This is a genomic window from Roseomonas sp. E05, assembly GCF_030063475.1.
GTDB lineage: Bacteria > Pseudomonadota > Alphaproteobacteria > Acetobacterales > Acetobacteraceae > Pseudoroseomonas.
The window spans coordinates 112,281-224,139 of the sequence record NZ_JASIRT010000005.1 but is presented as its reverse complement, the minus strand read 5'-3'; the positions used below and the strand labels follow the sequence as shown (position 1 = coordinate 224,139).

At 71.4% G+C, this 111,859-nt stretch carries 98 protein-coding genes (2 of these 98 only partly in view); 58 read left to right on the top strand and 40 right to left on the bottom strand.

The genetic code is table 11. The features are described from left to right. Positions 1 to 1,863 carry the 3' portion of a lipopolysaccharide assembly protein LapB gene (locus QMO56_RS08075; RefSeq protein ID WP_283524777.1) on the top strand. It extends 39 nt beyond the left edge of the window, so the window shows 1,863 of its 1,902 coding nt (coding positions 40–1,902); its start codon lies off the left edge, out of view; it ends in the stop codon at positions 1,861 to 1,863. 129 nt (positions 1,864 to 1,992) lie between these two features. Here QMO56_RS08075 and ptsP read toward each other — a convergent pair whose 3' ends face one another. From ptsP to QMO56_RS08050, 5 genes are read right to left on the bottom strand one after another with little or no spacing between them, the layout of a single operon-like run. Next, positions 1,993 to 3,837 carry a phosphoenolpyruvate--protein phosphotransferase gene (gene ptsP, locus QMO56_RS08070; RefSeq protein WP_283524775.1) on the bottom strand — a complete coding sequence of 615 codons (1,845 nt, stop codon included), beginning with the start codon at positions 3,835 to 3,837 and terminating at the stop codon, positions 1,993 to 1,995. Continuing rightward, on the bottom strand, positions 3,827 to 4,195 hold the full coding sequence (locus QMO56_RS08065; protein WP_283524774.1) for an HPr family phosphocarrier protein: 369 nt from the start codon (positions 4,193 to 4,195) through the stop codon (positions 3,827 to 3,829). The genes ptsP and QMO56_RS08065 overlap by 11 nt, the downstream gene beginning before the upstream one ends. Before the next feature lie 33 nt (positions 4,196 to 4,228). Then, positions 4,229 to 4,672 (bottom strand): PTS sugar transporter subunit IIA, encoded by a 444-nt coding sequence (locus tag QMO56_RS08060; RefSeq protein ID WP_283524772.1) that lies wholly within the window; start codon positions 4,670 to 4,672, stop codon positions 4,229 to 4,231. A 13-nt stretch (positions 4,673 to 4,685) separates the two neighbouring features. Then, positions 4,686 to 5,654, bottom strand: a complete 969-nt coding sequence (gene rapZ, locus QMO56_RS08055) for an RNase adapter RapZ (RefSeq protein ID WP_283524771.1) — start codon at positions 5,652 to 5,654, stop codon at positions 4,686 to 4,688. Then, positions 5,651 to 6,097: an HPr kinase/phosphorylase gene (locus QMO56_RS08050; RefSeq protein ID WP_283524769.1), complete on the bottom strand. Its 447-nt coding sequence runs from the start codon at positions 6,095 to 6,097 to the stop codon at positions 5,651 to 5,653. Before QMO56_RS08050 ends, rapZ begins: the two co-directional genes overlap by 4 nt. A 136-nt stretch (positions 6,098 to 6,233) precedes the next feature. Between QMO56_RS08050 and QMO56_RS08045 the strand changes: the two genes are divergently transcribed. Then, the gene (locus QMO56_RS08045) at positions 6,234 to 7,199 is read left to right on the top strand and encodes a threonine/serine dehydratase (protein ID WP_283524767.1); all 966 of its coding nucleotides are present in this window, start codon (positions 6,234 to 6,236) and stop codon (positions 7,197 to 7,199) included. An 85-nt stretch (positions 7,200 to 7,284) separates the two neighbouring features. Here the strand turns inward: QMO56_RS08045 and QMO56_RS08040 are convergent, their stop codons facing one another. Continuing rightward, positions 7,285 to 7,503: a hypothetical protein gene (locus QMO56_RS08040; RefSeq protein WP_283524765.1), complete on the bottom strand. Its 219-nt coding sequence runs from the start codon at positions 7,501 to 7,503 to the stop codon at positions 7,285 to 7,287. Between the two features lie 114 nt (positions 7,504 to 7,617). Here QMO56_RS08040 and QMO56_RS08035 point away from each other — a divergent pair, with 114 nt between their 5' ends. Further along, positions 7,618 to 8,247 (top strand): hypothetical protein, encoded by a 630-nt coding sequence (locus tag QMO56_RS08035; RefSeq protein WP_283524764.1) that lies wholly within the window; start codon positions 7,618 to 7,620, stop codon positions 8,245 to 8,247. A 241-nt stretch (positions 8,248 to 8,488) separates the two neighbouring features. Here QMO56_RS08035 and QMO56_RS08030 read toward each other — a convergent pair whose 3' ends face one another. Both QMO56_RS08030 and QMO56_RS08025 read right to left on the bottom strand, forming a co-directional pair. Continuing rightward, entirely contained in the window at positions 8,489 to 10,183 is a 1,695-nt protein-coding gene (locus QMO56_RS08030) for a stimulus-sensing domain-containing protein (protein WP_283524762.1), read from the bottom strand. Further along, positions 10,183 to 10,884, bottom strand: coding sequence for a response regulator transcription factor (locus QMO56_RS08025; protein ID WP_283524760.1), 702 nt, complete (start codon positions 10,882 to 10,884; stop codon positions 10,183 to 10,185). Before QMO56_RS08025 ends, QMO56_RS08030 begins: the two co-directional genes overlap by 1 nt. A 158-nt stretch (positions 10,885 to 11,042) precedes the next feature. Between QMO56_RS08025 and QMO56_RS08020 the strand changes: the two genes are divergently transcribed. The 6 genes from QMO56_RS08020 to QMO56_RS07995 all read left to right on the top strand — a co-directional run bounded on the left by QMO56_RS08020 (position 11,043) and on the right by QMO56_RS07995 (position 19,231). Then, positions 11,043 to 11,777 (top strand): HugZ family protein, encoded by a 735-nt coding sequence (locus QMO56_RS08020; RefSeq protein WP_283524759.1) that lies wholly within the window; start codon positions 11,043 to 11,045, stop codon positions 11,775 to 11,777. A gap of 221 nt (positions 11,778 to 11,998) precedes the next feature. Continuing rightward, a complete protein-coding gene (locus tag QMO56_RS08015; RefSeq protein WP_283524757.1) occupies positions 11,999 to 13,612 on the top strand; it encodes a phosphoenolpyruvate carboxykinase in 1,614 nt (537 codons plus the stop codon). Positions 13,613 to 13,823: 211 nt separating this feature from the next. Next, positions 13,824 to 14,390 (top strand): hypothetical protein, encoded by a 567-nt coding sequence (locus tag QMO56_RS08010; RefSeq protein WP_283524755.1) that lies wholly within the window; start codon positions 13,824 to 13,826, stop codon positions 14,388 to 14,390. Positions 14,391 to 14,905: 515 nt separating this feature from the next. Continuing rightward, complete coding sequence (gene pnp / locus QMO56_RS08005; RefSeq protein WP_283524753.1) at positions 14,906 to 17,113, top strand: polyribonucleotide nucleotidyltransferase; 2,208 nt, start codon at positions 14,906 to 14,908, stop codon at positions 17,111 to 17,113. 143 nt (positions 17,114 to 17,256) lie between these two features. Continuing rightward, complete coding sequence (locus tag QMO56_RS08000) at positions 17,257 to 18,657, top strand: nitronate monooxygenase family protein (RefSeq protein ID WP_283524751.1); 1,401 nt, start codon at positions 17,257 to 17,259, stop codon at positions 18,655 to 18,657. 130 nt (positions 18,658 to 18,787) lie between these two features. Next, on the top strand, positions 18,788 to 19,231 hold the full coding sequence (locus QMO56_RS07995; protein WP_283524749.1) for a DoxX family protein: 444 nt from the start codon (positions 18,788 to 18,790) through the stop codon (positions 19,229 to 19,231). A gap of 144 nt (positions 19,232 to 19,375) precedes the next feature. On the opposite strand, the gene QMO56_RS07990 is transcribed toward QMO56_RS07995, so the two are convergent. After that, positions 19,376 to 19,885: a cupin domain-containing protein gene (locus QMO56_RS07990; protein WP_283524748.1), complete on the bottom strand. Its 510-nt coding sequence runs from the start codon at positions 19,883 to 19,885 to the stop codon at positions 19,376 to 19,378. Between the two features lie 176 nt (positions 19,886 to 20,061). Here QMO56_RS07990 and pehA point away from each other — a divergent pair, with 176 nt between their 5' ends. The 7 genes from pehA (at position 20,062) to QMO56_RS07955 (ending at position 29,641) form a co-directional block, all read left to right on the top strand. Continuing rightward, positions 20,062 to 21,594: a phosphoric/sulfuric ester hydrolase PehA gene (gene pehA / locus QMO56_RS07985; protein WP_283524746.1), complete on the top strand. Its 1,533-nt coding sequence runs from the start codon at positions 20,062 to 20,064 to the stop codon at positions 21,592 to 21,594. Then, positions 21,591 to 23,258 (top strand): ABC transporter substrate-binding protein, encoded by a 1,668-nt coding sequence (locus QMO56_RS07980; protein ID WP_283524745.1) that lies wholly within the window; start codon positions 21,591 to 21,593, stop codon positions 23,256 to 23,258. Before pehA ends, QMO56_RS07980 begins: the two co-directional genes overlap by 4 nt. A 4-nt stretch (positions 23,259 to 23,262) precedes the next feature. Next, positions 23,263 to 24,258 carry an ABC transporter ATP-binding protein gene (locus tag QMO56_RS07975; protein WP_283524744.1) on the top strand — a complete coding sequence of 332 codons (996 nt, stop codon included), beginning with the start codon at positions 23,263 to 23,265 and terminating at the stop codon, positions 24,256 to 24,258. Then, entirely contained in the window at positions 24,255 to 25,262 is a 1,008-nt protein-coding gene (locus QMO56_RS07970; RefSeq protein ID WP_283524742.1) for an ABC transporter ATP-binding protein, read from the top strand. Before QMO56_RS07975 ends, QMO56_RS07970 begins: the two co-directional genes overlap by 4 nt. Then, positions 25,263 to 26,195, top strand: a complete 933-nt coding sequence (locus tag QMO56_RS07965; protein ID WP_283524740.1) for an ABC transporter permease — start codon at positions 25,263 to 25,265, stop codon at positions 26,193 to 26,195. Further along, complete coding sequence (locus tag QMO56_RS07960) at positions 26,195 to 27,082, top strand: ABC transporter permease (protein ID WP_283524738.1); 888 nt, start codon at positions 26,195 to 26,197, stop codon at positions 27,080 to 27,082. Before QMO56_RS07965 ends, QMO56_RS07960 begins: the two co-directional genes overlap by 1 nt. A gap of 129 nt (positions 27,083 to 27,211) precedes the next feature. Beyond that, positions 27,212 to 29,641, top strand: coding sequence for a recombinase (locus QMO56_RS07955; protein WP_283524736.1), 2,430 nt, complete (start codon positions 27,212 to 27,214; stop codon positions 29,639 to 29,641). A 134-nt stretch (positions 29,642 to 29,775) separates the two neighbouring features. On the opposite strand, the gene QMO56_RS07950 is transcribed toward QMO56_RS07955, so the two are convergent. Together QMO56_RS07950 and QMO56_RS07945 are read right to left on the bottom strand one after the other, a co-directional pair. Then, positions 29,776 to 30,222, bottom strand: a complete 447-nt coding sequence (locus QMO56_RS07950) for a hypothetical protein (protein ID WP_283524735.1) — start codon at positions 30,220 to 30,222, stop codon at positions 29,776 to 29,778. Then, positions 30,219 to 30,941: a DUF2786 domain-containing protein gene (locus tag QMO56_RS07945; RefSeq protein ID WP_283524733.1), complete on the bottom strand. Its 723-nt coding sequence runs from the start codon at positions 30,939 to 30,941 to the stop codon at positions 30,219 to 30,221. Before QMO56_RS07945 ends, QMO56_RS07950 begins: the two co-directional genes overlap by 4 nt. Before the next feature lie 298 nt (positions 30,942 to 31,239). On the opposite strand from QMO56_RS07945, the gene QMO56_RS07940 reads away from it, so the two are divergent. From QMO56_RS07940 to rpoD, 3 genes are all read left to right on the top strand, one after another. After that, on the top strand, positions 31,240 to 31,512 hold the full coding sequence (locus QMO56_RS07940; RefSeq protein ID WP_283524732.1) for a CopG family ribbon-helix-helix protein: 273 nt from the start codon (positions 31,240 to 31,242) through the stop codon (positions 31,510 to 31,512). A gap of 13 nt (positions 31,513 to 31,525) precedes the next feature. Further along, positions 31,526 to 31,816, top strand: a complete 291-nt coding sequence (locus tag QMO56_RS07935; protein ID WP_283524730.1) for a type II toxin-antitoxin system RelE/ParE family toxin — start codon at positions 31,526 to 31,528, stop codon at positions 31,814 to 31,816. A gap of 306 nt (positions 31,817 to 32,122) precedes the next feature. Further along, entirely contained in the window at positions 32,123 to 33,946 is a 1,824-nt protein-coding gene (rpoD, locus tag QMO56_RS07930) for an RNA polymerase sigma factor RpoD (RefSeq protein WP_283524729.1), read from the top strand. A 151-nt stretch (positions 33,947 to 34,097) separates the two neighbouring features. Here the strand turns inward: rpoD and QMO56_RS07925 are convergent, their stop codons facing one another. Next, positions 34,098 to 34,850, bottom strand: a complete 753-nt coding sequence (locus tag QMO56_RS07925; protein ID WP_283524852.1) for a 2-keto-4-pentenoate hydratase — start codon at positions 34,848 to 34,850, stop codon at positions 34,098 to 34,100. A gap of 131 nt (positions 34,851 to 34,981) precedes the next feature. Between QMO56_RS07925 and QMO56_RS07920 the strand changes: the two genes are divergently transcribed. The 8 genes from QMO56_RS07920 (at position 34,982) to QMO56_RS07880 (ending at position 46,174) form a co-directional block, all read left to right on the top strand. Then, on the top strand, positions 34,982 to 35,497 hold the full coding sequence (locus QMO56_RS07920; protein WP_349362347.1) for a chemotaxis protein CheW: 516 nt from the start codon (positions 34,982 to 34,984) through the stop codon (positions 35,495 to 35,497). Beyond that, positions 35,497 to 36,939, top strand: a complete 1,443-nt coding sequence (locus QMO56_RS07910; protein ID WP_283524728.1) for a protein-glutamate O-methyltransferase CheR — start codon at positions 35,497 to 35,499, stop codon at positions 36,937 to 36,939. The genes QMO56_RS07920 and QMO56_RS07910 overlap by 1 nt, the downstream gene beginning before the upstream one ends. Further along, the gene (locus QMO56_RS07905) at positions 36,939 to 37,496 is read left to right on the top strand and encodes a chemotaxis protein CheW (protein ID WP_283524727.1); all 558 of its coding nucleotides are present in this window, start codon (positions 36,939 to 36,941) and stop codon (positions 37,494 to 37,496) included. The genes QMO56_RS07910 and QMO56_RS07905 overlap by 1 nt, the downstream gene beginning before the upstream one ends. A gap of 4 nt (positions 37,497 to 37,500) precedes the next feature. Continuing rightward, entirely contained in the window at positions 37,501 to 39,168 is a 1,668-nt protein-coding gene (locus tag QMO56_RS07900; RefSeq protein ID WP_283524725.1) for a methyl-accepting chemotaxis protein, read from the top strand. Positions 39,169 to 39,268: 100 nt separating this feature from the next. Beyond that, positions 39,269 to 41,485, top strand: a complete 2,217-nt coding sequence (locus tag QMO56_RS07895) for a response regulator (protein ID WP_283524724.1) — start codon at positions 39,269 to 39,271, stop codon at positions 41,483 to 41,485. A 26-nt stretch (positions 41,486 to 41,511) separates the two neighbouring features. After that, entirely contained in the window at positions 41,512 to 42,543 is a 1,032-nt protein-coding gene (cheB, locus tag QMO56_RS07890; protein ID WP_283524851.1) for a chemotaxis-specific protein-glutamate methyltransferase CheB, read from the top strand. After that, positions 42,540 to 44,273, top strand: coding sequence for a response regulator (locus QMO56_RS07885; protein WP_283524723.1), 1,734 nt, complete (start codon positions 42,540 to 42,542; stop codon positions 44,271 to 44,273). The genes cheB and QMO56_RS07885 overlap by 4 nt, the downstream gene beginning before the upstream one ends. A 5-nt stretch (positions 44,274 to 44,278) precedes the next feature. Beyond that, a complete protein-coding gene (locus QMO56_RS07880) occupies positions 44,279 to 46,174 on the top strand; it encodes a response regulator (protein ID WP_283524721.1) in 1,896 nt (631 codons plus the stop codon). A gap of 124 nt (positions 46,175 to 46,298) precedes the next feature. Here the strand turns inward: QMO56_RS07880 and QMO56_RS07875 are convergent, their stop codons facing one another. Beyond that, on the bottom strand, positions 46,299 to 46,610 hold the full coding sequence (locus QMO56_RS07875) for an HU family DNA-binding protein (RefSeq protein ID WP_283524719.1): 312 nt from the start codon (positions 46,608 to 46,610) through the stop codon (positions 46,299 to 46,301). Between the two features lie 275 nt (positions 46,611 to 46,885). Between QMO56_RS07875 and QMO56_RS07870 the strand changes: the two genes are divergently transcribed. Next, positions 46,886 to 47,332 carry a PRC-barrel domain-containing protein gene (locus QMO56_RS07870; RefSeq protein ID WP_283524717.1) on the top strand — a complete coding sequence of 149 codons (447 nt, stop codon included), beginning with the start codon at positions 46,886 to 46,888 and terminating at the stop codon, positions 47,330 to 47,332. Positions 47,333 to 47,338: 6 nt separating this feature from the next. Then, entirely contained in the window at positions 47,339 to 48,553 is a 1,215-nt protein-coding gene (locus tag QMO56_RS07865; RefSeq protein WP_283524716.1) for an MFS transporter, read from the top strand. Positions 48,554 to 48,773: 220 nt separating this feature from the next. Here QMO56_RS07865 and QMO56_RS07860 read toward each other — a convergent pair whose 3' ends face one another. The 3 genes from QMO56_RS07860 to QMO56_RS07850 all read right to left on the bottom strand — a co-directional run bounded on the left by QMO56_RS07860 (position 48,774) and on the right by QMO56_RS07850 (position 51,145). Further along, positions 48,774 to 48,971 (bottom strand): hypothetical protein, encoded by a 198-nt coding sequence (locus QMO56_RS07860; protein WP_283524715.1) that lies wholly within the window; start codon positions 48,969 to 48,971, stop codon positions 48,774 to 48,776. 116 nt (positions 48,972 to 49,087) lie between these two features. Further along, the gene (locus QMO56_RS07855; RefSeq protein ID WP_283524714.1) at positions 49,088 to 50,038 is read right to left on the bottom strand and encodes an alpha/beta hydrolase; all 951 of its coding nucleotides are present in this window, start codon (positions 50,036 to 50,038) and stop codon (positions 49,088 to 49,090) included. Between the two features lie 171 nt (positions 50,039 to 50,209). Continuing rightward, on the bottom strand, positions 50,210 to 51,145 hold the full coding sequence (locus tag QMO56_RS07850) for a LysR family transcriptional regulator (protein ID WP_283524712.1): 936 nt from the start codon (positions 51,143 to 51,145) through the stop codon (positions 50,210 to 50,212). Positions 51,146 to 51,250: 105 nt separating this feature from the next. Here QMO56_RS07850 and wrbA point away from each other — a divergent pair, with 105 nt between their 5' ends. The 3 genes from wrbA to QMO56_RS07835 all read left to right on the top strand — a co-directional run bounded on the left by wrbA (position 51,251) and on the right by QMO56_RS07835 (position 54,255). Then, on the top strand, positions 51,251 to 51,862 hold the full coding sequence (wrbA, locus tag QMO56_RS07845) for an NAD(P)H:quinone oxidoreductase (RefSeq protein ID WP_283524711.1): 612 nt from the start codon (positions 51,251 to 51,253) through the stop codon (positions 51,860 to 51,862). 187 nt (positions 51,863 to 52,049) lie between these two features. After that, a complete protein-coding gene (locus tag QMO56_RS07840) occupies positions 52,050 to 52,994 on the top strand; it encodes a ring-cleaving dioxygenase (protein WP_283524710.1) in 945 nt (314 codons plus the stop codon). A 322-nt stretch (positions 52,995 to 53,316) separates the two neighbouring features. Continuing rightward, positions 53,317 to 54,255: a dihydrodipicolinate synthase family protein gene (locus QMO56_RS07835; RefSeq protein WP_283524707.1), complete on the top strand. Its 939-nt coding sequence runs from the start codon at positions 53,317 to 53,319 to the stop codon at positions 54,253 to 54,255. 99 nt (positions 54,256 to 54,354) lie between these two features. On the opposite strand, the gene QMO56_RS07830 is transcribed toward QMO56_RS07835, so the two are convergent. From QMO56_RS07830 to QMO56_RS07810, 5 genes are all read right to left on the bottom strand, one after another. Continuing rightward, positions 54,355 to 56,466, bottom strand: coding sequence for an HWE histidine kinase domain-containing protein (locus QMO56_RS07830; RefSeq protein WP_283524705.1), 2,112 nt, complete (start codon positions 56,464 to 56,466; stop codon positions 54,355 to 54,357). A gap of 156 nt (positions 56,467 to 56,622) precedes the next feature. Next, positions 56,623 to 57,363: a pyridoxine 5'-phosphate synthase gene (locus tag QMO56_RS07825; protein ID WP_283524703.1), complete on the bottom strand. Its 741-nt coding sequence runs from the start codon at positions 57,361 to 57,363 to the stop codon at positions 56,623 to 56,625. Next, positions 57,360 to 58,349 carry a 4-hydroxythreonine-4-phosphate dehydrogenase PdxA gene (pdxA, locus tag QMO56_RS07820; protein WP_283524701.1) on the bottom strand — a complete coding sequence of 330 codons (990 nt, stop codon included), beginning with the start codon at positions 58,347 to 58,349 and terminating at the stop codon, positions 57,360 to 57,362. The genes QMO56_RS07825 and pdxA overlap by 4 nt, the downstream gene beginning before the upstream one ends. 65 nt (positions 58,350 to 58,414) lie before the next feature. Next, positions 58,415 to 59,269: a neutral zinc metallopeptidase gene (locus tag QMO56_RS07815; RefSeq protein WP_283524699.1), complete on the bottom strand. Its 855-nt coding sequence runs from the start codon at positions 59,267 to 59,269 to the stop codon at positions 58,415 to 58,417. Between the two features lie 224 nt (positions 59,270 to 59,493). Then, a complete protein-coding gene (locus QMO56_RS07810; protein ID WP_283524697.1) occupies positions 59,494 to 60,165 on the bottom strand; it encodes a TetR family transcriptional regulator C-terminal domain-containing protein in 672 nt (223 codons plus the stop codon). 155 nt (positions 60,166 to 60,320) lie between these two features. Here QMO56_RS07810 and QMO56_RS07805 point away from each other — a divergent pair, with 155 nt between their 5' ends. From QMO56_RS07805 to upp, 3 genes are read left to right on the top strand one after another with little or no spacing between them, the layout of a single operon-like run. Beyond that, a complete protein-coding gene (locus QMO56_RS07805) occupies positions 60,321 to 61,592 on the top strand; it encodes a GTP cyclohydrolase II (protein ID WP_283524695.1) in 1,272 nt (423 codons plus the stop codon). Beyond that, complete coding sequence (locus QMO56_RS07800; protein WP_283524694.1) at positions 61,589 to 62,815, top strand: URC4/urg3 family protein; 1,227 nt, start codon at positions 61,589 to 61,591, stop codon at positions 62,813 to 62,815. Before QMO56_RS07805 ends, QMO56_RS07800 begins: the two co-directional genes overlap by 4 nt. 11 nt (positions 62,816 to 62,826) lie before the next feature. Beyond that, positions 62,827 to 63,483 carry a uracil phosphoribosyltransferase gene (gene upp / locus QMO56_RS07795; protein ID WP_283524692.1) on the top strand — a complete coding sequence of 219 codons (657 nt, stop codon included), beginning with the start codon at positions 62,827 to 62,829 and terminating at the stop codon, positions 63,481 to 63,483. A 174-nt stretch (positions 63,484 to 63,657) separates the two neighbouring features. Here the strand turns inward: upp and QMO56_RS07790 are convergent, their stop codons facing one another. Further along, positions 63,658 to 65,157 (bottom strand): M81 family metallopeptidase, encoded by a 1,500-nt coding sequence (locus QMO56_RS07790; RefSeq protein ID WP_283524690.1) that lies wholly within the window; start codon positions 65,155 to 65,157, stop codon positions 63,658 to 63,660. 190 nt (positions 65,158 to 65,347) lie between these two features. On the opposite strand from QMO56_RS07790, the gene QMO56_RS07785 reads away from it, so the two are divergent. After that, positions 65,348 to 66,802 carry a DUF4403 family protein gene (locus QMO56_RS07785; protein WP_283524688.1) on the top strand — a complete coding sequence of 485 codons (1,455 nt, stop codon included), beginning with the start codon at positions 65,348 to 65,350 and terminating at the stop codon, positions 66,800 to 66,802. 408 nt (positions 66,803 to 67,210) lie between these two features. Next, positions 67,211 to 68,449, top strand: coding sequence for a type III PLP-dependent enzyme (locus QMO56_RS07780; protein ID WP_283524686.1), 1,239 nt, complete (start codon positions 67,211 to 67,213; stop codon positions 68,447 to 68,449). Between the two features lie 197 nt (positions 68,450 to 68,646). Here the strand turns inward: QMO56_RS07780 and speB are convergent, their stop codons facing one another. Then, on the bottom strand, positions 68,647 to 69,537 hold the full coding sequence (gene speB / locus QMO56_RS07775; RefSeq protein ID WP_283524684.1) for an agmatinase: 891 nt from the start codon (positions 69,535 to 69,537) through the stop codon (positions 68,647 to 68,649). 149 nt (positions 69,538 to 69,686) lie between these two features. On the opposite strand from speB, the gene QMO56_RS07770 reads away from it, so the two are divergent. Then, a complete protein-coding gene (locus tag QMO56_RS07770; RefSeq protein ID WP_283524683.1) occupies positions 69,687 to 70,952 on the top strand; it encodes a cytochrome P450 in 1,266 nt (421 codons plus the stop codon). Positions 70,953 to 71,027: 75 nt separating this feature from the next. On the opposite strand, the gene QMO56_RS07765 is transcribed toward QMO56_RS07770, so the two are convergent. The 5 genes from QMO56_RS07765 to QMO56_RS07745 all read right to left on the bottom strand — a co-directional run bounded on the left by QMO56_RS07765 (position 71,028) and on the right by QMO56_RS07745 (position 75,391). Next, positions 71,028 to 71,639, bottom strand: a complete 612-nt coding sequence (locus QMO56_RS07765; protein WP_283524681.1) for a DUF938 domain-containing protein — start codon at positions 71,637 to 71,639, stop codon at positions 71,028 to 71,030. Then, positions 71,636 to 72,583 (bottom strand): sterol desaturase family protein, encoded by a 948-nt coding sequence (locus QMO56_RS07760; RefSeq protein ID WP_283524679.1) that lies wholly within the window; start codon positions 72,581 to 72,583, stop codon positions 71,636 to 71,638. Before QMO56_RS07760 ends, QMO56_RS07765 begins: the two co-directional genes overlap by 4 nt. A 19-nt stretch (positions 72,584 to 72,602) precedes the next feature. Then, positions 72,603 to 73,403: a polysaccharide deacetylase family protein gene (locus tag QMO56_RS07755; protein ID WP_283524677.1), complete on the bottom strand. Its 801-nt coding sequence runs from the start codon at positions 73,401 to 73,403 to the stop codon at positions 72,603 to 72,605. Positions 73,404 to 73,412: 9 nt separating this feature from the next. Next, complete coding sequence (locus QMO56_RS07750) at positions 73,413 to 74,504, bottom strand: YncE family protein (protein ID WP_283524675.1); 1,092 nt, start codon at positions 74,502 to 74,504, stop codon at positions 73,413 to 73,415. A gap of 101 nt (positions 74,505 to 74,605) precedes the next feature. After that, a complete protein-coding gene (locus tag QMO56_RS07745; RefSeq protein ID WP_283524674.1) occupies positions 74,606 to 75,391 on the bottom strand; it encodes an SDR family NAD(P)-dependent oxidoreductase in 786 nt (261 codons plus the stop codon). A 227-nt stretch (positions 75,392 to 75,618) separates the two neighbouring features. Between QMO56_RS07745 and QMO56_RS07740 the strand changes: the two genes are divergently transcribed. After that, positions 75,619 to 76,737 (top strand): PHB depolymerase family esterase, encoded by a 1,119-nt coding sequence (locus tag QMO56_RS07740; RefSeq protein ID WP_283524672.1) that lies wholly within the window; start codon positions 75,619 to 75,621, stop codon positions 76,735 to 76,737. 149 nt (positions 76,738 to 76,886) lie between these two features. Here QMO56_RS07740 and QMO56_RS07735 read toward each other — a convergent pair whose 3' ends face one another. Both QMO56_RS07735 and QMO56_RS07730 read right to left on the bottom strand, forming a co-directional pair. Beyond that, positions 76,887 to 78,053: a M20 aminoacylase family protein gene (locus QMO56_RS07735; protein WP_283524671.1), complete on the bottom strand. Its 1,167-nt coding sequence runs from the start codon at positions 78,051 to 78,053 to the stop codon at positions 76,887 to 76,889. A gap of 28 nt (positions 78,054 to 78,081) precedes the next feature. Further along, entirely contained in the window at positions 78,082 to 79,668 is a 1,587-nt protein-coding gene (locus tag QMO56_RS07730) for an ABC transporter substrate-binding protein (RefSeq protein WP_283524670.1), read from the bottom strand. A gap of 180 nt (positions 79,669 to 79,848) precedes the next feature. On the opposite strand from QMO56_RS07730, the gene QMO56_RS07725 reads away from it, so the two are divergent. Continuing rightward, positions 79,849 to 80,487, top strand: a complete 639-nt coding sequence (locus QMO56_RS07725; RefSeq protein ID WP_283524668.1) for a flavin reductase family protein — start codon at positions 79,849 to 79,851, stop codon at positions 80,485 to 80,487. Positions 80,488 to 80,623: 136 nt separating this feature from the next. Here QMO56_RS07725 and QMO56_RS07720 read toward each other — a convergent pair whose 3' ends face one another. Further along, positions 80,624 to 82,297 carry an alpha-glucosidase gene (locus tag QMO56_RS07720; protein WP_283524666.1) on the bottom strand — a complete coding sequence of 558 codons (1,674 nt, stop codon included), beginning with the start codon at positions 82,295 to 82,297 and terminating at the stop codon, positions 80,624 to 80,626. 437 nt (positions 82,298 to 82,734) lie between these two features. On the opposite strand from QMO56_RS07720, the gene QMO56_RS07715 reads away from it, so the two are divergent. Then, on the top strand, positions 82,735 to 83,835 hold the full coding sequence (locus tag QMO56_RS07715) for a histidine kinase dimerization/phosphoacceptor domain -containing protein (RefSeq protein ID WP_283524664.1): 1,101 nt from the start codon (positions 82,735 to 82,737) through the stop codon (positions 83,833 to 83,835). A 165-nt stretch (positions 83,836 to 84,000) separates the two neighbouring features. After that, entirely contained in the window at positions 84,001 to 86,169 is a 2,169-nt protein-coding gene (locus QMO56_RS07710) for an amylo-alpha-1,6-glucosidase (protein ID WP_283524663.1), read from the top strand. 44 nt (positions 86,170 to 86,213) lie between these two features. Here the strand turns inward: QMO56_RS07710 and QMO56_RS07705 are convergent, their stop codons facing one another. Continuing rightward, positions 86,214 to 86,882, bottom strand: coding sequence for a phosphoribosyltransferase (locus QMO56_RS07705; RefSeq protein WP_283524662.1), 669 nt, complete (start codon positions 86,880 to 86,882; stop codon positions 86,214 to 86,216). A 136-nt stretch (positions 86,883 to 87,018) separates the two neighbouring features. On the opposite strand from QMO56_RS07705, the gene QMO56_RS07700 reads away from it, so the two are divergent. The 7 genes from QMO56_RS07700 (at position 87,019) to QMO56_RS07670 (ending at position 93,052) form a co-directional block, all read left to right on the top strand. Continuing rightward, the gene (locus QMO56_RS07700) at positions 87,019 to 88,635 is read left to right on the top strand and encodes an ABC transporter substrate-binding protein (protein WP_283524660.1); all 1,617 of its coding nucleotides are present in this window, start codon (positions 87,019 to 87,021) and stop codon (positions 88,633 to 88,635) included. Then, complete coding sequence (locus tag QMO56_RS07695; RefSeq protein ID WP_283524659.1) at positions 88,632 to 89,723, top strand: ABC transporter permease; 1,092 nt, start codon at positions 88,632 to 88,634, stop codon at positions 89,721 to 89,723. Before QMO56_RS07700 ends, QMO56_RS07695 begins: the two co-directional genes overlap by 4 nt. 2 nt (positions 89,724 to 89,725) lie before the next feature. Continuing rightward, positions 89,726 to 90,625 carry a nickel transporter permease gene (gene nikC / locus QMO56_RS07690; protein WP_283524658.1) on the top strand — a complete coding sequence of 300 codons (900 nt, stop codon included), beginning with the start codon at positions 89,726 to 89,728 and terminating at the stop codon, positions 90,623 to 90,625. Between the two features lie 106 nt (positions 90,626 to 90,731). Then, positions 90,732 to 91,184: a hypothetical protein gene (locus tag QMO56_RS07685; RefSeq protein WP_283524656.1), complete on the top strand. Its 453-nt coding sequence runs from the start codon at positions 90,732 to 90,734 to the stop codon at positions 91,182 to 91,184. A 3-nt stretch (positions 91,185 to 91,187) separates the two neighbouring features. Next, positions 91,188 to 92,030 carry an ABC transporter ATP-binding protein gene (locus QMO56_RS07680; protein ID WP_283524655.1) on the top strand — a complete coding sequence of 281 codons (843 nt, stop codon included), beginning with the start codon at positions 91,188 to 91,190 and terminating at the stop codon, positions 92,028 to 92,030. Further along, the gene (locus tag QMO56_RS07675; RefSeq protein WP_283524653.1) at positions 92,027 to 92,761 is read left to right on the top strand and encodes an ABC transporter ATP-binding protein; all 735 of its coding nucleotides are present in this window, start codon (positions 92,027 to 92,029) and stop codon (positions 92,759 to 92,761) included. The genes QMO56_RS07680 and QMO56_RS07675 overlap by 4 nt, the downstream gene beginning before the upstream one ends. Positions 92,762 to 92,869: 108 nt before the next feature. Then, positions 92,870 to 93,052, top strand: coding sequence for a hypothetical protein (locus tag QMO56_RS07670; protein WP_283524651.1), 183 nt, complete (start codon positions 92,870 to 92,872; stop codon positions 93,050 to 93,052). Between the two features lie 50 nt (positions 93,053 to 93,102). Here QMO56_RS07670 and QMO56_RS07665 read toward each other — a convergent pair whose 3' ends face one another. Genes QMO56_RS07665 through QMO56_RS07650 form a run of 4 tightly spaced genes read right to left on the bottom strand, consistent with a single transcriptional unit; the run spans position 93,103 to position 97,170 of the window. Beyond that, positions 93,103 to 94,413: an NtaA/DmoA family FMN-dependent monooxygenase gene (locus QMO56_RS07665; protein ID WP_283524650.1), complete on the bottom strand. Its 1,311-nt coding sequence runs from the start codon at positions 94,411 to 94,413 to the stop codon at positions 93,103 to 93,105. A gap of 17 nt (positions 94,414 to 94,430) precedes the next feature. Next, positions 94,431 to 95,219 (bottom strand): ABC transporter permease, encoded by a 789-nt coding sequence (locus QMO56_RS07660; RefSeq protein ID WP_283524649.1) that lies wholly within the window; start codon positions 95,217 to 95,219, stop codon positions 94,431 to 94,433. Between the two features lie 4 nt (positions 95,220 to 95,223). After that, positions 95,224 to 96,057, bottom strand: a complete 834-nt coding sequence (locus tag QMO56_RS07655) for an ABC transporter permease (RefSeq protein WP_283524647.1) — start codon at positions 96,055 to 96,057, stop codon at positions 95,224 to 95,226. A 3-nt stretch (positions 96,058 to 96,060) separates the two neighbouring features. Next, positions 96,061 to 97,170 carry an extracellular solute-binding protein gene (locus tag QMO56_RS07650; RefSeq protein WP_283524646.1) on the bottom strand — a complete coding sequence of 370 codons (1,110 nt, stop codon included), beginning with the start codon at positions 97,168 to 97,170 and terminating at the stop codon, positions 96,061 to 96,063. A gap of 239 nt (positions 97,171 to 97,409) precedes the next feature. On the opposite strand from QMO56_RS07650, the gene QMO56_RS07645 reads away from it, so the two are divergent. The 6 genes from QMO56_RS07645 (at position 97,410) to mtgA (ending at position 103,467) form a co-directional block, all read left to right on the top strand. After that, a complete protein-coding gene (locus tag QMO56_RS07645) occupies positions 97,410 to 97,808 on the top strand; it encodes a DUF423 domain-containing protein (RefSeq protein ID WP_283524644.1) in 399 nt (132 codons plus the stop codon). Next, positions 97,805 to 98,734 carry an SAM-dependent methyltransferase gene (locus tag QMO56_RS07640; RefSeq protein ID WP_283524643.1) on the top strand — a complete coding sequence of 310 codons (930 nt, stop codon included), beginning with the start codon at positions 97,805 to 97,807 and terminating at the stop codon, positions 98,732 to 98,734. The genes QMO56_RS07645 and QMO56_RS07640 overlap by 4 nt, the downstream gene beginning before the upstream one ends. 212 nt (positions 98,735 to 98,946) lie before the next feature. Beyond that, positions 98,947 to 101,238, top strand: coding sequence for a mechanosensitive ion channel domain-containing protein (locus tag QMO56_RS07635; RefSeq protein WP_283524641.1), 2,292 nt, complete (start codon positions 98,947 to 98,949; stop codon positions 101,236 to 101,238). Further along, entirely contained in the window at positions 101,183 to 102,097 is a 915-nt protein-coding gene (locus tag QMO56_RS07630; RefSeq protein ID WP_283524640.1) for a YihY/virulence factor BrkB family protein, read from the top strand. The genes QMO56_RS07635 and QMO56_RS07630 overlap by 56 nt, the downstream gene beginning before the upstream one ends. 69 nt (positions 102,098 to 102,166) lie before the next feature. Then, entirely contained in the window at positions 102,167 to 102,793 is a 627-nt protein-coding gene (locus QMO56_RS07625) for a thermonuclease family protein (protein WP_283524639.1), read from the top strand. Beyond that, a complete protein-coding gene (gene mtgA, locus QMO56_RS07620; protein ID WP_283524638.1) occupies positions 102,793 to 103,467 on the top strand; it encodes a monofunctional biosynthetic peptidoglycan transglycosylase in 675 nt (224 codons plus the stop codon). The genes QMO56_RS07625 and mtgA overlap by 1 nt, the downstream gene beginning before the upstream one ends. A 116-nt stretch (positions 103,468 to 103,583) precedes the next feature. Here the strand turns inward: mtgA and QMO56_RS07615 are convergent, their stop codons facing one another. Then, positions 103,584 to 105,062, bottom strand: coding sequence for a PAS domain-containing methyl-accepting chemotaxis protein (locus tag QMO56_RS07615; protein WP_283524637.1), 1,479 nt, complete (start codon positions 105,060 to 105,062; stop codon positions 103,584 to 103,586). A 105-nt stretch (positions 105,063 to 105,167) separates the two neighbouring features. Then, positions 105,168 to 105,821 (bottom strand): TetR/AcrR family transcriptional regulator, encoded by a 654-nt coding sequence (locus QMO56_RS07610; RefSeq protein ID WP_283524635.1) that lies wholly within the window; start codon positions 105,819 to 105,821, stop codon positions 105,168 to 105,170. Positions 105,822 to 105,925: 104 nt separating this feature from the next. On the opposite strand from QMO56_RS07610, the gene QMO56_RS07605 reads away from it, so the two are divergent. Together QMO56_RS07605 and QMO56_RS07600 are read left to right on the top strand one after the other, a co-directional pair. After that, the gene (locus tag QMO56_RS07605; RefSeq protein ID WP_283524634.1) at positions 105,926 to 107,080 is read left to right on the top strand and encodes an efflux RND transporter periplasmic adaptor subunit; all 1,155 of its coding nucleotides are present in this window, start codon (positions 105,926 to 105,928) and stop codon (positions 107,078 to 107,080) included. Between the two features lie 12 nt (positions 107,081 to 107,092). Next, complete coding sequence (locus QMO56_RS07600) at positions 107,093 to 110,239, top strand: efflux RND transporter permease subunit (RefSeq protein ID WP_283524632.1); 3,147 nt, start codon at positions 107,093 to 107,095, stop codon at positions 110,237 to 110,239. A 168-nt stretch (positions 110,240 to 110,407) separates the two neighbouring features. Here QMO56_RS07600 and QMO56_RS07595 read toward each other — a convergent pair whose 3' ends face one another. Both QMO56_RS07595 and QMO56_RS07590 read right to left on the bottom strand, forming a co-directional pair. Then, on the bottom strand, positions 110,408 to 110,581 hold the full coding sequence (locus QMO56_RS07595; protein WP_283524631.1) for a DUF1328 family protein: 174 nt from the start codon (positions 110,579 to 110,581) through the stop codon (positions 110,408 to 110,410). A 125-nt stretch (positions 110,582 to 110,706) separates the two neighbouring features. Continuing rightward, complete coding sequence (locus tag QMO56_RS07590; protein WP_283524630.1) at positions 110,707 to 111,582, bottom strand: alpha/beta fold hydrolase; 876 nt, start codon at positions 111,580 to 111,582, stop codon at positions 110,707 to 110,709. Between the two features lie 129 nt (positions 111,583 to 111,711). Between QMO56_RS07590 and hydA the strand changes: the two genes are divergently transcribed. Continuing rightward, a protein-coding gene (hydA, locus tag QMO56_RS07585) for a dihydropyrimidinase (protein ID WP_283524629.1) crosses the window boundary here: on the top strand, positions 111,712 to 111,859 show its 5' end (the start). Its footprint extends 1,343 nt past the window's final position; 148 of the gene's 1,491 nt are visible here — the first part of the coding sequence; it begins with the start codon at positions 111,712 to 111,714; its stop codon lies beyond the right edge, outside the window.

Below are 111,859 nucleotides of genomic sequence, written 5' to 3'. Positions count from 1 at the left end.
GAGCACCTGACCCTGCCGCAGGCAGCGCGGGTGGCCGAGCGCCTGGGTGCCAAGGTGTTCATCAGCACCTGGCAGCGGCGGGGCACGAAGATCACGGGCGTGATCGGCGACAGCCAGGCCGGGCGGATGTTCGGCCGCGAATTCGCCCTCGCCCTGCCCGAGCCGCTGCTCGGCGGCACGCGCCTGCCCGATGCCGTTCCCGGCTTCGGCGCGGCGGTCAATGCCCATTACGGCGAGGTCACGCGGGCGGAGCTGGAAGCTTACCTGCCGGGCGCCGAGATCGACATCGAGGACCAGGATCTCCTCTGCCTCGACCTCGAAACCGAGGCGGCGGACGTGAACAGCCTCCGCATGCTCTACAAGATCTGGCGCTGCAACGCGATGAAGCGCCGCTTCGAGAAGGCGGCCGGCGAGCGCTTCGACCTGGTCATCCGCATGCGGCCCGACCTCGCCATCGACATCGCTCCCGCCGATGCGGCGGTGATGCACGGCCTCTGCCAGGAGGGGGCGATCCTGATCCCCGACGGCGGGCGGATGGTGCGCTTCCTGAAGGACACCATCGCCGTCGCCTCCTCCGCCGGCGACGACCAGTACGCGCGGCTCTTCGGCCAGGCGGTGCTGGCGCCGCACCGGCCCTGGCAGCTGATCCATGCCGAGCTGCACGACCACCTGCTGGCCGGCGGGCTGGAGCCGCGCCATTTTCCGCTGACCCGTTCCCTGGCGGACAAGGACCCCCGGGGGCAGCGCATCAAGCGGCGCATCCTGCTGGACCTGATCGGGCGCGGCGCGGTGAGGCCCGAGGTCTTCCCGGAGCCGGGCGGCTGGGCGGCGGTGCATGGCATCCTCGCCGCCGCCCATGCGATCAGCGAGGGGGCGGGGCTGGAGGAGGTCCTGGCCGCCCTCGAAGCGCTCGACCTCGATGCCATGCCAGGGGAGCTGAAGGCGCGCGCCTTCCTGGTCCTGGCGCTCGCCTGCGAGCGGGAGGGGCTGGAGGCGGCGCGCTATCTCAGCCTCTTCCTCGCCGTGTTCCACCGCTGCTTCGCACGCGAGGGCGGCCGCAAGATCCCGCGCCCGCAGATCCGCCACGGCCTGCAGGAGATGCAGAAGGCGGCGCTGGGCCTGGGCTTCGGCGACGTGCTGGCCGAGGCTTCCGTCGCCGCCGCGCTGGCGGCGCCGGCGCTGCCGGCGCTGCTGCGCCGCGCGCATGCCACCTTCCGGGCCAGCTATCCGGCCCAGGACATCGAGAGGGTGCGGAGCAGGCTGCGCGAGACCATGCCCGTGCTGCTGCACGTGCAGCGGGACCTGCTGGCGCATCTGCTGAAGGTCGAGAACGACGTGGCGGGGGCGCGGGAGGTGGCGGCGGAGATGGTCCGCCGCTTCCCGAAGGATTGGCGCGCCCTGGACGCGCTGGCGCAGTGCGAGGAGAAGCTGGGCAACCCGCAGGCGGCGCTTGCCCTGCTGCGGCAGGCGCAGGAGCTCGATCCGCAGAACATCCCGCTCGCCGTCCGCCGCGGCCAGATCATGATCGACGCGGAGGCGCCGGAAGAGGCCGCCGCGCTGCTGGAAGCGACGGCCCGGCGCAGCGGCGACGCCGCGGCCTGGCGCTACTGCGCGAAGGCGCTGCTGCGGCTCGACCGCCTGCCCGGGGCGTGGGAGGCGATCGGCCAGGCCCTGGCCAAGCGGCCGGACCGGGCGGATTTCCACCTCCTCGCCGCGCAGATCGCGACCCGCATGGGCGCGTGGCGGGAGGCCGTGTCGCACTGGCATGCGGTGGCCACCCAGGTGCCGGACCAGCCCGCCTATCACAAGAAGCTGGAGGAGGCCGAGGCGAAGCTGGCCGCCTCCCTTGCGGCGGCGGCCTGAAGCACCGCCAGGGGGCGGGTTCCTCCGCTCCCCTCCGCCGCGCCCTGGAAGGCTCCGCCTGCCGGACGCCGTGGGCAGTTTGCAAGCCGGTGGGGGGAAGGTGGCGGCTTCCGGCGCCGCCCGCCCGCATCAGCTCCCTTCGGGGGTGCCGAAATTCATCACCAGCTCCTGGATCAGGCGCGGGTCGCCCTGTTCCATGACGCGCCGGGCGAAGCGGGCGCAGTCGTCGATCTTGAGCGTCCGCACCCTCTGCTTCACGCGCGGGATGGCGCTGGCGTTCATCGAGAGCGCGCGGATGCCGAGGCCCAGCAGCAGCGGCACCAGCCGGGGATTGCCCGCCATCTCGCCGCAGACGGAGACGGGCATGCGCAGCCGCAGCGCCGCCTCGGTGGCGAACTGCACGAGCCGCAGCACCGCCGGGTGCAGCGGGTCGTAGAGGTGGGAGACCTCGGCCTCCGCCCGGTCCACGGCGAGGGTGTACATCGCCAGGTCATTGGTGCCGATGGCGAAGAAATCGGCCTCCAGGGCGATGGCGTCGGCGGCCAGGGCGGCGCCGGGCGTCTCGATCATGGCGCCGAGCGGCGGCAGCTTGTCCGGCAGCGGGGTGCCGCGGCGGCGCAGCCGGCGGGCGACACGCTCGTAGATCTCGCGGGCCTGCGCCACCTCGGCGGGAATGGTGACCAGCGGCAGCAGGATGCGGACCGGACCCTGCGTGGCGACGCGCAGGATGGCGGCGAACTGCGCCTCCAGCAGCTCCGGCCGCTTCAGCAGCATGCGGATGCCGCGCAGGCCGAGCGCCGGGTTGGGGCCGGTGTGCCAGGGCACCACCCCCTCGGCCAGCGCCTGCATGTCCTTCTCGCCGCCCCAGTCGAGCACGCGGATGGTCACCCCATCCCCGGCCAGGGGCCCGACGATCTGGCTGTAGGCCTCGAACTGCGCGTCCTCGTCGGGCAGGTCCTCGCGGTTCATGAAGAGGAACTCGGTGCGCAGCAGGCCGATGCCCTGGGCGCCGGCCTGGGCGATCAGCGGCAGCTCGGCCGGGATCTCCAGGTTGGCCTGCAGCTCCACCTCCTCGCCATCCAGCGTGACGGAGGGCAGGCGGCGCAGCTTGGCCAGCCGCGACTTCTCCTTGGCATAGCCGGCCAGCGCCTCGCGCCCCGCCTCAAGGGCCGCCGAGCCCGGGCGGATGACGATGGTGCCGGTGCCGCCATCCAGCACCGCCTCGTCGCCGCGGCGCGCCGCCTCGGTCAGGCCGGGGCAGCCCAGCACGCTGGGGATGCCCAGCGCCCGCAGCATGATGGCGGTATGGCCGTCGGCGCCGCCCTCCTCGGTGGCGACGCCGGCGATCTTCGTCGGGTCGAGCAGGGCGGCATCGGCCGGGGTCAGCTCCTCGGCCACCAGGATGGCGCCGGCGGGCACGCCCTTCAGGCTGCGGAAGGGGGTGGCGGTCAGGTTGCGGGTGAGGCGGCGGGCGATCTCGCGCACCTCGCCGGCACGGCGGCGCAGGCCGGGCTTGTCGTCGTCCTTGGCGGCCAGGATGGTGCCGGCGATCGCCTCGGCCTCGTCCTGCACCGCCGTCTCGGCGGCCAGCAGCTCCTCGGCGATGCGCCGGCGGGCGCCGCGCAGCAGGCGGCTGTCGCCCAGCATCATCGAATAGGCGTCGAGCAGCGGCTCCAGCTCGCCCTGCGCCTCCTCCGGCAGCACGGCGAGGCGGCCCTTGAGCTTGCTCACCTGCTTGCGGCTGGCGGCCACGGCGGCGGCGAGGCGGGCCTTCTCCGCCTCGACCTGCGCGGCGGGGATGCTGCGGCGGGGCGCCTCGGTCGGCACCTCGCTGGTGTCATAGACGGCGCCGATGGCCACGCCGGGGCTGATGGCGATGCCGCGGACGAGGACCTCGCGCGTCTTGCGCCCGCCACGGCGTGGCGAATCGGGGGTCCTGGCGGCTTCGGTCTTCTCGGTCTTCTCAGTCTTCATGGAAACCGGCCTCGATCAGGCCGGCCACAGCATCGAGCGCTTCCCTGGCATCCCACCCTTCGGCTTCCACCACGACCTCGCTGCCCTTTCCGGCGCCCAGCATCATCAACCCCATGATGGAGCAGGCAGGCACCTTCTGGCCATCGCGGGAGACGGTCACGCAGGCGGAAAACCGCTCGGCGCAGGAGACGAGCTTGGCCGCGGCGCGGGCATGCAGGCCGCGGCTGTTGCGGATCTGCACCACCCGGCGCAGCAGCAGCGGGTTGCCCGCCTCGGCGGAGGCCTGCGCCGCCGCCTGGGCCCGGAACACGTCGGAGGGCGCGCGCAGCGGAACGGTGCGGCGGAACAGCAGGGTCATGGGTAGCCTCCGTTGGGTGCGCCCGGCGCCGGCTCAGGCAGGCTTGTCCGGCGCGGCTCCCGCGGGGGGAGCGCAGTTCATATGGGTGGGACAGGCGATATATTTGCGTCCCGCCTGCAGGGCGTGCTCGACCGCCGGGCCCAGCGTCTCGGCGCCGCGGATGCGCGCCAGCTTGACCAGCAGCGGCAGGTTCAGCCCGGCGATCACCTCCACCGCGCGCTCGGGTGCCGATCCCTGCGCCACGGCGGTGGCCAGGTTGGAGGGGGTGCCGCCCATCATGTCGGTCAGGATCACCACGCCGTCGCCACGGTCAACCGCCAGGATGCGGCCGAGGATGTCGCGCTTGCGTGCCTCCAGGTCGTCCTCCGGCCCGATGCAGACCGTCTCGACCTGAGGCTGCGGCCCGACGACGTGCTCCATTGCCAGGCGGAACTCATCGGCGAGGTGGCCATGGCTGACCAGCACGAGCCCGATCATGAGGGATTAGCCATCAAAGTGTGCAAGAAGGGGCCTCCCGACCCGATAGGGGATGCGGCGCGGCCGGCGGTGCGGCGCCGCGTTGCGCGCCCGCGGTGCCGCGCGGGGCGGTCAGTTCGCGGTGCGTCAGGTCAACCCGCCAGCCCTGCGCCGCCAGATGGGCGGACAGCATCTCGGCCAGCAGGACGGAGCGATGCTTGCCGCCGGTGCAGCCGAGGGCCACGGTGAGATACTTCTTGCCCTCCGCCGCGTAGCGGGGCAACAGCGGGTCCAGCAGCGCCGTCATGCGCTGCCAGAATGGGGCGAAGTCTTGATCCTCGCGGATGAAGGCCGCCACCGCCGCGTCCTGGCCGGTCAGTGGCCGCAGCGCGGGGTCGTAGTGCGGGTTGCGCAGGAAGCGCAGGTCGAAGACCAGGTCGGCCTCGCGCGGCAGGCCGCGCGGGAAGGCGAAGGACATCACGGCGACGCCCAGGCCATGCCCCTCGGCCTGCCGGAAGCGGCGCTCCACCAGCCGGCGCAGCTCGGGCAGCGGCAGCTCGGTGGTGTCGATCACCCAGTCCGCCGCGTCGCGCAGCGGGGCGAGCAGCGCCTCCTCGCGCGCGATGCCGTCGGCCACCGAGCCGCCCAGCGAGCCGCCGGGCGCCAGCGGGTGGCGCCGCCGCGTCTCGGAGAAGCGGCGCAGCAGCACCGTCTCCTCCGCCGTCACGTAGAGGAGCTGAGGCGCCGCGCCGGGGACGCCGGGCAGCCGGTCCATCAGGGCCAGCAGGCCGGCGGCGTCGAAGCCGCGGGTGCGGGCGTCCACGCCGATGGCGAGCGGCACGCTGCCGGCCTCGCGCACCACCTCCTCCAGCACCGCGAGCGGCGGGTTGTCGATGCTCTCGAAGCCGAGATCCTCCAGCGCGCGGAGGATGGAGGCCTTGCCGGCGCCGGAGAGGCCTGTGACCACCACCACCGGGCGGCTTGTGGAGCCGGGCGTGCTCACGCCACGAAGGCCCCGGCGCGCTGGGCCAGCCGCGCCTGCGCGGCGGCCAGGGCAAGCTCCAGCTTGGCCGGGACGGAGGCCTCGAAGGCGTGCAGGGCGAGGCGGGGAAGGGGGCCGCCGGGGGCGGCGAAGCGGCGCGGCTCCGGCAGGCGGGGCACGGCGGCCTGCGGGGCGAGGTCCACCACCAGCCGCAGCGGCGCCGGGCCATGCGGCAGGCCCTGGAAGATGCCGACGCCGCGCACCTCCAGCAGGCCCGCCAGCGGGGGCGGCGCCTCCGCTTCCGTGCCCTGGCCCTCGCCGCGCAGCACCACCTGGTCGTCGGCGACCAGCTGCCAGCCCCGCTGCATCAGGCGCAGCACCAGATCGGACTTTCCGGATCCCGGGGGACCCAGGAACAACACGCCCGCGCCTTGCGACGCTGCGCAGCTCCCATGCAGCAACATGTGTGCTCCTGGCCTCCGCGACCGGGGTCGCTCTGAAATCTGGTGAAATATGGCATTCTGAAGGCGGGTGTGAAAGCACCCCCTGTGCACGCTGCCAGGTTGCGGCTCCGGGCGGGTGGTGCCACCGTTCGCCGTCATGACCCAAGCCGCCTTTCCCGCTCCCGCTGCCGCTCCTCCGGATGCAGCAGCCATTCGTGCCGCCGCCGCGCGCATCGCCTCCCGGATTCGTCGCACTCCGCTGCTGCGCCTGCCCGCCGCCGATCTCGGCACTCCCTGTGATGTGACGCTGAAGCTCGAACTTCTGCAAGCCAGCGGCTCCTTCAAGCCGCGCGGGGCCTTCAACCGCATGCTCTCCGGCCCGCTGCCGGCGGCCGGGGTGATCGCCGCCTCGGGCGGCAATCACGGCGCCGCCGTCGCCTATGCCGCGCGGGCGCTGGGGGTGAAGGCGGAGATCTTTGTGCCCGAGATCACCGGCCCGGCCAAGCTGGCCCGCATCCGCGCCTATGGTGCCACGCTGGTGCAGGGCGGCGCCAGCTATGACGAGGCCCGCCAGGCCTGCGAGGCCCGCGCCGCCCAGACCGGCGCGCTGATGGTGCACGCCTATGACCAGGCCGAGGTGCTGGCCGGCCAGGGCACCGTGGCGCTGGAACTGGAGGAGCAGGCGCCGGAACTGACGCATGTGCTGGTCGCCACCGGCGGCGGCGGGCTGATCGGCGGCATGGCCGCCTGGTACGGCGAGCGCGCCGAGGTGGTGAGCGTGGAGCCGGAAGGCTGCCCGACGCTCTACACCGCGCTCCGCGAGGGCCATCCCGTGCCGGCCCCGGTGGGCGGGCTGGCCGCCGACAGCCTGGGGGCGCGGCAGGTCGGCGCGCTGATGTTCGAGGTGGCCCGCCAGCATATCGGCAACGCCGTGCTGGTGCCGGACGAGGCCATCCGCGCCGCGCGGCAGGCGCTGTGGGAGGCCTGCCGGATCGTCGCCGAACCGGGCGGCGCCACCGCCCTGGCCGCGCTGCTCTGCGGCGCCTTCGTGCCGCCGGAGGAGGCGCAGGTGGGGGTCGTGGTCTGCGGCGGGAACACCGATCCGGCGTCGCTCTCCGCCTGAACGGTGAAAAAAGCTGGGGGAAGGAATTCCCCCAGACCCCCATCTTTTTTCTTCGAGTCCGCCCGCCCTTGGGCGCGCCGCCGTATCAGGTCATGGAGCAGGCGCGCGCACGCATCAATGCGTCCAACCGGGCATTGCGACGCTGCAAGGCCTCTGCCTCGCGCCGTTCGGTATCGGAAAGGTTGAGGAACAGCACGCCCCTCGCCAGGAACATGCCCACATTGTTGGTCGTGGCGGTCTGTCGCTCGGCGATTAGTTCCTGAACCCGGGCGTCATTGATCTGGCGCTCGCCTTTTATCGTCAAGTCCGGATTGCTCCGGAATGATGCGTGCTTCCCGGCCGCCGCAGCCAGCCAGCAGCGTCGTCAGGAACAAAACGGATCCCATGGCAGCGCGCACGCAAGGCAGAACTCCGATCCATGATTGCATTCTCAAATGTAACATACCGTAACGATAATGCTCGGCTCAAGCTCGAGATGCCGTTGGCCGGACGGCGGCTGCGTGCCCTTATCCTGGTGGTTCTGTTGCCGTTGGCCGCCTGCGCCTCGCCCGCCGATCCCGGCGCGATGACGGCAGCGGTCAGCGAGGCGACGCTGCTGCCTGCGGGCTCGGGGTTGCAGCAGGCGGTGCAGGTCGGCCAGGTGGCAGGCGGGCGCGAGACGCATCCGCTGTGGAAATCCGATGTTTCCAGCACGGACTTCGCTGAAGCCCTGCGCCGCAGCCTGCGCGCGCACGCGATGCTGGCCAGCGAGGCGGGCAGCTATCGACTCGATGCCGAATTGCTGCGCATCAACCAGCCTTTCGCCGGTTTCGACATGGAGGTGTCGGCCGAGGTGCGCTACCGGTTGGTGCGGCTGCGTGACAATGCCACCGTGTTCGACCAGACCATTACCCGCCCCTATGTGGCGAATTGGAGCTCTGCCTTCGTGGGCGTGGAGCGGCTGAAGCTGGCGAACGAGGGTGCAATTCGCGAGAACATCGGTGCCTTCATTGCTGCGCTGGTGGCGCAGCTGGACGATGCCTTGCGCCAACTGATGCCGCAGGCCTGACGCTGGGCCAGGAGCGATTCCCTTCGGACGGCGACATTGTGAGTCATGGCCGCAGGCGCGGATAACGGCATGCGGCAGTCACGCCTTCAGGAACCAGGCCGCGCCGCAAGGCCTGCGGGGATTCTCGTGGGATGCCGAGGCGGCGTGGAGGCCGGAGGCACTGATGGAAGGTCCAGGAAACTCAGTTTCCTGGCCGGAGAGCGCGAGAGGGCGGAGCCCTCTCGCATGGACCGCGGGAGGGCTATCCCAGCGGCAGCCGGACCACGAAGCGTGCCCCGATCACCTTGCCGCCTTCGTCGCGCCGGTTCTCCGCGCTGATCCGCCCGCCGAGTCCTTCGACGATCTGCCGGCTGATCGAGAGCCCCAGGCCGGAATGCTGCCCGAACTGCTCGCCATGCGGCCGCTCGCTGTAGAAGCGGGCGAAGATGCCTTCCAGCTTGGCCTCGGGAATGCCCGGCCCTTCATCCTCCACGGTGAACTCCATCATCGAGCCGGTCGGCCGGGCCCGCATCCGCACACGGCCATTGGGCGGCGAGAAGGAGATGGCGTTGCCGAGGAGGTTGCGGAACACCTGCACCAGCCGCCCCTCGACGCCGCGCACGACGAGCGGTCCTGGCGCCATCTCCAGCTCCACCACGGGCGCGTCGGGCTTGCGGGTGGCGTTGTGCAGCTCGGTGAGGGCCGGGAGGATGGGGGCGATGTCCACCGGCTCGGAGGCGGTGCGGGAGAGCTCGGCGTCCACCCGCGAGGAGTCGGCGATGTCGGCGATCAGCCGGTCCATCCGCACGGCGTCGTCCGAGATGATGGCGAGCAGGCGCTTCTGGTGCTCCGGGTTCTCGATGCGGCGCAGCGTCTCGATGGCGCTGCGCACGCTGGTCAGCGGGTTGCGCAGCTCGTGCGCCACGTCGGCGGCGAAGCGCTCGTTCTGGTCGATGCGGGCCCAGAGGGCGGTGGCGGAGGATTGCAGGTCGCGCGCCAGCACGCCGATCTCGTCGCCCCGCTCCAGCAGCGGTGGCGGCACCGAGCCGGCGCGGCCCTTGCCCTGGCGCATGGCCGCCGCGGCGCCGGCCAGCGCCAGGATCGGCGAGGCGATGGTGCGGGAGAGATAGAGCGAGGCCGCGACCGTCAGCAGCAGCGCCAGCAGGAAGAGGCCGAGCACGGAGGAGCGGATCTCCAGCAGCCGCTCGTCCACCTGCCGCGCCTCGCGGGTCAGCAGGATGATGCCCACGCTCTGGTTGCCGCGCCGGGCGGGCTCGGCCACCGAGACCAGCAGCCGCCCGTCCTGGGTGCGGCGGATATAGGGGCGCACGCCGCCCTCCAACGCCAGGCGCAGCTCCTCGCGCCGGTCGGGGCCGAGGGCGGGCTGCCAGTCGAAGGAGCCGGCATTCGGGCCGACATCGACGAAGACGTCGTCATCGGCGTTGCGCGGGCCGAAGACGCTGCGCGGCAGCAGGGCGAGGATGCGGTCGTAGAGGCTGCCGATGGTGCCGGCGAGCAGGCTGCGGTGCTCGGGCGGCGGCAGCGGCTCGGTGACGATGGCGCCGCCCTGGCCCTCGCGCACGCGGCTGTCGGCCACCAGCAGGCCGGTGGTGTCGAACAGTTTGGCCTGTGTGTTCGGGCTCGGCTCGACCAGGCGCCGGAGGAGGGGGCGGGCGGTGTCGGGCACCAGCACGGCGCGGTCGTCCTGGATGCGCACCGCCGCCTCGGCGATGCCGCCGGCATAGATGCGGGCCTGGGTGCGCAGCGCCTCCACCTCGGCGGCGATCAGGCCGTTCTGATACTGGTCGAGGTAGAGCAGGGCGGCGGCGAGCAGGGCCGGCGCCATCATGTTCAGCAGCAGGATGCGGCGCAGCAGCGGCGAGACCCGCTTGCGCGGGCGCCGCTCCTTCAGGGCCGGGGCGCGGGCCTCGGCGGCGGGGCCGCTGGCGTCGGGCATCAGGCTTCCTTGTAGCGGTAGCCGATCCCGTAGAGCGTCTCGATCATCGAGAAATCGTCGTCCACCTGACGGAACTTCTTGCGGACCCGCTTCACGTGGCTGTCGATGGTGCGGTCATCCACATAGAGGTTCTCGCCATAGGCGGCGTCGATCAGCTGGTCGCGGTTCTTCACCATGCCCGGCCGCTGGGCCAGCGCCTTGACCAGCAGGAACTCGGTGACGGTGAGCTGCACCGGCTGGCCCTTCCAGGTGCAGGTGTGCTTGGTCTCGTCCAGCACCAGGTCGCCGCGGGTGATCACGCCGGTGGGCGGCGCGCCGGAGCCCTCGGCGCGGCTGGCCTCGTTGCGGCGCAGCAGGGCGCGGATGCGCTCCAGCAGCAGGCGCTGGGAGAAGGGCTTGGTGATGTAGTCGTCGGCGCCGAGGCGCAGACCCATCAGCTGGTCGAGCTCGTCATCCTTGCTGGTGAGGAAGATGACGGGGACGGAGGAGCGCTGGCGCAGGCGCTGCAGCAGCTCCATGCCGTCCATGCGGGGCATCTTGATGTCCAGCACAGCAAGATCGACGGGGCGGGAGAGCATGCCCTGCAGGGCGCTCTCGCCATCCGTATAGGTGCGCACCTGGAAGCCCTCCGCCTCCAGCGTCATGGAGACGGAGGTGAGGATGTTGCGGTCGTCGTCGACCAGGGCGATCGTGGCAGGCATGGGCGCGGAGCTCCTGAGGCGTCCACTGGACATAGATCCGCTGGGCAAGGGTCCGGCGGGGCGCGGTTCCGTGGGGCGAGGCCCCCTGGCGCCCGTCATGGCCGGAGATTGTGGCGCAAGCCGGGCCGCCGGATGCGCATTAGGGCGTCGGAGGGATGATGGACAAGGCTGAACCGGTTCGCCAGGCGCGCGCCCTGCTGCGCGGGGCGCGCGCCGCCACCCTGGCCACCCAGCAGGAGGGTCAGCCCTTCGCCAGCCTGGTGACGCCCGCCGCCGCGCCGGACCTCGCGCTGCTGCTCTGGATTTCCAGCCTCTCGGAGCACACCCGGCAACTCGCGCGCGAGCCGCGCTGCGCCCTGCTGGTGCAGGGCATGGCGCCTGAGGCGAACCCGCAGACCGCCCCTCGCGTGACCGTGACCGGTTTGGCGGAGCGGGTGGGGGATGATCAAAAGGCCGCGCTGAAGGCACGCTGGCTGGCCCTGCACCCTTATGCGGCCCTCTATGCCGGATTCGCGGACTTCGCGCTCTGGCGCATCCGGCCGGTGGCGGCGCTGCTGGTGGGCGGCTTCGCGGCGGCCACGCGGCTGCGGGCGAGCGAGCTTCTGCCGGCGCCGGAGGCGGTGGCCACGATCGCCGCGGCGGAGGGCGGCATCTGCGCCCACATGAACGCCGACCATGCCGATGCCCTTGAAATCATTGCTGTGAACCTGCTCGGGCAGGGCGGCGGCGAATGGCGCATGGTGGCGGTGGACGTGGATGGCTGCGACCTCGTGGCGGGCGAGCGGCGTTGCCGGCTGGATTTCCCGGAGCCGGTCGGGGAGGTGGGCGGCGTGCGGCAGGCATTGGTGCAGGCGGCGCGACAGGCGCGTGTCCTGTCTCTAAAACGTGAATGATCGCGTGCGTTGAGATACGCCTCTCGTCATGCAATATGACGACTGCACAAACATTGACCAGATCGTTGGCCCTGCCCTAGGGTTCGGACGCCTGCGCCGGTGATGCCCATGCGGTACGCGGTTGTACGAGATGCGGATCCCGGCCCGGGCGATTCAATGGCTCCTACCCCGGCGGAATCGCTCGCCGGAGGCATAGCGCCTTGATTGGAGAACAGTATCAGATGACTGCGCCGCAAGCCGCGTCCACCGGACCCCTTGCCGGGACCGGCGTGACTTCCACTGCCGACATCCATGCCAACCTGACCGCCGCCGGGCTCTATGCGCATGCGCTGCGGCGCGGCGAGGGCCGGCTGTCGGCGGACGGCGCCTTCATCGCCGTGACCGGCCAGCACACCGGCCGCTCCGTGCAGGACAAGTTCGTGGCCGACGACCCGGAGGTCTCGAAGGAGATCTGGTGGGGCAAGGTCAACCAGAAGCTCGAGCCGGCCAAGTTCGACGCCTTCACCACCCGCGTCCGCGGCTGGCTGGGCCAGCAGCCCGAGCTGTTCACCGAGGACCTCTATGCCGGCGCCGACCCCGCGCACCGCATCAAGGTGCGCCTGGTGACGACCCATGCCTGGCACGCGCTCTTCGCCCGCAACATGTTCATCCGCCCGCCCGTCGAGGAGCTGGACGGCTTCGAGCCGGACTTCGTGATCCTGCACGCGCCGGGCATGGAAGCCGACCCCGAGGTGGATGGCGGCCGCGCCGGCTCGCCGACCATGATCGCGCTCTCCTTCGCCAGGAAGGTGATCGCCATCGCCGGCACCAGCTATGCGGGCGAGATCAAGAAGTCGATCTTCACCGTGATGAACTGGCTGCTGCCAGCCAAGGGCGTGCTGCCGATGCACTGCTCGGCCAATGTCGGCAAGGGCGGCGACACGGCGCTGTTCTTCGGCCTCTCCGGCACCGGCAAGACCACCCTCTCCTCCGACCCCGAGCGCGCGCTGATCGGCGACGACGAGCATGGCTGGTCGGACAAGGGCGTGTTCAACTTCGAGGGCGGCTGCTACGCCAAGGTCATCAAGCTCTCCCGCGAGGCCGAGCCGCAGATCTGGGACGCCTCCCACCGCTTCGGCGCCGTGCTGGAGAACGTGATCGCCGACGCGCGCGGCAATCTCGACCTCGACAACGGCGCGCTGACCGAGAACACCCGCTCCTGCTACCCGATCGAGTTCATCCCGAACACGGTCGAGGGCGGCATGGCCGGCCTGCCGAAGAACGTGGTGATGCTGACGGCCGATGCCTTCGGCGTGCTGCCGCCGATCGCCCGGCTGACGCCGGCCCAGGCGATGTACCACTTCCTCTCCGGCTACACCGCCAAGGTGGCGGGCACCGAGAAGGGGCTGGGCAAGGAGCCGCAGGCGACCTTCTCCACCTGCTTCGGCGCCCCCTTCCTGCCGCGCCACCCCGAGGTCTACGGCAAGATGCTGGCCGAGCTGATCTCGAAGCACGGCGCCCAGGTGTGGCTGGTGAACACCGGCTGGACCGGCGGCGCCTACGGCACCGGGCAGCGCATGTCCATCAAGCACACCCGCGCCCTGCTGCGCGCGGCGCTGGACGGCTCGCTGAACAACGCGACCTTCGCCACCGACCCGTTCTTCGGCCTCGCCGTGCCGCAGGACGTGCCGGGCATCCCGGCCAACGTGCTGAACCCGCGCGACGCCTGGGCCGACAAGGCCGCCTACGACAAGACCGCCAGGCACCTGGTCGCGCTGTTCGAGAAGAACTTCGAGACCTTCGCCGGCGCGGTCAGCGACGACGTGAAGGCCGCGGCCCTGCGCGCCGCCGCCTGACCGGCAGCACCCTTCGCGACTGAAGAGGGCGGGGCCAGCGAGGCTCCGCCCTTTTTCTTCGGGCGCTCCCTGGGGAAGGCGCCGCCTTCCCCAGACCCCTTCCGCCGGGGTGGCAGTGCCACCCCGGACCCCGCCTCGAACGGCTTTGGCACAGGCAGCGCTGGCTGAGCAGGCTGGCGATGCGCCGTGACAGACAGGGACCATGACCGGGATGACTGATGCGCTCCGCGCCGTTGGGATGTTCGACCCCGTGGCCGATCCGTCCATCTTCCGGGCGGGCGGCGATGAAGGACAACGCCGCCTCGGCTTGCTGGCCTGGGAGATGGTGGAGATCTGGAAGGTTCCCTCGCCGCATCGCGGGGTTGCCACGCGCTTTTCAACGGAGTGGCTTCGGCAAAGGAACTGGAAGATCGCCTTCCTGCCGGACACGTTGAGGCCGGAGGAGGAGGCGCGTTTCTTCAACGCCGTCCGGGATCTGGGCCATGAGCCTTGGCTGGGCACGGCGGTCGATCCGGATCTACAGGAACTTACGGCGGTCTGGAGTATCGGCTTCGGCGAAGGCGACCTGCAGTGGTTCCACGCAGCGCATGGCGGCACCTGGGTGATGGGCTTCACAGCGGAACGTGACTTCGCATTCCTGGGCGATGGTGACGGTGGCGGGTTCCGAGACTTTCCTGCGCGCAGCCCTGGGCGACCTGCGGGAATGGTGGGTGGAGTTCGAGGAAGGGCTGCGAATTCCGCAGTCGGGGGAGAATTCGAGCAGCAAAGCCTTCTTTGACGCGCTGATGGCGCATTACGAACCCTTCATCGCCCGTGCGTGAGGCTGGCGCCCTCTGATGTCGGGGTCCGGGGTGGTTCAACCACCCCGGCGGGGGTGTCCAGAGGGGGCGGCGCCCCCTCTGGCCCAGGCTTGGTCTTGAGAAGCCAACGAAAAAACTCGTGGCATCCTGGCGCGGTGCGGTCCATAAGGCGCAGCGGGCGGCCTGTAAGCCGGGCGCCCGGACCCGCGAGCGTGCGGGATGTCAGCGTCTGCACCGGGCGCCTCCCGAGATTGCCCTGGGGTGCTTCCCCTGGGATCGGGGCGGCGGGGCGGCGTTTCCGGCCACATGGTGCGACCCGCGGTGCTGCCGCGGCCAGCCATGCCGCCCGAGACGCCGGTGGGCCTCCCTTGCGGGGCCTTCACATCCGGTCTGGGCCTGGACGTCCCGTGCCGCTCTTTCGGCCCCCGGCCATGCCGGGGAGAGCAGGGCCCGCCGCCAGGAATGGCGCGGGCCGCGATGCCAAGGACGATCCATGTTCGACAATTATTTCCGCAAAGACATCGCCTGGGGTGGCAAGACCCTGACGCTGGAGACGGGCAAGGTGGCCCGCCAGGCGGATGGCGCGGTGATGGCGCGGCTCGGCGACACCATCGTGCTCTGCACGGTGGTCGGCGCCCGCTCGGTGAAGCCGGGGCAGGACTTCTTCCCGCTCACCGTGAACTACCAGGAGAAGGCCTTCGCGGCCGGCAAGATCCCGGGCGGCTTCTTCAAGCGCGAGGGGCGGCCCTCCGAGGCGGAGACGCTGATCTCCCGCCTGATCGACCGGCCGATCCGCCCGCTCTTCCCCGAGGGCTTCCGCAACGAGGTGCAGGTCATCGCGACGGTGCTGTCGCATGACATGGAGAACAGCCCGGACATCGTCGCGCTGGTCGGCTGCTCGGCCGCGCTGACGCTGTCGGGCATTCCCTTCTTCGGCCCGGTGGGCGCGGCGCGCGTCGGCCTGATCGAGGGCGCCTATGTGCTGAACCCGACGCTGGAGCAGATGAAGTCCAGCAAGCTCGACCTGGTCGTCGCCGGCACCGCCGAGGGCGTGCTGATGGTCGAGTCCGAGGCGCATGAGCTGTCCGAGGACGACATGCTGGGCGCCGTGACCTTCGGCCACCAGGGCTTCCAGCCGGTGATCGAGGGCATCATCGAGCTCGCCGAGCGCGCGGCGAAGGAGCCCTGGGACCTGCCGGAGCCCTCCGAGGAGGAGGCGGCGCTGCAGAAGCGCATCGGCGAGCTGGGCACCGCCGGCATGGCCGAGGCCTACAAGGAGACGCAGAAGCTGGTCCGCCAGCAGAAGGTCTCCGAGGCCAAGAAGGCGATCGCGGCGCAGCTGGCCGAGGAAGGCTTCGAGGTCGAGAAGGCCAAGGGCCTGCTGAAGGAGCTGGAGGCCCAGGTGGTGCGCAACGCCATCCTGGACACCGGCCTGCGCATCGACGGGCGCGACACCAAGACCGTGCGGCCGATCCTGGCCGAGGTCGGCGTGCTGCCGCGCGCGCATGGCTCGGCGCTGTTCACCCGTGGCGAGACCCAGGCCTTCTGCGTGGCCACGCTCGGCACCGGGCAGGACGAGCAGATCATCGACCAGCTCGCGGGCGAGTACCGCGAGAACTTCATGCTGCACTACAACTTCCCGCCCTACTCGGTGAACGAGACGGGCCGGATGGGCAGCCCCGGCCGGCGTGAGATCGGCCATGGCAAGCTGGCCTGGCGCGCCATCCACCCGCTGCTGCCGGAGAAGACCTCCTTCCCCTACACGCTGCGCGTGGTCTCCGAGATCACGGAGTCGAACGGCTCCTCCTCGATGGCCACGGTCTGCGGCACCTCGCTGTCGCTGATGGATGCGGGCGTGCCGCTGAAGCGCCCCTGCGCCGGCATCGCCATGGGCCTGATCAAGGAGGAGAAGGGCTTCGCCGTCCTCTCCGACATCCTCGGCGACGAGGATCACCTCGGCGACATGGACTTCAAGGTGGCCGGCACCGAGCAGGGCATCACCGCCCTGCAGATGGACATCAAGATCACGTCCATCACGCCCGAGATCATGAAGATCGCCCTGGAGCAGGCCAAGGGTGGCCGGCTGCACATCCTGGGCGAGATGGCCAAGGGCCTGACCGGCGCGCGCACAGACGTGGCCGCCAACGCGCCCAAGATCACCGTGATCAACGTCCCCAAGGACAAGATCCGCGAAGTGATCGGCACGGGCGGCAAGGTGATCCGCGACATCGTCGAGACCACCGGCACCAAGATCGATATCGAGGACGACGGCACGATCAAGATCGCCTCGACCAGCCCCGAGGCGACCCAGGCGGCGATCGACCGCATCCGCGGCATCACCGCCGAGCCCGAGATCGGCGTGATCTACAACGGCACCGTGGTGAAGACCGCCGATTTCGGCGCCTTCGTGAACTTCCTCGGCGCCAAGGACGGCCTCGTGCACATCAGCGAGCTTTCCAATGAGCGCGTCGCCAAGACCACCGATGTGGTCAAGCAGGGCGACAAGGTGAAGGTGAAGGTGCTCGGCTTCGACGACCGCGGGAAGGTGAAGCTCTCCATGCGGGTTGTCGATCAGGCCACGGGTGCCGATATCAGCGAGCAGGTCGGTGCCCGTCGTCCGCGTGAGCAGGGCGAGGGTGGCGAGAGCGAGGAGCGGCGGGAGCGCCGCCCGCGCCGCGACCGCGGCCACGCCGCGGACTGACGCAAATTTGAGGTCGCGGCGGCAACCCGCCGCGGCTTCACGGCGTATTTCCAGAAATTTCAGGGCTGGCCGCTAAGAAGCGGGTATCGCTGGCCCTAAATGACGATACTGTGAAACTCGGTTTCTGAGGACGGTAGGCTGCGGTGAAGGCAATCAACGCGATCCGGATGGGCGGTGTGGACGTGCTTCCGCTGGTGGAAGGCGGCAAGGGGGTCGCCGTCTCCACAGGAGCCTCCTGCGGGGAATGGGCGGGTGCCGGTGGCGTCGGCACTTTCTCCGGCGTCAATGCCGACAGCTACGACGCTGAGGGCAACCTGGTCGATCAGGTCTATCACGGCCGCACCCGGCGCGAGCGGCACGAGGAGCTGGTGGCCTACGGCATTGCCGGCGGCATCGCGCAGGCGCGCGAGGCGCATGAGCGCTCCGGCGGCCAGGGCCGCGTCCACATGAACGTGCTGTGGGAGATGGGCGGCGCCGAGCGCGTGCTGCGCGGCGTGCTGGAAGGTGCGCGCGGGCTGATCAACGGCGTCACCTGCGGCGCCGGCATGCCCTATCGCCTGGCCGAGATCGCCCGCGAGTTCAACGTCTTCTACTACCCGATCGTCTCCTCCGGCCGCGCCTTCACGGCGCTGTGGAAGCGCTCCTACAGCAAGGTTTCCGAGCTGCTGGGCGGCGTGGTCTACGAGGATCCGTGGCTGGCCGGCGGCCATAACGGCCTCTCCAACTCCGAGGACCCGGACAGGCCCGAGGCGCCCTATGGGCGCGTGCTGAAGCTGCGCGAGCAGATGCGCCAGTTCGGCCTGGGCGAGGTGCCGATCATCATGGCCGGCGGCGTCTGGTGGCTGGAGGAGTGGGAGGACTGGATCGACAACCCGGAGCTGGGTCCGATCGCCTTCCAGTTCGGCACCCGCCCGCTGGTGACCAGGGAAAGCCCGATCAGCGAGGCCTGGAAGCAGAAGCTGCTCTCGCTCAAGCCGGGCGACGTGCTGCTGCAGCCCTACTCGCCCACCGGCTTCTATTCCTCGGCGGTGCGCAACGAGTTCCTGCGGGACCTGGAGGCGCGCAACGAGCGGCAGGTGGCCATCAGCCCCGAGCCGGTCGGCGAGCACACGGCGGAATATGGCGTCGGGCCCCGCAAGCGGCTGGTCTGGCTGGCCCCGGGCGACCTGGAGCGCGTCCATCAGTGGGAAGCGGCGGGCTATACCGAGACGCTGCGCACGCCGGACAGCACGCTGGTCTTCGTCACGCCCGAGAGTGCGAAGCAGATCCTGAAGGACCAGACGGACTGCATGGGCTGCCTCAGCCACTGCCGCTTCTCCAACTGGACGCAGCACGGGCCGGACTACACCAACGGCAAGAAGGCCGACCCGCGCTCCTTCTGCATCCAGAAGACGCTGCGGGACATCGCGCATGACGGCGACATCGAGAACAACCTGATGTTCGCCGGCCACAACGCCTATCGCTTCGGCTCCGACCCCTTCTACTCGAACGGCTTCATCCCGACGGTGAAGCAGCTGGTCGAGCGGATCATGTCCGGCCGCTGAGGCCGAGCGAATTCCGTTCCGGAATCAGCACAAGATTGCGATCGCGCGTCCCGTCCAGGGGCGCGCGATTTTCTCATCCGGCGAAGCGGGCTACCCATGCTCCAGCACAACCTGCGCCGGAGGAGAGGCCATGGCCCGAGCAATCGAAACCTTCCTGTGTCAACCAGCGGTGGAAGTCATCGCCCGTATCCTGCTGACCTTTCCCTTCTGGGGCAGCGGGCTGGCGAAGCTCATCGACTTCCAGGGCGGCATGGCGGAAATGGCCATGTTCGGGCTCCACCCGCCGGGGGCGTTCAACACCGCCGTCATCATCACCCAGCTCGGCGGCTCGGCGCTGATCATCCTGAACCGCCATACCTGGCTTGGGGCGGGGGCGCTCGGCGTGTTCACCGCCCTTACCATTCCCCTGGTGCACCATTTCTGGAGCCTGGAGGGTGAGCGCGGCATCGTTGCCTTCCACACGGCGACCGAGCATGTCGGCATGATCGGCGCGCTGGTGGTGGTTTCCATCCTGGCGGCGCGGCGCAACCGCAGCCGCAGCGGCGCGCGGATGATGGGCGTCCCGGCCGAGTGAGGGCCGCAAGGCCGGGGGGAAGGAATTCCCCCCGGACCCCCCATCTTCCTTTTGTCAGCTTGGCGCTGCGCGGGCCGCCCGCGCAGGGAACCCGAAGAGAAAAGATGGGGGCCCGGGGGAATTCCTTCCCCCGGACTTTTTGTGTCAGGCGCCCGGCGCCTTGTGGATCGGGTCCACCCAGGGGACGTTCTCCGGCTTCTCCGCCGGCTCGATGTCCAGGTTGACGACCACCGCCTCGTTGTCGCTGCGCACCAGCACGCATTCCAGCGTCTCGTCGGTGGAGGCGTTGATCTCCTGGTGCGGCACATAGGGCGGCACGTAGATGAAGTCGCCCGGCCCTGCCTCGGCGGTGAATTCCAGGTGCTCGCCCCAGCGCATGCGGGCGCGGCCCTTCAGCACATAGATCACGCTCTCCAGCGGACCATGATGATGCGCGCCGGTCTTGGCATTGGCGTGGATGTGGACGGTGCCGGCCCAGATCTTCTGCGCGCCCACGCGGGCCAGGTTGATCGCCGCCTGGCGGTTCATGCCGGGGGTCTGCGCCGTGTTGGCGTCCAGCTGGTCGCCCGGGATCACCCGGACGCCGCTGTGCTTCCAGCCATCCTCCGGGGTGCCGGGCGGCAGGTCGGAATGGTCGTGGCCATCATGCGGCATGGGCGGTTCTCCCGTTCTGGCGCGTGCAATGCCGGATCATGTCGCGCCGATGTGCGAATGCGTCAAGCGGAGCGAGGGGCCGGACCGTTGTCACGCGCCTGCCATGCAACCGTCATTCGCCTGTCGCCCCCACCGACTAAGCCCTCGCGCCATCGAGACCGGAAGACGGGATGCCCATGGCGCGCCGGAAGAACGTGTTGCTCATCGTGGTGGATCAGTGGCGGGCGGACTTCGTGCCGGCCCTGGGCGCGGACTTCCTGCGCACGCCGAACCTGGACCGGCTCTGCCGCGAGGGCGTGACCTTCCGCAACCACGTCACCACCACCGTGCCCTGCGGCCCGGCCCGCGCCAGCCTGCTGACCGGCCTCTACCTGATGAACCACCGCGCCGTGCAGAACACGGTGCCGCTCGACGCCCGCCATATGAACCTGGGCAAGGCGCTGCGGCAGATCGGCTATGATCCGGCGCTGATCGGCTACACCACCACCACGCCCGACCCGCGCACGACCGGCGCGCGCGACCCGCGCTTCACCACGCTGGGCGACCTGATGGAGGGCTTCCGCGCCGTCGGCGCCTTCGAGCCGAGCATGGACGGCTATTTCGGCTGGCTGGCCCAGAAGGGCTACGCGCTGCCGGAAAAGCGCGAGAACATCTGGCTGCCGGAAGGCGAGGATTCGGTGCCCGGCGCCACCGACCGCCCGAGCCGCATTTCCGCCGAGCTGTCGGACACCGCCTACTTCACCGAGCGGGCGCTGACCTACCTGAAGGGCAAGGGCGAGAAGCCCTGGTTCCTGCATCTCGGCTACTGGCGGCCGCATCCGCCCTTCATCGCGCCCACGCCCTACAACACCATGTACAGCCCGGCGGAGATGCCGGCGCTGCGCCGGCGCGAGACCTGGCAGCAGGAGGCGGCGCAGCATCCGCTGCTCGACTTCTACCTGAAGGGCATCAGCCAGGGCTCCTTCTTCCACGGTGCCGGCGGCGCCGCGACGGAACTGGACGAGGCCTCGATCCGGCAGATGCGCGCCACCTATGCCGGCCTCATCACCGAGGTGGACGACGCGCTCGGCCAGGTCTTCGCCTATCTCGACGAGACCGGCCAGTGGGACGACACGCTGGTCATCTTCACCTCCGACCATGGCGAGCAGCTCGGCGACCATTACCTGCTCGGCAAGATCGGCTACCACGACGAGAGCTTCCGCATCCCGCTGGTGGTGAAGGACCCGGAGCGCAAACTCGGCGCCGGCCGCGTCGAGGAGGCCTTCACCGAAAGCGTGGACGTGCTGCCGACCATCCTGGACTGGCTGGGCGGCCAGCCGCCGCGCGCCTGTGACGGCCACTCGCTGGTGCCGCTGGTGCAGGGCGAAAAGCCGGCCGACTGGCGCGAGCATCTCTTCTACGAATACGACTTCCGCGACGTGCACTACTCGCAGCCCGAGGCAGCGCTCGGGCTCTCGATGGACGACAGCGCGCTCTGCGTCGTGCAGGACGCGCGCTGGAAATACGTCCATTTCGCCGCGCTGCCGCCGCTGCTCTTCGACCTTGAGCGCGACCCCGACCAGTACACCAACCTGGCCGAGGACCCGGCCTATGCCGCGGTGGTCGCCGAATATGCGCAGAAGGCGCTCTCCCACCGCATGCGCCACGCCGAACGCACCCTGACTCACTTCCGCGCCACGCCGCGCGGCCTCGAGGAGCGCAATCCATGATTCCCGCCCCCCGCCCTTCCTTCCAGCGCCCTTCCTTCCAGCGCCGTTCCCTGCTTCTCGGCGCCGGCGCGGCCTTCGGTGCCGGCGCGCTGCCCCGCTTCGCCATCGCCCAGGCCGACCAGCGGCCGAGCATCACCATCGCGGTGCAGAAGATCAGCAACAGCAACACGCTGTCGGTGCTGCGCGAGCAGTCGAATGTCGGCGAGCGCACCTTCTCGATGATCTGGGAAGGGCTGATCGGGCGCGACCTGCTGGGCGGGCTGAAGCCGATCCCGCGCCTGGCCACGGATTGGCGCCGCATCAGCGACAGCGTGATCGAGCTCGACCTGCGGCGCGGCGTGAGGTTCCACAACGGCGACGAGATGACCGCCGAGGACGTGGCCTTCTCCTTCGGTCCCGAGGCGATGTTCGGCGACACCAGGCCGACCGCGCAGGGCCGCACCATCGAGGTCAGCGGCGACCGCATCCCGACCCGCGCCGGCCGCGACCTGCCGCCCGAGGTGCCCGCCGTCGCCCGCCGCTCCTGGCCGGCGCTGGAGCGCGTCGAGATCGTCGACAAGTACAAGGTGCGCTTCCACAACGCGACGCCCGACGTCACGCTGGAAGGCCGCATCTCGCGCATGGGCAGCGAGATCATCAACAAGCGCGCCTATGTCGAGGCCGAGACCTGGTTCGACTGGGCGCGCGCGCCCGTGCTGACCGGCCCCTACAAGGTGGTCGAGTTCCGCCCCGACCAGTCCCTCCTGCTCGCCGCGCATGACGCGTACTGGGGCGAGCGCCCGCCGATCCGGCAGATCCGGCTGATCGAGATTCCCGAGGTGTCCTCGCGCATCAACATGCTGCGCTCGGGCGAGGTGCAGTTCGCCTGCGACCTGCCGCCCGACCAGATCGGCACGGTGGAGAGCGACAAGCGCCTGCAGGTGCAGGGCGGCACCATTCTGAACCATCGCCTGACCGTCTTCGACAAGACGCACCCGCAGCTCGCCGACGCGCGCGTGCGCCGCGCCTTCACCCATGCGATCGACCGCCAGGCGATCGTGGACAGCCTCTGGGCCGGCCGCACCGAGGTGCCGAAGGGCCTGCAGTGGCCCTACTACGACGACATGTTCATCAGCGACTGGTCGGTGCCGAAGTATGACCCGGCCGAGGCGCAGCGCCTGCTGAAGGAAGCCGGCTACAAGGGCGACCCGATCCCCTACCGCCTGCTGAACAACTACTACACCAGCCAGGTGCCGACGGCGCAGATCCTGGTCGAGATGTGGAAGCAGGTCGGCCTGAACGTGCAGATCGAGATGAAGGAGAACTGGTCGCAGATCCTCTCGCGCGAGCCGGGCCGGGCGGTGCGCGACTGGTCGAACAGCGCGCCCTTCAACGACCCCGTCTCCTCCATCGTCAACCAGCACGGCCCGAACGGGCAGCAGCAGCAGGTCGGCGAGTGGACCAACGAGGAGATGAACCGCCTTTCGGTGGAGCTGGAGACCTCGACCGATCACGCGCGCCGCAGGCAGATCTTCCGCCGCATGCTGGAGATCTGCGAGCGGGAGGACCCGGCCTACACGGTGCTGCACCAGAACGCGACCTTCACCGGCCTTGGCCGCGACACGCCCTGGAAGGCGGCGCCGGCCTTCGCGATGGAGTTCCGCGCGCACAACTGGAAGGCCTGACGGCATGGCGGGGCCCCTGGTCGAGATTCGTGACCTCACCGTCAGCTTCGACGGCATCCCGGCGCTGCGCGGCGTCGATCTCGCCGTCGGGCGCGGGGAGGCGGTGGCGCTGGTCGGTGAGTCCGGCTGCGGCAAGTCGGTCACCTGGCTCGCCGCGCTGGGCCTGCTGCCCGGCAAGGCGAGGGTCTCCGGCAGCGTCCGGCTGGAGGGCGCGGAGCTGCTCGGCGCCGCCCCCGCCACGCTGGACAGGGTGCGCGGCGGCCGCATCGCCATGATCTTCCAGGACCCGGCGAGCAGCCTGAACCCGGTGCACCGCATCGGCCGGCAGATCACCGAGGCGCTGCGGCTGCATCGCGGCATGGACGGCGCGGCGGCACGGGAGGAGGCGCGGCGCCTGCTCGACCGGGTCGGCATGCCGGATGCCCGGCGGCGGCTGGAGGCCTATCCGCACGAGCTCTCCGGCGGGCAGAACCAGCGCGTGATGATCGCCATGGCGCTGGCCGGCCAGCCCGAGCTGCTGGTGGCCGACGAGCCGACCACGGCGCTCGACGTCACCATCCAGGCGCAGATCCTGGAGCTGCTGCAGGAGATCCGGCGCGATACCGGCATGGCGCTGGTGCTCGTCTCGCACGACCTCGGCGTGGTGGCCGAGACCTGCGAGCGGGTCTGCGTGATGTATGCCGGCCGCATCGTCGAGGAGACGGCGGCCGAGCGGCTCTTCACCGGCCCGGCGCATCCCTATGCCCAGGGCCTGCTCGCCGCGCTGCCGCCGATGCACGGGCCGCGCCGCCCGCTGGCCGCCATTCCGGGCGGCGTGCCGGAGCCCTGGGCCATGCCGCCCGGCTGCCCCTTCGCGCCGCGCTGCCCGAAGGCCGCCGCCGCCTGCGACGCGGGCGTGCCGGCGCTGGGCGCCGTCTCGCCCGGGCACCGTGCCGCCTGCATCCGCCCCTTCGCCCCGGCCGCGGCGCCGGTGCGCGCGCCCGAGCTGCAGCCGGCATGAGCGCGCCGCTGCTGGAGGCCGAGGGGCTGGTCCGCCGCTACACGATGCGGCGCGGCTGGCTCGGCCGGCCGGTGGAGGTGCGGGCGCTGGACGGCGTCTCGCTCACCCTGGAACGCGGCCGCACCCTGGGGCTGGTCGGCGAATCCGGCTGCGGCAAGTCCACCACCGGCCGGCTGGTGCTGGGCGTCGAGAAACCCGATGAGGGCGCCGTCCGCTTCGAGGGCGCGCCCTTGCCGCCGCCCGGCACCGCCGGCTGGCGGGCGCTGCGGGCGCGGATGCAGATGGTCTACCAGGACCCGCTCGGCGCGCTGGACCGGCGGCTGACCATCGGCGCGCAGGTGGCCGAGCCGCTGGAGATCCATCGCCTCGGCGCCGATGCCGAAAAGGTCGCGGCGCTGCTGCGTTCGGTCGGGCTGCGGCCGGACCATGCCGACCGCTACCCGCACGAACTCTCGGGCGGCCAGCGGCAGCGCGCCGTGCTGGCCCGGGCGCTCGCCACCGACCCCGCCTTGCTGGTCTGCGACGAGCCGATCAGCGCGCTCGACGTCTCCATCCAGGCGCAGGTGATGAACCTGCTGGCCGAGGTGCAGGCGGCGCGCGGCATCTCGCTGCTCTTCATCAGCCACGACCTGCGCGCGGTGCGGCAGGTCAGCCACCGGGTCGCGGTGATGTATCTCGGCCGCATCGTCGAGGAGGGCGAGCCGGACGCGGTGCTGCACGACCCGGCGCATCCCTATGCCCAGGCGCTGGTCTCGGCCATTCCGCATCCCGGCCGGCGGGGGCGGCGCATCGTGCTGCAGGGCGACCCGCCCAACCCCGCCGCGCGCCCCACCGGCTGCGCCTTCCACCCGCGCTGCCCGGTGGCCAGCGCCCGCTGCGTCGCCGAGACCCCGGCGCTGAAGCCGCGCCCCGGCGACGGCCGCCGGGTCGCCTGCCATGTGGCGCAGGGCGAGATCCCCGCCGGCCAGGGCATCGCCGCGCCCCAATTGCGGGAAGCCGCCTGAATGCTCCGTTTCCTCGCCTTCCGACTGTCCCGCTCGCTGCTGACCCTGGTGCTGGTGGTCACCTTCGCCTTCGTCGTGCTGCGGCTCTCCGGCGATCCGGCGCTGATCATCATGTCGCCCGACGCGCCGCCCGAGGCGGTGGCCGCCTTCCGCCGGTCCTGGGGCCTCGATGACCCGCTCTGGATGCAGTATCTCCGTTACTTCACCGCCATCCTGCACGGCGACCTCGGCAACTCCATGCGCGACGGGCGCAGCGCCATCGCCCTCGTCGGCGAGCGCATCCCCGCCACCCTGGCGCTGACCCTGCCGGCGCTGGCGCTGAAGCTCGGCCTCGGCATTCCGGCCGGCATCTACGCGGCGCTGCACCGCAACTCCTTCGCCGACCGCGCGGTGATGCTGCTGGCGGTCGCCGGCTTCACCGTGCCCTCCTTCGTGCTGGGCCTGCTGCTGGTGCTGGTCTTCGCCGTGCAGCTGGGCTGGCTGCCCTCCGGCGGGCAGGACACGTGGATGCACGCCATCCTGCCGGTGATCACGCTGGGCATGGGCGGCGCCGCGGTGCTGGCGCGCTTCACCCGCTCGGCCATGCTGGAGGTGCTGGGGCAGCCCTACATGCGCACGGCGCTGGCCAAGGGCGTGCCCTGGCATGTCGCGGTGCGCCGCCATGCGCTGCCCAACGCCGCCATCCCCACCGTCACCATCGTCGGCTTCATGGTGGGCTCGCTGCTGGCCGGCGCGGTGGTGGTGGAGAGCGTCTTTTCCTGGCCCGGCGTCGGGCGGCTGCTGGTGGTCGCCGTCGCCAACCGCGACCTGGCGGTGGTGCAGTGCATCCTGCTGCTGGTCGCCGCCACCATGATCACCGCCAACCTGGTGGTGGACCTGCTCTATGGCGTGCTCGATCCGCGGCTGCGGATGGGCGCGCGGGAGGCCGCGTGATGTCCGACACCACCGCCGCCACGCCGCCGCCGGCCACCCTCGCGGCGCCGCTGGCCCGCAAGCGCGCCGGCCTGCCGCCGATGGTGCTCTTCGCGCTGCTCTGGATCGCGCTGATGCTGGGCATCGCCTTCCTGGCGGACTGGATCAGCCCCTTCTCCCACACCGCGCTCGACCTGCGCGCGCGCCTCGCGCCGCCGGTCTTCATGGGCGGCTCCTGGCTGCACCCGCTGGGCAGCGACGAGCTGGGGCGGGACGTGCTGAGCCGGCTGATCGTCTCGATCCGCCTGTCGCTGCTGATCGCCTTCGGCGCGGCCATCATCGGCGCGGTGCTGGGCGTCACGCTGGGCTTCCTGGCGGCGCATTTCCGCGGCCTGGTCGAGCAGGCGGTGATGGCGCTGGTGGATTTCCAGGCCTCGATGCCCTTCCTGATCCTGGCGCTCTCGGTGCTGGCCTTCTTCGGCAACTCGCTGCCGCTGTTCATCTGCCTGCTCGGCCTGCATGGCTGGGAGCGCTATGCCCGCATCGCCCGCGGCCTGGCGATCAGCGCCGGCGGCCAGGGCTATGCCGCCGCCGTGCGGCAGCTCGGCGCCACGCCCTGGCGGATCTATGCCCGGCACGTGCTGCCCAACATCGCCTCCACGCTCATCGTCTCGATGACGCTGGCCTTCCCGGAGATCATCCTGCTGGAAAGCGGCCTCTCCTTCCTCGGCCTCGGCGTGCAGCCGCCGGACACCTCGCTCGGCAACATGGTGGGCTATGGGCGGGAATACCTGACGCGAGCGCCCTGGATCCTGCTGACGCCCTCCGTGGTGATCGTGCTGACGACCCTTTCCGTCAGCCTGCTGGGCGACTGGCTGCGCGACCGGCTGGATCCCACCCTGCGCTGAAGGAGCGGGCGAGGGGGCTTTGCGGAATCGATCCCTGGTGTTCTTCGCGGATCGGGCATACCATATCTGGTAGTGGCGCCGGCCGATTCGCAGGTCCGGCGCCGGCACGCCCAGCCTACCGGAGCCTTCATGGACGGATACAGCCACCCTCTGCCCCGCCTTCACCGCGCGGAGGCCGATGCCCCGCCAGGCGAAAGCTTCGGCGAGACGCCGCTGCCCGCGCGGCCGCTGGATGCCGGCATGGGCCTGGCGGTGGGGCGGCGCACCGTCTTTCGCCCGGAGGACGGCGAGAGCTTCGGCCGTGTGGCCGACCGGGTGGCGGAGGGCAATCTCGGCCTGCTCGGCAGCGGCGCGGCACGGGTGACCGAACAGGCGCGGCTGCGCAATGCCATCGCCACGGGGGCGCTGCTCACCTCGGGGCGCCACCTGCAGCATGGCGATGCCGGGCAGGCCGGGCGCAACCTGGAGGTCTTCACCAACTGCGCCACGGCGATCGCCTCCTTCGCCAAGTTCTACCTGCTGCTGAACGGCTCCGGCGTCGGCCGCGCCTATGACGACGCGCTGGCCACGGTGGACTGGGGGCAGGCGCCTGAGCTGCGCCTCCACCTCTCCCCGGAGCATGCCGACTACCCGCAGGACCGCCCCGCCCTGCGCCGGTTCGGCACCGAGATGGGCCTGCTGCCCTGGGGCGGCACCGAGGAGAGCTTCGACGCGGCCGCCGAGGCCGGGCTGCGCGACTTCCTCGCCCGCGAGCTGGTGCCGGACCTGGAGAACCTGCCCGCCAACGCCGTGCTGCACCGCGTGGCGGACAGCCGCGAGGGCTGGGCCAAGGCGATCGAGGTCCTGGAGGCCATGGCCTTCCGCGGCGAGGCCGACCGCGTGCTGGTGCTGGACCTTTCCGAGATCCGCCCGGCCGGCAGCCCGATCCGCGGCATGCAGGGGCGGCCCTCCTCCGGCCCCATCTCGCTGCTGCGCGGCCTGCTCAACATCCGCCGCCACGTCATCGAGCCGGCCCGCGGCCGTGATCCGCAGGGCGAGGCGCTGCAGCCCTGGGAGCAGGCGCTGCTGGTGGACCACTATCTTTCTGTCGAGGTGCAGGTGGGCGGCGCCCGCCGCGCCGCGCGCATGGCCACCAAGTCCTGGCGCGACCCGGGCATCCGCCGCTTCATCCGCGCCAAGTCGGAGGGCGGGCTCTGGACCGCCAACCACTCCGTGATGGTGGACCGAACCTTCTGGGCCCTGGTGCGCGGCGAGGACAGCGGGCCGCTGGCCCGCCATGCCCGCATGGTCTTCGAGGAGGTCACGGCCTGCGCCTACATCAACGGCGAGCCGGGCTTCATCAATGGCGACCTGCTGGAGGACCACCGCACCGGCAGCGCCTGGGACAAGCCGGTGCATGAGGATGGCCGCGACTTCCGCAGCGCCCGCTACCAGGTGGATGCCGCCGCCGGCCTGCTGGCCGAGGCCTCCCGCCGCGCCGCCGAGGCCCGCTTCCCCGTGACGACCAACCCTTGCGGCGAGATCACGCTGCACGTCACCGGCGGCTACTGCGTCATCGCCGATTTCGCGCCGCTGCTGGCCTGCCCGGCCGATTTCAACGGCTTCATCCCCGGTGCCGCGCCGGAGGAGGTGACGGACCTCTGGGACCGCCGGGTGGAGGATGCCGTGCGGCTCGGCGTGCGCTTCCTGATCCGCGCCAACCGGATGGACGCGCTCTATGGCGAGGAGGTCGCGCGCACCAACCGCATCGGCATCGGCCCGACCGGGCTGCATGAATGGGCCTGGATGCGCTTCGGCCTCGGCTTCCGCGACCTGCTGGACGAGAGCCGTGCCGCGCCCTTCTGGGCGGCGCTGCGCCGCCTCTCCGCCGCCGCCAAGGACGAGGCCGACCGCTATGCCGACGCGCTCGGCGTGGCGCGTCCGGTGACGGTGACCACGGTGAAGCCGGCCGGCACCACCAGCAAGCTCTTCGGCCTGACCGAGGGCGCGCATCTCCCGGCCCGCCGGCAGTACCTGCGCTGGGTGCAGTTCAAGGGCACGCGCGATGTGGAGACCGGCGAATGGCACCGCGGCTCCGACCCGCTGCTGGCGGATTATGCGGCGCGCGGCTACCCGCTGCGGGAGCTGCGCAGCTTTCCCGGCATGACCATCGTCGGCTTCCCCACCGTGCCGCTGGTGCAGCGGCTGGGGCTGGGCGAGCAGCTGGTCACCGCACCGGAGGCGGCGCCGGAGGAGCAGTACCAGTGGCTGCGCCTGCTGGAGCGGCACTGGATCGGCGCCGAGCGGGGCAACCAGGTCAGCTACACGCTGAAGGTCTATACCGACCAGCACGATCTGGACGCCTTCCGCACCATTGTCGCCGCTCATCAGCCGGAGGTGCGCTGCTGCAGCGTGCTGCCGAGCCAGCCGGACGAGAAGCTGGGCTACGAGTACCTGCCGGAGGAGGAAGTCTCGGCCGGCCGCTTCGCCGCATTGGTCGAGGGCATCACCGACGAAGCCAGCCGGGAGGCGGTGGACTGGGCGCACCTGCAATGCGCCAGCGGGGTCTGCCCGATCTGAGGAAAAGTCTGGGGGAATGAATTCCCCCAGTCCCCCTTCTTTTTGCTTCGCGTTTCCCGCCCTGGCAAAGGGCGATGCGCTTGAACGGACAAAAAGAAGATGGGGGTTTGGGGGAATTCATTCCCCCGATCTTTTTACTCTGCTTCCTCCAGGAACACCGGCCGGGCCGAAGGCTCCGCCCGCAGCCCCGCCTCTCGCAGGGAGGCCATCAGCATGGTGGCGGGCAGGCGCAGGTAGCGTTCCAGAAGCTGCACGTAGAGCCCGGCGAAGATGGGTCCATGCCCGTCGGAGGCGCCATCCTGCGTGCTGCTGAGCGCGTGGGCCAGTTCGTGCAGCAGCACCCAGGGCGGGAACTCGGCGGGCAGGCGCAGGCGCAGGCGATTGGCGTCGGCCATGCGGCGGGTGGCCTGAGGAGGCAGGGGCTCGACCTTGGGCGGGTAGCGCAGGCCCAGCTCGGCCCAGATGGCATCCACCATGCCCTGGGCGGCGGCAAAGGGGAGGGGTGCGCCGCCATGCGGGGCCACCACCCGGTCCTCCCAGGCATAGAGGCGCTGGCGCTGGCTGTCGCGGAGGCGCCTCATTCGATCAGGCCGGGGGAACGGCCGCGCAGGGGGCGGTTCAGGTTGACGCGGTCCCCGGCGGCATAGCCCTGGTGGTAGGAGCCATCCGGCTGGATGGCCTGCCGCCGGGTGGCGACGAGCCGGATGGCCGCCTCCCGGAAGGCTTCCTCCACCACCTGCTGCTTGGCGACGACCAGCGCCGTGCCGGCGCTCGGCCGCGCCGCCATCCCGGCCTGGCGCTCGCGGGCCATCGCCTCCAGGCGCTCGGCGATGCGGCCGGCCATGCCCTGCTGGAAACTGGTGGAGGCGCGCCGCAGGGGAAGTCCGCGCAGCGCCGGGCGGGCGGCGCGGAAGGTGGCCAGTTCGGCGCCGATGCTGCGCTCGACCACGGCGAAGAGGTAGGCGGCCAGCGCGGTGTCCGGCTCCAGGCCGAAGAAGACGTAGCGCGCGCCCCGCGATTCGCGCGCCAGCCAGACCTTGCAGTCGCAGAAGCGGGCGATGGCGGGGACGCAGGCATCCACCGGGCGCCGGCGCCGGCCGGCGAGCGGCACCTCCACCTGGACGCAGCGGGCCTCGCGCAGCTCCACCTCGTCCATGCTGAGGGCGTAGCGCTCCAGCAGCCGGCCGACCATCTCGGCCGCGGCGAGCGCCTCGGCCTCGGTGCAGCCATTGGAGACGGTCTTCTCCGTCAGGGCCCGGATGCGGGCCTTGACCCGCGCCAGTTCGGCAGCCTGGTTCATGCCATTCCTTCATGCATGGGGCCGTCCATAGCATGCGCCGGCGGCTGCCGGCAGCAGGGGGCGAGAGGGCGGCAGCTCTGCCGCGGAATGCCTCAGGCGATGAGAAAAACGACAAGGCGAGGCTAAGAATCGGGGGAATTTCCTTCCCAAACCGGTGCGGGAGGGGAGTAGAACTGCGGCCCCGCCGGCGTTCCCCATGGCTGCGCTCGCGGCAAGGCTGCCCTCTGGAGATTTCATCCCTGTGACAGCATGGCCCGGTATAGAGAGGTGCGACCGATCACCACCGCCGGAGCCTGCCGTGTCGAGCAGCCTTGCGCTGAAGCTGGATGAAGCGACGCGCCAGCGGCTGCAGGCGCTCGGCCGCGTGCGCGACCGCTCGCCGCACTGGCTGATGAAGAAGGCCGTGCTGGAGTTCCTCGACCGCGAGGAGAGCTACGAGCAGGAGAAGCGGGAGGATCTGGCGCGCTGGGAGCGGTACCGCCTCTCCGAGCGGGCCGTCACGCAGCAGGCCGTCGAGGAGTGGCTCGACGGCTTCGGCACGGAAGGCGCCCGCCCCCTCCCGGGGCGGTGACCGGCCGTCGCCCATGGCAATGCTGGTATGGCTGCCCGAGGCGGTGGCCGATCTCGACCGTCTGCTGAGTGCCCTCCGCGCCCGTAGCCCGGAGGCCGCGCGCCGTGCCGCGCAGACGGTTCTCCGCGTGACGCGGCGGCTGGCGGAGGACGTGATGCTGGGCCGGCCGCTGGCCGACGGCACCGGGCGGCGCGAGCTGCTGGTGCCGCTCGCAGGGATCGGCCTGATGGTGCGGTACGGTCTTGATGAGGCTGGCAGGGTGGCCCTGATCCGCATCGGACAGGGACGGGAGGAATGGGCATGACGGTGCTGCTGCGCTTCTTTCTTTCCGGCCCCTCGCGGCGGGCCGCCTTCGGCCAGGCCGAGCTGCGTTACGGCCTGTCCCCTTGAGACAGCGGCTTTCCGCCCCCGCAAAGGGGGGCAGGGGGGTGTTTGGAAGGCTTCACACTCCCTAAATCATGCGGCGGCCACCTGGAGGTGACGCCAATCCCCTAGCCTGTCCTCGCTCGCTCCACGCTTTCCGGCGTGGTGCGGGGCTCTGTGCCGGACACGGGCGAGGGCAGGGTTCCGGGACCTGTGCGGTCCCCCAGAATGAAGTGCAGGTGAATCAATGGACGGGATGTTTACCTACGGCGCGACGGATCAGGGCGAGTCGGACAATGCGACGCTCAAGGCGCGCGCGGCGTTCGGCGACATCCTGACCCAGGATGGCCAGGACAACACGGACCGCCTCGATTCCAACGGCAGCACCGGCCATGTCTGGCGCCCGCAGTTCCCGGAGGAGTTCGACGGCCTCGAGGAAGAGGCGCGCCCGGCCGCCGAGGGGGACGAGACGGAGGAGACCGAGCGGGCCGAGGCTTCCGACGAGGAGCGCGAGGAGTCCGAGGACGAGGCTGCCGAGGGCGGCAACGTCAACGGCGCCAGCCTGGCCCGCTCGGACGACCCCGTCCGCATGTTCCTGCGCGAGATGAGCGGCACCGAGCTGCTCTCGCGCGAGCAGGAGATCGCGCTGGCGCAGCGGATCGAGGCCGGGCGCGACGCGATGCTGGCCGGGCTTTGCGAGAGCCCGATGACCTTCGCCCATCTCGCCACCTGGAAGGCCGCGCTGGAGCAGGGGCAGATGCCGCTGCGCGACGTGGTCGAGCTGGAGGCGATGGCCGCCGATGCGGCGCCGGAGCCGGAGGTCACCGAGGAAGAAGGCGAGGCCGCCCCGCACGCCACCCTCGATGAGAAGATGAAGCCGGAGGTCCTGGCCTCCTTCACCGCCGCGCTGGAGGCGCATGCCGCGCTGCGCAGGCTGCCCGCCGGCAGCGAGACGGCGATGGCGCAGCGGCAGGAGATGGTGGCGCTGTTCGGCGCGCTGCGCCTGCGCCCGGCGCGGCTCGACATGCTGGTCGCGCAGGTGCGCGACATGAACCGCCGCCTGCTGGCGCTCGACGGCCAGGCGCTGCGGCTCGCCGTGGCGGCCCGCATGGAGCGCGAGGACGTGCTGCGCGTGTGGGATGGCAGCGAGGAAGGCGCCGATGCGCTGCTGGTGGCGGCGCAGAAGGTTCGTACCTCCTCCGCCCGGCGCGAGGCGGCGCTGCGCGAGCTGGCCGAGAAGCTGCCCGGCATCCGCGCCGCGATCATCAGGCTGGAGGCGGAGAGCGGGCTTCCCGCCACGCAGCTGCGCCGCGTCTGCGCCGAGGTTGGCCGGGGCGAGCGCGACATGCGCAAGGCGAAGGAGGAGCTGACGCGGGCCAACCTGCGGCTGGTCGTGCACATCGCCAAGCGCTACCGCAACCGCGGCCTGATGTTCGGCGACCTGATCCAGGAAGGGAACATCGGCCTGATGCGCGCGGTCGACAAGTTCGACTGGCGCCGCGGCTTCAAGTTCGCCACCTACGCCACCTGGTGGGTGCGGCAGGCGATCACCCGCTCGCTGGCCGACCAGGCGCGCACCATCCGTGTTCCCGTCCACATGACGGAGACGGTGGGCAAGGTGGCGCGCATGAGCCGCCGCTTCGCGCAGAAGGCCGGCCGCGAGCCGACGCCGGACGAGCTGGCGGCGGAGCTGGGCATGTCGGTGGACAAGGTGCGCGCCGTGCAGCGGCTGGCGCGCGAGCCGGTCAGCCTGGAGAACCCGGTGGGCGACGACGATGACGGCCGCCTCGGCGACTTCATCGAGGACGAGAACGCGGTGATGCCGTTCGACGCGGCGGCGCGCTCCTCGATGCGCGAGGCGACGATGCGCATCCTCTCCGACCTGACGCCGCGCGAGGAGCGTATCCTGCGCATGCGCTTCGGCATCGGCGGCGAGAACGACCACACGCTGGAGGAGGTCGGCAAGACCTTCAACGTGACCCGCGAGCGCATCCGCCAGATCGAGGCGAAGGCGCTGAAGAAGCTGCAGGGCTCGAAGCGCGGCAGGTCGCTGCGCAGCTTCCTGGCCTGAGGAGGAAAGCCCGGGGGAAGGAATTCCCCCGGTCAAACCTCTGGGTTTGACCCTTCTTCGTTTTTGCCGGTTGGGGCTGCGCTTTCCGTCCGCGCGGGAGACCTGAAGAAAAAAGATGGGGGGCCGGGGGAATTCCTTCCCCCGGACTTTTTCATTGGATTTCGGTCTCGACGACGCCGACGCCCTGGAATTCCGCCCGCACCTTGGTCCCTGGCCGCACCAGGATGTTCCCCGTGCAGCTTCCGGTGGTGATCACCATGCCCGCCTTCAGCCCGCCGTAGCGCCGCGCGCCGGTATTGGCGAGCCACTGCACCAGGCGGATCGGCTCGCCGGCGGAATTGCCGCCGACATGCTCCACCGCCACCTCGCCGTTGAAGGTCAGCCGCACCGGCACGGCGGGCGGGTCGATGCGCTGCCAGCCGGCCAGCGCCGGGCCGACCACCAGGGCGCCGTGGCTGGTCTGGTCCGCCGCGTGGCTCAGCGGATCGAGCCCGAGGCGGACGAAGCGCGTGTCCACGATCTCGATGGTGGGGTGCATGCTGGCGATGGCAGCGATCACCTCTTCGCGCGCATAGGCTGTGTCGCGCGGGGGCAGATCGGCTCCCAGGCGATAGCCGATCTCGGCCTCGATGCCGGTGATGTTGAACGCGGCGGCGTGGAAGGGCGCGGCATCGAAGCGCAGGTTCTGCGCGTGCAGCGGCGCGCAGCCCGGCTCCGCGGTGGGGCTGGCGGCGCCGACCTTCCAGCCCGCGACGGGGCCCAGCTCCGCCGCCACCAACGCCTGGATGGCATAGACATCCTCCATGTCGGCCGGCCGGGCGCCCTCGGGCAGGGCTTCGAGCCAGTTCCGGCTGTGGCGGGCCTGGAGAAGGGCGGCGGCGGCGGCGGCGGCGTCAATGGCCATGGGGCGAATCCTCCGGGAGCATGCGGGGCATCCTGGCGAGGCCCGGCGGCAGCGTCGAGAGGGGTAAGCCGGATGGCTGGCGGGCCTGTTCCGGCGGTGATAACCAGGATTCCGTCCAGGATTCGCCGCTCGTGACCATCGCCGCCCCTTCCGCTGACCCTTACCTGCTGCTGCGGCTCGGCAGCCGGACCTGTGCGCTGCCCGGCAGCGCCGTGCGGGAGATCCTGCCGCTGCCCCGGCTGTGGCGGCCGCCCGGCCTGCCGCGCCCGCTCGCCGGCTTCCTGAACCTCGGCGGCGAGGCGCTGCCGGTGCTCGACCTGGTGCGGCTCTTCGGGCTGGCGGCGGAAGGCGCCGAGGGCGAGGCGGCGCTCTACCGGCACGTCGTCGTGGTCGCGGGGCGGCAGGGGGCGCTCGGCCTGCTGGTGGACCGCGCGCTCGACCTGCTGCGCATCCCGCAGGGCCGGCTGCGCCCTCTCGCGGCGGAGGCCACCCCCAATGGCTGCGCCCTGGCGGAGATCGAGACGCCGGAGGGCTTCGTGCACCTGCTGGCGGTGGAACGCGTCCTGCTGGCGCAGGAGCAGGCCGCCCTGGCGGCGCTGCGGGAGAATGCCCAGGCCCGGCTGGCCGAATGGGCCAGCGCGGGCTGATGTCCCACGCGCCCGGCCCGTTCACCCCGGCCTTCATCCCGGATGCGGATTTCCTGCGCCTGAAGGCCATGGTGATCGCCCGCACCGGGCACTTCTATTACCAGGACAAGGACTCGCTGCTCTGGGAGCGGGTGCGGCGCCGGCTGCGCGAGACCGGCCTGCCCGGCACCGCCGCCTATATCGAGCGGCTGAAGGACCCCGTTGCCGGCGAGGCCGAATGGGCGGCGCTGGTGGCGGCGATCACCATCGGCGAGACCTTCTTCTTCCGCTATGCCGAGCAGTTCGCCGCACTGCAGGGAACCATCCTGCCCGAGCTCATCGCGCGCAACGGGGCGACACGCCAGCTGCGGATCTGGAGCGCCGGCTGCGCCAGCGGGGCGGAGCCCTATTCCATTGCCATCCTGCTGCGCCGCCTGCTCGGCGAGGCGCTGCCGCAGTGGCGGATCGGCCTGATCGGCACCGACCTGAACGAAGCGGTGCTGCAGGTGGCGCGGGGCGGCCTGTACAGCCGTTGGGCGCTGCGCAGCCTGCCGGCCGAGGAGGTGGAGCGCGACTTCACCCCCGCCGCCGACGGCCGGCACTGGGCCTTGCGGCCACATCACCGCGCGATGGTGCGCTTCGAGCGGCACAACCTGCTGAGCCTGCTCGACGGCACCTCGCCGCTGCAGTTCAACGAGTTCGACCTGATCCTCTGCCGCAACGTCCTCATCTACTTCCATCCCGAGGTGGTGGAGCGGCTGGTGCGCGCCCTGGCGGAGCGGCTGAAGGAAGGCGGCTGGCTGCTGCTCGGCCATGCGGAGCCGAACCCCGCCTTCGCGCAGTTCCTGGACGTGGTGAACCTGCCCGGCACGGCCGCCTACCGGCGCGGCGGCGGCGCACTGCCACTCCTGCCGGCCGTCCCGCCGGCGGCCCTCCCGGCCATGCCCCCGCCGCCGGCCGCCTGGGCGCCCCTGCCGGTGCCGCCGGCCTCGCGGCCGCCGCCCGTCCCGTCAGCGGCGCCGGCAAGGCCTGGCCCGGCCGCGCCGGCGCAGGCCGCCGCCCTGCTGGAGGAGGTGCGCGCCCGGGCCGATCGCGGCGACCTGGCCGGCGCCGAGGAAGCCTGCCGCGCCGGGCTGGCCGCCGAGCCGACGCATCCCGCGCTGCACTACTATGACGGGCTGGTGGCCCGCGCCCTGGGCCGGCCGGCGGCGGCGGAGCAGGCCTTCCGCCGCGCCCTCTATCTGCGGGGCGACTTCATCATGGCGCATTACCAGCTTGGCCTGTTGTTGCTAGATGAGGGCCGCGCCGCCTCGGGCCGCCGTGCCCTGGCGGTGGCATCGCGCATCGCCATGAGCCTGCCGGGCGGCGCGGCGCTGGAGGAAGGGGACGGGATGACGGCGCAGGAGCTTCGCACCACGGTACGGCTGCATCTTGAGGCGCTCGGTCCGGTGAAGGGTTCCTGATGCCCAATCGTGGCGTCCTTGTCCCGCCCCCGCGCGCCGCGCGCATCCTGGAGCAGCGCACGCGGCTGCTCGCGGCGCGCGGGGCCGCGGCCGCCCCGGCCGAGGCCCGGCTGACGGTGATGGCCTGCCAGCTGGAAACGGAGTTCTACGGCCTGCCGCTGGGTGCCGTCGCGCAGGTGCTGCCGCTGATGGCCTGGGCGCCCGTGCCCGGCGCGCTGCCCGCCGTGCTCGGCCTGTTCAGCCATGCCGGGCAGATGTTCTGCCTGCTGGACCTGGCGATGGCGCTCGGCCGGGCGGCACCGCAGGGGGAGGGGGGACACGTGCTGCTGCTGCGCGCGGCGGGGCCCCGCCGCTTCGCCCTGCGGGTGGAGCGGGTGGCCGGCGCCACCGAGGTCACGCCGCTGCAGGATCCCGGCCGCCCGGCCGAACGGGCCCTCACCGGCCATGCCCTCACCCCGCCCGAGCTGGCCGGCGGGCGGCGCGCCCTGCTCGGACTGGTCGATTCCCACCGGCTGCTGCAACCCTTCATGGCGCCTGCCCTGCCTTCCGGAGCGTGACGAATTGAGCATCGCCAACCGAATCCTCGCCGGCTTCATGGCCATCACGCTGCTGCTGATCGGGCTCGGCCTGTACAGCCTCAATCAGATCAGCGTCGTCACTGAGGCCACCGAGACCATCGTCACGCGCGACCTGGCGATGCTGCGCCACGTGATGGAACTGCGCGACGCGGAAAGCACGATGCAGGACACCCGCAGCCGCAACCTGTCGCGCTTCCTGCTGCGCGGGCTCGGCCGCGAGGTGCCGCCGGACGATCTTGCGCAGTCCTGGTCGCGCCATGCGGCCGATGGCGAGGCGGTCCTGCAGCAGATGCAGGCGGATGCCAGCCGCAACGCCGCGCAGGCGGTCTCCGGTGACCGGGAGGGGGGATGGCAGCGGATCAATCAGCAGCTGAACCAGGCTGCTGCGGCGCTGCGGCAGATCCGCGACCAGACGCAGGCGCAGTTCCAGGCTATCCGCGCCAACGACCTGCCCGCGGCGATCGCCGCCGGGGAGGCCATCGTCGCCAGCCGCACCGCCTTCGACCGGCTGACCAACGGCGTGCAGGAGACGCTGAACGCCGTCATCAGCAACGGTCAGGCGCGCGGCCGGGACATCTACCAGGAGAGCCGGTTCTCGGTGATCCTGGTGCTGATCGGCGCGGTGGTGCTCGGCATCGCCATCACCCTGCTGATCCGCCGCTCGATCACCCAGCCGCTGGCCACCTTCATGGCCTTCGTCGAGCGCATCGGGCGCGGCGACCTGGCCGGCGAGGCGGCGGTGACCGGGCCGGACGAGCTGGGCCGGCTCGGCGTCACGCTCAATGCCATGGTCGAGGGGCTGCGCCAGCTCGCGCGGCAGAGCCGCGAGGCGACCGAGAACCTCAACGCCTCCGCCGCCGAGATCCGCGCCAGCACGCAGGAGCAGGCGGCCAGCGTCGAGGAGCAGCTCGCCGCCGTGCAGGAGACCGCGGCGACGGTCGATGAGATCACCCATTCCGGCGTGCAGATCGGCAAGCGCGCGCAGGAGGTGATCGCCTCCGCCCAGGCCACCGCGCAGACTTCCACCGCCGGCCTGAAGGCGGTGGACGAGACGGTGCGGGCGATGGATTCCATCCGCGAGCAGGCCGAGGCGGTGGCCAGCAACATCGTCGCGCTCTCGGAGAAGACCCAGGCGATCGGCGAGATCATCGCCACCGTCAACGATATCTCGGAGCGCAGCCATCTGCTGGCGCTGAACGCGGCGATCGAGGCCGCCGCCGCCGGCGAGCAGGGCCGCAGCTTCGCCGTGGTCGCCGCCGAGATGAAGACGCTGGCCGACCAGGCCAAGGAAGCGACCGGGCAGGTGCGCTCGATCCTCGGCGACATCCAGCGCGGCATCAACTCCTCGGTCATGCTGACGGAGGAGGCGGTGAAGCGCGTGGCGGCGGGACGGCGGCGCACCGACACCACCCACACCACGATCACCGAGATCACCGGCCGCATCCAGGAGAGCGTGCAGACCTTCCAGCAGATCGTCGCCAGCACCAACCAGCAGCAGCTCGGCATCGAGCAGGTGATGAGCGCGCTGCAGAACATCCGCCAGGCCAGCCAGCAGACGGCGGCCGGCACGCGGCAGCTCGACACCGCGGCGGCCAACCTCTCGCAGCTCTCCGAGCGGCTGGTCGGGCTGGCCGACCGCTACCGCTTCTGAGCCGCCGCATGCGCCGCGGCTCCACCATGGCCCCGGCCCCCGCCGCCGCGCCGCCTCCGGCGCGGCGGCGGGGTTGGGCGGCCGGCCGGAGGGGCGGCCCGTGAGCGACGACCTGCGCCAGGAGCTGCTCGCCGCCTTCGGCATCGAGCACCAGGAGCACCTGCAGGCCATCCGCGCCGCGCTGGCGGCGGTGGAACAGGGCCGGCCTTTCGACCTGCGGGACGTGTTCCGCCGCGCGCACAGCCTGAAGGGCGCCGCGCGGGCGGTGGACCTGCCTGTCGTGGAGGAGATGGCCCACCGGCTGGAGGCGGTGTTCAGCCGGATCGGCGAGGGCGGTCTGGCGCTGGGAGCGGAGACGATCGCGGCGGTGCAGCTCGGGCTGGATGGCATCGAGGGCCATGTGGCGGCGCTGCAGGGCGGCGCCCCCTCCGAGCCGCCGGCGGCGGCGCAGCAGGCGCTGGACCGGCTGCTCGGCCGCGCGGTGCCGGAGGCGGCGTCGCCGCAGCCCTCCCGGCCGGAACCGCCGCCGGCGGAGCCGCCCGCCATCAAGCCACCCGCTGCCGAGCCGCCCGGTGCGGCGGTGGAGTATCTCCGGGTGAATGCCGGGCAGGTGGAGAGCCTGACCGGCGCGGTGCAGGCGCTCGCCGAGGCGCTGCGGGAGCAGGCGGCGCTCGGCGCCGGGCTGCGCGCGCTGGAGGCGGAGGTCCGCGACCTCCGGCGGGCCTGGGAGGCCCAACCCCGCGAGCGCGGCGCCGGCAGCCGCGCGCGCGACTTCGACCGCGACCTGATGCGGCTGCTGCGCCACGTCACCCGGCTCGGGCGGGAGCAGCGCGGCGGCGCCTGGGCGGTGGAGGCGGCCCTCGGCGGCCTGCGGCAGCGGGTGGAGCGCATCACCCTGGTCCCCGCCGAGGCCATTCTCGGCTCGCTCGGCCGCATGGCGCGCGAGCTGGTGCGCGAGGCCGGCCAGGAGGCGGCGGTGCGCCTCGAAGGGCTCGACCTGCAGGCCGACCGGCGGGTGCTGCAGGCGCTGAAGGACCCCGTCACCCATCTGCTGCGCAACGCCGTCAGCCATGGCCTGGAGAGCCCGGCCGAGCGCGCCGCGAAGGGCAAGTCCGCGGAGGCCGAGATCGGCCTGCGCCTCGCCGCGCGCGGCGGGCTGCTGGTGCTGACGGTGTTCGACGACGGCCGCGGCCCGGACCTGGAGCGCATCGAGGCGGTGGCGGTGCAGCGCGGCCTGCTGCCGCCGCGCGCCACCGACCAGCCGCCGCCGCCGGCCGACCGCGTGCTGGCGCTGGTCTTCGAGCCCGGCTTCTCGACCAATGCGGCGGTGGACCGGCTCTCCGGCCGCGGGATGGGGCTCTCGGTGGTGGCGGAGGCGGCGCGCCGGCTGCGCGGCAGCGCCACGCTGCGGCCGCGCCGCCCCTGGGGCGCCGAGGTCGAGATCGCCGTGCCGCTCTCCGCGGCGCGCGAACCGGTGCTGCTGTTCAGCGCCGGCGGCCAGACCTACGGGCTGCCGAGCCGTGGCGTCGAGCGCCTGCTGCGCCGGCGCGCCGCCGAGGTTGAAACGGTCGAGGGCAAGCCTGTCCTGCGCATCGAAGCGGGCGGTCGCGACGTTATCGCTCCGATGATTGCCCTGCCCAGCCTGCTCGGCCAAGCCGCCAGCCCGATCCCGGTGGAGGACGGACATGTCACCGCCGTGTTGCTGCGCAGCGGCGAGCGCCGCTGCGCCCTGGCGGTGGAGGCGCTGCACGACGTCCGCACGCTGATGGTGGACGCGGTGGACACGCCCGGCCTGGAGGGCGATCTGGTGGTGGGCGCGGTGCCGCTGGGGGCGGCGGCGCCGGCCCTGGTGCTGAGCCCGGAGGGTCTGGTGGGCCGCTGGCTGCGCGACGAGGGGCGGCTCGCCGCCGCCGGGCTCGGCCTGGTCGCGGCGCAGGAGGCGCGCGAGGCGGCCACCATCCTGGTGGTGGACGATTCGATCACCACCCGCACGCTGGAGAAGAGCATCCTGGAGGGGCAGGGCTTCCGCGTGCTGCTCAGCGTGGACGGGCTGGACGCGCTGAGCCGGCTGCGCAGCGGCGAGGCGCTGGTGGACCTGATCGTCGCCGATGTCGAGATGCCGCGCATGGACGGCTTCAGCCTGCTGCAGGCGCTGAAGAACGATCCGCGGCTGGCGCCGATCCCGGTCATCCTGATGACCTCCCGCGCCAGTTCCGAGGACATGCGGCGAGGGCTCGAGCTGGGTGCCGGCGCCTACATCACCAAGCAGAAGTTCGACCAGCGCGAATTGCTCGCAACCATTGGCCAGATGCTGTGAAGCTTTCGACTGAGCCGGTCCGCGTCATGATCGTCGAGGATTCGCTGGTGGTGCGGCGGCTGCTCGCCCATATCGTCTCCTCCGATCCGCGCCTCACCCTGGTGGCGGCCGTCGCCTCGGCCGAGGAGGCGCTGCGCGAGCTGCCGCGCATCCGCCCCGAAGTCATCTCGATGGATATCCGCCTGCCCGGCATGGACGGGCTGGAGGCGACCCGGCGGATCATGGCCGAGCAGCCGACGCCGATCGTCGTCATCGCCGACAGCGTCGAGGACAGCTCGCTGCGCATCTCGATGAACGCGCTGCGCGCCGGCGCGCTCTCGGTGGTGGAGAAGCCGGTCGGCATGGAAACCGGCGGGCATGAGCGCATCGCCGGCACCATCTGCACGCAACTCTACATCATGAGCCAGGTGCCGGTGATCCGCCGGCGCAGCATGGGGCCGGTGCGGCCGCCGCAGGCGGTGCGGCCGGAGCCGCTGACGGCGCCGCAGCCGCCGGCGCTGCTGGCGATCGCCGCCTCCACCGGCGGGCCGCCCGCGCTGGCCCAGGTGCTGGGCGCCCTGCCGGCCGACTTCCCGCTGCCGGTGCTGCTGGTGCAGCACATGGGCAGCGCCTTCATGGAGGGCTTCGCGGCCTGGCTGGACGGGCTGGTGCCGCTCGCCGTCGGCATCGCGCAGGAGGGCGAGGCGCCGCGGCCGGGCCGGGTCTATGTCGCCCCCGGCGACCGGCACCTGCTGCTCGGGTCCGGCGGCCTGCTGCGGATCAGCGGGGAGCGGCCGCTCTCCAGCCAGCGCCCCGCCGCCACGCTGCTGTTCCGTTCGGTGGCCGAGGTGCTGGGGCCGCAGGGCCTCGGCGTGCTGCTCACCGGCATGGGCGAGGACGGCGCGGTGGGGCTGACGGAGATGCGCCGCGCCGGCGCCCTGACCATCACCGAGCATGAGAGCACCGCCGTGGTCTATGGCATGCCGGCGGCGGCCGTGCGCATGGGCGGCTCCAGCCTGAGCCTGCCGCTGCCGCTGATCGGCCCGCGCCTGGTGCAGTTCGCGGGGCGGCGGCCGTGAACAGCGTCACCCTGCCGCCCGGCCCGCCCGTCCTGCTGGTGGAGGACTCCGACACCCAGGCCCTGCAGATGCAGCGCCTGCTGGAGCGGCAGGGCTTCACCGCCACCCGCGCCGCGACGGCCGAGCTGGCGCTGGAGGCGCTGAACCGCACGCTGCCCGCCCTGGTGATCGCCGACTACCACCTGCCCGGGATGAACGGCGACGAGCTGGTGCGGCAGATCCGCCTGAACAGCCGCACCCGCGCCATTCCCGTGCTGATGCTGACCGAGGCGCAGGAGGGCGACCTGGAGCGGCAGGGGCTGGAGAGCGGCGCCGACGCCTATGTGCCGAAATCGGCCGGCCACGACCTGCTGCTGCTGCGCATCCGCGCGCTGCTGCGCAGCCGCACCGCCGCCTCGCCGGCCGAGCAGGCGCCGGGCATGCTCGCCTTCCGCCGGGCGCAGGTGCTGGTGGTGGATGACAGCCTCACCTACCGCACCTACCTGACCGGCCTGCTGGCCCGCGACGGCTACCGCCTGGAGGCGGTGGAGAGCGCCGAGGCGGCGCTGGGAGCCGTCACCGCCGAGCCGTCGGCCTGGGACTGCGTGGTGCTCAACGCCTTCAGCGCGGGCTTCGACGGCGTGGCGCTCTGCGCCCGGATGAACGCCCTGCGCGGCGCCGGCACGCCGGGCGCGGATGGGGCGAGCTTCCAGATCGTGGCGCTCGGCACTGACAGCCCGATCGGGCGGGAGACCCTGGCCAGCGTCTTCGAGGCCGGCGCGGACGACCTGATCCCCGCCACCGCGGAACCCAAGGTGCTGAGCGTGCGCATCCGCGCCGCGCTGCGCCGCAAGCTGCTGCAGGACGAGGACCGGCGCAGCGCCGCGGAGCTGCGCGAGCGCGAGCTCTCGATGCAGCGGGCCCAGGCCGAGGCTGCCGCCGCGCAGGCCAAGGCGGCCCTGGCCGAGGCGCTGGCGCGCGCCAATGGCGAGTTGGAGGAGGCCAACCGGCAACTCCGCGAGACCCAGACCAAGCTGGTGCAGGCCGCCAAGATGGCCTCGCTGGGCGAGCTGGTCGCCGGCATCGCGCATGAGATCAACAACCCGCTCGCCTTCATCCTGGCGCATCAGGGCACCGTGGCGCGGCTGCTCGGCCAGGTGGAGGGCATGCTGGGGGAGAGCGCCGCCGCCCGGCCGCTGGTCGCCAAGTGCCGCGACCGCTCCGGCTCCATGGCGCTCGGCCTGCGGCGGATCCAGGACCTGGTGCTGAAGCTGCGCAAGTTCTCCCGCCAGGACGACACCTTCCAGCGGGTCAACGTGCCGGATGCGCTGGACACCGTGCTGACCCTGCTGGCGCACAAGCTCGGCGACCGGATCGTTGTCGAGCGGCGCTACGGGGCGGTGCCGGAGCTGCGCTGTTCCCCGGCGCTGCTGAACCAGGTGGTGATGAACATCGTCAGCAACGCGGCGGACGCCATTCCCGCCGAGGGCACCATCACCATCGAGACCGCGAACGACGCGCAGGAGTACCGCATCACGATCAGCGACTCCGGGCCCGGTGTCCCTGCAGGCTTGCGCGAGCGGATCTTCGAGCCATTCTTCACCACCAAGCCGGTCGGCTCCGGCACCGGGCTGGGGCTGGCCATCGCCTACAACGTCATCAAGGCGCATGATGGCACGATCTCTGTCGGCAACGGGCCTGCGGGTGGCGCATCCTTCGTGATCAGCGTACCAATGCAGACGGAACGCTGAGCACGATGGACGTACAGCCCGACCTTTCGCCAGCGACCTTGTTGCTGGTCGATGATGAACCGGAGATCCTGGTCGCCCTCGCCGACCTGTTCGAGGACGAGTTCCGCGTCCTGACCGCCGCCTGCGGCGCCGAGGCGCTGGCGCTGCTGGCCCGCGAGCCGGCGGTGGACGTGATCATCTCGGACCAGCGGATGCCGGGCATGACGGGGGACGTCTTCCTTGCCCAGGCGCGCGGGATCACCGATGCCGAGGCGCTGCTGCTGAGCGGCTATGCCGACCTGGAGGCGGTGATCAGCGCCGTCAACAACGGGCGCATCGCCGGCTACGCGCCGAAGCCCTGGGAGCCGGCGGCGCTGCTCAGCATGGCGCGCAACGCCGTCGCCCGCCGCGGCCTGGCCCGTGCGCTGGACACCGAGCGTGCGCTGCTGCGCGGCCTGCTCGATTCCTCGACGGACGCGCTGAGCTTCAAGGATACCGAGGGCCGCTTCGTGCGGCTCAACGCGGTGAAGGCTGCGGCGCTCGGCCGGACGGTGGAGGCATGCGTCGGCCGCAGCGAGGCGGAGCTGCTGCCCCCCGCCGCCCGGGCGGCGCTGCTGGCGGCGGACCGGGCGGTGATGGAGAGCGGCCAGCCGGCGGAGGTGACGGAGCAGCGCGGCAGCGAGGAGGCGCCGCCGCGCTGGGTGCGGGTCAGCCGCATCCCGATCTGCGGCGCCGCCGGGCGCGTGACCCATCTCGCCACCATCGAGCACGACACCACCGAGCAGCGCGGGCTGGAGGAGCGGCTGCACCAGGCGGAGAAGATGCAGGCGCTCGGCACCATGGCCGGCGGCGTGGCGCATGACTTCAACAACCTGCTGACCGCCATCCTGGGCAGCCTGGACCTGCTGACGCACACCCCGCTGGCGGAGCCGCGGCAGCAGAAGCTGCTGCGCAACGCCATCACCGCGGCGGAGCGCGGCTCCACCCTGACGCAGCGCCTTCTCAGCTTCAGCCGCAAGCGCGAGCTGCAGCTGCGCGCCAGCGACATCAACCGGCTCGTGCGCGAGATGGACGACCTGCTGCTGCGCAGCCTGGGCGCGGGCATCGAGCTGCGGCACCGGCTGGAGACGGAGCTCTGGCCGGCGCTGGTGGACCCGGAGCAACTCGGCCTCGCGCTGCTCAACCTCTGCATCAACAGCCGTGACGCCATGCCAAAGGGCGGCACCATCACCCTCACCACCCGCAACCTCGTGGTCGGCGAGGACATGGTGCACGACCTCGCTGCCGGCGAATACGTGGCGGTGGCGGTGGCCGATAACGGTGACGGCATGCCGCCGGCCGTGCTGGCGCAGGCCTTCGAGCCCTTCTTCACCACCAAGGAGGTGGGGCGCGGCACCGGGCTCGGCCTCTCGATGGTCTATGGACTGACGCGGCAGTCCGGCGGCACGACGACCCTCGCCAGCACGCCGGGGCAGGGCACCACGGTGGAACTGCTCCTGCCGCGCGCGCACCAGCCGGCGGACAGCGCGCCGGAGCATGGCGGCGCGGCGGCGCCCGCGACCCTGCCGGTCAGCGTGCTGGTGGTGGATGACGACCCGGGCGTGCGTGGCGTGACCGCGACCTTCCTTGCCAATCTCGGCCACCGTGCCGTCGAGGCGGCGGATGGCGAAGCGGCGCTGCGGGTACTCGAACAGGGCGAGGACATCCGCGTGATGGTCACGGACCTGACGATGCCGCGCATGACCGGGCAGGAACTGGCCAGCCGCGCGCATCGGCTGCGCCCCGGGCTGCCGATCCTGCTGCTGACCGGCTATGCCGATCCCGAGGCGGTGCCGGAAGGCTATCCGGTGCTGCGCAAGCCGTTCCGGCAGGCGGATCTGGCGCGCTGCATCGCGCTTTTGCTGAGGCCGCCCTTCGCCTGAGCGGGAAAGGGGTGAAACAAGGAGGGCGGGAACGGCATGGCGCTGCCGCCGGAACTCCTGCAACGCCCGCCGCACGGGCCGTGCGGCGGGCGCCCCGCCGGAGCGGCCGGCGGGGCGGGGCGACTCAGGCCTTGGCGGCCTTGCGCTTGCTCTTCTTCAGCGCCGTGAAGGCGGCCTCGCGCAGCGCGGGGGAGGGCTTGAAGCGCACCGTGGCGCCGGCCTTCACCGCCACCTTCTCGCCGGTGCGCGGGTTCATCGCCGTGCGCTTCGGGGTCTCGCGCACCGCGAAGGCGCCGAACTCGGGAATGGTGAAGCGGCCGGTGCGGACGATTTCGGCCTTGATCGCCTCGATGATGTCGCCGGCCAGCGCATTGGCGCCGACACCGGTGATCTCGATGGAATTCTGAATCGTGTCGGCGAGGAACTTCTTTGACATGGTCTTGCCTTTCGAGCGATTCCATAGGCAAAGCACAGCCAGCGCCCGGCGTGAAGTCCCTCGCATTGCTGTCCCTGCAAGAAGCCGCTGCGATTTGCCGGGAAGCCGCGGCCTTGCGCGGCGGCGGGATGCACCGGGCCGGATGACAGCGCGACGCGGCCTGCCGCCCGGCCCGCAGGAGCTAACTTCCTTGCCCGGCCGCCGTTCCTGCAGTGGCCTGCAAGTGCCGTGACCCTGCCGGGGCGCCCGGCCAGCCTGTTCAGGAGGAGGACACCGTGCCCATTGCCCATGCCATTCCCGGCCGGAAATCCTGCGTGCCATTGCCGGCCCTGCTCCTGCTGTTCGCTTCCCTCTCTTTCCCCGCTCTGGCGGCAGAGGATGAGGAGACAACGGAGGCCGCGCCCGCCATCGGCCAGGAGCCCCTGCCGAAGGATGCCACCTTCCGCGTGCTGGGTTCGGAGGTGAAGGGGCCTTCCGGCATCGTCGTCGGTCAGGTGGTGAACGTGCTGGTGGACGAGGGCGGCAGCCCGCGCGCCGTGGTGCTGGACTATGGCGGCTTCCTCGGCGTCGGCAAGCGGCGCATCGCCGTCGCCTGGCCGCTGGTGCGGTTCGGCGCCAAGGGCGCGCTGCTGTCCCTGACACGCGAGCAGCTGAAGGCTTTTCCCGAATACCGCGATGGTGAGGATGCTGTGATGGCGACCCCGGTGGCGCAGCCGCATTAGGCCTGCATGACAGTCTCACGGCAGAGCCAGCGCGGACTCGATTGGCTCAACTTCTTTGTCGCGGATGTGCAGACCGGCTTCGGCCCCTTCGTGGCGGTCTACCTGACCACGCAGGCCTGGACGGAGGTGCAGATCGGCTTCGCGCTCAGCCTGGGCACGATGACGGCCATGCTGAGCCAGATGCCGGCCGGCGCGCTGGTGGACGCCACGCGGCACAAGCGGCGCGCGGCGATGGGCGCGCTGCTGAGCATCGCGCTTGCCGCCGTGCTGCTGGCGGCCTGGCCGGCCACCCTGCCGGTGCTGCTCTCCGAGATCCTGCACGGCTTCGCCAGCTGCGTGCTGACGCCTTCGATCGCCGCCATCAGCCTCGGCCTGGTGGGCCGCGCGGCGCTGGGCGAGCGGCTCGGGCGCAACACGCGCTTCGCCTCGCTGGGTGGCGCCATCGCGGCGGGCGTGATGGGGCTGATCGGCACCTATCTCGCGCCGGCCGCGGTGTTCTGGCTGACCGCCGTGCTGACTGTGCCGAGCCTGGTGGCGCTGCTGAACATCCGCGACAGCGACATGGCGGCCAATGTCGCGGCCATGCAGGCGCAGGCGCATACCCCGCGGGGGAGGCTGCGCGACCTGATGCTCGACCGCGGCATCCTGGTCTTCGCCGGCTGCGCCTTGCTGTTCACCCTCTCCAACGCGGCGATGCTGCCGCTGGCCGGCACGGCGGTGACGCGGGCGGCGGGGGATGAGGCCAACCTGATCATCGCCGGCTGCATCGTCGTGCCGCAGCTCGTGGTGGCGGGCATCTCACCCTGGGTGGGGCGGCTGGCGCAGGACCAGGGGCGGCGCACCGTGCTGCTGATGGGCTTCAGCATGCTGCCGCTGCGCGGCCTGCTGCTGGCGGTGGTGCAGGAGCCCTACATGCTGCTGCTGGTGCAGGCGCTGGACGGCGTCAGCGCCGCCACGCTGAACGTGATGCTGCCGCTCACTGCGGCCGACCTGACGCGTGGCACCAACCGCTTCAACCTCTGCATGGGCTTCTTCGGGCTGGCCGTCGGCATCGGCGGCACCATCAGCACCGGCCTGGCCGGCTCGGTGGCCACCTGGGCGAGCCCCGAGATGGCCTTCACGATGCTCGGCGGGATTGGCCTGGCCTGCGTGCTGCTGACCTTCCTGGCCATGCCGGAGACACGGCCGGCGCTCCCGGCGGATGTGGTCGCGGCGGACTAGAGCAGATCCCGTTCCGATGGCATCATCGGGACGGGTGAAGATGCTCGTCAAAACAAATGGCTGGAGCATTTTCCGTGAGCCAGAGCGAACGGAAAATGCTCTAGACTTTTCCCTTCGCCGCGGCCCGCTGCAAGGCTCCGGAGGCTTGTTTCTCCGGACACCCCCGGCCAGCCGGTTCCGTCTGGCCGGAGGGTGCTCCAGCCGCGCCGCCGGAGAGGGGTCAGCCCTCCTCGCGCTGGTTCTTGAGCAGGTTGCCGAGGTCGCCGGGGCCGGTGGTCTCGTCGCCGGGCCGGGTGGTTTCGGCATCGCGGGTCGTGTGGCCCGTCATCATGCCGGTGAGCGTGCCGAGCTTCGTGGCGTCGTCCGAAGTTCCGGTCTGTTTCCGCTTGTCCTGCGGCTTGCGGGTGTTGTCGGCCATGAGGGTTCCTTTCCCGATCGTCCTCCCTGGGGAACGGGTCTGCCGGGGCGGGGTTGCGGGCCGCCGGGCCGGCAGAAAAACAGGGGGCTGGGGGAATTCATCCCCCGGCCTGGCCTTCAGCCGAGCACCCGCCGCAGCGCCGCCACGACCTCCGCCCGCGCGGCGCGGGCCTTTTCCAGCACGGCGGTCTGGCCGATGAAGCCGTGTGGCACGCCCTCATAGACGGTCATCCGGTGCGTCACGCCGGCGGCGGTGAGGCGCTTGCCGAGGTTGAGCGTGTCGTCCAGCAGCGGATCGAGTGCCGCCGCCTGCAGCAGCAGTTCCGGCAGGCCGGCGAGATCGGCGTGGAGCGGCGCGGCGCCAGGGGTCTGGCGCAGCGCGGCATCCGGCAGGTAGCGGCTCCAGAACCAGTCGAGCTTCGCGGTGGAGAGGCCGAAGCGGCCGTCGCCCAGCTCACGGTGCGAGGACGTCCCATGCTCGGCCGAGAGCATGCCGTAGATGATGGCGCCGAGGCGCGGCCCGGCCTCGCCCGCGTCGCGCAGGCGGAGCAGCGCGTTGAGCGCCAGGTTGCCGCCGGCGGAATCGCCGCCGACCGCGAGGCGGCCGCCGTCCACGCCGAAATCGCCTGCCGCGTCGCGCAGCCAGCGCAGCGCCGCGAGCACCTGCTCGATGGCGGTGGGGTAGGGGTGCTCGGGCGCCAGCGCGTAGTCCAGCCCGACGACGATCATCCCGGCCTCGTCGGCGATCTCGCGCTTCCAGCGGTCGAGCGCGTCGAGGCTGCCCAGGGCGAAGCCGCCGCCATGGACGTGCAGATAGGCCGGCAGCGGGCCTTCGGCCGCGGGGCGATAGAGCCGCAGGCGCAGGGGCGGCGTGGTGCCGAGCACGTGCTCCACGGTGCTTTCCACCGCCGGGCCGCCCTGGTTCAGCCAGGCCTGGAAGCGGCGCGTCGCGGCCCGGGCCTCCTCGACCGGCTGGGTCAGCACGTCGCCGCCGGCGATGCCCTCCCGCTGGAAGCGCTCCTGCGCGGCGAGAACCTCGGGGTCCAGGGCGGGGGTGGCGTTCGTCATCGGCGTTGTTCCCTGCGGGATGGGGCTCCAGCCTGCCGGAAAAGGCCGGGGGAATGAATTCCCCCGGGCCCCCTTCTTTTTTCTTCGAGCTTCCCGCGCGGGGGGGGGAAGGCGTGGCGCCGAACCGGCGGAATGAAGGGGTTCGGAGGGGAATTCATTCCCCCGGCTTTGTCAGGCTCCCTGGAAAGGCGCGTCCCAGGCGAAGGGCTCGCGGATGGCGCCCGCCAGATGCTCGATCAGCGCACGCACCTTGAGCGGCATGGCGGGCGTCGGCGGGTAGACGAGTTGGAGAGTGTCCGGCACCGGCTCCCAGCCGGGGATGCGCAGCGGCAGCAGCGCGCCGGCGCGCACGGCATCGGCCACCAGGAAGGTCGGCAGCACCACGAGGCCGATGCCGGCGCGGGCGGCGTCCAGCAGCGCCTCGCCGCTGTTGGCGGTCATCCGGCCGCGCAGCACCAGGGAACGCGGCTCGCCCGTTGCGCCACCGGTCGGGGCGAAGCGCCAGAGATGGCCGGCGGCGGCATTGGCGTAGCCGAGGCAGGAATGCGCCGCGAGCGCCTCCAGGCTTTCCGGCATCCCGTGGCGGGCGGCATAGTCGGGGCTGCAGCAAAGTGCGCGCCGGCTGGTGCCGAGCCGGCGCGTGCGCAGCTCGGAATCGCCGAGCCGGCCGCTGCGCAGCGCCAGGTCATAGCCGCCGCTGAACAGGTCCACATGCCGGTCGTCGAGGTCGAGCACCACCTCGATGCCTTCGTAGCGGCGCATGAAATCGGCGAGCAGCGGCCCGAGATAGCGGATGCCGAAGCTCAGAGGCGCGGCGAGGCGGAGCAATCCCTGCAGGGCGCCGGAGCGGGCCATCACCTCGTCGGCCACGGTGTCGAGCTGGGCGAGCAGGGCGCGCGCCCGCTCGTAAAGCAGCGCGCCGGCCTCGGTCGGCGCCACCCGGCGCGGCGCGCGGTGCAACAGCTTGGCGGAAAGCTGCGTTTCCAGCAGCGTCACGCGCTTGCTGACGACCGATTTCGCCAGGCCGAGGCGGGCGGCGGCGGCGGTGATGGTGCCGCTGTCCACCACCTGGACGAAGGTGGCCAGCGCCTCGGTGTCAGGCCGCATCGTTCTTGTTTAGCGAACGTTGCGTTTCTCCGCAACGCGTTGCGCGTTCACCAGCGCGAACGCACCTTCCGAACACCATCCTCTCCACAGAAAAGGAGCCGCAGCATGAGCAAGGTCCTGGTCCTCTACTATTCCAGCTATGGCCATATCGAGACGCTGGCGAAGGCCATCGCCGAGGGCGCCGGGCAGGTGGCCGGCACCGAGGTGGCGGTGAAGCGCGTGCCGGAGCTGGTGCCGGAGGAGGTGGCGAAGAAGAGCCATTTCAAGCTGGACCAGGAGGCGCCGGTCGCCACGGTGAACGAGCTGGTGGACTACGACGCCATCATCATCGGCACGCCGACGCGCTACGGCCGCATGGCCTCGCAGATGGCCAACTTCCTCGACCAGACCGGCGGGCTGTGGTTCCAGGACAAGCTGGTCGGCAAGGTGGGCTCGGTCTTCACCTCCACCGCCAGCCAGCATGGCGGCCAGGAGACGACGATCACCTCCACCATCGTCAACCTGATGCATTTCGGCATGGTCATCGTCGGCCTGCCCTACAGCGAGAAGCGGCTGACCGACATCACCACGGTGAACGGCGGCACGCCCTATGGCGCCTCGACCATCGCCAATGGCGACGGCTCCCGCATGCCGAGCGAGGCGGAGCTGGAGATGGCCAGGTTCCAGGGCCGCCATGTGGCCGAGGTGACCGCCGCGCTGGTGCGCGGGCGGGGCTGAGAAACCTTCGCGGGGCGCCTCGCCGCCCTGCGCGCCGCCCGGCCGCGGCGCCCATGGCCCGGTCGCCGTCGCCGATCCCGGCGGCGGCGCGAACCGCAGACAGAGAGGCTGGCGGCGCAAGCCCCGCCGCGGAGGGCCGATGCCCTCCGTGCCGGCCGCGCCATGCGGCCTGCGAAAGGAGGCAGCCATGCAGCTGCACGGAATCCACCATCTCACCGCCGTTTCCGCCGATGCGCGGGGCAACCACGACTTCTACACCCGCGTGCTGGGCATGCGGCTGGTGAAGAAGACGGTGAACCAGGACGACACCAGCGCCTACCACCTGTTCTACGCCGATGGCGAGGCGAGCCCCGGCACCGACCTGACCTTCTTCGACTGGCCGGTGGAACGGGAGCGGCGCGGCACCCACAGCATCACCCGCACCGGGCTGCGCGTGAACGGCGAGGCGGCGCTGCGCTTCTGGGCCGAGCGGCTGGCGGCGCAAGGCGTCAGCGCCGAGCCCATCCGCGCGATTGACGGCCGGCTGCAGCTTCTCTTCGAGGACCCGGAGGGGCAGCGCCTGGCGCTGGTGGATGACGGCGGCGCGGGCGAGGCGCATTCCTGGGCGCGCAGCCCGGTGCCGGCGGCGCAGCAGATCCGCGGCCTCGGCCCGATCGCCATGAGCGTGCCCGACCTGCGCCGCTCGGACGCCTTCGCCACCGAGGTGATGGCGATGCGCCGCGGCCGCACCTACCGCACCGACGAGGCGCAGCCGGTGGACGTGCAGGTCTATGAGATGGGCGAGGGCGGGCCGGCGGCCGAGCTGCACATGCGGATCGAGCCGCATCTGCCGCCGCACCAGCCCGGCGCCGGCAGCGTGCACCACGTCGCCTTCCGGGTGCGGGACGAGGAATACGGCTCCTGGGTGGACCGCTTCAACCAGTTCCGCCTGCGCTCCAGCGGCCCGGTGGACCGCTACTACTTCCGCTCGCTCTATGTGCGGGAGCCGGGCGGCATCCTCTACGAGATCGCGACCGACGGCCCCGGCTTCGACGCCGACGAGCCGAAGGACCAGCTTGGCGAGCGCCTCGCCCTGCCGCCCTTCCTGGAGCCGCAGCGCGCGGCCATCGAGCGGAAGTTGAAGCCGCTCTGAACGCTGGAAGGGCCGGGGGAGAAAGAATTCTCCCCCGGACCCCCGCTTCTTCTTTTTCTGTCAGTTTGTTGCGCTGGCGGCACGCGCGGGCGCCGGGGCTGCAACAGCTCCGGCGAAGACCGCCGCACGGGCCATAACGAGCGCCTTTGCCGCAGGTCGGACCCGAAAAACTGACAGAAAAAGGAGGGGGTCTGGGGGAGTTCACTCCCCCAGGCTTCTTTTGCGGGCAGGCCCGCGACTCCCGCCGGACGCCCTGCCTCCGCCGGTTCCCGCCCGGCGGCTTCTCCGGTAAAGCAGGGCGTCGCGTCAGCCGGAGGAAGCCATGCCGCTCGACCACACCGCCCGGGGCGTCTACCCGATCGCCCCCACCCCCTTCCACGCCGATGGCCGGGTCGACTTCGACTCGATCGACGGCATGACGGACTTCTACCGCGAGGTCGGCAGCACCGGCATGACGGTGCTCGGCGTCATGGGCGAGGCGCCGAAGCTCGACCAGGCCGAGGCGCTGGAGATCGCCACCCGCTTCATCCGCCGCGCCGAGGGGCTGCCGGTGATCGTCGGCGTCTCCGCGCCCGGCTTCGCCGCCATGCGCGGCCTGGCGCGCGCCGCGATGAACAAGGGCGCCGCCGGGGTGATGATCGCGCCGCCCAACACGCTGCGCACCGACGACCAGATCACCACCTACTACCGCCAGGCGGCGGAGGCGATCGGTGAGGACGTGCCCTTCGTCATCCAGGACTTCCCGCAGACCTTCTCCGTGGTGATGACGCCGGCGGTGATCCGCAGGATCGTGCAGGAGAACCCCTCCTGCGTCATGCTGAAGCACGAGGACTGGCCGGGGCTGGAGAAGATCTCCACGCTGCGCGGCTTCCAGGCGGACGGCTCGATGCGGCCGATCTCCATTCTCTGCGGCAATGGCGGCCTGTTCCTCGACTTCGAGGTGGAGCGCGGCGCCGACGGCGCGATGACCGGCTACGCCTTCCCCGACATGCTCTGCGACGTGGTGCGCCTGCAGGCCGAGGGCCAGCGCGACGCGGCGCATGACCTGTTCGACGCCCATCTGCCGCTGCTGCGCTACGAGCAGCAGCAGGGGCCGACCGGCCTCGCGGTGCGGAAATACGTGATGGCGCGGCGCGGCATCATCGCCTCCGACGCGCAGCGCAAGCCGGGCGCGGCGCTGACCGCCAAGGCGAAGAGCGAGGTGGAGTACCTGCTCTCCCGCGTGGCGCGGAAGGACCCGCGCGCCGGCAGGCTGCGCTGAGCCGGGGGGAGGAAGACCCTCCGCGGCCACGCGAAAAAACAGACAGAAAGAAGATGGGGCCCGGGGGAATTCCTTCCCCCGGGCTTTTCCTTTCCCGTGTCACGCCCGCAGCGGCACCGGCCCGGGCCGCATCAGGGACGGGGTGGCGGTGTCACCCTGCTGCAGCAGGCGCGCCGTTTCAAAGCGCAGCCGGCAATCAAGCCCATCCGCTTCCCAGCGCAGTTCCACCGTCCCGCCGAGCTGCCGGCGTGCCGTGTTCTCCACCACCTTCAATCCGAAGCCCTGGCGGGCCGGTTGCCGGGTCGGCGGCCCGCCCTGCTCACGCCAGCAGAGGAGCAGGCTCTCCTGCTGGCGCACCCAGGACAGCCGGACCTGTCCCTGCTCGTCCGAGAGCGCCCCGTGATGCGCCGCGTTGGTGGCCAGCTCGTGCAGCAGCAGGGCCAGGGGCTGCACGGCATGGGGCGCGACGATCAGCGCCGGGCCCTGCAGCAGGATCCGGCCGCCTGCCTGATACGGCCCCATCGCCTCACGGGCGAGGCTGTGGAACTCGGTGCCGAGCCATTGCCCGTTGGCCAGCAGGGTGTGGGCCCGCGCCAGTGCCGTCACGCGGCCCTTCACCGCCTCGATGAAGCGCGGGGGATCGTCGGCGCGGCTCATGTGGAGCACGGATTGCACCACGCTCAGCACGTTCCGCGTCCGGTGGTCCACCTCGCGGGCGAGCTGCCGTTCGCGCGCGGCGGCCTGCTGCGCCTCGGTGACGTCCATCACCGCGCCGCTCACCCGCAGCGGCGTGCCGTCGGGGTGGCGCTCCACCACCGCGCCCTGCCGGTGCAGCCAGCGGACCTGCCCGTCCGGCCAGCAAACGCGAAACAGCACATCGTAATGCCCCGGTCCGGCCGGATCGAGCACCTCCGCGACGGCCTGGTGCAGCAGGGGCCGGTCCTCCGGGTGGATGACCTCCTCCATGGCCGCATGCGTCGGCAGCGCGCCCGCGGGCAGGCCGTACAGGGCTTCCCGCCCCGCCGAGCCGGTCAGGCGGCCGCTCGCCACCTCCCACTCCCAGGTGCCGACCCGTGCGGCCTCCAGCGCCCGCGCCAGGCGGCTCTCGCTCTCGGCCAGGGCCTGCTCGCGCTGCCGCAGGGCCGTGCTGGCCTCGGCCATGGCGGCGCCGACGGCGGAGACTTCCTGGATGGAGGCCGGCGCAGGCTGCACCGGCTCGCCCTGGCCGAGCTGCCGCGCGGCGCGCGCCAGGTGCTGCACGGGGCGCGCGACGCGCCGGGCGAACACGACCGCCAGGCCGATGGCCAGCGCCACCAGCACCCCTGCTCCCAGCCCCAGCAGCAGCAGGGACTGGCGCAGCGGCGCCTCGGCGATGCGGGTCGGCACCAGGACGCCGGCCCGCCAGCCCAGCGCGGAGGAGAGGGCGGAGGCCACCAGCACCGGCTCGCCGGCGGAGCTGCGCGCGGACCAGAAATTGGCGGTCAGGCTGCTGGCCTCCTGTGCCTGCTCGGAGATGAGCCGCCCCTGGATCTCCTGCTGCCGCGCGGAATGGACCATGATGTGGCGCTGGCCATCGACGAGCAGCGCCGCCCAGCCCCGGGGCAGGCTCACCTCGTGCAGCCGCGTGAGCAGCCGCTGCGGGTCCAGGCTCAGGCTGAGGAGGTAGGCCACCTCCTCGTCCCGCAGCACGGGAACCGTGATGGCGATCGAGAAGGGGCCGCCCGGCGCCTGCTGCAGCAGGCCGGAGATGGTCGGCGCGCGGTTGCGCCGCGCCTCGGCGAAGCTGCGGGAGGCGGCGGGAGGCTGCGGCGCCACGGCGCCCGCCGCAGGGGCGCCCTCCGGCTGGTGCAGGGTCACCTCGCCGCCCAGCACGGTGCCCGCCTGGCGGGCCAGGGCGGCGAGGCGGGGGAAGCCGGCGGTTTCCACCGGGAGGCTGGCGGCCAGCACCTGAAGGGCAGCGGCCTGCCCCTCCACGTCGCGTTCCACCAGCGTCATGATGTTGCGCGCGCGGGAGAGGGCCTCCTGCCGCAGCGCGTGGCGCTCGGTGGAGAGATAAAGCCTGCCCAGGCCGCCCGAGAGCAGCAGCACGGGCAGCAGCAGCACGAGGCAGAGCAGGGTGAGGTGGGCGGCCAGCGGCCATTGGCGCTTCCGCTCCCTGTCGCCGATGGCCTTGCGCTTGTGGCTGAAAAGCGAAGAGGTAAGCACCGCCATTCTGGCAGAGGGCCCCTTCTCGAGCACGTCATTCCTCCCGCATCCTGCCCTGCAGCCTGCACCGCCGAGCCACCGCAGCGCAATGAGCGGGGGGGAATTTTGATCACGAGTTGCGCGGTCTGGTTGTCCGGCCGGTTCCGCCGGCGTGGCTGACGCTCAGGAAGTCGCGTCGGCACGCCCGGCGGCGATCGCCGCACGCATCTCGGCGACCGCTGCGGGCAGGCCCTGGAACACCGCCGCGCCGATCAGGAAATGCCCGATGCTGACCTCGACCACCTGCGGGATGGCAGCGACGCCGCGCACGCTCTCAAAATCCAGCCCGTGGCCGGCATGGCAGGTGAGGCCGTGCTGCGCCGCGACCACCGCCGCCGCGCGCAGCCGCGCCAGCAGCGGGCCGCGCGCCTCGGGGCGCGCGTCGGCATAGGTGCCGGTGTGCAGTTCCACCGCCTGGGCGCCGAGCGCGGCGGCGGCGGCGATCTGCGCCGGGTCGGGCTCGACGAAGAGGGAGACCTCGATGCCGGCTGCGGCGAGGCGGCGCACCGCCTCGCCCAGGAAGGGGCCGGCGCCGCGCGCGTCCAGCCCGCCCTCGGTGGTCAGCTCGGCGCGCTTCTCCGGCACGATGCAGCAGGCGGCGGGGTGCAGGCCCTCGGCGATGCCGACCATCTCCTCCGTCGCCGCCATCTCGAAGTTCAGCCGCAGGCCGGCCTCGGCGCCGAGGCGGCGCACGTCCTCGTCGCGGATATGGCGGCGGTCCTCGCGCAGGTGGACGGTGATGCCGTCCGCGCCCGCGGCGAGGCAGGCGCGCGCCGCCTCCACCGGGCAGGGGAAGCGGCCGCCGCGCGCGTTGCGCAGGGTGGCGACGTGGTCGACGTTGACCGAGAGGCGCAGCGGGATCATGCGGCTTGGTTCCTGCGGTGGGCGGCGAGCTGCGCGGCGAGGCGCAGCGCGGCGATCAGGCTGCCGGGATCGGCGCAGCCCTGGCCGGCGATGTCGAGCGCGGTGCCATGGTCCGGGCTGGTGCGCACCACCGCGAGGTTCAGGGTGACGTTGACGCCGCCGGCCATGTCCAGCGTCTTCACCGGGATCAATGCCTGGTCGTGATACATGCCGAGCGCCACGTCGTAGCCGGCGCGGGCATGCGGCGTGAACAGCGTGTCGGCCGGGAAGGGGCCGCGCGCGTCGATCCCTTCGGCACGCAGGGTGGCGATGGCGGGGGCGATGATGTCGCGGTCCTCGCTGCCCATGGTGCCGTCCTCGCCGGCATGCGGGTTCAGCCCGGCGAGGGCGAGGCGGGGCGCCGTGATGCCGAAGTCCCGCCGCAGCCCGGCGGCGGTGGCGCGGGCGATGCGGCAGATCAGGTCCGCGTCCAGCCGCGCGATGACGCTGCGCAGGGACTGGTGGATGGTGACGGGCACGGTGCGCAGCCCGGCGGCGGCCAGCAGCATCACCGGCGGGCCCTCGCCCGGGGCCAGCTCGGCCAGGAACTCGGTATGGCCGGGGTGGCGGAAGCCGGCGGCGGTGAGCACCGACTTCTGGATGGGGTTGGTGACCACCGCGCCGGCCTCGCCGGCCTGGACCAGCGCCACGGCGCGCTCGATGGCGGCGATCACCGGGCCGGCGTTGCGCGCATCCGGCCGGCCCGGAGTGACGGGCGCCGGCAGGTTCAGCGACAGCACCGGCAGAGCCTCCGGGAAGACCGTGGCGGCCTCGGCGGGGCTGGCGATGCGGCGGTGCGGCACGCCGGGCAGCAGCGCCGGGTCGCCGAGGAAGAAGAAGGCCGGGCCTTCCTGGCGCAGCGCGCTCCAGGCCTTGGTGGCGATCTCGCCGCCGATGCCGGCGGGTTCGCCCATCGTCAGGGCCAGGGGAGGGCGCTGCATGTCCATCACCCCGCTATACCGCAGGCCGTGTGCTCTCGGGAATGGCGGGGGTTCCAGGCGGCGGCGTGCGGTCAGCGCAGCCCGGCGAAGGTGTCGCAGGCGGCCAGCTCGCCACGCTGCAGGCCGGTGCGGAACCATTGCATGCGCTGTTCCGAGGTGCCGTGGGTGAAGGTCTCGGGCTGCACCTCGCCCTGGGCGCGGCGCTGCAGGCGGTCGTCGCCCACCGCGGCGGCGGCGTTCAGCCCTTCCTCGATATCGCCCTGCTCCAGGATGTTGCGCGCCTCGTTGGCCTGCTTGGCCCAGAACCCGGCGAAGCAGTCGGCCTGCAGCTCGACGCGGACCTGGATGGCATTGGCCTCTGCCGGGTCGGTGGCCTGCTGCTGCAGCTGGCGCGTCAGGTTCAGGATGCCGAGCTGGTTCTGCACGTGATGCCCGACCTCATGCGCGATGATGTAGGCGGCGGCGAAGTCGCCCTTGGCGCCGAGCTGCCGCTGAAGCTGGGCCATGAAGCCGAGGTCGATGTAGATGCGCTGGTCGCTCGGGCAGTAGAACGGCCCGACCTGCGCCTGCGCGGTGCCGCAGCCCGACTGCGTGGCGCCGGTGAACAGCACCAGCGAGGGATCCCGGTAGGGCTGGTCGAGCCGCTGGAACTGCGCTTTCCAGACCTGCTCCGTCTCGCCCAGCACCTGCGCGACGAAGCGGCGCTCCGGGTCGTCGCCATTCGCCTGCGGCGCGGCGCCCTGCGTGGCGACCTGGCTGTTGTCCTGCGTGTCGGTGAAGAGCACCGAGGGATCCACCCCCAGGAAGAGGCAGACCAGGACCAGCGCAACACCGCCGAGGCCGCCGACGGCAATGCCGCCCCGCCGCATGCCGCCCATGCCGCGCCGGTCCTCGACATTCCGGCTTTCCGGTCCACCCAGCCGCATGGCCGCCCCTTTTCCGTTCGCATTCCTGACCGGCAGCACAAGCTGCCGGCTGGGCCCGCGGTTGCATGGCGCCCTTCAAGGCGATTCCGCGACGGTGCTCAAGGGGCATGAAAAGATCGGGGGAATGAATTCCCCCGAACCCCCATCTTCTCTTTATCGGTTTGGCGCCGCGCTTTCCGCTCGCGCAGGCAACTGACAGAAAAAAGAAGGGGGTCTGGGGGAATTCATTCCCCCAGACCTTCTGCCGCGCCGAAACGCAGTCCACAGCCCTTCAGCACCAGCCGTAGCACCATGTCGCTGCCACGGGCATGGTCCTGCGCGGTGAGTTCCGGCCGGTCCAGCACGGCGCGGATCTGCGCCTCGAAGTCGGCATAGGTCTGCGTCATCGCCCAGATGGCGAAGAACAGGTGCGGCGGGTCCACCGGCTCCATCCGCCCCTCGGCGATCCAGCCCTCCAGCACGCGGGACTTCTCGCGCACCAGGGCGCGCAGCTCGCCCGCCAGGTAGCTGCCGAGATAGGGCGCGCCGTGCAGCACCTCGTTGGCGAAGACCTTCGAGGCATAGGGCCGGGTGCGGGACCACGCCATCTTGGCGCGCACATAGGCGGTGAGCGCCTCGGCGGGGTCGCTCTCCGGGCGGATGCTGTCGGTGGCGGAGAGCCAGAGGTCGAGGATGCTGTCCAGCAGCGCCGTGTAGAGCGCCTCCTTGGTGCCGAAGTAGTAGTGCAGGTTGGCCTTGGGCAGACCGGCGGCGGCGGCCAGGGCCGACATGCTGGCCCCTCCGAAGCCGGCCTCGGCGAAGATCCGCTCGGCGGAGGCCAGGATATGCGCCACGCGCTGCCGGCGCTGCCAGGCGCGGCTGCCGGTGGCGGGAGGTTCCGCCTCGTTTTGCATCATCCGGGGTACCTCCCTGCTCCAATCATGGGCATGCGCCGCGACACTGAACAAGATTGACCGATTGGTCAGCTTTCTCCTAGCCTTTCCCATGCCGCCGCACCAAGCCCGCCCGCGGGGCGAAGGCTGGCCCGGCCCGAGGAGGTACGACCGCGACGATGACCGGTTTGAACCGACTGCGCGATGGCAAGGGCGGCGTGCCGCGCCCGATCATCCTGACCTCCCACCCCAACCGCGGCGCCGGCGCCGCGCCGCCGCTGCACTGGGGGGAGGCCGATCCGGCACGGCGCGGCCCGGTGGTCGCCACGCTGCAGAACCCGGCGGCGCGCAACGCCATCGGCACCCATGCCGGCTCCTATGCGCTCTACCGCGCGCTGGCGGTCGCCTCCGGGCAGCTCCGCGCCGACCACCGGCCGGATTTCAGCAACACGCGGCCGGCGGTGCCGATCGGCCCCTTCGGCGCCTGGGGCGATCCGGCGAAGATCGTCTCGCTCGACCCCTGGGGGCATCTGGTGCCCGAGGTCTATGCCGCCGAACTGGCCGCCGGACTTGACATCCGCCCGAGCATCGCCGTCACCCGCGCGCACATGAACATGCCGGAGGTGACGCAGGCCATGCTGGCCGGGCGGCTGGCGCCGGATGGCGCGGTGCTGCTGCCCAACGGCGATGTGCGCGTCACCAAGGTCGCCATCGAGCCGGTCTGGTGGCTGCCGGGCGTCGCCGCGCGCTTCGGCATCACCGAGACGGAGCTGCGCCGCCACCTCTTCGAGCAGACCGGCGGCATGTTTCCCGAGTTGGTGACGCGGCCGGACCTGCGCGTCTTCCTGCCGCCGATCGGCGGCATGACGGTCTATCTCTTCGGCGATCCGGGCAAGCTCGGGAAGCCGGAGACGCAGGTTGCCTGCCGCATCCACGACGAGTGCAACGGCTCGGACGTCTTCGGCTCCGACATCTGCACCTGCCGGCCCTATCTGGCACATGGCATCGAGGCCTGCATCGGGATGGCGCAGGAGGGCGGGGTCGGTGTCATCGTCTACAACCGCAAGGAAGGGCGCGCGCTGGGCGAGGTGACGAAGTTCCTCGTCTACAACGCGCGCAAGCGGCAGGAGGGTGGCGACCGCGCCGACCAGTATTTCCAGCGCACCGAATGCGTCGCCGGGGTGCAGGACATGCGCTTCCAGGAGCTGATGCCGGACGTGCTGCACTGGCTCGGCATCACCCGCATCGACCGGCTCGTGTCCATGAGCAACATGAAGTTCGCGCCGATCACCGGCAGCGGCATCGAGGTGGTGGCGCGCATCCCGATCCCGGAGGCGCTGATCCCGGCCGATGCGCGTGTCGAGATGGATGCCAAGAAGGCCGCCGGCTACTTCACCGAGGCGGTGCCGGATGCGGCGGAGCTGGCCATCGCCAAGGGGCGCGCCCTTTGAGCAGCGCGGCCGTGGCGCTGCTGCGCCGCCCGGAGACCATCCGGGCGCGCTGCCACGACCTGCTGCGCCTGGCGGAGGCGGACGCGCTGCCGCATTTCACGCTGCACCCGGAGCGCCTGCCCGCCGCCGCGGACTACGTGGCCGAGACCATCCGGCAGAACTACCCGGACCTCGCCATTCCCTACCACGCGCGCTGGCGGCACTTCGCGGCCGGCGGGGTGGACCGCTGGGGCGCGCTGGCGGCGGCTCGGCTCGGCGGCGAGGATGCGGCGGCGGTGGCGTGCCGGCGGATCGATCTCTGCGTCGTCTCCGTGTTGCTGGATGCCGGCGCCGGGCCGGACTGGGCCTTCACCGAGCCGGAGGGGACGCGGCTCGCCCGTTCCGAGGGGCTGGGCGTGGCCAGCCTGCACGCCTTCGCCGCCGGGCTGTTCTCCAGCGATCCCGGGGACAAGCTGCGGGTGGATGCGGCCGGGCTGGAGGCGGTGACGGCCGAGGCGCTGGGCGCCGCCTTCCAGGTCGGGCCGGAGAACCCGCTCACCGGGCTGGAGGGCCGTGCCGCGCTGCTGCGCAACTTGGGCGCCGCGCTGCGCCGGTCGCCCGCGCTGTTCGGCAGCGCGCCGCCGCGCCCGGGCGGGCTGTTCGGCCCCCTGTGCGCCGCCGCCACGCCGGAAGGGCTGCCCGCCGCCGCCATCCTGGCCGCCGTGCTGGAGGGGCTGGCGCCGGTCTGGCCGGCGCGGCTGACGCTGGATGGCGAGAACCTCGGCGATGTCTGGCGCCACCCGCTCGCCGCGCCGGAAGGGCCGGCGCCGGGGCTGGTGCCCTTCCACAAGCTCTCGCAATGGCTCAGCTACTCGCTGGCCGAGGTGATGGAGGAGGCCGGCATCCCGGTGCTGGCGCTCGACGCGTTGACCGGGCTGCCGGAATACCGCAATGGCGGGCTGCTGCTCGATCTCGGCGTGCTGTCCTTGCGCGAGCCGGCGCTGGCGCGCGAGGCTCTGCCGGTGGACCATCCCGCCATCGTCGAGTGGCGCGCGCTGACCGTGGCGCTGCTCGACCGGCTGGCCGGGCTGGTGCGCGAGCGCCTCGGGCTGGACGCCGCGGCCCTGCCGCTGGCCCGCGTGCTGGAAGGCGGCACCTGGGCGGCCGGGCGCCGCATCGCCCGCGCGCTGCGGCCCGGGGGTGGCCCACCGCTCCAGGTCGCGAGCGATGGAACCGTATTCTGATGGAACGCCCGATGACCGACGCCCCCTCCCAGACCGTGCCCGACAGCGTGACGGTGATCCGGCATCCGCTGGTGCAGCACAAGCTGACGCTGATGCGGCAGAAGCAGACCTCCACCGGCGAGTTCCGCCGCCTGGCGCGCGAGATCAGCCTGCTGATGGCCTATGAGCTGACGCGCGACCTGCCGCTGGAAAGCGTCGAGATCGAGACGCCGCTGGAGGTGACGCAGGCGCCGCGCCTCGCCGGCAAGAAGCTCTGCATCGTCTCCATCCTGCGCGCCGGCGACGGCATCATGGAGGGGATGCTCGACCTCGTGCCCTCCGCCCGCGTCGGCCATATCGGCCTCTACCGCGACCCGGAGACGCTGGTGCCGGTGGAGTATTACCTCAAGCTGCCGGACGACGTCTCGGAGCGGCTGGTGATCGTGGTGGACCCGATGCTGGCCACCGGCCATTCCGCCGCCGCCGCGCTCTCCCGCCTGAAGCAGGCCGGCGCCGAGCAACTCCGCTTCGCCTGCCTGCTGGCGGCGCCGGAAGGCGTCTCCGTACTGACGGAAGCGCACCCGGACGTGCCGGTCTTCACCTGCAGCATCGACCGGGAACTCGACAGCCACGCCTATATCCGGCCGGGGCTGGGGGATGCGGGGGACCGGCTCTACGGGACAAAGTGAAAGGCTGGGGGAATGAATTCCCCCAGACCCCCTTCTTTTTTCTATCGGCTTTAGGTCACGCCTGAGGCGCCGGGGCTGCTCCAGCCCCGGCGTGGGCGCGTGCCGCCAGCGCTGCAGAATTGACAGAAAGAAGATGGGGGTCCGGGGGAATTCTTTCCTCCGGCCTTTCTTTCCCTACGGGAAGGAGGAATTCCCGTAGGGATAGTAGTTCTTCAGGTCGAGATACTCGTAGGTCAGCCCATCCAGCCGCACCGTGCCGAGGAAGGGCTCCAGCGGCTCGACCAGCAGGATTTCCTTCGCGAAGCCGGTGTCGTCGAAGCCGCGGCGGAAATGCACGCGCGACTTGATGGCGATGACCTCGAAGGCATCCGGATCGAGCCCGATCTTGCGCAGCGAGGAGGGCTCCATGATCTGCGCCAGATAGGGGCTGAGCACGAGGACGTTGTCCTCGCCGAAATCGATGCTCACCCAGGGCAGGGCGGCGCTCTCGCGCAGCCCCTGGCTGATCTCGCGGATGGTGCCGGTGACGCGCACGGGCCGGCCGGCGGATTCGTCGGCGAGGCCGCCGATCTCGCCGTCGAAGGCGTCGCCGGGCCTGGCGCCCTTGGCGAGCAGCGCCTCGATGGCGGCGGAATCGGCGATGGTCGCGACCAGCGTCTTCCTCAGGCCGCGCGCCAGGATGTCCTGCAGCAGCCAGGTGGCGGAGCCGGAGCGGTCGCTGTGGTCGGCCAGCACGACGGGCGTGCGGCCTTCCGCCACCGCCTGCTGCGCCAGCGCGACGCCATCGGGGATCTTGTGCACCTTCGTGGAGTTCAGCAGCGCCTCGCGCCTGCGCCAGGCGGTGCCGGCCATGTCCTGGCCGATGCGCGCGGCGAGGTCCGGCCTGCCGTTGGTCAGCACCTGGAAGGTCATGCCGGCATCCGGCACGTCGGACCAGGGGAAGCCGAAGAAGACGTTGACGTAGGTGTCGGGCTCGCGCGCCTCCCAGGTGAGGGCGCGCTGGATCAGGTCCATCCAGGGCGAGGCGCCGGTCCATTGCAGGACGGTGGGCGAAATGATGGGCACCTTCACCGTCACATGCGCCGGCCTGTAGTCGCCGCGGATGGCGCGGACCAGGGTGCGCGCCGCCCGCTCGCCCTGCAGGTGGCTGTCGTAATGCGGGTAGTATTTCACGGTGAAGGCCATGTCGGCGTGGCGGAGGAACTCCGCGTCCTCGTTGCCGTGCGGGTCGAAGGTGGCGGCGATGAAGGCCTTCGGGCCGACCACTTCGCGCACGCGGCGGGCGATCTCCGCCTCCGGGCGGGGCACGCCGCGCACGCCCATGGCGCCGTGCAGGGAGAGATAGACGCCGTCGAAGGGACCCTGCGCCTTCAGCTCCTCCACCATCCGGCCGGTGAACCGCTCGAAGGCCTCGGTGGTGATCCAGCCGGAGCCGGAGCCGCGGCGCGAATCGAGCGGCGACTCGATGCCGACCAGCTCGACCCCCGCGAACTCGCGCGCCACCTTCACGAAGCCGCCGATATAGGATTTCGGCTCGGCGGCCAGCAGCGCCTCGCCCCTCGCCGGGGAGCCCTCGTAGGTGAAGTCCTCGACCGTGGTGTCGTAGGGCAGGAAGGTCACGGTTTCATGGGAGAACTTGAGCACCGCGATGCGGATCGGCTGCGTGTCTGTCATCAGTCCCCTGCGACGCCGGAGGCGTTCTGCTGCGCTGCCGCGCGGAGCGGCGAGGCCCGTTCCGGGGGCAGGAGGGGGAAGACTAGGCCGGGGAGGCCGGGCGGCCAAGGCGGGCAGGACCGCCGCCGCAGGCAACGTTCCCGGGGTTCGTGCGGTTCTACCGGCCGCGGCAGCATGAAGGGAGCAGCGGTTGGGAAGGCGTGGCGCATGGGCCCTGGCGGCGATCCTCCTGCTGGCCGCAGGTCCGGCCTGGCTGGGGGTGCGGTGGTATCAGGGGCATGACCTGCTGCTCTCGCAGGCGCCGGAGCGGCGGGCCAGCCGGCTCGCCCTGCCGGCGCGCGAGAGCGGGGTGGCGCTGCCGCTGGACGTGCCCTTCGCGCTCATTCATGACACCGCCGGGCGCCTCCTGCCCGAGGCCTTCAGCGATGCCGGCGAGGCCGAGGGCACGCGCTATCGCTACACTGTCCGCCGCACCCGCGGCATCACGCTCTCCCGCGCGGAGGATGGCGACCTGCGCGTGACCACGAGCCTGGTGGTGAACGGCGATGCGGGGCTGAGCGGCGGGCTTGCCGAGCTGCTGGCGCTGGGCGCCAAGAACTTCGACGCCGCCGCCGACGTGCAGGCCGACCTTGCCTTGTCCCTCGACGAGAACTGGTGCCCCACGGTCGGGCTGGACGTGGCTTACCAGTGGACCAAATCCCCCCGGCTGGAGGTGATCGGCGGCGTCTGGGTCAATGTGGAGGAGCGGGTGAGGGGGCGGGTGGACGCGGCGCTGCGCGACCTGCCGCGGCTGCTCCGCGAGGCGATGCCCTGCGACGCGATCCGGCGGCAGATGCAGGAGGCGTGGCGCAACTACGACATCCCCGTGCAGCTCCCGGCCGCGCCGCCGCTGCATGTGCTGGTGCATCCGCTGTCGCTCGGCCTCTCCGGCCTCGCGGTGGAGCAGGACCGCCTCCGCCTTGGCTTGGCGCTGCAGGCGCGCACGGCGGTTTCCGCCACCGGCGGCGGGATGCCTCCCGCCGGCCCGCTGCCGCCGCTGCGCCGGGTGCCGGACCGGAACGGGCGGCTGCAGCTATCCATCCCCATCCGCGCCGGCTACGACATGATCCGCGACTGGCTGATGGAGCAGTTCGGCAGGCGGGACATCCCCTTCGAGGTCGCCGGACAGCAGGGCAGGCTGCGCATCCAGGAAATCTTCCTCTATCCGAGCGCGCCGGCAGTGGTGGCGGCCATCCGCTTCACCGTCGATCTGCCGGGGACACTGTTCGACACCTCCGGACGGGTCACCCTCTCCGCCCGGCCGGTGGTGGAGCGGGGCGGCACCCGCATCCGCCTCGCCGAGATCCGCTTCGCGCGGGACGTGGACAGCCTGCTCTGGTCGGCGGCGACGCTGGCCTTCGAAGCGCAGATCCGGGCGCGAATCGCCGAAATCGCGGTCTATGACCTGCGGCAGGGCATGGCCGATGCCCTGAAGGCGCTGCAACGGACGCTCTCCGACCCAGCCCGGACCGGCGGCGTCCGCCTGACGCTCTCGCGGCCCAGCCTGCGGCTGGAGCAGGTGGTGCCGGAGGCGGACGCGCTGACGGTGCTCGGGACTGCCGAGGCCACGGTCTCGGCGGAGCTGAGGACGCTGCCCGGCGGCTGACACCTGCCTTCCTGCCGGGGGAGGGGCGTGCCGGTCCCTATGCGTCCGGCGCCATGCCGAGGCCGGCAAAATGCAAGCCCTGCGCCCTCTCTGCCCGTGATTTTTCCGGCGCGCTCCCCTATATAGACATCGACGACGCAATCGCACGTGCCGTGAGCCCGAGGAGGGCACAGCAACGACGTAACGCGTCCTTTTCGGTCGAGCCGGCCACCCATGGGCCGGCGTCCTTAAGGGAAACGGCTATGTTCGCTGTCCGCCACGTGGCGATGCCATGCCATCGCAACATCGCCTGACACGCCCGGGCGCCTGACGCGCCGGGCCCTCGGCCCCTTCCGCCCTCCTCCACGCTGCCCTGCGCCCCTCCGGCCAGGCCGCCGCACCCCTCCTGCGACGTTGCGAGTTCTGCCCATGGCCCCGATTCGTTCCCGCGCCGCCGTTGCTCCCGTCCGCCGCCGCCCCGAGGCGGCGCGCACGCCCCTGATGCTGCCGGGCGTGAGCGAGCTGGTGGCCGCCGACCGCCCCACCGAGCCGATGCACTGCCTGCGCCCGGCGACCCTCGCCGCCGCCGCCCGCCGCTTCGTTGGCGGCTTCGCGGGGGATGTGCTGTATGCGGTGAAGTGCAACCCGGAGCCCGCCGTGCTGCGCGCCCTCTGGGCCGGCGGCGTGCGGCACTTCGACTGCGCCTCGGCGGCCGAGGTGCGGCTGGTGCGGCAGATGTTCCCGAAGGCGCAGATCCACTTCATGCATCCCGTGAAGTCGCGCCCGGCGATCCGCGAGGCCTATGAGCGCCACGCGGTGCGGGACTTCGTGCTCGACAGCGCCGGGGAGCTGGAGAAGATCCTGCAGGAGACCGGCGGGGCGGCCGATCTCGGCCTGGTGGTGCGGCTGGCCATGCCGAAGGGCGGGGCGGTCTATGACCTCTCCGGCAAGTTCGGCGCGCCGCTGGAGGAGGCCGTGGCGCTGCTGCGGGCGGCGCGGCCGCATGCGGTGCGGCTGGGCCTCAGCTTCCACGTCGGCTCGCAGTGCCTGGACCCGGCCGCCTATGGCCGCGCCCTGGCGCTGGCCGGCGAGGCCGTGCGCGGCGCCGGCGTGCCGGTGGAGGTGATCGACGTCGGCGGCGGCTTCCCGGTCGCCTATCCCGACGTCACCCCGCCGCCGCTGGGCGACTACTTCGCCGCCATCCGGGAGGGCTTCGCGGCGCTCGACCTGCCCGGCGCCCGCCTCTGGGCCGAGCCGGGCCGGGCGCTGGTGGCCGCCGGCACCTCGGTGGTGGTGCAGGTGGAGGCGCGGCGCGGCGACGTGCTGTACGTGAACGACGGCGTCTATGGCAGCCTCTCGGATGCCGGCGCGCCGGGCTTCCGCTTCCCCGCGCGGATGATCCGCCCGGAAGGCGGGGCCAGCGACACGCTGCGGCCCTTCGCCTTCTTCGGCCCGACCTGCGACAGCGCCGACTTCATGCGCGGTCCTTTCCTGCTGCCCGAGGACATCCGCGAGGGCGACTGGATCGAGATCGGGCAGCTCGGCGCCTATGGCGGCTGCCTGCGCACGGCCTTCAACGGCTTCGACCGCGCCCGGATGGCCGAGGTGCGGGACCAGCCGCTGCTGGAAACCCCGGGCCATGCCGAGGAGGCCGCGGCGGCGGCCTGAAAAAGGCTGGGGGAAGGAATTCCCCCAGACCCCCATCTTTTTTCTGCACGTTCTCGGTCGCGCCTGCTGCGGCCGCAGTCGCCGGGGCTGTATCAGCCCCGGCGCGAACCCGCGCCGTCCGTGCTTCAAACTGACAGAAAGAAGAAGGGTCGAACCTATAGGTTTGACCGGGGGAATTCATTCCCCCGATCTTGTTCTCACCGCGGCGCCACCAGCGCCAGGTATTCCCAGGCGACTGTCGCCGCCGCCAGTGCGGTGATCTCGGCCGTGTCGAAGGCGGGGGCCACCTCCACGATGTCCATGCCGCGGAAGTCGGTGCCGTCAAGCCGGCGCAGGATGGCCTGCGCCTGCCAGCTCGCCAGTCCGCCGATTTCCGGCGTGCCGGTGCCGGGGGCGAAGGCGGGGTCCAGCGCGTCGATGTCGAAGCTGAGATAGGCGGGGGCGCCTTCCACCGTCGCGCGGATGCGCTCGGCCACGGCGGCGGGGCCGAGTTCCTGCACCTCCTGGCCGCTCAGCACGGTCACGCCCTGGTCCAGCGTCCAGTCCCAGATCTCGCGCTGCACGGGCGAGCGGATGCCGACCTGGATCATCCGGCGCGGGTCCACCAGCCCCTCGCGGATGGCGTGGAAGAAGACCGAGCCATGGCCGAGCGGCTGGCCGAAATTGTCCGGCCAGGTGTCCACATGCGCGTCGAAATGCACCAGCGCCAGCGGGCCGGAGAGGCGCTTCGACAGGGCCCGCAGCAGCGGCAGGGTGACGCCGTGCTCGCCACCCAGCGCCAGCAGGTGCGGCAGGGGCGCGGCCTGCTCCTCGATCAGCCGGAGGCTGGTGGGCAGGTCACCCAGGGCGATGCGGAAGTCGCCTGCATCCACGAGGGAGAGGGTGGCGGGGTCCATCCAGCGGGTGGGGTGGGCGCCGTCCACCAGCATCCGGCTGGCCTGGCGGATCGCCTGCGGTCCGGAGCGGGCGCCGGCGCGGTTGGTGGTGCCGATGTCGAGCGGGATGCCGGCGACGGTGAAGTCGCCCCGCGCGCCCCAGGGGACGCCGAGAAAGCTGGGCACGGTGGCGAAGGTGGGAACCAGGGACATGCCGGGCATCCTGTGAGCGGTGGACGGCCTGTTAGCACGGCAGGCCGGCGAGGAAAGCTGACGGGGAATCGCGCCCCAGGGGGAAACTCCACAGCCCGCATCCCGGTTTGACTGCCGAGACCGACCCCCGCCGCAGCAGGAAGCCCGGGATGTCCGACATTCCCCACGCAGCCACCCTGGATGACTCGCTGGCCCTGCTCCGGGAGGGCTACACCTACATCTCCCGCCGCTGCGACCGGCTGGGCTCCGACCTGTTCACGGCCCGGATGATGCTGACGCCGGTGACCTGCATGCGCGGCGCCGAGGCGGCCCGCATCTTCTATGACAACGACCGCTTCACCCGGCAGGGGGCGATGCCGCAGATCACGCTGCGGCTGCTGCAGGACAAGGGCAGCGTGCAGGGGCTGGACGGCGCCGCGCACCGCCACCGCAAGCGGATGTTCATGGGGATGATGACGCCCGAGGCGCTCGCGGCAATGGAGGTGCTGCTGGCGCGGCGCTGGCGCGAGGCCGTGGCGCGCTGGGAGGAGCAGGGGGAGGTGGCGCTGCTGCCGGCCTCGGGGGAAGTCCTCACCCGCGCCGCCTGCGACTGGTGCGGCGTGCCGCTGCCGGACGAGGAGGCGCCGGAGCTGACGCGTGAACTGGCGGCCATGGTGGAGAATGCGGGCAGCGTCGGCCCCGGGGCGCTGGTGGCGCTCGGCCTGCGGCAGCGTACCGAAGGGCGCATGCGGCGGCTGGTCGAGCGGGTCCGCGCCGGGGAGGAAAGGGCGCCGGCGGGTTCGCCGCTGGCGGTGATCGCGGCGCATGCCGACCCGGATGGCCGCCTGCTGGACAGCACGGTGGCGGCGGTGGAGTTGATCAACCTGTTGCGCCCCCTCCTGGCCGTCAACCGCTTCATCGCCTTCGTCGCGCTGGCGCTGCATGAGCACCCGGAATGGCGTGCCCGCTTCGCGGATGGCGATGAGGCGGATCTGGAGCCCTTCGTGCAGGAGGTGCGGCGCTTCTATCCCTTCTTCCCGGTCATCGGCGGCCGGGCGCGCAGGCCGTTCGAATGGTCCGGGCATGCCTTCGCGGAGGGCGAGTGGGTGCTGCTCGACCTCTACGGCACCAATCACGACGCCCGCCTCTGGCCGGAGCCCGAGCAGTTCCGGCCCGAGCGTTTCCGCGATTGGCCGGGCGACCCCTACACGCTGATCCCGCAGGGGGCGGGGGACTTCCTGCAGGGCCATCGCTGCCCTGGCGAGTGGATCACCATCGTGATCCTCAAGCAGGTGGTGCGGCTGCTCTGCCGCGAGATGCGCTTCGAGGTGCCGCCGCAGGACCTCAGTGTCAGCCTGGCGCGGATGCCGGCGTCGCCGGCCAGCGGCTTCATCATGAGCCGGGTGCGCGGCAAGGCGCCGCTGCCTGTGGCCTGAGCTTCCTGAACCCGAGGAAAGAAGATGGGGGTTCGGGGGAATTCCTTCCCCTGACCTTTTTCACCCGGGCCTTCTTCACCCCTGCCGGCGGAACACCACGGTGAGGTTGTTGGCCGGCATCGGCACCACCGGCCCTGCGGTGAAGCCGGCGGCGCGGGCTGCTTCCGTCACGGTCTCAAGCTCGCGCAGGCCCCATTCCGGGTTGCGCTCGCGCAGGCTGCGGTCGAATTCCGCGTTGCTTTCGGCCAGCGGCACGTCCTGCTGGCGGTAGGGGCCATAGAGCACCAGCGGCGCGCCGGCGGGCAGGATCCGCGCCGCGCCGGCCAGCAGGCCGAGCGTCGCATGCCAGGGCGCGATATGGATCATGTTGATGCAGAGCACCGCATCCGCCGCCGCGATCGGCCATTCCGCGGCCGAGGCGTCAAGCGCCAGCGCCGGGAGCAGGTTGGGCAGCTCGGCCTCCTGTGCCCAGGCGTCGATGCTGGCGCGCGCGGAGGGGTCGGGGTCGCTTGGCTGGATGATCCAGCCGCGCAGGGCGGCGGCGATGTGCAGGGCGTGCTCGCCGGTGCCGCTGGCCACCTCCAGCAGCAGGCCGGAGTCGCCGAGCTGCTCGCGCAGCACCTCCAGGATGGGGCCGCGGTTGCGCAGCGCGGCGGGGGCGGAGCGGCGGGGGCCGGCGCTGCTCATGGGCGTCGCACCAGTGTCAGGCCGAGCTGGCGCAGCCCGGCCCATTGCTGGCGCAGCCAGCCGCCACTGGCCAGTTCCTCCGGCAGGCGCTTGTCGCCGGTGGCGGGGAAGAGGTCGCGGCGGAAGTCAGCGGTGCCGAAGACCCAGTCCCAGACCGGCAGCAGCACGGCGTAGTTCCTGCCGAGCCGGCCGGAGCCGAGGCGGCTGTGATGCAGCCGGTGGAAGCGCGGCGAGACCAGCAGCCGCTCGCCGAGGCGCCCGAAGGAGAGGCGGACATTGGCGTGGCTCATCGCCTCGGCCACGCGCAGCACGACGACGACGATGGGGAACTGCCCCGGCGGCACGCCGATCAGCAGCGCCAGCCCGCCGAACCAGACGGCGCCGAGCAGGTCGTCCAGGATGTGGTTGCGGTCGTCGGTCCAGAAGGTCATCTGACGCTGGGCATGGTGGATGGAGTGCAGCGCCCACCACCAGTCGAAGCGGTGTTGCAAGCGATGGCGCCAGTACTCGCCGAAGTCGAGCACGGCGATGTAGACGGCCAGCGCCAGCAGCGGCGCGTCGCGCAGGGTGGGGAAGAGCGTCTCCAGCGTCGGCGGCACCCAGCCGCTGCTGGCGACCAGGCCCGAGAGGCGCGACTCCAGCGAGGCGAAGAGGAGGAAGGCGAGCAGCGGCAGCAGGCCGAGCCGCGTCAGCAGGGTGTAGAGGATGTCGGTGCGGATGCTGCCCCCATCGGTGCGCGGCTCCACCGGGCGCCAGGCCTCCAGCGGGCGGCAGACGGCATAGACGACGAGGACCTGCACCAGCCCGAACAGGGCGAAGTCGATCCAGTCGAAGGCGTCCTCCGCCCATTCCATCAGGCCGGCGGCGTAGAGCGCCGGCTGCACCAGCGTCTCGAAGATCCAGCCGTTGAGGCTGTTCCAACCGTCCTGCAGCGCCCCGATCATGGCCTGCCCCCCTCCACTCTCAGGCGTCCTGCGCGGGCAGCAGGGCGAAGCAGAAGCCCTTCGCCTGCAACCCGGCCAGAAGATCCTCGAAGACCAGCCCGAAGGGCTCGCGCCGGCTGCGCACGCCCCAGTGCATGAGCAGCACCTCGCCATCCCGCACGCGGGCGAGCGCCTGGGCGAGCAGGCGGTCGTTCGGGTGGGTGGCGCTGCTCAGCTCGTCGCCCAGGAAGCCGTTGGCGGTCCAGCCCTGGTGGTGGAAGCCGGCGGCGGCGGCGAGGCGCAGCGCGTTGGGCGTGGTGTGGCCGCCCGGGGCGCGCCAGAGCGGCAGCACCTTCGCTTCCGGCGCGATGGCGCGCAGCGCCGCGATCGGCCGCGTCAGCTCGGCCCGCATGCCGTCGGCGCCCAGCATCTCGGCGCCCTTGCCGCGGCGGTTGACGTAGCGGACGCGGCCGGGGCCGGCATCGCCGGTGAAGTACCAGTGGCGCCAGGTGTGGCTGGCGAAGGCATGGCCCTCGGCGGCGCGGGCGCGCCAGAAACCGGCCCAGGCGGGGCCGAGGCTGGTGTCGCCGCGGGCGGTCGGCTCATTGGCCAGGAAGAGGGTGGCGCGCACCTCGCGCCGTTGCAGGGCGGCGGCGATCATCTCCGCCTCGCGGCCCCAGCCGGTGTCGATGGTGAGGTGCAGCGTGCCGGCGCGGCATTGCGGCAGGGCCGGGCGGGCGAGGGGAGCCTGGGCACCGGCGCCGCGCGCCGCCAGGGCCAGCGGCGCGAGGCCTGCCAGCCGCAGCAGGGTCCGCCGGCCGGGCGGGGGCGACATCGTCATCCGGGAGACCTAGTTGGTGAGCGGCTCGGCGGGAGCGGCGGCCGAGTAGAGGATGCCGTGCGGCGAACGGCCGACGCGGCGGGTTTCCAGCACGCCCTTCGCCGGGTCCACCAGGGCGATGCGGCCCTTCCAGCGCAGCGTCACCCAGAGGCGGCCCTGCGGGTCGAAGCTGACGCAGTCGGGGCCGCCCGGCACGTCGAGGCTGCGGATGATGTCGAGGCTCCTGGGGTCGAGCAGGGTGATGCGGCTGTCCACCCGGCTGGTGACGTAGAGGACGTCGCCCTGCGGGGCGGGGAAGAGGGCGTGGGCACCGCGCCCGACGGTGATCCTGCGCTCCACCGCCTGGGTCTCGGGGTCCAGCACCGCCACGTGGTCGCTGCCCATGACGCCGACCAGCAGCTTGCCCTGGTTCCAGATGATGCCGGCCGGCTCGGGGCCGATATCGGCCTTCCAGAGCGGCTGCAGCGTTTCCAGGCTGATGGCGGCGACGAGGCCGCTGCCCTGCAGGGTGACGTAGACCACCTTGTTGTCGGGGCTGTAGGCGAGGTGGCTCGGCATGTCCGGCATGTCGAGCCGGCTGGCGAGGGTGAGCTCCTGGCCGTCCCAGCGGTAGATGTCCACCTGATCGCGCCGCAGGCTGGTGATCACCAGGAAGCGGCCATCCGGGCTGAAGCCCATGTGGTAGGGGTTGGAGAGCGGCTCGCGCTTCAGCAGCTCGCCGGTGGCGGGGTTGATGAAGAGCATTTCGTTGGCGCCGGAATCGCCCACCAGCAGGGTCTTGCCATCCGGCGTCAGCGCCAGGTGGTGCACCTCGCGCAGCACGCGGATGCGCGACTTCTCGGCCTGGCTCTCGGCATCGAGCACCTGGATGGTGGCGTCGCCCGAGTTCAGCACATAGACCAGCCCTGCCGCCCGTGCCGGGACGCTGCCCAGGAGCAGGGCGAGAAGGGGAGCCAGGAGCGCGGGCAACCGCATGGTCGCTGCCTTCGGATGGATCGGGCCGGTCAAGCGGCTCGTGCGGCGGAGAGGCGGCCAGTGTAGCAGGTCCGCTTCCGCGCTCGCCAGCGCGGCGCCCGCCTCGCTGCGTGAAAGCTGCTTCATCCCCATGCCTCCGTCGGCCGGGGCATGGCCGCGGGCCGCCCCGCGAGGGGGCGGAAGGAAGAGGGGGGCGGGGGAGTTCCTTCCCCCGGCCTTTGCTGCCCTCAGAGCGCGCTCTTCTTCTCCTGGTGCACGGCGAGGCTGCCGATGGAGTTGCCGCCGTCCACCGTCAGCGTCGCGCCGGTGACGTAGCTGGCGGCGCTGCTGGCCAGGTACAGCGCGGCATTGCCGACATCCGACGGCGAGGAGCCGCGGCCGAGCGGGATGGCGGCGAGGGTGGCCTGGACATGCGTCTCGTTCAGCGGACTGGCGGTGCTGCCGGCGGCGAAGCCGGGCTCCAGCGCGTTCATGCGGATGCCGTATTCGGCCAGCTCGATGGCGAAGCCCTTGGTCAGCCGGTCCAGCGCCGTCTTGGAGGTGCAGTAGGGCACCACGGAGCGGCGCATCTTGCGGGCGGCGCCGGAGGAGATGTTGATGATGTTGCCCTTCACCCCGGCGGCGATCATCTGCCGGGCGGCGGCGCGGGTCAGCAGGAAGGGCGCGCGCAGGTTGATGTCGAAGATGCGGTCCCACTCCCCGGCATCGATGTCGAGCAGGAAGCCGCTGGGATAGACGCCGGCATTGTTCACCACCACGTCGGCGGCGCCCCAGCGGGTGCCGATGGCGGCCACAAGCGCCTCGATGGCGGCGGCGTCGCGCAGGTCGGCGGGGTGGGTGAAGCTGCCTTCCGGCAGGTTCGCGGCCATTTCGGCGAGGGCGGCGCCGTTGGCGTCGGTGAGGCAGAGCCGGGCGCCGGCCTCGGCGAAGGCCTGCACCAGCCAGCGGCCGACCACCCCGCAGGCGCCCGTCACCACCACCCCCTTGCCAGCCAGATCCTGAGCGAAATCCATCGTGTTCCCAATCCTGTACAGGGTGCTGCGGAGCTAGCCCGGGCGAGGGCCCCTGCAAAGCCCGGGCCGCCCTCCGGCCCGGCAAATCTGCCGCATGCCCGGTCCGCTGTGCAGCCCCGCGCGTTTCTGCTGTGACCAATGGAGGCCTGCGCCGTTAGTATGCTGCGCTGCAGCAAAGCGGTCATGCCATGGCGGCGGCAGGCGAGATGGGGAAGGGGCTGACTTCAATGGCGGAGACACTTTCCGGGCTGGACGAGCTGATCCGGTTGCGCCAGCGCTGGACACGGCTGCTGACCGGCGGCCTCTCGGCCGGGCTGCCGGGCGAGGTGGCGGACGGGCGCCTGGCCGAGGTGAAGGGGTTCGGCAGCAATCCCGGCGGGCTGCGGATGCTGTCCTATGCGCCGCCCGACCTGCCGCCCGGCGCACCGCTGGTGGTGGCGCTGCATGGCTGCACCCAGACCGCCGCCGGCTATGACCAGGGTTGCGGCTGGTCGGACATGGCGGACCGGCTCGGCTTCGCCCTGCTGCTGCCTGAGCAAGACCGCGGCAACAACGCCTATCGCTGCTTCAACTGGTTCAACTCGGCGGACACGCTGCGCAATGCCGGCGAGGCGCTATCGATCCGCCAGATGGTGGAGTGGATGCTGCAGGAGCACGGGCTGGACCGCGGCCGCGTCTTCATCAGCGGGCTTTCGGCCGGCGGCGGCATGACCTCGGTGATGCTGGCGACCTATCCGGAGGTCTTCGCCGCCGGCGCCATCCTGGCCGGCCTGCCCTATGGCGCCGCCAGCGATGCCTCGGAGGCGCTGGAGGTGATGCGGCAGGCGCCGCAGCGCAGCGCCGGGGAACGCGGCGAGGCGGTGCGGGCGGCATCGGCGCATCCCGGCCCCTGGCCGCGCGTCTCCGTCTGGCAGGGCGAGACCGACAGCACCGTGCATCCCGGCAACGCCGAGGAAGTGCTGAAGCAATGGCTGGACCTGCACGGCCTGACGCTGGAGGCGCCGGACGAGGTGGAGCGGAGCGAGCTGGTGGTGCATCGCCGCTGGCATGACGCCGACGGGCGCGTTCTGGTGGAAAGCCACCGCATCGCCGGGATGGAGCATGGCGTGCCGCTGCATGCCGGCACCGGCGCCGGGCAGGTTGGCGTGGCGGGGCCGCATCTGCTGGATGTCGGGATCTCCTCCACCCATGGTATCCTGCGCTTCTGGGGGCTCGGCACCGACCGGGCTGATATGCCCCGGCACTTCCGCGTCAACAGCCAGGGCGAGGCGCAGGAAATGACGCCCCGCCGCTTCGGTCCGGCACGCCTGCTGGACAAGGCGCTGCGCTTCGCCCGGCTGCGGTAGGGCCGGGGGAATGAATTCCCCCGGACCCCCTTCTTTTTTCTGCCGGTTTCAGTTCTGGCGCGAGCGTGCTTCGTCAGCACGACAAAAGCAGACAGGAAAAAGAAGTGGGGGTTCGGGGGAGAATTCATTCTCCCCCGGTCTTTCGCTTCTCAGCCTTCCGAGCGCAGCGCCCGCTCGACGATGCGCGCGTAGAGCGCCGCGCCGAAGGGGATGGCCTCGTCGTTGAAGTTGTAGTGCGGGTTGTGCGCCGAGGCGCCCTCGCCGTTGCCGACATGGATGTAGGCGCCCGGCACCTTCTCCAGCATGAAGCTGAAGTCCTCCGAGCCCATCAGCGGCGCGCGGTCGCGCTGCACCAGCTCGCCGCCCACCAGGTCGGCGGCGGCATCGGCCAGGTCGGTGCTGGCCTCGGCGTCGTTGACGAGGGGCGCGAAGATCAGCCGGAAATCCAGCTTGGCGCTGGCGCCAAAGCCGGCGGCGACCCCCTCGGCCATGCGCCGCATCGCCGCCTCGATCTGCTCGCCCACCTCCTTCTTGAAGAAGCGCGCGGTGCCGGAGAGCACGGCGGATTGTGGGATGACGTTGTAGGCGTCGCCGCCCGTCACCTTGGTCACGCTGACCACCGCCGTGTCGCGCGGGGCGATGTTGCGCGAGACGATGGACTGCAGCCCGGCGGCGATGTGGCAGGCGGTCAGCACCGGGTCGATGCTGGCCTCGGGCCGCGCGCCGTGCGAGCCCTTGCCCTCCACCGTGATGTCGAAGAAGGCGCCGCCCGCCATGAAGGGCCCGGCGCCGATGGCGTATTTGCCGACATCGAGGCCGGTGGCGTTGTGCATGCCGTAGAGCACGTCGCAGGGGAAGCGCTCCAGCAGCCCGTCCTCCAGCATGGCCAGGGCGCCGCCGCAGCCTTCCTCGCCGGGCTGGAAGATCAGGTGCACGGTGCCGTCGAAGGCGCGCGTCTCGGCGAGATAGCGCGCGGCGCCCAGCAGCATGGTGGTGTGGCCGTCATGGCCGCAGGCATGCATCTTGCCGGGCACGGTGGAGGCATAGGGCAGGCCGGTCAGCTCGCTCATCGGCAGCGCGTCCATGTCGGCGCGCAGGCCAACCGCACGGTTGCCGCTGCCCGCACGCAGCACGCCGACCACCCCGGTGCCGCCGACGCCGCGATGCACCTCATCGACGCCCCATTCCTCCAGCTTGCGCGCGACGAGCTCGGCCGTGCGGTGCTCCTCCATGCCCAGCTCGGGATGGGCGTGCAGGTCCTGCCGGATGGCGGTCAGCTCGTCGTGGTAGCGGCGCAGGTGGTCGAGGGCGGTCATCAGCGGGATTCTCCAGGGGGCGGCGGCGTCATGCGGGCCGCACGTTCCAGAACACGAACAGGCCGTCCACCACGTCCTTCAGGCGCTTGCGATAGGCGGTCTTGTAGAAATACTGGCCAAGCGGCAGGAACGGCACCTCGCGCATCGCCACCGCCTGGATCTCGCGCGCCACGTTCTGCTGCGCGGTGAGGTCGGGCGCGTCGAGCCACTGCTCGCGCAGCGCCTCGATGCGCGGGATGTCCGGCCAGCCGAAGAAGGCGCTGTCCGGTCCGCCGGAGCGCAGCACCTGCGTCACCACCGGGTTGATCATGTCGAGCCCGGCCCAGGTGGTGTTGAACATGTTCCAGCCGCCCTCGGCAGGCGGCTTCTTGATGGCGCGGCGCTGCACCAGCGTGCCCCAGTCCGACACCACGAACTCCACGTTCATGCCGAGCTGCTTCAGCATGTCGTTGCAGACCTCGCCGAGGGCGGCGAGCACCGGCTGGTCGGAGGGCGACATCAGGATGACGCGCTCGCCCTTGTAGCCGGCCTCCTGCAGCGCCTGGCGCGAGCGCTCCAGGCCCGGCGGCGTGCCGAACACGTCGAGCGAGGCGCGCGTCGCCATCGGCGTATCCGGCGTGAAGATGCCGACCGGCACGTTGTAGAGGTCCGGGTCGGTGCCGGCGGCGGCGATCATGTAGTCCTGCTGGTTGACCGCGCCCAGCACGGCGCGGCGGATCGCCGGATTGTCGAAGGGCGGGTGGAGATGGTTGAAGATGCCGGTGCCCATGGTGCCGAGCGGCGTCGCGCGCTGCGTGACGATGTCGCGGCTGCCTTCCAGGATCGGCAGCAGGTCGTTCGGCGGGTTCTCCCACCAGTCCACCTCGCCGTTCTGCAGCGCGGCGGTGGCGGTGCCGGGGTCGGGCATCACCTGCCACTCGACGCGGTCGAAGAACACGCGCTTGGGGCCGGCGGCCCAGGAGGGGGTGCCGCTCTCGCGCGGGCGGTAGCGATCGAACTTCTCGTAGACCACGCGCGCGCCGACCACCCGCTCATCCCCCTTCCAGCGGAAGGGGCCGGAGCCGATGATCTCCGGGATCGGCTTGGAGGCGTCGGTGGCGGCGAGCCGCTCCGGCATGATCAGCAGGGCCGGCGGGCCGACCTTGGCCAGGGCATCCAGCATGGCGCCATAGGGGCGCTTCAGGCGGATGACGAAGCTGCGGTCGTCGGGCGCCGACATCTCGTCCAGGCGTGCCATCAGCGCCTGGCCGAGCGCGTCGCGCTGCGCCCAGCGGCGGATGGAGGCGATGCAGTCGCGCCCGCGCACCGGCTCGCCGTCGTGGAAGACGAGGCCCTCGCGCAGGCGGAAGGTCCAGCGCCTGCCGTCATCCTCGACGGTATGGCCCTCGACCATCTGCGGCTGCGGCTTGAGGTCGGCATCCAGGCCGTAGAGCTGGTCCCAGATCATCAGCCCGTGGGTGCGGGTGATGTAGGCGGTGGTCAGCACCGGGTCGGTGATGGTGAGGTCGGCTTGCGGCACGTATTTCAGCACGCGTGCCGAGGCGGGCTGCGCCAGGGAGGGGCGCGGCAGGACGGCGGCCGCGGCGGCACTGGCGAGCAGGGTGCGACGGTGCATTGGACCTGTCTCCTGAGGACGGGACGCGGACTGGTGGCGGCCTCTGCGGACCGTTTGAGGGCAGCAAACACCGCCTCGTGCCGCCCCGCAAGACGCGCCCCCTCGACAAGTGCCGCGCGCCGGGGCTTGCTCCGGGCGGGCGCCGCAGCCGCGGCGAACCCCTCCGCCCGAGGATTGCGCATGACGGACGCCACCTATTTCTACGACCCCCGCGAGGGCCACGGCCTGCCGCACGACCCCTTCAAGGCGATCCTGGCGCCGCGCCCCATCGGCTGGATCACCAGCATGGACGCGGAAGGGCGGGTGAACCTCGCGCCCTACAGCTTCTTCAACGGCTTCAACACCAATCCGCCGGTTGTCGGCTTCTCCGCCGAGCGCCGGCCCGGCGGCGACGACCCGCGCAAGGACAGCCTGCGCAACGTCGAGGAGACGGGGGAGTTCGTCTGCAACTTCGTCTCGCGCGCGCTGGCGGAGGCGATGAACGAGACCTGCGCGCCGATGCCGCATGGCGAGAACGAGATGCTGCGGGCGGGGCTGGAGGCGGCGCCCTCCACCCGGGTGCGGCCGCCCCGCGTCGCCCGCGCCCCGGCGGCGCTGGAGTGCAGGCTGCTGCAGATCGTGCCGCTGGCGGACCTGGAGGGGCGCCCGCTCGGCAGCCGCCTGGTGCTTGGCCAGGTGGTGGGCGTGCATATCCGCCGCGAGTTCCTGAAGGACGGCATCTTCGACACCGCGGCGGCGCACCCGGTCGCCCGCTGTGGCTATCGCGGCGACTATGCCGAGGTGACCAGCCTGTTCGAAATGCTGCGGCCGACGGCCTGACGGAAAAAGTCCGGGGGAAGGAATTCCCCCGGACCCCCATCTTCTTTTTGCCAGTTTGGCGCCGCGCTGGCGGCCCGCACGGAAAACCCGAAGAAAAAAGATGGGGGCCTGGGGGAATTCCTTCCCCCAGCCTTGTTCAGATCTGCAGTTCGGGCACCAGCGCTGCCGGTGCCGGCGCCGTCTCCAGGCTGGCCAGCAGCACGCCATAGGGCGGCAGCAACGCGCCATCGGCTTCCATCCGGGCGCTCTGGCCGGTGACGTCCGGCAGCGGGGTGGCGCGCGCCAGCAGCGGCCCGGTGAAGCGGACGGGCGCGTCGGAAAGGTTGAACACCGCCAGGATGCGCTGCCCGCCATATTCGCGCACCAATCCGGCCAGCGGCGCCGGCAGGTCCAGCGCCTGCTGGGCGCCGCGCACCAGCGCGGGGTAGGCCTGCCGCAGCAGCAGGAGGCGGCGCCAGGCGTGCAGCAGGCTGCCGGGATCGCCCTCCTGCCGGTCCGCGGCCAGCGGGTGGTGCGCCGCCGGCACCGGCAGCCAGGGCTTGCCGGTGGTGAAACCGGCCTGCGGCGCGCCGCCGCGCCAGGGCATCGGCGTGCGGCTGCCGTCGCGACCGCGGAACTCCGGCCAGTAGGTCAGGCCGAAGGGGTCGCGGATGTCCTCCAGCGCCAGCTCGGCCTCGGGCAGGCCCAGCTCCTCGCCCTGGTAGAGGCAGACGCTGCCGCGCAGCGAGAGCAGCAGGCTCGCCAGCAGCCGGGCGAAGCGCGGGTCCGGCCCGGCCTCGCGCCCCGCCGGGTTCCAGCGGCTGACCGCCCGCTCCACATCATGGTTGGAGAAGGACCAGCAGGGCCAGCCCTCGGCGCCCGCGGCAGCGGAGGAGGCACGGATCAGGTCGGTGACGGTCGGGTGGTCGAAGCCGCCGCGCAGCGGGCGCAGCGTATAGGCCATGTGCAGCAGGTCCTCGCCGGCGGTGTAGCGGCGCACCCGCTCGAAGGCGCCCTCCTGGCTCGACACCTCGCCCAGCGTCGTGGTGCCGGGGTAGCGGTCGGTCAGCGCCCGGATGCGGCGCAGGATCGCCAGCGTCTCCGGGTGCATCATGTCGTGGTCGTGGTACTGCAGGCCGAACAGCTTGGCCGGCACATTGCCGTCCACCACCGGGCGGGCGGGGTTGGCGCGCAGCGCCGGGTCGTGCGCCAGGAAGTCGATGGCATCGAGGCGGAAGCCGTCCACGCCGCGCTTCAACCAGAACTCGCCCACCGCCAGCACCGCCTCCAGCGCAGCGGGGTTGGCCAGGTTCAGGCTGGGCTGGCTGGAGAGGAAGTGGTGCAGGTAATACTGCCGCCGGCGCGGCTCCCAGGCCCAGGCGGAGCCGCCGAAGACGCTCAGCCAGTTGTTGGGCGGCGTGCCGTCCGGGCTGGGATCGGCCCAGGTGTACCAGTCGGCCTCGGGGGCGTCGCGGCTGGCGCGGCTGCGCTGGAACCAGGGATGGTGGTCGGAGGTGTGGCCGCCGACCAGGTCGATCAGCACCTTCAGCCCGAGGCCGTGGGCGGTGGCCACCAGCTGATCGAAGTCCTCCATCCGGCCGAACTGCGGGTCCACGGCGATGTGGTCGGAGATGTCGTAGCCGAAGTCCCGGCCCGGGGAGGCGTAGAAGGGGCAGATCCAGATGGCGTCCACGCCGAGGGCGGCGACATGGGCAAGGCGCGCCTCGATTCCCGCCAGATCGCCCACGCCATCGCCGTTGCTGTCGGCGAAGCTGCGCGGATAGATCTGGTAGAGCACCGCCCCACGCCACCACTCTGCCCCTGCGACCATGGCAGGTTCCTCCCCACTCGGTTGCTTTGACGCCAGACCGGATATCACGGCGGCGTGATAGCAATCTAAGCGGGAATAATCTTGCTGATTTGTGAATCGAAGCGTTTCGGCGATGCCGCCGCGCGGAGGAGGAAAGACGGCAGCGCAGCCGTATCAGCGCCTTGTGACCACATTTCCGCACTGCACACAGAGCTTTCGGTTGCTCCCGCTGTGCCCTCACCAGAACTATGGCGCGCAAACCCCGCTTTTGCCGGAACTGGTGGCAGTGCGGTCGGCAAAGGCGCGGCAGGGAGTGCAGGGCCATGGGACGGATGATGCGGCAGGAAAGGGAGCGAGCCTCCTTCTTGCTGGACATGCCCGGCTTGCCGCCCGCCTCCTTGGCGGGCAGCGCGCTCGCCTCCCAGTCCGCCGCCGAACTCCCAGGCGGCTGGCCGCGCATGACGCGCGCAACGCCCTATGGCCGTGCCGCGGAGCGCATCGTGGATCTGGCGCTCGCGGTCTTCGGGACACCGGCGGCGCTGGCCTGCTTCGTTGGCCCGCCGGCCGGCCTGTCCCTCGTCCAGCAGGGGCTGGACCTCGCGATCACCATGAATCGGACCGACTGGCAGATGCTGGCCCGCCGGAGCGGGGCCTGCGTGGTGGAGGATGCCTGGCAGGAATCCTGGCTGGCGCAGCACCCCCTGGCCACCGGCCCGGCCGGGATCCGCTTCTATGCCGCGGCCCCGCTGCGCAACCGCGAGGGGCGGCAGCAGGGCGTGCTGGCCATCCTCTCGCCCGAGCCGCGGCCGCAGGGCCTCGCCCCGCAGGAGCGGGCGCGGCTGCAGAACCTGGCCGACATGCTGATGGCCGAGCGCGAGGCGGAACTGCGGCCGGACGAGGCCCCGCTGCGCCTCGTGGAGGCCGAGCGCGCCCTGCGCCAGCGCGACGCGCAACTGCGCAACCAGGCGCACATCATCCAGGAGATGGACCACCGCATCCGCAACGGGCTGCAGATGATCAGCGACATGCTGTGCCTGCAGTCGCTGGCGGGACAGGAGGAGGGGCTCGCGGCCCGCCTCAACGCCGCCGCCGGCCGCGTCCAGGCGGTGGCCGAGGTGCATGCGCTGCTGCAGTCCCAGCCCGGAGCCGGGCGGCTCAGCGCGCGCGCCAGCCTGGAGGGCCTGCTATGCCCCTTCCGCCGGCTCTGGCAGGGAAGCGGCCGCCATGTCCGGCTGCGCGAGGGCGCCGACATGATGGTGAGCGCGCTGGACGCGCCGCGCCTCGGCCTCGTCGCCTGGGAGCTGCTGGCCAATGCCATGCGCCACGGCCAGGGGAACGTCACCCTGGATCTGCGGGCCGACCGGATGCCGCACCGCCTCCGCATCGCGGTGCAGGACGAAGGCTCCGGCTCGGAGCGCCTGCTGCGTGCCACCGCAAGCACAGGATGCGAGTCGGGCTTCGGGCTGATCCGCCTCATCGCCGGCGGCGAGGCGGCGCAGGTGCGCTGTGGCCCGCCGACGGAAGTCAGCATCGTGCTGGATCTTCCGCCCGCCGGTTGAGGCCTCCCGCGCGCAGTTGACGCGGCGGTGGCCGGCGAGTGCCCTTGAAGGATCCATTCACCGGGACCATGGGATAAGCAGCCCATGCCGGAGACAGGCATGGGAGCGGCGCGTGCCGCCGGGGCCTGCACCACACTCCGACAACTAAGGGGAAGCTTTCGCCGCATGGACAGCCCCATCGCCCCGCCCAGCGTCGCGGCGGAAGAAAGTGCCGCGACGCAGCAGAGCCGCGCCATGACATTGAAGCACGGCGACAGCTTCGCGGTGTTCAATGCGGCGGGCGACTTCGCGGGAGACTCGCAGGGCCTCTACCACAAGGACATGCGGCATCTTTCCTTTCTCTGCCTTCGGTTGAACGGTGCCGCGCCGCAGCTGCTCAGCGCCACCTTGCTCGACGACAACACCGAGCTCACCTGTGACCTGACCAATCCGCCGCTGCGGGAGGAGGAAACCGGGGAGTCGCTGCCGCGCGGCCGGCTGCACCTGCGCCGCACCCGCTTCCTGTGCGGCGACACCTGCCACGAGCGTCTCGCCATCCGCAACTACGATGACCGCCCGCACCGGCTGCGGCTGGAGACCCACTTCGCCGCCGACTTCGCCGATCTCTTCGAGGTGCGGGGCCGCAAGCGGGCGCAGCGCGGGCAGTATCATCACCCCGCCTTCTCCACCACCGGCGTGACCCTGGCCTATACCGGGCTCGACGGGCGGCGCCGCAGGACCGTGCTGCGCTTCGAGCCGGCGCCACGGCGGCTGGAGGCGCAGCGCGCCGTGCACGAGATCGAGCTGCCGCCGGGCGGCCGGCAGGTGCTGTTCCTCACCATCCGCTGCGACGCCGCGGTGACGGAGCGGCCGCGCGACGCCTTCGGGGCGGAACTGCGCCGCTCGCGCCAGGCGCTGCGGCAGCTGCGCGCCGAGGCGGTGGGGATCGAGAGCGGCCATGCGGTGTTCGACGAGATGCTGCGCCGCGCCGGGGCCGACCTCGCCATGCTGGTGACGCACACGCCGCAGGGGCCCTACCCCTATGCCGGCGTGCCCTGGTACAGCACCGCCTTCGGGCGGGACGCGCTGATCACCGCCTGGCAGACGCTGTGGCTGGCGCCGCGCCTCGCCCAGGGCGTGCTGCGCTTCCTGGCCGCGCACCAGGCCACCGCGCTGGACCCGGAGACCGACGCCGAGCCCGGCAAGATCCTGCACGAGACGCGCCAGGGCGAGATGGCGGTGCTGGGCGAGGTGCCTTTCCGCCACTACTACGGCAGCATCGACTCCACACCGCTCTTCATCATGCTGGCCGGCGCCTATCTCGACCGCACCGGCGACCTTGCCACGCTGCGCGAGCTGTGGCCGAACATCGAGGCTGCGCTTGGCTGGATCGACACCTATGGCGACGAGGACGGCGACGGCTTCGTCGAATACCTCCGCAAGACGCCGAACGGGCTGCTGAACCAGGGCTGGAAGGACAGCCACGACTCGATCTTCCATGCCGATGGCCGGACGGCGGAGGGGCCGATCGCGCTGGTCGAGATGCAGGGCTATGTCTATGCCGCCTGGCGCGCCGCCGCGCGCATCGCCACCCGGCTGGGCGACCCGGGGCGGGCGCAGCGGCTGGAGAAGCGCGCGGCCGCGCTGCAGCTCGCCTTCGACGCCGCCTTCTGGGACGAGGGCCTGGGCACTTACGTCCTGGCGCTGGACGGCAACAAGCAGCCCTGCCGGGTGCGCAGCTCCAATGCCGGGCATGCGCTGTTCGCCGGCATCGCCCTGCCGCACCGCGCGGCGCGGGTGGCGCATACGCTGCTGCAGCCGGCCTCCTTCTGCGGCTGGGGCATCCGCACCCTGGCGGCGGGCGAGGCACGCTTCAATCCGATGAGCTACCATAACGGTTCGGTCTGGCCGCACGACAACGCCATGATCGCCGAGGGCTTCGCCCGCTATGGGCTGGGCCATGCCGCCGCCCGGCTGCTCACCGCGCTGTTCCAGGCGGCCAGCTTCGACCCCGGGCGCCGCCTGCCCGAGCTGTTCTGCGGCTTCCCGCGGCGGCATGGCCAGGGGCCGACGCTCTATCCGGTGGCCTGCTCGCCGCAGGCCTGGGCGGCGAGCACGCCTTTCGCCCTGCTGCGCGCCTGCCTCGGCCTGCGCTTCGCGCCCGAGCAGGGCAGGGTGATGCTCGACAGCCCCGTGCTGCCGGACTTCCTGCCCTGGGTGACGCTGCGCCGGCTGCGGCTCGGCGACGGCCTGCTCGACCTGCGGGTGCACCGCGAGGGCGACAGGGCGCGGCTGGAGGTGCTGCAGCAGAGCGGCGACCTGAGCGTCGCGCTGCACACCGCTCCCCCCGGCTGATGGCGGGTGGGCCCAGGGAAGGGCGGCGCCCTCCCTGGCCGCCCTCAGGGCAGCAGAAGGCCGCGTGCCATCGTCGCCGGGTCCGGCACCCAACCCTCCTCGCTGGGCCGGAAGAGCGGCGTTGCGAAGGCGGCGGCGACCGGGATCTCGGCGGGCCAGGCCTGGCGCCAGCGGTCGCCCTGCGCCATCGCCACGCAGAGCCCGACCGGCCGCACCCCCGCCGCGGCCAGCAGCGCCAGCCCGGCCAGGGCGGAGCTGCCGGTGCTGATCACGTCGTCCACCAGCAGCACCCGCCGCCCGGCGAGGCGGGGCAGCAGGCGCGGGTCCAGCCAGATGCGCCGCGTATCCGGCGTGGTGGAGGAGGCGGTGGGCACGGAATAGGCGGGGTCGTACCAGGTCTTGCGTGAATAGCCGGGGGCCACCCAGTTGGCATGGCCGAGCGCCTCCGCCACCGGGCCGCCGAAGACATGGCCGAGGGTCGGCAGGCCGACCACCACCTCCGCCCCCAGTGGCCGGGCGGCGGCGGCCATCCAGCCGCAGAGCGCCCGCAGGACGGCGAAGGAGGCCTGGTTGGCGATGAAGCCCGCCACCGCGATCGCGCCATAGCCCCGCAGCGGCAGGCGCAGCGCGCGCCCGTCCGGCATCGGCGCCGGATAGCTCTCGCCGAAGGCTGATCCGGCCGGGGGGGTCTCGAAGTCCTGCCAGTATTCCATCCCTGCCGGATGGCATGGCCGCCCGTGCCGCGCCAGGGGGAAATGCGGGGCAGGGCGGGACCGGCCGGCGCTGCACAGGCCATGGCGCGGCAGGGGGGCGGCGCGCTACATAGGCAGGGTTCAGGAGGTCCTTCCGATGCTCACACGCCGTTCGATGCTGCTCGCTTCCGCAGCCGCCGCCACGCTGCCCGCCGGCCTGCCGGTCCGGAGCGCCTCCGCCCAGACCCCGCCCAACGTGCTGGTCTTCGCCAAGCAGATCGACGACATCATCAGCCTCGATCCGCAGGAGGCCTTCGAGTACACGGCCTCGGAGATCGCCGGGAACGTCTACCAGAAGCTGGTGACGACGCCGAACGCCAACCCCTCCCAGATCGAGGGCGAGCTGGCGGAGAAGTGGGAGGTCTCGGACGACAACAAGACCTTCACCTTCACCCTGAAGGACGGGCCGAAATTCGCCTCCGGCAAGCCGGTGACGGCGGAGGACGTGGCCTTCTCGCTGACCCGCGCCGTGGTGATGAACAAGCCGCCGGCCTTCATCATCAACCAGTTCGGCTTCACCAGGGACAACGCGGCCGATCGCATCCGCGCCACCGGGCCGAAGACGGTGGTGCTGACCACCGCCGAGCCGACCTCGCCCTCCTTCCTGCTCTACTGCCTCTCGGCGGCGGTGGGCTCGGTGGTCGAGAAGGCCACCGTGATGTCCCACGCCCAGAAGGACGACAAGGGGGGCGACGACTGGGGCAATGCCTGGCTGAAGCAGAACTCGGCCGGCTCGGGCAGCTACGCGGTGCGTCAGTGGAAGGCGAGCGAGAGCGTGGTGCTGGAGGCCAATCCGCACAGCAACGTGGCGCCGAAGATCCGCCGCATCATCATGCGCCACATGGCCGATCCCTCGGCGCAGCTGCTCGGCCTGCAGAAGGGCGACGTGGACATCGCCCGCAACCTGGTGGCCGACCAGATCAAGCAGGTCGAGAACGATCCGAAGTTCAGCGTGCAGTCCTCGCGCAAGGCGAGCCTGATGTACCTGAGCCTGAACCAGAAGAACCAGTACCTCTCGAAGCCCGAGGTGCGGCAGGCGATCAAGCTGGCGCTGGACTACGAGGGCATCCAGAAGAACATCGTGCCCACCACCTATGCGGTGCATCAGGCCTTCCTGCCGGCCGGCCTGCCGGGCGCGGTGACCGAGCAGCCCTTCAAGCGCAACATCGAGGAGGCGAAGGCGCTGCTGGCCAGGGCCGGGCTGGCGGATGGCTTCGAGGTCAGCTTCGACTATGCCTCGGCCGCGCCGCAATCCGACATCGCCCAGGCGATCCAGGCGAACCTCGCCGCCATCGGCATCCGGCTGAGCATGCTGCCGGGCGAGATGCGCGCTGTCATCACCAAGACCCGTGCCCGCACGCATGACATCGCCATGGTGCGCTGGGGCAGCGACTACTTCGACCCGCACAGCAACGCGGAAGCCTTCAGCATCAACACCGACAACAGCGAGAACGCGCGCAACCGCACCCTGGCCTGGCGGGCGAGCTGGGATATCCCCGAGCTTTCCGCCCGCGCCGTGGCGGCGCTGAAGGAAACCGATTCCGAGAAGCGCACGCAGATGTACGAGGACCTGCAGAAGGAGCACCAGAAGGTCTCGCCCTTCGTCATCCTGCTGCAGGAGATCGAGGTCGCGGTCTCGCGCGCCGGCGTGAAGGGCTTCGACATGGGCCCGATGAACGACCGGCACTCCTACACCAACATCACCAAGGCATGAGCGACAGCACCACTTCCCCGGCGGACCAGCCGCCGGGGGGGCAGCCTGCGGGGGGGCGTCGTCGCCCCTCCGCCTTCCGCCTGCGCTTCCAGGCCGTCTCGGCGACGCTCGCCAGCATTCCCATCACGCTGTTCGGCCTGGTCCTCGTCACCTTCTTCATCGGCCGCGTGGTGCCGATCGATCCGGTGCTGGCCATCGTCGGCGACCGCGCGCCGCAGGACGTGGTGGAGCGCACCCGGCTGGAGCTCGGCCTCGACCAGCCGCTCTACGTGCAGTTCTGGCGCTACCTGGAGCATATCGTCAGCGGCGATCTCGGCCGCTCGGTGATGACCTCCAACCCCGTCACGCAGGACATCGCGCGCTTCTTCCCCGCCACCTTCGAGCTGGCGACCGTGGCCATGATCATCGCCGTGGTGATCGGCGTGCCGCTTGGCGTGCTGGCGGCGACGAAGCAGGGCAAATGGGTGGATCAGGCGGTGCGGCTGTTCTGCCTCGCCGGGCATTCGCTGCCGGTCTTCGTGCTCGGGCTGGTCTCGCTGCTGCTGTTCTACGCCAGGCTCGGCTGGGCGCCGGGGCCGGGGCGGCAGAGCATCTTCTACGAAGGCATGGTGGACGAGCGCACCGGCATCCTGACGCTCGATGCGGCGCTCGCCGGCGATTGGGGCGCCTTCCAGGACGCGCTGGCGCATCTGGCGCAGCCGGCGGCGGTGCTGGCGATGTTCTCGCTGGCCTATATCGCGCGCATGACGCGCGCCTTCATGCTGGGCGAGCTGCGCAGCGAATACGTCACCACCGCCCGCGCCAAGGGCCTCTCGCGCCGCCGCATCATCTGGGGCCATGCCTTCCGCAATACCGCCGTGCCGCTCGTCACCGTGCTGGCGATGTCCTATGCGGGCCTGCTGGAGGGCGCGGTGCTGACGGAGACGATCTTCTCCTGGCCCGGCCTCGGGCAATACCTCACCGTTTCGCTGCTGAACGCCGACATGAACGCGGTGCTCGGCGCCACGCTGGTGGTCGGCCTCATCTACGTCGTGCTGAACCTGCTGTCGGACCTGCTCTACCGGCTGCTCGATCCGAGGGTGAAGTGAGCATGTCCGGATCGACGCGCGCCTGGCTGCTGACCGATACGCCGGCCTCCCGCTCGCAGGCCAAATGGGGGCGGCGCTACCAGCTCTGGCTGGCCTTCCGGCGCAATCCGCTGGCCGTGGCCGGGCTGGCGGTGGCCGTCGTCATGCTGATCCTGGCGCTGGCCGCGCCGCTGCTCGCCACGCATGATCCCGGGGTGCAGGAGCTGGGCAACCGGCTGCAGCCGCCCTCCGCCGAGCACTGGCTCGGCACCGACGAACTGGGCCGCGATGTCTGGTCTCGCCTGCTCTATGGCGGGCGGGTCACGCTCGGCATGGTGGTCGCCGTGGTGGTGCTGGTGGCGCCGGTCGGCCTGATCGTGGGCTGCGTCGCGGGCTATGCGGGCGGGCTGCTCGATCGCCTGCTGATGCGCGTCACCGACGTGTTCCTGGCCTTTCCGCGGCTGATCCTGGCGCTGGCCTTCGTCGCCGCCATGCGGCCGGGGGTGGAGAGCGCCGTGATCGCCATCGCGCTGACGGCCTGGCCGCCCTATGCACGCCTCGCCCGCGCGGAGACGCTGACCATCCGCAACACCGATTACATCGCCGCCGTGCGGATGACCGGCGCCTCGCCCTGGCGCGTCATCTGGCGGCATGTGACGCCGATGTGCCTGCCTTCGCTGACCGTGCGTGTCACGCTCGACATGTCCTCGATCATCCTGACGGCGGCGGGGCTTGGCTTCCTCGGGCTTGGCGCGCAGCCGCCGATTCCCGAGTGGGGCACGATGATCGCGACGGCGCGGCGGTTCATCCTGGAGCAGTGGTGGGTGCCGGTGATCCCGGGCATTGCCATCTTCACAGCAAGCCTGGCGTTCAACCTGCTGGGCGACGGGCTGCGCGATGTGCTGGACCCGAAGCAGCGATGAAGCCTTCCGCGGTGTTCGCGAGAGGGGCGCCGCCCCTCTCGCGCTCTCCCCGCCAGGAACTGAGCTCCTGGACCTCCCCGATGAGGTGCGCGCAATGGTAAACGTAGTGACGAAGGACCGGTGCCAGCGCGAAATCCTTGCCGCAGTCAAGCCCCTGGCGATTGCGTACCATCGATGCACCGGTAAGCCTCTCGGCGTGGCCGGCGAAATCGCAGAATACGAAGCGGCCGGGAAGCTGCAACTCAGGCTCACGGATGCGCGCAACAAGGGCTATGACGCCCAGCGTGGCGAGGAAGGAATCCAGATTAAGGGGCGCGTGCTCGACGATCGCGATACCAACCGTCGACGCGTTCCGAAACTGGATCCTGAGACGCTTTGCGATACCGTTCTGCTCGAACCCGACACGCTGGAAGCACGAGAAATCTGGGAAGTGCCGTTCTCCGATGTGAAGGTGGCGCTCATGAAGCCGGGCTCCAAAGTGCGCGCCAAGGGTTCGTTGCGTGTTGGCGAATTCAGGAAACTCCAAGGAGCGCGTCTTGCGTACGAGGCGGGAGCTTAGACGATGAGCAACCTCGTCGAGATCCGTGACCTGCGCGTGGACTTCCCCACACCGACAGGCTTCACCCATGCCGTGCGCGGCGTGTCCTTCAGCCTTGGCCGGGAGAAGCTCGGCATCGTGGGCGAGAGCGGTTCGGGCAAGTCGGTGACCGGGCGCGCGTTGATGCGGCTTCTGCCCGAGGCGGCGCGCGTCCGCGCCGGCGCGCTGCGCTTCGACGGCATCGACATTCTTGGTGCCTCCGAGCGGCAGATGCGCAGCCTGCGCGGCGGCCGCATCGGCCTGATCATGCAGGACCCGAAGTTCAGCCTCAATCCGGTGATGACGGTCGGCAACCAGATCGCCGAGGCCTGGCTGGCGCACCAGAAGGGCGGCAGGCGCGAGGCGCGCGAGGCGGCGCTGGCCCTGCTGGAGCAGGTGCGTATCCGCGACCCGAAGCGGGTGCTGGAGTCCTATCCGCATGAGGTTTCCGGCGGCATGGGACAGCGGGTGATGATCGCCATGATGCTGGCACCGAACCCGGACCTGCTGATCGCCGACGAGCCGACCAGCGCGCTGGATGCCAGCGTGCAGGCGGAGATCCTGAAGCTGATCGAGGACCTGGTCTCGGCGCGCGGCATGGGGCTGATGCTGATCAGCCACGACCTGCCGCTGGTCAGCCGCTTCTGCGACCGGGTGGTGGTGATGTATGCCGGACAGGTGATGGAGGAGCTGCCGGCGCGCGACCTGCACCGCGCCCAGCACGCCTATACGCGCGGGCTGCTGGAATGCATGCCGAGCCTGAGCCACAAGCGCGCCCGGCTGCCCACCCTGAGCCGCGACCCCTCCTGGCTGGAGCCGCGCGCATGATCGGTGTCGGGCATCTCAACGTCCATTTCGGCAGCAACCATGTGGTGCGCGACGTTTCCTTCGACGTGGCGGCGGGGGAGACCTTCGGGCTGGTGGGGGAGAGCGGCTCGGGCAAGTCCACCGTGTTGCGCACCATCGCCGGGCTGAATGCCGACTGGAACGGCACGCTGGCGGTGGCGGGCAAGACGCTCGGCCGCAAGCGGGACCGCGCCTTCTTCAAGACCGTGCAGATGGTGTTCCAGGACCCCTATGGCTCGCTGCACCCGCGGCAGACGGTGGACCGAATCCTCTCCGAGCCGCTGGAGGTGCATGGCATCCCCAATGCGGAGGCGCGCATCATCCGCGCGCTGGAGGAGGTGGCGCTGCCGCGCGCGGCGCGCTTCCGCTATCCGCACCAGCTCTCGGGCGGGCAGCGGCAGCGCGTGGCGATCGCCCGCGCGCTGGTCGCCGATCCCTCCGTGCTGCTGCTCGACGAGCCGACCAGCGCGCTCGACGTTTCCGTGCAGGCGGAGGTGCTGAACCTGCTGGCCGACCTGCGCGAGGCGCGGCAGCTCACCTGCATCCTCGTCTCGCACAATCTCGCGGTTGTCGCGCATCTCTGCGGGCGGCTGGCGGTGATGCAGGGCGGAAGGATCGTCGAGGTGCTGACGGAGGCGCAGTTGCGCGCCGGCGAGGCGCGGCATTCGCACACGCAGGACCTGATTGCGCTGTCGCACGAGCTGGAAGCGTGAGGTAGAAAGGCTGGGGGGTTCGAGGCACTGCCTCGGACAGTCCCCCAGGCCCCCTTCTTTTTTCTGTCAGTTCGGCGGTTGAGGGCGGCGCGTACGAGGATGATGGCGATGCAACGCGTGATGGCGGCGGTGATGGGAAGCGGAGTTTGCATGGTGGTGCTGCTGGGCGCCTATGTCGCCAAGCGCAAGCTCGGGATTGACGTCTTTCCCGGGCGCGACATGCTGCCGGATGCGGAGATCAAGGCCGCCGTACTCGGCACTTTGGCGCTGCTCACCCTGCCGCTGCGCTGAACTGACAGAAAAAAGATGGGGGTCCGGGGGAATTCCTTCCCCCGGACTTTTCAGAACGCAAGCAGGTTCTCGCGGAAGAGCGCGTGCTCGTAGCTCTTTCGCATCAGGCCGCGGCGCTGCAGGGCCGGCACCAGCCCGTCCGCCACCTCGGCCACCGTGCGGCGGCTGACATCGGGCAGGGAGAAGAGGAAGCCGTCGCCGCCGACCGCCTCCATCGCCTCGCCCATGCGCTCGGCGATCTGCTCCGGCGTGCCGATCAGCTCCACCGAGCCGGTGTTGTTGTAGAGGGCCATGGCCTCGCGCAGGGTGCGGTTGCCGGCCTTGCGCAGGAACTCGTCCAGGCTCTGCTGGTGGCCGTTGGTGGTGAGCCGGCCCAGCGGTTCGTCCAGCGGCAGGGCGGCGAAGTCGATGTTGGTGATCTTGCTGAGATGCGCCATGCGGAGCTGCAGGTTCTCGGCATTGTAGGCGTCGCGCCGCCGCTTGCGGGCCCAGGCCTCCTCCTCCGTCTCGCCGATGATGGGGGAGATCAGGAACAGCACCTTGCAGCTGTCGGGATCGCGGCCGCAGGCGGCCCTGCGGGCGCGAATGTCGTCGCGATAGGCCTTCATCCCCTCGGTGCCCTTGATGCTGGCCACGATGGTGTCGGCGTGCTGCGCGGCGAACTGCCGCCCGCGCGGCGAGCCGCCGGCCTGCGCGATGACGGGGCGGCCCTGCACGCAGGGGCCGGAGTTCAGCGGCCCGCGCGAGCGGAAGTAGCGGCCCTCGTGGTTGACGGCGTGCACCTTGGCGGGGTCCACCAGGATGCCGCTTTCGGTGTCGGCGAGAATGGCGCCGGGCTCCCAGGAACCCCAGAGGCCGTTCACCACCTGCATGTACTCGTCGGCCATGTCGTAGCGGGTGTCGTGCTCGGGCAGGCCGTCCAGGCCGAAGTTGCGGGCGGCGAAGTCGGAACTGCCGGTGACGGCGTTCCAGCCGATGCGGCCGGAGGAGACCTGGTCCAGCGTCGCCACCAGCCGCGCCAGCAGATAGGGATGATAGGCAAAGGTGGCGAAGGTGGGGACGATGCCGATCTGCTTCGTCTCGCGCGCCAGCAGCGTGGCGACCACGGAAGGGTCCTGCCGCGGCACGGCGATGCCGTGCTTCAGGTAGACGTCGCGCGCGCCGCCGTAGCTCTCGCCGACATAGGAGGAATCCTCGATCAGCACGTAGTCGAAGCAGGCGCGTTCCAGCGCGCGCGCCATGTCGATGAACAGCTCCGGCACCATCCAGTCGCGGCCGATGGAGCCGGTCCAGGGCTCGCCCCAGGCCTGCACGCTTGAGCCCTGGAGGAACCATCCGAGATGGAACCGCTTGTCCGCCATGTCCTGGCCTCCTTCCGTCAGTGTCCTTCGCGGCGCCGCCGCAGGGCGAGGTCCGCCAGCAGCAGCAGCACCGTCGCCACCACCAGCAGCACGGCGACGGCGGCCATGCTGGGGTCGAGATTCTCGTTGATGCCGTCCCAGATCTTGCGCGGCAGGGTGAAGACGTTGCGGGAGGCGATGAACAGCACGATCACCAGCTCGTCCCAGGAATGGATGAAGGCGAAGATGGCGCCGGAGACGATGCCGGGCATGATGCGCGGCAGGATCACCCAGCGCAGCGTCTGGCCGAGCGAGGCGCCCATGCCGCGCGCCGCCTGCTCCAGCCGCCCGTCGAAGGCGGCGAGCGCGGTGGAAACCGTGACCACCACATAGGGAATGCCGGTGACGCCATGCGCCAGAACCACGCCGAGGAAGCTGTCCAGCAGCCCGGCGAGTGCGAAGGAGCGATACAGGCCAACCGCATAGACGATGGTGGGGATGATGATCGGCAGCAGCATCAGCGCCCGCACCAGCTCCGTGCTGCGACGGCCGATGCGCCAGCAGCCGATGGCGCAGAGCGTGCCCGCCACCACCGCCAGCGCCGTGGAGGCCAGCGCGATGCCGAAGGATTGCAGGATGGCGCCGCGCCAGGCCTCGCTGCCGAACAGCGCCGTGTAGTGCTGCAGGGAGAGGGTGTGCTTCGGCAGCGAAAGGAAGCGCTGATCGGTGAAGGAGACGGGGACAACCACGGCCACGGGCAGGAGCAGGAAAAGCGCCGTCACCCAGGCGACCGTGGAGTTCAGCCAGCCCGGCCGGTAGCCGCCCATCGGCTCAGGCCCCCGCGCCGAAGAGGCGGCGCAGGTTCACCACGCGCGAGAACAGCGCCAGCGTGGCGAGGATGGCGACCACCAGCACCGTGGCCAGCATGGCGCCGAGGCCCCAGCGCAGCAGGTCGGTGATCTGCAGCTTGATCCACTCCGCCGCCATCAGCGTGCGGCCGCCACCGAGCAGGGCGGGGGTGATGTAGAAGCCGAGCGAGAAGATGAAGACCAGCACGCCCGCCGCGATGACCCCGGGCAGGGAGAGCGGCAGGAAGACGCGCAGGAAGCTCTCGGTGCGCCCGGCGCCGAGCCCGCGCGCGGCGGCCAGCAGGCGGGGGTCCACCTCGCCCATGCTGGCCAGCATCGGCAGCACGGCATAGGGCACCATGTAGTGCACCATGCCGACGACGATGCCGAACTCGTTCCAGACCATGCGCAGCGGCGTGTCGATCAGCCCGCCGGCCAGCAGCGCCTCGTTCACCAGCCCCTCGCGGCGCAGCAGCGTGACCCAGGCGAAGGCGCGCACCAGCACGCTGATCCAGAGCGGCACCAGCACGGCGAGCAGCCACCAGCGCCGGCGGTTCGGCGGGGACATTGCCACCTTGTAGGCCAGCGCATAGCCCAGCAGCAGCGCGATCAGCGTGGTCAGCCCGCCGATGCGCAGCGTGGTCAGGATGACGCGCTGCACGCTGCCGCTGGTCCAGAGGCGTTCGTAGTTCCCGAGGCCCAGGCGCGGCTCGGTGACGCTGATCACCAGAACCTGGCCGATCGGCACCAGATAGACCAGCGTCATCAGCAGGAAGGCCGGCAGGATCAGGCCCCACCAGCCGAGTTCGCGCCGCATCCCTCAGCCGGTGACGAAGTCGAGGTACTCGGCATTGGCCTCCTGGTAGTTCTTTCCCCACCAGGTCTCGTCCAGGTAGAACTGCCTGGCGACATTGGCGGGGTCGGTCGGGTTCAGGCGGCGCAGCTCCGGCGGCACCATCTCGGCGGCGCGCGGATTGGTCGGGCCATTGCCCATCAGCTTCAGCAGGCTGACCTGCGGCTCGGGGTGCGCGAGCATCGAGGCCAGCAGGCGCTGCGCCGCCGCGCCGCCGGGATTGTTCCTCGGGATCACCATGATGCCGGCCTGCAGCATGCCCTGGTCCCAGACGAACTTGATGCGGCCTTGCGTCTCGCGCTCCAGCACGCTGGCGCGGGTGTGCCAGATGCAGCCCATCACTGCCTCGCCCGTGCGCATGTACTGCTCGGATTCCGAGCCATTGTTCCAGTAGACGCAGTTCGCCTTGATGTCGCCGATGCGCTTCAGCGCCTTCCCGATGTCGAGCGGGTACATCGTCTTGGGGTCGGCGCCGAGCGAGGCGGTGGCGATGTCGAGGGAGGTGCGCGCATCCCGCCGGATCAGCCGCGTGCCGGGGAAGCGCTTGAGGTCGAAGAAGTCCTTCCAGCCGGTTGGCGGCGTCGGGAACTTGCTGCTGTCATAGGCCAGCACGTTGGAGAAGGAGTAGGGCGCCGCACCGTATTCCACGGCGAAGGCGGGGCCGAGCACGTCCTCCTTCTTCACCACGCCGTAGTCGATCGGCGTCAGCAGGTTCATGCCGCTCAGCAGCATGGCGGAGGCGGCGGAGCTGTCGCAGAGGTCCCAGGTGACATGGCCGCTCTCCACCATCGAGCGGATGCGGCCGGTGGAGGGGCCGCTGCTGTCCTGCACCACCGTCCAGCCGGGGTTGGCCTCCATGAAGGGCTTGCCATAGGCCTCGCCGAAGCCCTGGTTGGCGATGCCGCCCCAGTTCACCATCACCAGCTCGCGCTTGTCCTGCGCGGCGGCGGGGGAGCTCATCAGCGGGGCGGCGCCGAGCGCCGCGAGGCCCCCCAGCAGCGCCCGCCGGCCGATCCTTCCCCGGCGGTGCTGCTGCAGCAGAAGCTCGACGCAATCCTGTTGGAAGGTCTGTGTCATACGCACCTGGCCCCCTCTGCCTGCGCGCCGCTGCGGCGCTGTCAGGACCATGGCCAAGCACGACCCGTGCCAAAGGCCGGGGGAATGAATTCCCCCGGACCCCCATCTTTCTTCTTCGAGCCCCCGCGCAGGCGGCCAGCGGGCGCCACAACGGACAGAAAAAAGAAGGGGGCTCGGGGGAATTCATTCCCCCGACCTTCCTCTGGCCGAATGCGCGCCGCTGGACTAAGCCTGCCGCCATGTCCGGGAACCCTCTCGCCCGCCTCTGGCTCTTCATCGGCGGCCTTTCCGGCCTGCTGGCGGTGGCGCTCGCCGCCTGGGCGGCGCACGGCCTGGCCCCACGGCTCGCCCCCGCCGAGGCGGCGATGGTGCAGAGCGCGCTGACCATGCAGGGCTGGCACGCCCTGGCGCTGCTGGCCACCGGCCTGCTGGCCGAACGCCGTGCCGGGCGCCTGCCGCACTGGGCGGGCGGCTGCTTCGTGCTGGGCTCCCTTGGCTTTTGCGGCGCCATCTGGTGGCGGGTGCTGACAGGGAGCTCGCTCGGCATCGCCCCGTTCGGGGGCACGCTTCTGATGCTGGGCTGGCTGCTGCTGGCCATCGCCGGGTTGCGCCGCCCGCCAGAGCACGGCGCGCCGTGATCCGCAGCGCCTATCTGGCCGACGAAGGCTTCGAGCCCGAGGTGGAGGAGGAGCTGCGCCGCGCCGGCGTGGCGGTGGCGCAATGGCACGGCCGGCTGGCGCTGAGCGAGGCGCCGCCGGTGCCCTGCGCCTGGGCGCTCGACATCTGGACCGACCCGCGCGAGATCGAGGTCCCCTCGATCAAGGCCGCGGCCGGTTCGCTGCGGGCGATCCAGCGGAACTGGTCGCTGGAGGCGATGGCGCACCACCGCCGCGCGGCGCTGATCGAGGCGGCGCTGCCACCGCTGAAGGCCCGTGCCCTGCGCTTCCCCGAGCCGGCGCCGACCGGCCATCTCGGCGGCTGGACCCTGCTGGCACCGGACCGGATGCTGGCCTCGCCGACCAAGAGCAGCCCTTTCCTGCACGGCGCCGTCCGCTTCGAGGAGGACCGCGAGGGGCCGCCCTCGCGCGCCTATCTGAAGCTGTGGGAGGCGCTGACCCGGATCGGCCGCTGGCCCGGGCCAGGAGAGGTGGCGCTCGACCTCGGCGCCGCCCCGGGCGGCTGGAGCTGGGCGCTGGCGCAGCTCGGCTGCCAGGTGGTGGCGGTGGACAAGGCGGCAATGGACCCCGCCGTGGCGGCGCTGCCGAACGTCGCCATCCGCACCGAGAGCGCCTTCGGGCTGGAGCCGGAGAAGCAGCCGGCGGTGGACTGGCTGTTCAGCGACATCATCTGCTACCCGGCCCGCCTGCTCGCCCTGGTGCGGCGCTGGAGGGAGGCGGGGCGGGCGCGGAACTTCGTCTGCACCCTGAAGTTCCAGGGCGAGACCGACCACGAGACCGCCGCCGCCTTTGCCGCCATTCCCGGCGCGCGGCTGTTCCACGGCGCGCACAACAAGCACGAGCTGATGTTCTGTCTGCTGGAGGATGCAGACAGGGTTGCGGGATAGCGTTTCCCCCGCATCTGCGGGAAGGCGGAGGCAGGCCCGGGTCGCGGTTGTTCCGACTAAAACATGAGACAAGGCCAAGGGAAATTCTTCCCTCTCGTGTTTTTTATCTGAGCGATGCTCGGGGTGGACGTGGGGCACCCGGATTTGGTCTGCATGGCGGCCGCCACTATGCTGGCGCGCAGCACCTCCATTCAGGGAGATATCCTCGCCCGATGCGTTTCCTCCTCCTCGCCCTGTTCAGCCTGTGGCTGAGTCTCAGCCATGCCCAGGCCCAGGCTCCGGCCGTACCCCCGGCCGCCCCGCCGCCAAGCGAGGCCTCGCTGCAGGAACTGCTCCGGGTGCTGGAGGATGACACGGCCCGGGCCGCCCTGATCGCCCGGCTGCGCACGGCGGAAGGCGCCACGGCCGCCGCGACGCTGCCGCCGGAACAGGAACCCACCGTCGCCCGGCAGCTTGCGGAATACAGCCAGAGCATCGCCGAGCAGGCCGTCACGATGCTGCGGCGGGTGGTGGAGGTGGGGCGCGGCCTCGCCCAGCTCGCCGGCGAGGCGGCGCAGGCCGACCGGGACGTGCTCTGGAGCGGCACCTTCACCATCCTGCTGCTGATCGGGGTGGTGGGCGGCCTTTTCGCCCTGTTGCGGATGCTGGCCAAGCCGCTGTTCAACGCCCTGGGGCGCCGGGCGGAAGGGCGGGGGCGGCTGTTCCGGCTGGCCCTGCAGCCGGTCGCCCTGCTGATCGAGGCGGCGACCGTGCTGCTGGCCTGGGGCGGCGGCTATCTCTTCGCCCTCAGCTATGGCGTCACCGGCGTCATCGCGGTGCAACAGACCTTGCTGCTCAACGCCTTTCTGGCGGTGGAGGGCATCAAGGTGGTCATCCGCACGCTGTTCCGCCCGCGCCTGCGGGCGCTACGGCCCCTGCCGCTGGGCGATGAGGGGGCGCGGGCCTGGTTCTTCTGGCTCAGTCGCGCCACTTCGGTGATCGGCTACACCTTCATGCTGCTGGCGCCGTTGCTGAACGCCAATGCCTCCTGGGCGGCGGCGCGGTCGCTGCGCTTCCTGGTCATGCTGCTGGTGCTGGCCATGGGCATCCTGGCGCTGCTGCGGCACCGCCGCGCCGGCCGGCACTGGGTCGAGGCGCAGCGCCACCGGCGCGGCATCCGCCTGCTCGGCAGCGTCTGGGTCGCCTTCGGCCATGTCTGGCACCTGCTGGCCATGCTCTATCTGGTGACCCTGTTCCTGGCCTGGGTGGCCAACCCGCGCGAGGCGCTCGGCTTCATCCTGCTGGCCACGCTGTATTCGCTGGCAGTGGTGGCGCTGGGGGCGCTGCTGATGCATGGGCTGCGGCACCTGTTCTCCGGCGGCATCAGCCTGCCCGAGGCGGTGACCGGGCGCCTGCCGCTGCTGCAGCACCGCCTCAACACCTTGATTCCCGCCATCCTGCGCGTGCTGCGCGGCGTCGTGCTGGTTCTGGTGCTGCTCGGGCTGCTGCAGGCCTGGGCCCTGTTCGACCTGCTGAGCTGGCTCGCCACCTCCAGTGGGCAGCGCTTCGCCGGCGCCCTGCTCTCCGCCGCACTGATCGTGCTGGCGGGCATGGCGGCGCATCTCGCGCTCTCCTCCTGGGTGGAGTACCGGCTGAACCCGAACTACGGCACGGTGCCGACCCCGCGCGAGCGGACCCTGCTGGCGCTGTTCCGCAATGCCGCCACGCTGACGCTGCTCGTGCTGGTGGCCATGCTGGCGCTGAGCGAACTCGGCGTGAACATCGGCCCGCTGCTGGCCGGCGCCGGGGTGGTCGGCCTGGCGGTCGGCTTCGGTGCGCAGAAGCTGGTGCAGGACATCATCACCGGCGCCTTCATCCAGATCGAGAATGCCATGAACGAGGGCGATGTGGTCACCGCCGGCGGCATCTCCGGCGTGGTGGAGAAGCTGACCATCCGCTCCGTCTCGATCCGCGACCTGAACGGGACCCTGCATGTCGTCCCGTTCTCCACCGTGGATACGGTGGCGAACATGACGAAGGACTTCGCCTTCCACGTCGCCGAGATCGGCGTCGCCTACCGGGAGAGCATCCCGGAGGTGAAGGCGGCCATGCAGGACGCCTTCGAGCAGTTGCAGAAGACCGAGCATGGTGCCTTCATCATCGGCCCGCTCGACATGCAGGGCATCACGCAGTTCGCCGACTCCGCGGTGGTGGTGCGCGCGCGCATCAAGACGCAGGCGGGCAAGCACTGGGGCGCCGGGCGCGCCTACAACGAGATCATCAAGGAGATCTTCGACGCCCGCGGCATCGAGATCCCCTTCCCGCATGTCACGCTCTACATGGGCGAGGACAAGCAGGGGAAGGCGCCGCCGGTGCGGGTGATCGACGAGACGCCGCGCCCGGCGGCAGCGCAACCGGCGCTCGCCGCGCAACGTTCCCCGTCCGAAGAGGACCCAGTGGCGGACAAGAATGCAAAAGGCATGGTGGCTGATCCGCCAAACCGTGCTCGGCTTCATCGAGGATGAAGCGCTGAGCCGCGGCGCGGCGATCGCTTTCTACACGGTTACCTCACTGGCGCCGGTGCTGATCATCGCCGTCGCCATCGCGGGGCTGGCCTTCGGGGAGGACGCGGCGCGCGGCGCCATCGTGTCGCAGCTCGCCGGCCTGATGGGGCGTTCCGGGGCGGAGCTGGTGCAGAGCATCATCGTCAGTGCCTCCAACCCCACTTCCGGCATGGTGGCCAGCGTCTTCGGCATCGCCACCCTGCTGGTCACCGCCAGCGGCGTCTTCGGCGAGATCCAGGCCAGCCTGAACATGATCTGGCGGGCGGAACTGCAGGGCGGCACCGTCTCCCGCCTGTTCCGCGCGCGCGCCGCCAGCCTCGGATTGGTGGCGACGCTCGGCTTCCTGCTGCTGGTCTCCCTGGTGTTCAGCGCGGCCCTGACGGCGCTCGGAAACATGCTGGACACCAGCCTGCCGGGGATCGCCAGCCTGGTGCGGCTGGCCAATGCGGTGATCTCCTTCGCCCTGATCGCCGTGCTGTTCGCCGCCATCTACAAGTTCCTGCCCGACCGCGCGCTGGAATGGCGCGACGTGCTGGTCGGGGCGCTGGTCACCACGGTGCTGTTCAACCTCGGCAAGACGCTGATCGGCCTCTATCTCGGCAGCACCGCCATCGGCTCCACCTACGGCGCGGCCGGCTCGGCGGTGATCGTGCTGCTCTGGATCTACTATTCCGCGCAGATCTTCCTGCTGGGCGCCGAGTTCACCAAGGCCTATGCCATGCGCCGCGATGTGGAGGCCTGGGAGGCGAATTCCGCCGGCGGGCTGCCACCCGAGGATGGCCCGGAGCGGCCGCCCGTGGGCCTGCCGCCGGCCTGCTGACCCTTCTCCTGGCAGCGCAGGGGCGTTAGGTGATGCCGCCATGATCCTGCTTGCTCCCCTGGCCGTCCGATGAAGCGTGGCCGCCGCTCCACCGCGCCCTGGGTGGCGCTCGCCGCCGCAATCCTTGGCCTGCTCGGCGCCACGCAGGTGAGCGAGGGCGACCTCTTGCGCCTCGGCCGTGCCGCCTGGCGCGCCGTGCAGAGCCTGGAGGAGCCGCGGGCCCCCTCGCGCGGCGCGAGCCGCCCGGCCGGCGCGCCCTTCTCCGGCCATCCGCGCGTCATCGATGGCGACACCTTCGACCTGAGCGGCATCCGCGTCCGCATGCAAGGCATCGATGCGCTGGAGCGCGATCAGCAGTGCAGCCGCGGCGGTGGCGGCCGCTTCGCCTGCGGCACCGCCGCGCGCGACGCGCTGGCGGAGCTGATCGGCGGCCGTGAGGTCACCTGCACCCCCGATGGCACACTGACGCATGGCCGCACCGTCGCCGTCTGCACGGTCCCGCAGGGCAATGGCGGCGTGCTCGACCTCAACCGGGCCATGGTGCGCTCGGGGCTGGCCTTCGACTGCCCGCGCTATTCCAAGGGCCGCTACGCCTCGGCGGAGGCCGAGGCGAAGGCGGCGAGAGAGGGCGCCTGGGCCGGGCGCTTCACCTATCCCTGGTCGCACCGCGACCGCGCCGGCGCCTGCGGCCGCTGATGCGGGGGCGGTGGCGAGGCTGGATCCGGCGTGCCGCGCTGCTGCTGCTCCTCGGCCCGCCGCTGCTGATCCTGCTGTTCCGCTTCGTGCCGCCGCCGGTCACGCCGCTGATGCTGCTGCGGGCGGCCCAGGGCTATGGCCTGACCAGGGACTGGGTGGCCTATGACCGGATCGCGCCCGCCCTGCCGCAGGCGATCATCGCCTCGGAGGACAATACCTTCTGCCGCCAGGCACTGGGCTTCGACTTCCCGGCCCTGCGCGGGCAGGTCGCGGCGGCGCTGGCCGGGGAGCGGCCGCGCGGCGCCAGCACGCTCACCATGCAGGTGGCCAAGAACCTGTTCCTCTGGCCGGGGCGCGACCCCCTGCGCAAGCTGCTGGAAGCCTGGCTGACGCCGCAGGTCGCCCTGCTCTGGCCGAAGCGGCGGGTGCTGGAGGTCTATCTCAACATCGTCGAGTTCGGGCCGGGCATCTACGGGGCGGAGGCGGCCTCGCAGGCCTTCTTCCACCGCCCGGCGGCCCGCCTCACCGAGGCCCAGGCAGCGCGGCTGGCCGTGGTGCTGCCCAATCCACGGGAATGGTCGGCCGGCGAGCCCGGGCCCTATGTGCGGGAACGCGCGGCGCTGATCCGGCGGCGCATGAACCAGCTTGGGCCGCTGCTGGACTGCACGGAGTGAGGTGAAGCCCATCCGGGCTTCCTCCCGCCTCGTCGCCCGCCCCGCCCAGGCGCCGTGTTGACGGGCGCCGCGATGCGCATCGCTGCCCCCTCCGCCAGGCCGGAGGGGGGCAGCCGCTATCGCACCAGGACCTTCGCCGCTTCCTTGGTCTTGCTGACGGCCTGGCCGACCTGGTTCACGGCCAGCGAGATGTCGGCGATGCTCGACGAGACGCTTCTCACGGCGCTCGAGGCCCTTTGCATGTTCGAGGACATGCTGCGCGTGACGACGTTCTGCTCCTCCACCGCACTCGCGGTGACCGAAACCTGCTCGTTCAGGGTCTCGATCGCATCCCGGATGGTGGAGATGGCGCTCGAAACCTGCGCCGAGGTCACCTGGATCCCCTCGATCTCCTGCGTGATCTGCTCGGTGGCGCGGGCGGCCTGGTTCGCCAGGTTCTTGACTTCCGAAGCGACGACCGCGAAGCCCTTGCCGGCATCGCCTGCGCGTGCGGCCTCGATGGTGGCGTTCAGGGCCAGCAGGTTGATCTGCCCGGCAATGCCCTGAATGATGCTGGCGACCCCCGTCATCGCCTGGGCGGCATTGTTCATCCTGGCCGTGCTTTCGCTGACCGAGCTGGCATGGTTGAAGGCATGCGTGGTGGCGGAGCGTGACTTCTCCATGTTCCGGGCGATCTCGGCGATGGATGCGGCCAGTTCCTCCGCACTGGCCGCCACCATCTGCACGTTCTGGGACGTCTCCTCCGCCGCGCGGGAAGCCGAGGTAGTGCCGGAGTCGGATTGATGCACCGCGCCGTCAATTTCGTGGAAATTGTGGTCGATGAGGTTTTTCAGATTGGACAGAAGCGCCATCTGGGCCGTCACGTCCGAGGCGAACTTCACCACCTTCGCCACCTGGCCGCGCTCATCGAGAATCGGATTGTAGGATCCCTCGATCCAGACGACCTTTCCGTTGCGCCCGATTCGCTTGAACTGCGCCGCGTGGTATTCGCCGCGCCGGAGCTTGTCCCAGAATTCCTGGTACTCCCTGCTGTCCCTGTATGCGGGCTCGACAAACATGCTGTGCTTCCTGCCGCGGATCTCCTCGATCGAGTAGTCCATCGTCTTCAGGAAGTTCGCGTTGGCGTCGACGATCGTGCCGTCGGTTGTGAACTCGATGACGGCCTGGGAGCGGCTGATGGCCTCGAACTTCGCGGCATAGTCGAAGTTCAGGAGGCGGTGCTTGGCATCCGCCCATTCCACGACATAGCCCAGCTTCTCCCCCTTGTGGCGCAGGGGCGCCACCCGCAGGTCAAAGGCCCGGCTGCCGACGCGGATCGTCGCCGCATGGGGCTTCTCGAGCGTCGCCAGCATCTTGCGCTGGTGCGAGGGGTTCTTGTGGAAAATGTCGATGTTGCTGCCGAGCAGCGTCTTCATGCTGAAGCGCGGCAGCTCCTTCTGCAGGTCAGCCTCGGCTTCTTTCAGCAGCGCTTCCACCGCCGGATTCATGTAGACGATCGTCAGATTGTTGTCGGCAATCATCACGTTCGTCCGCAGCGCGTCGAGCGCGGCCAACTTGAGGGGAGAGCCGTTCCGCCGACCAAGGCTGCCAAACATGTGTTGTGATCCGCCGAAAAGGGAGAGAGCGGCATCACATTGAGGCCAGAAGGACTAAAATTTCGTTGGCGCGGCGGGCGCAAAGCAGATTCGCCGGGCCCGCTTTCAGCGGGGTGCGCGCGGCGCTTCGAGCCCGTGAAGCAGCAGGTCCAGATGCGCTTCCCGCATGGCTTCCGGCGCGGGCGCATCCCCCTCGCCCAGGATCATTCGCCAGACCGAGGCCATCAGCACCGGTGCCAGCACCACCTCCGCGAGGCCCGGCATGTCCGCCACCTCCGGGCGGAACTCGCCCGCGGCGACGCCGGCGCGCAGCACGGCGCGGGCGATGCCGGTGGCGCGCGCCAGCATCTCCTCGCGGTAGAAGCGGGCCAGGTCGGGGAAGCGCTCGGCCTCGGTGATGATCAGGCGAAACAGGATCCGCTCCTGCCGGTCGGCGCTGATGCGGGCATAGCCCATGCGCATCAGCGCGCCGAGCAACTCCCGTGCCGGACCGGCATGGCCGGCAAGGTGGCGTTCCGCCTCCTCGAAAAGGGGCTGGGTGCAGGCGCGCACGGTTGCCTGGAACAGCGCCTCCTTGGAGGAGAAATAGTGGTAGATCAGCCCCTTGGCGATGCCGGCGCGGCTCGCCACCGCAGCCATGCGGGCGCCGGCATAGCCCCGTTCCGCGAACTCCTCCAGTGCGGCGCGCAGAATCTGCGGCGTGCGGGCCGCAGGGGGCAGCCGGCGGCGCGCCTGTGGGGCATCGGAACCTGAATTCATTCTTCTTCCAGACCGAGTCCTTGATCTCGTCGCAGGTTCTGCCAGATAAGGGCGGAGTTACTGACCGGATGGTCAATAAGCAGGCGCCGCGCACAGGACAAGATATGCCGGACCACAACCCACCCGCCCAGACCGTCGCGCCGCGAAGCACGACGCGCCGCCGCTGGCCCTTGCTGCTCGGCTTCCTGCTGATCGTCGGCCTGGGCGGGGTGATGGTGCCGCGCCTGCTGCAGCGCGCCGAGGCGCCGCCTGGCCCCGCCGCCCCGCAGGAGCCGCCACCCGCGCTCACCGTGACGCTGGCGGCCGTCCAGGCGCGGGATCTGGCGCGTCCGGTGATCGGCGATGGCTCGGTGGTGCCCTGGCAGGAGCTGGTGATCGGCGCCGAGGCCGGCGGGCTGCGCGTGCAGGCGGTGCCGGTGGAGGAGGGGGATCGGGTGCGCGCGGGCCAACTCCTGGTCGCCTTGGACGACGCCCTCCCGGCGGCGCAGGTGGCCCAGGCCGAGGCCGCGGCGGCGGAGGCCGAGGCGGCGCTGGGCATCGCCCAGGCCGACCTGCGCCGCGCCAGCCAGCTCTCGCGCAGCGACAACGTGGCGCAGCAGGTGCTGGAGCAGCGCCAGGCCGCCGCCCGGCAGGCCGAGGCGCGGCTGCGCGCCGCCCGCGCCCAGCTCCAGGAGGCCCAGGCCCGCCTCGCCCAGGCCCGCATCCTCGCCCCGGCGGATGGCACGGTGCTGCGCCGCGCCGTGCTGCCCGGCGCCGTGGTGCAGCCCGGGCAGGAGCTGGTGCGGCTGCTCCGCGAGGGCCGCCTGGAGCTCGATGCCCGCGTGCCGGAGCTGGACCTCGCCGCCGTGCGGCCGGGCCAGGCGGTGCGGGTGCGGCATGGCGAGCGCGAGATCATGGGCGAGGTGCGCGCCCTGGCGCCGGTGGTGGCGGGCGAGACGCGGCTCGGCCTGGTGCATGTCACCCTGCCGCCCGACTCCGGCCTGCGGCCCGGCATGTTCGCCCGCGCCGAGATCCTGCCCGCGCCCGCGCCCAGCCTGGCGGTGCCGCAGGCGGCGGTGGTGTTCCGGGACGGGCAGCCGGTGGTCTTCGTGCTGCCCGAGGGAGCCGAGCGGGTCGAGCCGCGCGCCATCACCACCGGCATCCGCCGGGAAGGGGTGGTGGAGGTGACCGGCGGCCTCGCCCCCGGCGAGCGGGTGGTGGCGACCGGCGCCGGATTCCTCTCCGCCGGCGACCGCGTGCGCGTCGCCGCGCCGCGCTGAGGGAGAGCGGCCATGTCCGACATCCATGACGAGCCCGCGGGCCGCGAGGCCGCCGGCTGGAACATCTCCGGCTGGGCGATCCGCAACCCGATCCCGACGGTGGTGCTGTTCCTGCTGCTGACGGTGGGCGGACTGTTCGCCTTTCCCATGCTGCGCATCAACAACACGCCGGACATCGACCTGCCGGCGGTGGTGGTGACGGTGATGCAGCCCGGCGCCGCCCCCTCCGAGCTGGAGACCCAGGTGACCCGCCGCGTCGAGGACGCCGTGGCCGGGCTCGGGGATGTCAAGCACATCACCTCCATCGTGCAGGACGGCACCTCGACGACGATCATCGAGTTCAACCTCGGCAAGGACGTCGACCGCGCCACCAACGACGTGCGCGACAAGGTCTCGCAGATCCGCGCCGATCTGCCGGCCTCGATCCGCGACCCGGTGATCAGCCGCATCGAGGTGACGGGCGGCGCCATCCTCACCTACACCGTGGCGGCGCCGGGGCTCTCCACCGAGCAGCTCTCCTGGTTCGTCACCGACACCGTGGCCAAATCGCTGCTCTCGGTGCCCGGCGTCGCGCAGGTGAACCGCGTCGGCGGGGTGGAGCGCGAGATCCGCGTGGCGCTGCGGCCGGAGCGGCTCCGCGCGCTCGGCATCACCGCCGTGCAGGTGAACGAGCAGCTCCGCTCGGCCAACCTGAACCTGCCCGGCGGCCGCGGCACGCTGGGCGAGAGCGAGCAGAGCATCCGCACCCTCGGCTCCGCCCCCACGGTGGAGGCCCTGCGGGCGCGGCCGATCATCCTGCCCGGCGGGCGCACCGCGCGGCTTGGCGAACTCGCCACGGTGACCGATTCCACCGCCGAGATCCGCACCGCCGCGCGCCTCGACGGCGAGCCGGTGGTGGCCTTCGAGGTGATGCGCACGCGCGGCTCCTCCGAGGTGAAGGTGGCCGAGCAGGTGGCGGAGCGCGTCGCCGCGCTGGAGGCGGCGCATCCCGGTATCGAGATCCGCCGCGTCACCTCCACCGTGGCCTTCGTCGAGGCCGGCTATCACGGGGCGATCGACGCCCTGCTGGTCGGCTCGGGGCTGGCGGTGCTGGTGGTCTGGGTCTTCCTGCGTGACTGGCGGGCCACGCTGGTGGCCTGCGTCGCCATGCCGCTCTCGCTGATCCCGACCTTCCTGGTGCTGCAATGGCTGGGCTATGCGCTCAGCAACATCACCCTGCTCGGGCTGACGCTGGTGGTCGGCGTGCTGGTGGACGACGCCATCGTCGAGATCGAGAACATCGTCCGCCACCTGCAGGCCCGCCCGAAGCAGGGCGCCTACCGCGCCGCGCTGGAGGCCTCGGCGGAGATCGGGCTGGCGGTGATGGCCACCACCGGCGCCATTCTGGCCGTCTTCGTGCCGGTGAGCTTCATGCCCGGCATTCCCGGCCAGTTCTTCCGCCAGTTCGGCCTGACCGTGGCGGCGGCCGTCACCTTCTCGCTGCTGGTGGCGCGGCTGCTGACGCCGCTGATGGGCGCCTACCTGCTGAAGCCCCGCCGTCAGGCGCGCTCGGAGGAGGTGGGGGACGGCGCGGTCGGCCGGCGCTATCTGGCGCTGCTCCACTGGTGCCTGCGCCACCGCTGGACGACGCTGGGCGCCGCCACCGGCTTCTTTGCCCTCTCGCTGGCGCTGGTGCCGCTGATCCCCTCCGACTTCATCCCCGCCGCCGACCGCGGCCGCTCGGCGCTGGCGATGGAGCTGGCCCCCGGCTCGACGCTCGCCGAGACGGATGCGGCGGTGCGCCGCGCCACCGCCATCCTGACGGCGCGGCCGGAGGTGGAATCGGTCTTCGCCTCGCTCGGCACCTCCAGCGTGGTCGGCGGGCCGGGCATGGGCAGCACCACGGCGCAGGGCGACCCGCGCAACGCCAACCTGATCATCACCCTCAAGCCGCGCGGCGAGCGGGCGCTGAACCAGCAGCAGTTCGAGGCGGCGGTGCGGCCGGCGCTGGAGGCCATTCCCGGCCTGCGGGTCCGCTTCGGGGCCGACGGCATGAGCGGCTCCAAGGCCAGCATCACGCTGGTGGGCGACGACGCGGCGCAACTCGCTGCCGCCGCCCGCACGCTGGAGCAGCAGATGCGCGGCATCCCCGCGCTTTCCGGCGCCCGCTCCACCGCCAGCCTGGAGCGGCCGGAGCTGCAGATCGTCCCGCGCGAGGCGCGCGCCGCCGAGCTGGGCGTCTCGGTCGCCGCCATCGGCCAGACGGCGCGCATCGCCACCATCGGCGACATCGACCAGAACCTGGCGCGCTTCAACCTGCCGGACCGGCAGATCCCGATCCGCGTCATGCTGGAGGAGCAGGCGCGCGGCGAGATCGACACGCTGCGGGCGCTGCGGGTCGCCGGGCGGGCCGACCTGCCGGTGCCGCTCGACGCGGTGGCGGAGATCCGCCATGGCGCCGGGCCGGCGCAGATCGACCGGCTGGACCGCGTGCGCAAGGCGACGGTCGAGGCGGAGCTGAACGGCATGCCGCTCGGCGAGGCCACCAGGCTGATCGAGGCGCTGCCGATCATGCAGAACCTGCCGCCCGGCGTGCAGGAGCGCGAGACCGGCGATACCGAGGTGATGCGCGAGCTGTTCGGCGGCTTTGTCATGGCCCTCGGCGCCGGTGTGCTGCTGATCTACCTGGTGCTGGTGCTGCTGTTCGGCGGCTTCCTGCAGCCGCTGACGATCATGTCCGCCCTGCCGCTCTCGCTCGGCGGCGCGCTGATGGCGCTGCTGCTGGCGCAGAAGGCGCTCGGCGTCTCGGCGGTGATCGGCGTGCTGATGCTGATGGGCATCGTCGCCAAGAACTCGATCCTGCTGGTGGAATACGCCATCGAGGCGCGGCGCGGCGGCCTCGCGCGCGGCGCGGCGCTGGTGGAGGCGGCGCGCAAGCGGGCACGGCCGATCGTCATGACCACGGTCGCGATGACGGCGGGCATGGTGCACATCGCCGCCGGCGTGGGCGCCGATGCGGAGTTCCGCGCGCCGATGGCGCTGGTGGTGATCGGTGGGCTGATCACTTCCACCCTGCTCAGCCTGGTGGTGGTGCCGGTGGTCTATACGGTGGTGGACGATGTCGGGCGGCTCTTCGTCCGGCTGTTGCGGCGCGGAGCCGGGGCGCGGCGGCCGGCCTGAGGGAAGGCGGCGCCGCGCCCCTGGCAGGGGTGCCCCCATGCGCCGGAGCGGCTTCCAGGCGGCCTCCCGCCTGGAAGGCCGGCCGCGAGCCGCAGCCCGTTTGCCGCCCGCCATTCCAGCCATGGGGCGCTGCGCCCGGCCCGCTCCGCCGGACGAGCGGCTCTTCGCCTAAGTGACCTTCTTGTAGACGGTGAGCCCCAGCACGAAGAGCGCCACGGCGATGATCACCGCCAGCCAGAACAGGATCTTGGCGATCCCCATGGCGGCGCCGGCAAGGCCACCGAAGCCCAGGGCTCCCAGTATGAGTGCCGCGACCGCGAAGATGATGGCCCATTTGATCATCGAAGTTCCTTTCGTCGGGAGAGACAGGTCAACGGGCGAGAGCGGCGCTGGTTTAGGGAGGAAGGCGATTCGGCAATGGCCGGGCCTGCCTTCCCGTGACGGGGGCGCCTTCCGGGTCTCGCGTTCTATGCCGCCGGCCCGTCCAACTCCCGCAGGAACCCGGCCAGCGCGGCGTTGAAGGCGGCGGGCCGCTCGAAATAGGTGGAGTGGCCAGCCGCTGCGATCTCCACATGCCGGGCGCGCGGCATGGCGGCCAGCAGGTGGGGCACAATGGGGGAGGCGAAGACCACATCCTCCGCGCCGGTGATCCAGAGGGTGGGGAGGCCGATGGCCGCGAGGTCGCTCGCCGGGCGTGTGCGGGCCTCGTAGAGGCGGCGGCGCAGGCTTTCCTTGTCCAGCTCCACGCTCATCTCGTCGATGGCGCGGTAGAGGAAGTGCAGCGCCGGCTGCTCCGCCGCGCCGCGCGCGCCCATGGCGGGGTGCACGCCGCGCGCCGCGTTCGCCTTCTGCTGCGGCGCCACCGCCTCCGACCAGCGCGCGAAGGCGTCGGCGGCGGCCTCGCCGGAGCGGCGCGGATCGACCGGGCCGGAGGTGGCGGAGAGCACCAGGCCCCGCAGGGCGCCGGGATGGGCGAGGGCGAAGCTGATGCCGGTCCAGCCGCCCATGGACTGGCCGATGAAGACCGGGCGCTCCAGGCCGAGATGGCCGAGCAGCGCGGCGAGGTCGCCGGCATAGGCGGCCGGGTCCGGCCCGCCGGGCGGCGTGTCGGAGGGGGCGAAGCCGCGGTGGCTGAAGGTGACGCAGCGATGGCTGCCCGCGAAATGGCCGACCTGCTGCCACCAGGAGAGATGGTTGCCGCCCAGCCCATGGCCGAAGACCAGCGCAGGCCCTTCGCCCGTCACCTCGTAGTAGATCCGGCAATCCGGGCGCTGCAGATAGCCGCGCTGGCGCGGCACGCTGCCGCCGGACAGGGCGAGGGGTTGCGTGGGCAGGCTGGTCATCGGGCGCCCTCCGGTAGTTGCCGGTGGCCAGCTTGCGGGCTTCCATGGCGCCTGTCGAGGCGCCGCGCCGGGAATGGCGCGGATCGTGCTTGGCAGGGCCCACGGCATTGCGCGACAGGGAACGATCCGATGAGTGGCTTCGAGTTCGACATGGTGGTCCGCGGCGGCACGCTCGCCACGGCGGCGGAGGTCTTCGAGGCCGATATCGGCATCCGCGACGGCGTCATCGCAGCACTCGGGCGCAACCTGCCGCGCGGCGCCGAGGAGGTCTCGGCCA

Bases quoted from the DNA above. Each gene is read 5' to 3' on its own strand.
- ptsP (WP_283524775.1), bottom strand. From the start codon at position 3,837: ATGAAGACTGAGAAGACCGAGAAGACCGAAGCCGCCAGGACCCCCGAT.
- QMO56_RS08065 (WP_283524774.1), bottom strand. From the start codon at position 4,195: ATGACCCTGCTGTTCCGCCGCACCGTTCCGCTGCGCGCGCCCTCCGAC.
- QMO56_RS08060 (WP_283524772.1), bottom strand. From the start codon at position 4,672: ATGATCGGGCTCGTGCTGGTCAGCCATGGCCACCTCGCCGATGAGTTC.
- QMO56_RS08050 (WP_283524769.1), bottom strand. From the start codon at position 6,097: ATGTTGCTGCATGGGAGCTGCGCAGCGTCGCAAGGCGCGGGCGTGTTG.
- QMO56_RS08045 (WP_283524767.1), top strand. From the start codon at position 6,234: ATGACCCAAGCCGCCTTTCCCGCTCCCGCTGCCGCTCCTCCGGATGCA.
- QMO56_RS08035 (WP_283524764.1), top strand. From the start codon at position 7,618: ATGATTGCATTCTCAAATGTAACATACCGTAACGATAATGCTCGGCTC.
- QMO56_RS08030 (WP_283524762.1), bottom strand. From the start codon at position 10,183: ATGCCCGACGCCAGCGGCCCCGCCGCCGAGGCCCGCGCCCCGGCCCTG.
- QMO56_RS08025 (WP_283524760.1), bottom strand. From the start codon at position 10,884: ATGCCTGCCACGATCGCCCTGGTCGACGACGACCGCAACATCCTCACC.
- QMO56_RS08020 (WP_283524759.1), top strand. From the start codon at position 11,043: ATGGACAAGGCTGAACCGGTTCGCCAGGCGCGCGCCCTGCTGCGCGGG.
- QMO56_RS08015 (WP_283524757.1), top strand. From the start codon at position 11,999: ATGACTGCGCCGCAAGCCGCGTCCACCGGACCCCTTGCCGGGACCGGC.
- QMO56_RS08010 (WP_283524755.1), top strand. From the start codon at position 13,824: ATGACTGATGCGCTCCGCGCCGTTGGGATGTTCGACCCCGTGGCCGAT.
- pnp (WP_283524753.1), top strand. From the start codon at position 14,906: ATGTTCGACAATTATTTCCGCAAAGACATCGCCTGGGGTGGCAAGACC.
- QMO56_RS07995 (WP_283524749.1), top strand. From the start codon at position 18,788: ATGGCCCGAGCAATCGAAACCTTCCTGTGTCAACCAGCGGTGGAAGTC.
- QMO56_RS07990 (WP_283524748.1), bottom strand. From the start codon at position 19,885: ATGCCGCATGATGGCCACGACCATTCCGACCTGCCGCCCGGCACCCCG.
- pehA (WP_283524746.1), top strand. From the start codon at position 20,062: ATGGCGCGCCGGAAGAACGTGTTGCTCATCGTGGTGGATCAGTGGCGG.
- QMO56_RS07980 (WP_283524745.1), top strand. From the start codon at position 21,591: ATGATTCCCGCCCCCCGCCCTTCCTTCCAGCGCCCTTCCTTCCAGCGC.
- QMO56_RS07975 (WP_283524744.1), top strand. From the start codon at position 23,263: ATGGCGGGGCCCCTGGTCGAGATTCGTGACCTCACCGTCAGCTTCGAC.
- QMO56_RS07970 (WP_283524742.1), top strand. From the start codon at position 24,255: ATGAGCGCGCCGCTGCTGGAGGCCGAGGGGCTGGTCCGCCGCTACACG.
- QMO56_RS07965 (WP_283524740.1), top strand. From the start codon at position 25,263: ATGCTCCGTTTCCTCGCCTTCCGACTGTCCCGCTCGCTGCTGACCCTG.
- QMO56_RS07960 (WP_283524738.1), top strand. From the start codon at position 26,195: ATGTCCGACACCACCGCCGCCACGCCGCCGCCGGCCACCCTCGCGGCG.
- QMO56_RS07955 (WP_283524736.1), top strand. From the start codon at position 27,212: ATGGACGGATACAGCCACCCTCTGCCCCGCCTTCACCGCGCGGAGGCC.
- QMO56_RS07950 (WP_283524735.1), bottom strand. From the start codon at position 30,222: ATGAGGCGCCTCCGCGACAGCCAGCGCCAGCGCCTCTATGCCTGGGAG.
- QMO56_RS07945 (WP_283524733.1), bottom strand. From the start codon at position 30,941: ATGAACCAGGCTGCCGAACTGGCGCGGGTCAAGGCCCGCATCCGGGCC.
- QMO56_RS07935 (WP_283524730.1), top strand. From the start codon at position 31,526: ATGGCAATGCTGGTATGGCTGCCCGAGGCGGTGGCCGATCTCGACCGT.
- rpoD (WP_283524729.1), top strand. From the start codon at position 32,123: ATGGACGGGATGTTTACCTACGGCGCGACGGATCAGGGCGAGTCGGAC.
- QMO56_RS07925 (WP_283524852.1), bottom strand. From the start codon at position 34,850: ATGGCCATTGACGCCGCCGCCGCCGCCGCCGCCCTTCTCCAGGCCCGC.
- QMO56_RS07910 (WP_283524728.1), top strand. From the start codon at position 35,497: ATGTCCCACGCGCCCGGCCCGTTCACCCCGGCCTTCATCCCGGATGCG.
- QMO56_RS07905 (WP_283524727.1), top strand. From the start codon at position 36,939: ATGCCCAATCGTGGCGTCCTTGTCCCGCCCCCGCGCGCCGCGCGCATC.
- cheB (WP_283524851.1), top strand. From the start codon at position 41,512: ATGATCGTCGAGGATTCGCTGGTGGTGCGGCGGCTGCTCGCCCATATC.
- QMO56_RS07880 (WP_283524721.1), top strand. From the start codon at position 44,279: ATGGACGTACAGCCCGACCTTTCGCCAGCGACCTTGTTGCTGGTCGAT.
- QMO56_RS07875 (WP_283524719.1), bottom strand. From the start codon at position 46,610: ATGTCAAAGAAGTTCCTCGCCGACACGATTCAGAATTCCATCGAGATC.
- QMO56_RS07865 (WP_283524716.1), top strand. From the start codon at position 47,339: ATGACAGTCTCACGGCAGAGCCAGCGCGGACTCGATTGGCTCAACTTC.
- QMO56_RS07860 (WP_283524715.1), bottom strand. From the start codon at position 48,971: ATGGCCGACAACACCCGCAAGCCGCAGGACAAGCGGAAACAGACCGGA.
- QMO56_RS07855 (WP_283524714.1), bottom strand. From the start codon at position 50,038: ATGACGAACGCCACCCCCGCCCTGGACCCCGAGGTTCTCGCCGCGCAG.
- QMO56_RS07850 (WP_283524712.1), bottom strand. From the start codon at position 51,145: ATGCGGCCTGACACCGAGGCGCTGGCCACCTTCGTCCAGGTGGTGGAC.
- wrbA (WP_283524711.1), top strand. From the start codon at position 51,251: ATGAGCAAGGTCCTGGTCCTCTACTATTCCAGCTATGGCCATATCGAG.
- QMO56_RS07840 (WP_283524710.1), top strand. From the start codon at position 52,050: ATGCAGCTGCACGGAATCCACCATCTCACCGCCGTTTCCGCCGATGCG.
- QMO56_RS07835 (WP_283524707.1), top strand. From the start codon at position 53,317: ATGCCGCTCGACCACACCGCCCGGGGCGTCTACCCGATCGCCCCCACC.
- QMO56_RS07830 (WP_283524705.1), bottom strand. From the start codon at position 56,466: ATGGCGGTGCTTACCTCTTCGCTTTTCAGCCACAAGCGCAAGGCCATC.
- QMO56_RS07825 (WP_283524703.1), bottom strand. From the start codon at position 57,363: ATGATCCCGCTGCGCCTCTCGGTCAACGTCGACCACGTCGCCACCCTG.
- pdxA (WP_283524701.1), bottom strand. From the start codon at position 58,349: ATGGACATGCAGCGCCCTCCCCTGGCCCTGACGATGGGCGAACCCGCC.
- QMO56_RS07815 (WP_283524699.1), bottom strand. From the start codon at position 59,269: ATGCGGCTGGGTGGACCGGAAAGCCGGAATGTCGAGGACCGGCGCGGC.
- QMO56_RS07810 (WP_283524697.1), bottom strand. From the start codon at position 60,165: ATGATGCAAAACGAGGCGGAACCTCCCGCCACCGGCAGCCGCGCCTGG.
- QMO56_RS07805 (WP_283524695.1), top strand. From the start codon at position 60,321: ATGACCGGTTTGAACCGACTGCGCGATGGCAAGGGCGGCGTGCCGCGC.
- upp (WP_283524692.1), top strand. From the start codon at position 62,827: ATGACCGACGCCCCCTCCCAGACCGTGCCCGACAGCGTGACGGTGATC.
- QMO56_RS07790 (WP_283524690.1), bottom strand. From the start codon at position 65,157: ATGACAGACACGCAGCCGATCCGCATCGCGGTGCTCAAGTTCTCCCAT.
- QMO56_RS07780 (WP_283524686.1), top strand. From the start codon at position 67,211: ATGGCCCCGATTCGTTCCCGCGCCGCCGTTGCTCCCGTCCGCCGCCGC.
- speB (WP_283524684.1), bottom strand. From the start codon at position 69,537: ATGTCCCTGGTTCCCACCTTCGCCACCGTGCCCAGCTTTCTCGGCGTC.
- QMO56_RS07770 (WP_283524683.1), top strand. From the start codon at position 69,687: ATGTCCGACATTCCCCACGCAGCCACCCTGGATGACTCGCTGGCCCTG.
- QMO56_RS07765 (WP_283524681.1), bottom strand. From the start codon at position 71,639: ATGAGCAGCGCCGGCCCCCGCCGCTCCGCCCCCGCCGCGCTGCGCAAC.
- QMO56_RS07760 (WP_283524679.1), bottom strand. From the start codon at position 72,583: ATGATCGGGGCGCTGCAGGACGGTTGGAACAGCCTCAACGGCTGGATC.
- QMO56_RS07755 (WP_283524677.1), bottom strand. From the start codon at position 73,403: ATGACGATGTCGCCCCCGCCCGGCCGGCGGACCCTGCTGCGGCTGGCA.
- QMO56_RS07750 (WP_283524675.1), bottom strand. From the start codon at position 74,504: ATGAAGCAGCTTTCACGCAGCGAGGCGGGCGCCGCGCTGGCGAGCGCG.
- QMO56_RS07745 (WP_283524674.1), bottom strand. From the start codon at position 75,391: ATGGATTTCGCTCAGGATCTGGCTGGCAAGGGGGTGGTGGTGACGGGC.
- QMO56_RS07740 (WP_283524672.1), top strand. From the start codon at position 75,619: ATGGCGGAGACACTTTCCGGGCTGGACGAGCTGATCCGGTTGCGCCAG.
- QMO56_RS07735 (WP_283524671.1), bottom strand. From the start codon at position 78,053: ATGACCGCCCTCGACCACCTGCGCCGCTACCACGACGAGCTGACCGCC.
- QMO56_RS07730 (WP_283524670.1), bottom strand. From the start codon at position 79,668: ATGCACCGTCGCACCCTGCTCGCCAGTGCCGCCGCGGCCGCCGTCCTG.
- QMO56_RS07725 (WP_283524668.1), top strand. From the start codon at position 79,849: ATGACGGACGCCACCTATTTCTACGACCCCCGCGAGGGCCACGGCCTG.
- QMO56_RS07720 (WP_283524666.1), bottom strand. From the start codon at position 82,297: ATGGTCGCAGGGGCAGAGTGGTGGCGTGGGGCGGTGCTCTACCAGATC.
- QMO56_RS07715 (WP_283524664.1), top strand. From the start codon at position 82,735: ATGACGCGCGCAACGCCCTATGGCCGTGCCGCGGAGCGCATCGTGGAT.
- QMO56_RS07710 (WP_283524663.1), top strand. From the start codon at position 84,001: ATGGACAGCCCCATCGCCCCGCCCAGCGTCGCGGCGGAAGAAAGTGCC.
- QMO56_RS07705 (WP_283524662.1), bottom strand. From the start codon at position 86,882: ATGGAATACTGGCAGGACTTCGAGACCCCCCCGGCCGGATCAGCCTTC.
- QMO56_RS07700 (WP_283524660.1), top strand. From the start codon at position 87,019: ATGCTCACACGCCGTTCGATGCTGCTCGCTTCCGCAGCCGCCGCCACG.
- QMO56_RS07695 (WP_283524659.1), top strand. From the start codon at position 88,632: ATGAGCGACAGCACCACTTCCCCGGCGGACCAGCCGCCGGGGGGGCAG.
- nikC (WP_283524658.1), top strand. From the start codon at position 89,726: ATGTCCGGATCGACGCGCGCCTGGCTGCTGACCGATACGCCGGCCTCC.
- QMO56_RS07680 (WP_283524655.1), top strand. From the start codon at position 91,188: ATGAGCAACCTCGTCGAGATCCGTGACCTGCGCGTGGACTTCCCCACA.
- QMO56_RS07675 (WP_283524653.1), top strand. From the start codon at position 92,027: ATGATCGGTGTCGGGCATCTCAACGTCCATTTCGGCAGCAACCATGTG.
- QMO56_RS07670 (WP_283524651.1), top strand. From the start codon at position 92,870: ATGCAACGCGTGATGGCGGCGGTGATGGGAAGCGGAGTTTGCATGGTG.
- QMO56_RS07665 (WP_283524650.1), bottom strand. From the start codon at position 94,413: ATGGCGGACAAGCGGTTCCATCTCGGATGGTTCCTCCAGGGCTCAAGC.
- QMO56_RS07660 (WP_283524649.1), bottom strand. From the start codon at position 95,219: ATGGGCGGCTACCGGCCGGGCTGGCTGAACTCCACGGTCGCCTGGGTG.
- QMO56_RS07655 (WP_283524647.1), bottom strand. From the start codon at position 96,057: ATGCGGCGCGAACTCGGCTGGTGGGGCCTGATCCTGCCGGCCTTCCTG.
- QMO56_RS07650 (WP_283524646.1), bottom strand. From the start codon at position 97,170: ATGACACAGACCTTCCAACAGGATTGCGTCGAGCTTCTGCTGCAGCAG.
- QMO56_RS07645 (WP_283524644.1), top strand. From the start codon at position 97,410: ATGTCCGGGAACCCTCTCGCCCGCCTCTGGCTCTTCATCGGCGGCCTT.
- QMO56_RS07635 (WP_283524641.1), top strand. From the start codon at position 98,947: ATGCGTTTCCTCCTCCTCGCCCTGTTCAGCCTGTGGCTGAGTCTCAGC.
- QMO56_RS07630 (WP_283524640.1), top strand. From the start codon at position 101,183: ATGCAAAAGGCATGGTGGCTGATCCGCCAAACCGTGCTCGGCTTCATC.
- QMO56_RS07625 (WP_283524639.1), top strand. From the start codon at position 102,167: ATGAAGCGTGGCCGCCGCTCCACCGCGCCCTGGGTGGCGCTCGCCGCC.
- mtgA (WP_283524638.1), top strand. From the start codon at position 102,793: ATGCGGGGGCGGTGGCGAGGCTGGATCCGGCGTGCCGCGCTGCTGCTG.
- QMO56_RS07615 (WP_283524637.1), bottom strand. From the start codon at position 105,062: ATGTTTGGCAGCCTTGGTCGGCGGAACGGCTCTCCCCTCAAGTTGGCC.
- QMO56_RS07610 (WP_283524635.1), bottom strand. From the start codon at position 105,821: ATGAATTCAGGTTCCGATGCCCCACAGGCGCGCCGCCGGCTGCCCCCT.
- QMO56_RS07605 (WP_283524634.1), top strand. From the start codon at position 105,926: ATGCCGGACCACAACCCACCCGCCCAGACCGTCGCGCCGCGAAGCACG.
- QMO56_RS07600 (WP_283524632.1), top strand. From the start codon at position 107,093: ATGTCCGACATCCATGACGAGCCCGCGGGCCGCGAGGCCGCCGGCTGG.
- QMO56_RS07595 (WP_283524631.1), bottom strand. From the start codon at position 110,581: ATGATCAAATGGGCCATCATCTTCGCGGTCGCGGCACTCATACTGGGA.
- QMO56_RS07590 (WP_283524630.1), bottom strand. From the start codon at position 111,582: ATGACCAGCCTGCCCACGCAACCCCTCGCCCTGTCCGGCGGCAGCGTG.